Origin of the sequence: Rathayibacter sp. PhB152, from assembly GCF_003751395.1 — a bacterium.
In the GTDB taxonomy this organism is placed as follows: Bacteria; Actinomycetota; Actinomycetes; order Actinomycetales; family Microbacteriaceae; genus Rathayibacter; species Rathayibacter festucae.
In genome coordinates, this window is sequence record NZ_RJUT01000012.1 from 1 (window position 1) to 81173 (window position 81173).

Consider the following 81173-nt stretch of genomic DNA (forward strand, 5'->3'; position numbering starts at 1 on the left):
CCACGACACCACCATCTTCGAACCACACCCGCCCAGCCACAAGCAGTTTTCCCTCACCACCGAGACGCGAAGCGGCTTCGCCGCTCGATACGCCCCTCCGGGGCTACTCGACCAGCATGATCTCGTCCTCGCGCTCACGCGCTCTCGCCGAGCGGGAACACCAGCAGCGTCGACGTGGCCGTCGCGACCAGGCGCCCCTGCGCGTCGGTCACCCTCGCCTCGGCGAACGCCACCCGGCGGCCCGGCTTCACGACCGTGCCGACGGCGAGCAGCTCGCCGCTGTCCTGGTGCAGCCCGCGGAGGTAGCTGACGGTGAGGTCGAGCGAGGTGTAGCCGACGCCGACCGGCAGCGTCGACTGCACCGCGCAGCCCGCCGCCGAGTCGAGCACCGTGCAGACGAAGCCGCCGTGCACCCGCCCGATCGGGTTGTAGTGCGATTCGTCCGGCGAGCAGCGGAACTCCACCCGGCCCTCGTCGACCGCACCGAGCTCCATGTTCATCAGCGTGATGATCGGCGGCGGCGGGATCGTCCCGTCCTTCATCGCCCGCAGGTAGTCCAGCCCGCTCATCCGCATCGCCGCGGCCGCCCCGGCCATCGGATCGTGCCAGGTCACCGTCTTGCTGCGCAGCTCGTCCATGCCCACTCCCTCGTGAAGACTCCGGCGGCGACCACCGGCCGCGCTCGCACCCTACGCGCCTAGGTCCTCGGGGCGTCGGCGCAGCGTCTCGAGGAGGGCGGCCGGAGTCTCCGGATCGCTCAGGCTGATCGCGAACTCGTCTCCGCGGGTGGTGGTCACCACGAGCCCGGGCCCGGCGTGGAGGAGGAGGGCCGAGCGGCCGGGCGACCACCGGTAGCCCCAGCCGCCCCACTCCGACGGCCGCAGCGCGGCGGTGCTCACCGAGGCCATCGACGCCAGCGGGATCCGCCGCAGCGGGATCCCGAGCGCTTTCGACACCACGCGCAGCCCGCGGCGGTCGGCCGTGACGCGCAACCGGGTGAAGCCGAGCATCACGACGGCGCTCGCCCCGAGCACGATCGCCATCGCGATCGCCGGTCCCGTGTCGCCCGTGGCGAGCAGGCCCGGGACGGCGGCCGCGGCGATGAGCAGCAGCACCGTTCCCGTGACGGCGAACACCCGGCCGGTGACGGTGTGCGACCAGGCGCCGGTCTCCTCGCTGCCGAGCGGCAGCCGGTCGACGGCGACCCGCGGCGCGTGCCGAGTGCGCGGGGCGATCAGCGCCGGCGCCACGGCGAACAGCCCGCCGCCGAGGAGTGCGAGAAGCCGGGCGCCGAGCACGGCCTCCTCCGCCGACCCCGCGGCGAGCGTCGTGCCGACCGAGGTCGCCCAGGCGCCGGCACCGAGACCGGCGACCAGGCCGAGTCCGCCGAGCAGCAGGCGCGGGGCGCGTCCGAACGCCGCGGCGACGAGTCCGGCGACGGCGGGGACGCCCGCCAGCAGCAGTGCCAGCCGGAGGAGGACCGCGACCGGCTGCGACTCGTCCGCGGCGCCGGTGCTCGACCAGTGCGAGGCGAGCACGGGCGGGAGCCGATCGCCGAGGACGGCCCGGGAGACGAGGATCGCCGCGGCGGGGAGCAGGAGCGACGCGGCGGCGACGAGCGTGCGCGGGCTGCGGTCGGTGGTGGTGCCGGTGGTGGTCACGGTGCGGTCCTCTCCAGAAGGCGGATGACGTCGGCGCGGCTGATGCCGCTGCGGCGGGCCTCGGCGGCGAGCTGCTCGACGAGGGCGGTGACGCGCACGAGGCCGGGGCCGGCCGACTCCGCGATCCACGCGCCGCGGCCCCGTCGCATCTGCAGAATCCCGTCGTCGCGGAGCGCGGCGTAGGCGCGCAGCACGGTGTGCATGTTGATGCCGAGGGAGTCGGCCAGCTCGCGCGCCGGCGGCAGGCGGTCGCCCGCCGAGAGCTCGCCCGCCGCGACAGCGGTGCGGACCTGCGCCTCGAGCTGATCGGCCAGCGAGCGCGGCGAGGAGTGGTCGACACGCAGCAACATGTTTGCAATCTTAGTAGAACAATGCGCGGTCCGTCGAGCGCGCTAGCGTGGAGGTTCCAGCACGGGAGAGGGGGACCCCGATGACGACTCCGGTCACCGGTGCGCCGTCCGCGGCCCGGCGCGCGGCCACCCTGCGCCTCGCCGGCCTCTTCGTCGCGGCCGCCGGACTGCTGGACGTCGTGTTCCTCGTCGCCCCGACCGGCTCCGGCTCCCTGCTCGCGGCGCGCGCCGTCGTGCTCCTGGGCGCGGGCCTGCTCGCGGCCGCCGCCTCGGTCCTCGCGCGCGGTGCCGACTCGAAGGGCGGGCTGGTCGGCCCGACCGGAGCGACGGCGCTGATCGTCTTCGCGGTCCTGATCGTGCTGCGGCCGATCGTGAACTGGTCCTCGCCGAGCACGACCGGCTCGACCCCGACACCGGAGATGATCACCGCCGCGACGCTCGTGCTGGTCCTCGCCGTGCTCGCCTTCGCCGCGGGAGTGGTGGGGCTCGTCGCGCTCGCGCGCTCGCGCACGGTCCCGCGGCGGGTGATCGTGACCGCCGCCGTCGCGGTGGCCGTCAACGCCGTCGGCGGGTACGCCGTGTCGGCCCCGCTCCTGGTCACGGCGACGCCGTCGCAGGAGCTGCTGCTCGGTCTCTCGCTCGCCGCCTCGATCGCCGGAGCGCTGTCGATCCTCGCGACGGGGATCGTCTGGCTGCTGGCGGCCCGCTCGATCGCCCGCGCGGGCTGACCGGCGCGCCGTCCCGCAACACGAAATCGCTCGGGACGACCCCGCTCGGGACGACCTCTCTCAGGACGACAGCGCCAGCGACACCGCCAGCACGACCATCACGACCGCGACCGCGCCGTCGAGCACCCGCCAGGCCGTCCGGCTGCGGAACAGCGGGCGCAGCGCCCGCGCCCCGAAGCCCAGCGCCGTGAACCACAGCACGCTGCCCAGCGCCGCCCCCGCGCCGAACCACCAGCGCTCGTCGCCGTGCGTGTTCGCGACGGAGCCGAGCAGCACCACCGTGTCGAGGTACACGTGCGGGTTGAGCAGCGTCAGGGCGAGGCAGGTGCCGATCGCCGTCCGCAGCGAGGTGGAGGCGCCGGCCGGGTCGCCCTCGAGCGTCCCGGGGCGCAGCGCCCGCCGCGCGGCGAGCACGGCGTAGGCGAGGAGGAAGGCGATCCCGCCCCAGCGGATCACCACCAGCAGCCACGGCGCCGACTCGAGCACCGCGCCGATCCCGGCGATGCCGAGGATGATCAGCGCGGCGTCCGCGAGCGCGCAGATCGCGACCACGGCGAGCACGTGCTCGCGGCGGAGGCCCTGCCGCAGGACGAACGCGTTCTGGGCGCCGATGGCGATGATGAGCGAGAGGCCGAAGCCGAGGCCGGACACGGCGGCGAGGAGGGGGGACACGACTCCGACGCTAAGGGCGGCCGGGTCTGTAGACCAGCTCATGCTCCTTCAGTACCGTAAGCGCAACTGATGGGAACTCGATGCTGACCGACGATCTCGACCTCGCCCGCCTCCGCGCCCTCGCCGCCGCGGTCCGCTTCGGCTCCTTCGACGCCGCTGCGCGCGAGCTGCACGTCACGCCCTCGGCGCTCAGCCAGCGGATCAAGGCGCTCGAGTCGGCGGCCGGGCGGGTGCTGCTGGTCCGCTCGCGTCCCGTCGTCGCCACCGAGGCGGGCGCGGGCCTGCTCCGCCTGGCCCGCCAGATCGAGCTGCTCACCGAGGACGCCGTGCGCGCGCTCGACGGCGGTGCGCGCGAGGGCCGCGGACCGGTGACCGTGCCGATGGCGGTCAACGCCGACTCCCTCGCGACCTGGGTCCTGCCCGCGCTCGCGACCGTCCCCGAGGTCGTCGTCGAGCTGCACCGCGAGGACCAGGAGCACACCACCGCGTTCCTGCGCGACGGCACCGTCCTCGCCGCGGTGACGGCCGAGGCGGAGGCGGTGCTCGGCTGCACCGTCGCCCCGCTCGGCGTGATGCGCTACCGGTCGATGGCCGCCCCCGCCTTCGCCGAGCGCTGGTTCCCGGAGGGTCCGGACGCGGCGGCGCTCGCCGTCGCCCCCGTCGTCGTCTTCGACGAGAAGGACCGCCTGCAGACCCGCTTCCTCGCCGCGGCCGGAGTCGAGGCACGCCCGCCGCAGCACCGCGTGCCCGGCTCGGCCGACTTCGAGCAGGCCGTGCGCCTGGGCCTCGGCTGGGGCATGCTCCCCGAGCTGCAGGCCCCCGTCGGCGCGCCGGGCCTCGTCCCCCTCGGCGGCGCCCCCGTCGACGTCCCCCTCTACTGGCAGCAGTGGTCCCTGCACACCCCGAGCCTCGACGCGGTCGCCGCCGCCATCACCACCGCCGCCCACGCGACCCTGCGCGTCTGATCCCCGCCGCGAGATGCCACTTGTGCACCCGACACGCCGTGAAAAGCGTGCACAAGTGGCATCTCGCGGAGCCGGCGGAGCCGGCGGGGCGGGCGTCAGACGGCGAAGACGTCGCGGAGGGTCACCGTCTCGAGGGAGCGGGCGCGGAGGAGGTCGACCAGCTGCGCGTAGACCGTCGTCACCGGGTCGAAGTTCGCGTGCCCGATCACGATGCGCTGCGGCCGGAACCACTCGTCCGCGAAGCCGAGCAGCTGCTCCGGCGTGATCCGCCCCGAGTCCGAGAGCGAGCCGTACCAGAGCGTGGTCGCCGTGTAGCCGACGGCCGCCGCGGCCGCCCGGCTGCGCGCGTCGGTGTAGCCGAACGGCGGGCGGTAGAAGGGAGCGGCCTCCACCCCGTAGGTCGCGCGGATGAAGTCGCCGTTGCGGCCGAGCTCCTCCTGGATCCCGTCGTCCGAGAGCGAGGTCAGATCGGCGTGCGACCAGGTGTGGTTCGCGAGCTGCACCTGCCCGCTCGCGACGAGCGGCGCGAGCGCCGGCGCGTTCACGGTCCACGAGTCGTACTTCCCGTTGAGGAAGAAGGTGAGCCGGGTCCCGGTGTCCTTCGCGAACTGCGCGTAGGCGGCGACGACGTCGGTGTCGGCGCCGTCGTCGACCGTCCACGCCATCAGGTTCCCGTCGCCGGGCAGCTCGGTGATCGTGCCCTCCGGCAGCGGGAAGCGCGCGCGGACCGGCACGGGCGCCGCCGTCGCCGTGGGCACGGGGCGCGGCGGGGGAGCGGGGGTGGGAGTGGGAGTCGTGGTCGCGGCCACCGGCGTCGCGGTCGGCGTGAGCCGCGCGGTGCTCGTGCACCCGGCCAGGCCGACGGCGGCGGAGGCGATCCCCAGCAGCAGCGCACGGCGCCGCAGTGCATCCGGCCTCGAGCCGCCCATGATTCCCCCCGTGGTGGCGACCCGGACCCCCCGGTGCACCGGAGCGACCGTAGCACCGGCGAGTCTTGCAGGGTGCGCGCGTGTCGCCTAAGCTACTCGGGTTGCGTGCATCTGCACGCTCTTGCGCGCTGCCCTCCGGGCGGGACCCCGGTCCTCCTCGACAGGCGGGCGGTGCGCCGACAAGTGACCTTGGGTGGGTCGGGCGAGGCCTCGTGCCGCGCGTGGCCCACGGTACCCACACATGGAGGAAACCATGGCAGCAGTCTGCCAGGTGACCGGAGCCGTTCCCGGCTTCGGACACGCCATCTCGCACTCGCACCGGCGCACCAAGCGCCGCTTCGACCCGAACGTGCAGAAGAAGACGTACTACGTCCCGTCCCTGCGCCGTAACGTCACGCTGACGCTGTCGGCCAAGGGCATCAAGGTCATCGACGCCCGTGGCATCGAGTCCGTCGTGAAGGATGTTCTCGCTCGTGGGGTGAAGATCTAATGGCCAAGCAGCAGGACGTCCGTCCGATCATCAAGCTCCGCTCGACGGCGGGAACCGGTTACACCTACGTGACCAAGAAGAACCGCCGCAACGACCCCGACCGTCTCGTGCTCAAGAAGTACGACCCCGTAGTGCGCAAGCACGTCGACTTCCGCGAGGAGCGCTAAGTATGGCCAAGAAGAGCAAGATCGCCCGCAATGAGCAGCGCAAGGTGGTCGTCGACCGCTACGCCGCCAAGCGCCTCGAGCTGAAGAAGGCCCTCGTCGACCCCGCCGGGACCGACGAGTCCCGCGAGGCCGCCCGCACGGGCCTCCAGAAGCTCCCCCGCAACGCCTCGCCCGTCCGCGTCCGCTCGCGCGACGCCGTCGACGGCCGCCCCCGCGGCAACCTCTCGAAGTTCGGCATCTCGCGTGTCCGCTTCCGTGACATGGCCCACCGCGGCGAGCTGCCCGGCATCACCAAGTCGAGCTGGTGAGCGGCGCCCGCATTTCTGCGTGAACACCGAAAGGCCCCACGATCTCGAGATCGCGGGGCCTTTCGGCGTTCCCGGGTCGGGGCGTCCCCGCCGCCCCTCCCCGCAGTCGGCTTCTCGAAGTGGCGGGGTCCCGCAGAGCGTCCTGCGTCCGCTGCGGAGAATCGCTTGGCACGCGATTCTCCGATTCGCTCGCGCTTCCGCTTGCGCCGCTCGTTCCGGACGGTGATCCGTCGCGAACGGCTCCTTCCTCCGCTCTCAGGCAGCCGTTCGTGACGGATGGCGACGCCTCGCACACGCCGGCGGGCCCCCTGCATGCTGATCGTGTAGGCCGCGGAGCGGGCGTATCGAGATCCACCGTGACCGGGCATGGGGTCTGCAGACCCACCGTCTCGGCGACGGTGGGTCTCGATACGCCCCTGGCGGGGCTACTCGACCAGCATGGGGATGCCGCGCCGTGGCGGTGGTCCGCTGCATGGGGGCGTCGCGCTCGGACCGGCGGCCCTTGCATGCTGATCGAGCAGGCCGCGGAGCGGGCGTATCGAGATCCGGCCTCCGGGCGCCGCGTAAAATGGGCGCATGACAAGCAGCCTTCCGACCGTCGCCGAGATCGCGGCGCTCATCGACCACGCGATCCTCAAGCCCGAGCTGACCCGCACCGAGGTCGACGCGCAGCTCGACGAGGCCCGCGCGGCCGGCGTCTTCAGCGTCTGCGTGCGCCCCTCCGACATCGCGCACGCCGTCCGCCGGCTCGAGGGCTCGGGCGTCCTCGTCGGCACGGTCATCGGCTTCCCGCACGGCACGACCTCCACCGCGGCGAAGGTCGCGGAGTCGACGCAGGCCCTCGCCGACGGCGCCGTCGAGCTCGACATGGTCGTCAACATCGGCCGCCTGCGCAGTGGACTGCTCGACGACGTCGAGGCCGACATCCGCGCGGTCGTCGAGGCCGCCGAGGGCCACGTCGTCAAGGTCATCCTCGAGACCAGCTACCTCGACGACGAGCAGATCGTCGCCGGCAGCGAGGCCGCCGAGCGCGCCGGCGCCGACTTCGTCAAGACCGCGACCGGCTTCGGCGGCGGTGGCGCGAACGAGCACGACCTGCGCCTGATGCGCGGCGCCGTCTCCGACGCCGTCCAGGTCAAGGCCTCGGGAGGCGTCCGCGATCTCGACACGCTCCTCGCCTTCCGCGAGCTCGGCGTCACCCGCTTCGGCACGAGCGGCTCGGCGACGATCCTCGGCGACCTCACCGCCCGTCAGTCCGGCGACGCCTCCGCCGCCCGCGTCGACACCGCGTCGTACTGAGCGCCGTGCGCGGGGGAGGGCCGTCCGGTCGGCGCGCGGCGGCGGAGGGCGGGTCCCTCGACGTCGTCGCCAAGGCGCTGAAGGAGCGGGTCTACGCCGCCTTCACCGGGCTCGCCGTCGTGATGATCTACGCCGTCGACGAGCAGGCCGACTCCGCGCACGCCCTGCGCAGCCTCGTCATCGCGATCGTCGGCATCTCCGCCGCCGGCTTCGTCGCCGACGTCATCGCGCACCAGGTCGCCCACGCGGCGACCCCCACCGCGGCCGAGGCGCGCGTCATGCTCCGGATCGCCGGCGGCGCCCTCGCGTCGGCCTCGCTCCCCGTCCTGGTGCTGATCGCCTCGGCGCTCGGCTGGATCGACGACGTGGTCGCGCTGCGGATCGGCGTCGGCGTCTACGTCGCGACCCTCGCCGGCATCGCCCTGATCGCTGTCGTCCGGGCCGGCCTCGGCCTCGCGCAGAGCATCATCGGCCTGCTCGGCCTCGTCGGACTGGGAGCCGCCGTCGTCGGCGTGCTCGCCCTGTCGCACTGAGGGGCCGGCGATCGTGACCGGCACCCGCACCCGCGTCGAGCTCGGCCGCCGGGAGGACCTCGGCGCCGACTGCGCGAACTGCTTCGGCCTCTGCTGCGTCGCCCTCGCGTTCACCCGCTCCGCCGACTTCCCCGTCGACAAGCCGGCCGGCGAGCCGTGCACGAACCTCGACACCGAGGACGCCTGCACGATCCACCGGCGGCTGCGCCCCGAGGGCTTCGCCGGCTGCACCGTCTTCGACTGCTTCGGCGCGGGCCAGAAGGTCTCGATGCAGACGTTCGGCGGCGTCTCCTGGCGCAGCGACGCGGAGGTGCGCGCGCGGATGTTCGCGGTCTTCCCACTGATGCGTCGCCTGCACGAGCTGCTCTGGTACCTCGACGTCGCCCTCGGCCTGCGCGGGATCGACGCCGCCCTGCGGGACGCGGTGCGCGTCCGCTTCGACGCGGTGCACACCCTGACGCTCGCCGACGCCGACGCGATCCTCGCGGCCGACGTCGACGCGGAGTACGGCGCCGCCCGTCCGCTGCTGATCGCGGCGAGCGCAGCCGCGCGGAACGACGGGCCACGGCGGCGGCGGCACGGCCGGCTGCGCCTGCAGCCCGGTGCCGACCTCGTGGCGGCCGCCCTCGAGGACGCCGATCTCCGGGGTGCCGACCTGCGCGGCTCCCTGCTGATCGCCGCGGATCTCCGGAGCGCGGATCTCCGCGGCTGCGACGTCCTCGGCGCCGATCTGCGGGACGCGGATGTGGCGGGGGCCGATCTCTCGACGGCGATCTACCTCACGCAGGCGCAGGTCAGCAGCACCCGCGGCGACGCGCGGACGGCGCTGCCGCCGGACTTCGAGCGCCCGTCGCACTGGGCGGCGAGCAGCGGACGCTGAGGGTCAGCCCTCGACGGTGCCGGCGGCCGAGCCGTCGTCGTCGAGGCCGAGGCCCCCGAGGACCTCGCGGTGGAGCAGGTGCGACCCGTTCCAGTTCTCGATCACGCACTGCGGGAAGGCCTCGAGGTCGAGGGCGTCGAGCCAGCTGGCGGCGGCTTCGCGTGCCCAGGACTCGGTGGAGTAGACGCCGAGGATCTCGGTCTCGTCCGCGAACGGCCCGGTGGTCGAGAGCACGTAGTGACCGACGCTCATGGCTGCTCCTTCATCGTCGCGCAGTGGCGCGCGATGACAAGCCTGTCACAAACACGCTCTTGCGGAGAGCCGATGTCGGCGGCTAGGAGATGCTGTCGCGAAGTCGCGCGTTCAGGGCCGCGAGGGCGGCGGCGATCTCGACGTCGTCGGCGCCGGGCAGGACCGCGCCGCCCTGCGCGAGGCTGTGCCGGAGGGAGTCGAGCTCGGGGGTGCCGAGGCGGCCGGCGGAGGTGAGCACCTCGAGGGTGGTGAGGACTCCGATGAGCGCGACGGCGTCGTCGACGTCGAGGGGTCGGGCGCAGTTGTTCTCCATGCGCATCTCCAGGGGTTCGGTGCCGCGCGGGGGACGCGGTCGGGGGCGGGTGGGGCGGGGGAGGGGGCGCTGCCGGCTTCGGGGCCGGACGCACCGAGACGCCCCGCGGCCGGATCGACCGCGGGGCGTCAGGGGTGGTGCGGGGTGATCAGGCGACGCGCGGCTCGGCCTCGGGGGCGTCGTCCTCGGGGATGTGGACGTCCTGGACGGTGACGTTGATCTCGGCGACGTCCATGCCGACGATCTGGCGGATCGCGCGGCCGACGGCGGAGCGCACGCCCTCCGCCACGTCCTGCAGCGCGGCCGGGTACTCGGCGACGATCGTGACGTCGGCGGCGACCTGGCGCTCGCCGACCTCGACCTTGACGCCCTGGGCGCGGTCGTCGCTGCCGAGCGCGCCGCGGATGGCGCCGAGGGCGCGGGCGGCGCCGTTGCCGAGGGCGTGCACGCCGGGCACCTCGCGGGCCGCGATGCCGGCCACCTTCGCGATGACGCCGTCGTCGATGACCGTGCGTCCGGTCCCGTTCGTCATCGTGGTGTTCGCGGTGCTCTCGGCCATGATCTCCTCTTTCGTCTCGGTGCCCGGTCGGTCGATCGGGCGGTTCAGAGGTAGGACGGAGCGTGCACGGCGAACGTCACGGTGGAGTCCCGGCTGCCCAGGGGACTGCCAGGGTCGGGAGGGGGGCGGCCTCATCGCGCCGTCTGCTGCGCCAGGAACGCGAGGGTCCGCTCCAGCGCCTCGCGCGCCTCCGGCAGCTCGAGGTGGAACTGGTACTCGTGGCCGAGCTCGCTCTCGTGCCCGTCGCCCCAGAGCAGCGCCGTGACCGGGACGCCGAGCGAGCGCAGCTGCGCCGCGAACGGGCGCGACTGCTGCGCGGTGAGCGGGTCGGCGTTGCCGCCGCTGAGGAACGTCGGCGGGAACCGCGGCGTCACGTGCTCGATCGTCGACATCCACCGGGCGGCGTCGGAGGTCCACCACGCGCGTCGGCCGGTGTACGCCCAGAGGGCGGCGCGCAGCCCGCGGCCGGCGAGACCGGTGGCGCGGGCGAGGGCGGCGAGGTCGAAGATCCCGCAGTGCAGGATCACCGCCCGCACGGCGTCGACGGGCAGGGTCGTCGTGAGCCCGGCCGCGCGGGCGTAGGAGGGGTTCGTGATCGCGGTGGCGAGCTGGCTCGCGAGCTGCGCGCCTGCGGAGTCGCCGGCCAGGACGAGGCGGTCCCGCGCGATCCCGAGGCGGCCGGCGCTGCGGCGCAGGTGCTCGAGTGCGGCGAGGAGCTGCCGCGGCGCGGTCGGGTGCACCGCCTCGGGTCCGCGGCTGTAGTCGAGCGAGACGACGGTGTAGCCGGCCTCGGCGAGCAGGCGCAGGTAGGGATCCACGTCGCGCCGGTGGCCCGAGACCCAGCCGCCGCCGTGGATCCAGACCACGGTCGGGCGCGAGCCGGCGCCCGCGGAGCGGAGGACGTCGGCCGTCGTGGCCGGAGCGTCCGGACGCGCCGGGATCGGCTCGGCGACCCGCTGGATCCCCTCCGGAGCGAACGGCAGCATCGCCGCGGCCGTCCGCCGCGCCTCGCGCTCGAAGACCGCGCGGACCGCCAGGGCAGCGGGCCAGGACGCGGCCCGGATCGGCGTCGCACGCACGGTGCCCCCTCCTCGCGTCGATCGCCCGGCCCCCACCGGCGACGCATCACGAAGGGTACGCACCGCATGTTTCCGCCGTGCGACGGTGCAGGTGGCAGGCTGGACGGGTGACGGACGAGACGAGCGCGCAGGCCGCCCCGGAGACGGCGGCGAGCGCGCCGGCGACCCGCCCGAAGGCCCTCCGCCCGAGGGCGATGCTCGTGCTGGCACTGATCGGCGCGATCGGCGGGGTGCTCTCGGGTGCGTTCGGCGTCGGCGGCGGCATCGTGATGGTGCCGATGCTGATCGCCTGGGCCGGGATGGACCAGCGCCGCGCCTCCGCGACCTCGCTGCTGGCGATCGCGCCGACCGCGGTGGCGGGTGCCTTCGGCTACGCGCTCGGCGGGCAGGTCGCCTGGCTTCCCGCTGCCGTGATCGCCGCGGCCGCGATGATCGGCGCGGTCCTCGGCTCCTGGCTGCTGGCGCGCCTGCCGCTCGGCGTGCTCCGCTGGCTGTTCGTCGCCCTGCTGGTGGCCGCGGCGGTGCGGATGGCGGTGTTCGGCTCGAACGAGACCGGCGACGTCGCCGAGGGCTGGGGCGTCTGGCCCGGCTTCGGCGGGCTGGGCCTGGCGATGGGAGTGGCCTCGGGGCTCTTCGGGATCGGCGGCGGCGCGATCGCCGTGCCCGTGCTCGTCGGCGCGTTCGGCCTCGCCGATCTGCTCGCCAAGGGCACCTCGCTCGCCGCCATGATCCCGACGGCGATCAGCGGCTCGATCGCGAACGCGCGCCGCGGGCTGCTCGACGTCCGGGCCGGGCTCGTGGTCGGCCTCTGCGCGACGGGGTTCTCCTTCGACGGCGTCGCGCTGTCGTTCCTGCTGCCGGCGCGGATCTCGGGCGTGCTGTTCGCCGCGCTGCTGCTCCTCGCGGCACTGCAGCTCGCACTGAAGGGGCGGCGGAAGCGGTCCTGATCCGGGATCCGCACCGGCCGTCTCTTGACACCGTCCCGATGTAAGTGTTCAATCAGTCACATGCCGATCACGACTCCCCGCTCCACCGCAGAGGCCCAGCGCGAGCGGATCACCGCGGCCGCCGTGCACGTCTTCGCCCGCACCGGCTACTCCGCGACCCCGATCACCGAGGTCGCGGCCGAGGCGGGGGTCTCGCCGGCCTACGTCTTCCGGCTCTTCCCCGGCAAGCTCGGCGTCTTCGTCGCCGCGGTCGACCGCTGCTACGAGCTGGTGGCGTCGACGCTCGCCGCGGCGGGGGAGGCCTCGGTCTCGTCTGACCCGGCCGACCGGCTCGAGGCGATGACCCTCGCCTACGTCGATCTGATCGCCGACCGCGACCTGATCATGCTGCAGTCGCAGGCGCAGAGCGCGAGCGGGGTGCCGGAGATCCGCGAGGCCGTCCGCCGCGGGATCTCGACGGTCGTCCGCACGGTGAGCGTCGTGTCCGGCGCCGACGGCCCGGCCGTGCAGCGCTTCATCGCCTACGGCCAGCTCTGCCACCTGATCGTGCAGACCGACCTCGGCGGCGTCGACTCCGAGTGGGCGCGCATCGTCTCCGCGGGCATCCGGCACCACGACTGAGTGCCGGCGAGCGGCCACACGTGCTGGTCGAGTAGCCCCGCAGGGGCGTATCGAGACCCACCGTCCTCAGCAGGGCGGACCTGCAGACTCGGCCTCTGACGCCGGCGGATCTCGATACGCCCGCTGTGCGGGCTACTCGATCAGCATGGAGGGGCCCCCGCACCGCATGACCGACTTCTTCATCTCCACAGAAGTGACTGTCCAGTCACTCACACCTCACTCCAAGGAGCCCCCCATGACCACTGCCCTCCCGCGCACCACCACCCGCGTCGTCCTCCCGGGGCTCGTCGAGCCGTCCGGACTGCTCCTCGAGCAGGCGCCGGTCGAGCCGCCCGCGGCCGGCGAGCTGCTCGTCGCCGTCGAGGCCACCGGCATCTCCTTCGCCGAGCAGTCGATGCGCCGCGGCCGCTACTTCGCCCAGCCCGGGTTCCCGTTCACACCCGGCTACGACCTGGTCGGCCGGGTGCTCGCGGTCGGCCCCGGCGGCGACGCCTCCCTCGAGGGCCGCCGCGTCGCCGCCCTCACCAAGACCGGCGGCTGGACCGGCCACGCCCGGGTCGCCGCTCGCGACTGCGTCCTCGTCCCCGAGGGCGTCGCGCCGGAGGACGCCGAGGCCGTGGTGGTGAACGGAGTGACGGCCTGGCAGATGCTGCACCGCTCGGCCCGGCTCTCCCGCGGCGACACGATCCTCCTGTTCGGAGCGAACGGCGGCGTCGGCGGCCTCGTGCACCGGCTGGCCTCGCTCGAGGGCATCCGGGTGATCGGCGCCGCCTCGCCGCGGCACCACGACGCCCTCCGCGCGGCCGGCGTCGAGCCGGTCGACTACGCCGACCCGGAGCTCGAAGCCCGCGTCCGCGAGCTCGCGCCAGGCGGCGTGCAGGCCGTCTTCGACAACATCGGCGGCGAGACCACCCGCCTGGCCTGGTCGCTGCTCGCGCCCGGCGGCACCCTCGTCGCCTACGCGATCGTCAGCGCGAGCACCGGCAGCATCTGGCCGCCGTTCCTGAAGCAGCTCGCCCGCGTGCAGGCGTACCAGCTGGCGCCGAACGGGAAGCGCGCCGTCTTCTACGACCTCTGGTCCGGGCACTCGCTCCGTCCCGCCCGGTTCCGCGCGCGGCTCGAGGAGGACCTGGGCCGCGTGCTCGCGCTGCTCGCGGACGGCTCGCTCACGGCCAACATCGCCGCGCGCTTCCCGCTGACCGGGATCGTGGCGGCGATGGAGCTCGCGGAGTCGCGGACGCTCGACGGCAAGGTGATCCTGCTGCCCTGATCGCCGCGGCCGGGTAGTCGGCCCTCGAGAGCGTGGAAAAATGGCAGGCGATGTCCTCCCGAGCCGCATGAGCGCCGCCACCTACCTGACCGCCTCGATCCCCCTGCGCCTCGCGAGCGCGGGGATGGTCGTCGCCCTGCCCGTCCTCGCCGTCGAGCGCCTCGACGACGTCGCTCTCGGCGGGCTGCTGACCGGCGCCGCCCTGTTCCCGAGCGTGATCGCGGCTCCGCTGGTCGGCACCGTGCTCGACCGGGTGCGCGCACCGCGTCGGCTGCTGGTCGGCGCGGCGCTGGCCACCGCCGCCTCCTTCGCGCTCGCGTCCTTCCTCGGTGACGCGCCGACGGCGCTGATCGCGCTGCTGCTGGTGATCGCGGGCCTGGCGACCCCGGTCTACATGGGCGGCATGTCGAGCTTCGTGACCAGCGCGATCGCCGACCCGCGCCGCGCCTACGCCCAGGACTCGCTGTCCTACACCGTCGCCTCCATCGGCGGCCCCGCGATCGCCGGGCTGGTGATCGCCGTCGCCTCGGCCCGCTTCGCGATGCTCGCGATGGCGGCCCTCGCGCTCGTCGGTGTCCTCGGCTCGCTCGCCCTGCGGATGGAGGCGCGGCCGACGCCCACCGTCGGCGTCCGGCGCACCATCGCGGCCGGCGTCACGCACCTCGTGCGGCACCGGCCGATCGCGATCGTCACCCTCTCCGGGACGATCAGCCAGATCGGCGGCGGTGCGGCCGGAGTCGCGGCGATCGGCCTGTCGCTCGAGCGGGTGGGCAGCACGGATGCGGCGGCCGGGCTGCTCACCGCGTTCGCCGTCGGCGGGCTGCTCGGCGCGATCGCGGTCGCCGTGCGGCGCTGGACCCACCGCCCGCCGGCCTGGGTGATGGGCGCGGGCTTCGCCGCGACCGGCGTCGCCCTGCTCGCCGCCGCGCCCGACCTCGGGATCGTCGTGGCCCTCGTCGCGTTCGCCGTCGCCGGGGTCTTCACCGCGCCCGCGAACGCCGCGATGCTGCTGCTGCGCGATCAGGAGAGCCCGGCCGCCGTCCGCTCCCAGGTCTTCACCATCGGCGCGGGCCTGCGCGCCGCCGCCGCCGCGGTCGGCGCCGCCCTCGCCGGAGCCGCCTCCGGCCTCGACGCCGGCTGGCTCGTCCTCGGCATCGCCGCCGTCTGGATCGCCTCGGGCCTGCTGCTCACCCTCTTCCCCCGCCCCGCGGGCCCGCGCTGATCCCCACCGCGAGATGCCACATATGAGCGCGACACGCCGTGAAAAGCGTGCACAAGTGGCATCTCGCGGGGAGGGTCAGGCGGCGGCGCCCGACAGGGTGCCGGTGCTCGGGCCTGCGGGGTCGGTGATCAGGCAGTTGATGACGCGGTCGCCGCCGTCCCAGCTCTCCTGGGTCGGGTAGTAGTAGCTGAAGTCGTACTGCGACTCCTCGTAGCTGAGGCCGACGAAGCCCTCGAACGCGGCCTGGCACTCGGAGTCGGCCTGCTCGGTGGTCGCCGTCTCGCCGGGGTACTCGTCCGCGTCGGCCATCGTGATGTTCTGGAAGACCTCGTAGCTGTGCGCGTCGGAGCACGGCACGGTCGGCACATCGGTGACCTCGGTCGCGGTCTCGCTCAGCTCGTCGTTCAGGCAGTCGCCGACGCGGAGCTGGAAGACGTCGGTCGTGCCGCCGTCGACGATCTCGCCGGAGGTGTCGTCGCGGGTCTCGCCGCCCATCATGCTGTTGATCCCCGAGCAGCCGGTGAGGCCGAGGGCGAGGGCCGCGGTGGCGGCGAGGACGAGGGCGGAACGGCGGCGGTTCATCGGAGGCTCCAGACGGCGGTGACGGGGTCGGCTCCAGGGTAGGGGCGGCGGGGCCCGCCGGGGCACCCCCTGTGCGGTGCGGTCCGCTACTCCGATCGTCGCCGCCCGGCAAGGCCCCGCGAGGGGCAGGCGAAGTCCAGCCGGGTGGAGTCGAATGGGGTCATGGCTCAGAAGACCGTCGCAGACCAGCTCATCGCCCAGCTCATCGACGCCGGGGTCGCCCGGATCTACGGGATCGTCGGGGACTCGCTCAATCCGATCGTCGACGCGGTGCGCCGCAGCGGCGGCTCGGCGAAGGGCGGGATCGACTGGATCCACGTCCGCAACGAGGAGGCCGCCGCCTTCGCGGCCGGCGCGGAGGCGCAGATCACCGGGAAGCTGGCGGTCTGCGCCGGGAGCTGCGGCCCCGGCAACCTGCACCTGATCAACGGCCTGTACGACGCGCACCGCTCGGGTGCTCCCGTGCTCGCCATCGCGAGCCACATCCCGAGCGGCGAGATCGGCTCCGGCTACTTCCAGGAGACGCACCCCGACCGCCTCTTCGTCGAGTGCTCGCACTACCGCGAGCTGGTCTCGACGGCGGCGCAGGCCCCGCGGGTCGTCAACGCGGCGATGCGCAGCGCCGTCGCCCTCCGCGGCGTGGCCGTGGTGACCCTCCCGGGCGACGTCGCCGAGTTCGAGGCGGAGGGCGACTTCCCGTCCTTCGTGCTGCCGGAGCGGCCGGTCCTGGTGCCCGCCGCGGCCGACGTCCGCGCGCTCGCGCAGGCGATCGACGAGGCGAAGACGGTCGCGATCTTCGCCGGCGCCGGCGTGCGGGGCGCGCACGACGAGGTCGTCGCGTTCGCCGAGTTCGTCGGGGCGCCGATCGGGCACAGCCTGCGCGGCAAGGAGTGGATCCAGTACGACAATCCCTACGACGTCGGCATGACCGGGCTGCTCGGCTACGGCGCCGCCCACGCGGGCATGCACGACGCCGACCTGCTGATCCTGCTCGGCACCGACTTCCCCTACGAGCAGTTCCTGCCGGATCCCTCGAAGGTCGTCATCGCGCAGGTCGACAGCGATGCGTCCAAGCTCGGCCGCCGGGTGAGCGTGGCGCACCCCGTGCACGGCGACGTCGCCTCGACCCTCGACGCACTGACCCCGCTGGTGAAGCGCAAGGACCACCGCTTCCTCGACAAGCTCCTGAAGAAGCACGAGAAGCTCGTCACGGGAGTCGTGGGCAAGTACACCGAGGTCGCCACGAAGCAGCCGATCCATCCGGAGCTGGTCGCGTCGACGCTCGACGAGCTGCTCGCCGACGACGCGATCGTCACCGCCGACACCGGCATGGGCAACGTCTGGCAGGCCCGCTACGTCACGCCGAACGGGCGCCGCCGGCTGCTCGGTTCGTACTCGCACGGCTCGATGGCGAACGCGCTGCCGCAGGCCGTCGGCGCCCAACTGGCGCAGCCGGGCCGCCAGGTCGTCTCGCTGAGCGGCGACGGCGGGCTCTCGATGCTGATGGGCGAGCTGGTGACGGTCGCGGCGTACAAGCTGCCGGTGACGATCGTCGTCTTCAACAACTCGACGCTCGGCCTGGTGAAGGTGGAGATGCTCGTCGACGGCTTCCCCGACTTCGCGGTGGACGTGCCGATGGTCGACTACGCGCAGGTGGCGACGGCGGTCGGCATCCGGGGGATCCGGGTCGAGGACCCGCGCGAGGTGGAGTCCGCCCTGCGCGAGGCGCTCGCCGACCCGGGGCCGGTGCTCGTGGACGTGGTCACGGATCCGCTCGCGCTCTCGCTGCCGCCGACGGTCACCGGCGCGCAGGTGAAGGGCTTCGCGCTGGCGATGTCGAAGATGGTGATGAACGGCGGCGCGGGCGAGGCGATCGCGCTGGCCCGCTCCAACGTGAAGCACGCGCTGCCGTGATCGACGCTCCCGCGATCGATCGTGCCGCCCTGGCGACGGGGACCTGGTTCGTGCGCAGCTCGAGCCTGCCACTGTGGCGGGGGCGCGAGGGGGTCGCGATCACCTACGCGCCCCTGCCCGGCGGCGAGGTCGGCGACGTGGTCAGCTGGCGCGGCCGCCGCTCGACGCGCTACGTGGTCGGGATCGACGCCCCCGACCCCGCGGATCCCGACGGCTTCCGCTGGCGGGGCGTCGAGCCGCTGACGCTGCTGGCCCGCAGCCGCTGGTCCTTCGTCGCGGCCGACGCCGAAGCGGGCTGGGCGCTGACCCGCTTCGCCCGCACGCCGTTCACCCCGGCAGGCGTGGACGTGTACGTCCGCGACGCGCGGCCGGCGCCGGGCGTGCTCGCCGCCGCCCTCGAGGCCTGCGCCGCGGATCCGCGCACCGCACCGCTCCGCCCCCGGATGTTCGAGGTCGCGCCCTGACGGCCCGAGCCCGGACGACGGTGGATCTCGATACGCCCGCTGCGCGTGCTACTCGATCAGCATGAACGGCCCTCACAGCGGCACCCGTGCTCAGGTACTGCTTCGTTCGGAGCATCCCCGCAAGCAGGGCGCAGGAGCATCCCGCGGAATCGCGTGCCAAGCGATTCCGCGCAGCGAACGCGAGACGCTCCGCGGGACCCGGTCGCGCCGGGGAGCCGACTGCGGGAGGGGGCGGCAGGGACGCCCCCTCCCGGTGAGCACCGTCAGAGGCTCTCGCCGACCGCGATCGACTGGGCCTCGACCGCGGCGCTCTCGGCGCCGTGCGCATCAGCGCGGGCCAGCGTCCGCCGCCCGAGGAACACGATCAGCGAGGCGATCAGCACCGCTCCCGCCGCCGCGTACATCGGGAAGGCCGGCGAGATCGCCGCGGCCAGCGCCGAGGCGGCCGGCGGGGCGATCGCGCCGCCGAGGAAGCGCACGCCCGAGTAGGAGGACGAGGCCACGGAGCGCGGCAGGTCGGTCGCCTCCATCACGCACTCGGTCAGCACGGTGTTGACGACTCCCAGCAGCAGGCCGCCGACGATGATGCAGACGATCAGGCCGACCCGCGAGGAGATCAGCAGCCCGCCGGCGACGAGGTCGAGCGCGAGCAGCACCAGCACCGAGCGGAGCACGACGGTGCGCGGCAGCCGCGCGGTCAGCAGCGGCGCGACGAAGACCGAGGTGATCGCGACGCCGAGGCCCCAGCCGAAGAAGGTGAAGCCGAGCCCCATCTCGTCGAGCCCGAGCGGGTACGGCGTGTAGGCCAGCAGCACGAAGAAGCCGATGTTGTAGAACAGCGCCGCACCGGCGAGGGTGCGGATGGCGGGCACGGCGAGCGCCTTGAACGGCGCGGAGAGCGGCGTCGGGGTCGGCCGCGGGCCGTCCTCGCGCAGCAGGGTCGCGATGGCGATGAAGCCGACGGCCATCAGCACGGCCGTGCCGAAGAACGGTCCGCGCCAGGAGACCGAGCCGAGCAGGCCGCCGAGCAGCGGGCCGATCGCGATGCCGACGCCGAGCGCGGCCTCGTAGAGCACGATCGCGGCGGAGGATCCTCCGCTGGCCGCGCCGACGATCGTCGAGAGCGCGGTCGAGATGAAGAGCGCGTTGCCGAAGCCCCAGCCGGCGCGGAAGCCGATGACGCCCTCGACGCTGCCGGCGGTGCCGGCGAGCGCGGCGAAGACGACGATCAGCACCAGGCCGATCATCAGCGTCTTCTTCGCGCCGATGCGGCTCGAGAGCCAGCTGGTGAAGAACATCACGACGCCGGTGATCACGAGGTAGCTGGTGAACAGCAGCGAGGTCTCGGTCGGCGTCGCCTCGAGGCTCTCGGCGATGGCCGGGAGGATCGGGTCGACGAGGCCGATGCCCATGAAGGCGATGACGGCGGCGAAGGCGACGGCCCAGACGGCGAGCGGCTGCCGGAGGATCGAGCCGCCCGCGGCGGGGGAGTGGGGAGTGGACACGGAGGAGCCTTTCGGGGGAGGGGTCGTGCGGGGAAGGGGAGTCAGGAGGCGGGGCTGCCGGCGACGCGCAGGACGCGCTCCTCGACGAGGGACGCGGCGCGCTCGAGGGCGCGGCGGTCGTCGTCGTCGAGGTCGTCGAACAGCGGGGCGAGGGCGGTGTCGAGGCGGAGGCGGTGCTCGGCGAGCGCCGCGGCTCCCGCCTCGGTGCCCTCGATCAGCCAGGCGCGGCCGTCGCTCTCGTCGTGCACGCGGCGGATCCAGCCGGCCTCGTCGAGGCGCGCGATGATGCCGGTCATCGTCGGCTGGGTGACCCGGACGCGCTCGGCGAGCTCGCCCAATCGGATCGGGGAGGCGGTGCGCAGCTCGGCGAGCGTCGACCAGACGGCGCCGGACTGCGCGCCGAGCCCGGTGGCGCCGCTGGAGCGGCCCGCGTACCGCGCGAGCGCGGTGGCGGCGGAGGCGAGGCGGACGGGGGCGGAGGGTTCGAGCACGTGCTTAAACATAGCACGCCTATGTATCGCGGGAAAGATCGATCCGTCAGGTCCTCCACTGCCCTTCTCCACCGTTGCTGTGCCAGAATTGTTCGCAATCCCTCGTCGAAAGCGGGGATCACCGACGGAAAGAGTTGTCATGCACAGCGTGGTGGAGTCCAGCGCGACCGCCCCCGAATCCGATCTCGACTGCGACGTGGTCGTGATCGGCGCCGGCGCCACCGGCCTGACCGCCGCCCTCCGGCTGCAGGAGCAGGGCCGACGCGTCGTCGTCCTCGAGGCGCGCGAGCGCGTCGGCGGCCGCCTCGAGACCCGTGTGGTCGACGGCCAGATGCTCGAGCTCGGTGGGCAGTGGGTCTCGCCGGATCAGACCGCCCTGCTCGAGACGCTCGACGAGCTCGGCCTCGACACCTACTCCCGCTACCGCGAGGGCGAGAGCGTCTACATCGGCGCCGACGGCGGAGCCCGGCGCTTCACCGGCGACATCTTCCCCGGCGGCGCGAGCACCGAGGCCGAGATCGAGCGCCTGATCGGGATCCTCGACGGCCTCGTGGCCGAGACCGACCCGTCCGCTCCGTGGTCGCACCCGCGGGCGCACGACTACGACCGGATCAGCTTCAGCGCCTGGCTGGAGGCGCAGAGCGACGACGCCGAGGCCCGCGCGAACATCGCGCTCTTCATCGCCGACGCCATGCTCACCAAGCCCGCGCACTCCTTCTCGCTGCTGCAGGCTCTGCTGATGGCGGCGAGCGCGGGCAGCTTCGGCAACCTCGTCGACGCCGACTTCATCCTCGACAAGCGCGTCCTCGGCGGCCTCCAGCAGGTCCCGGAGCGGCTCGCCGAGCGCGTGGGCGCCGAGCGCGTCCTGCTCGGCCGGCCGGTCCGCTCCGTGGAGTACGGCGACGACGGCGTGATCGTCCGCGCCGACGGCGTCACCATGCGGGCCCGCCGCGCGATCGTCGCCGTGCCGCCGAACCTCGTCAACCGGATCACCTTCGACCCGCCGCTGCCCCGGCTCCGCCAGCAGGCGCTCCAGCACCAGTCCCTCGGCCTCGTGATCAAGGTCCACGCGACCTACGCGACCCCGTTCTGGCGCGCCGACGGCCTCTCCGGCACCGCGTTCAGCCCGCACGCCCTCGTGCACGAGGCCTACGACAACTCCAACGCGGGGGAGGAGCGCGGGACCCTCGTCGGCTTCGTCTCGGACGAGAAGGCCGACCGTGTGCTCGCGCTGCCCGAGGCCGAGCGGAAGGCCGCGATCCTCGACTCGCTCGCCGCCTACTACGGCCCCGCCGCGCTCGACCCCGTCGTCTACTACGAGAGCGACTGGGCGTCGGAGGAGTGGACGCAGGGCGCGTACGCCGCGAGCTTCGACCTCGGCGGGCTGACCCGCTACGGCGCGCTGCAGCTCGAGCCGGTGGGCCCGCTCCGCTTCGGCTCGAGCGACCTCGCGGCCGAGGGCTACCAGCACGTCGACGGCGCGATCCGCGTCGGCCGGCGCCTGGCGCAGGAGATCCTCGACGGGGACACCGCCGGAGACTCCGCCGACGACCATGCCGACGACCCCGCCGCGACGAACGACGACACCACCGACGCGACCGCGCCGGCCCGCGACCGTGAAGGAGCACTCCCCGCATGAGCAGCAGCAGCTACGCCGTCATCGACCCGGCCTCGGGCGAGACGCTGAGCGAGTACCCCGGCATCACCGACGCCGAGCTCGCCGACGCCATCGCCTCGGCCCACGACGCGTACTCCACCTGGTCGCGCACCGTGCCCGTCGCCACCCGCGCCGCGCTGATCGCCCGCGTCGCGGACCTGCACGTCGAGCGCGCCGACGCCCTCGCCGAGATCATCGTCCGCGAGATGGGCAAGCCGCTCGACCAGGCGCAGGGCGAGGTCGGCTTCGCGGCCGACATCTACCGCTACTACGCCGAGAACGGCGAGGAGTTCCTGAAGGACGAGCCGATCGCGCTGGCCGACGGCACCGGCTCGGCGTTCGTCCGCCGCTCGGGCCTGGGCGTGCTGCTGGGGATCATGCCCTGGAACTTCCCCTACTACCAGGTCGCCCGCTTCGCCGGCCCGAACGTCGTGAACGGCAACACGATCCTGCTCAAGCACGCGCCGCAGTGCCCGGAGTCGGCCGCCGCGATCGCCGACATCTTCCGCACCGCCGCCGAGGAGCTCGGCGCCCCGGCCGGCGTCTACGTGAACCTCTACGCCAGCAACGACCAGGCCGCGACCGTCATCGCCGACCCGCGCGTGCAGGGCGTCTCCGTCACCGGCTCCGAGCGCGCAGGAGCGGCCGTCGCCGAGATCGCCGGCCGGAACCTCAAGAAGGTCGTCCTCGAGCTGGGCGGCTCCGACCCGTTCGTGCTGCTCTCCACCGACGACCTCGACAAGGCCGTCGAGGACGCGGTCGCCGCGCGCCTCGACAACAACGGCCAGTCCTGCAACGCCGCCAAGCGCTTCATCGTGATCGACGCTCTCTACGACGCCTTCGCGGAGAAGTTCACCGCGGCCTTCACCGCCGCACAGCCCGCGGATCCCCACGCTTCGGGGACCCTCCTCGGCCCGCTCTCCTCCGCCGCCGCGACCGCGCGCCTCGAGCAGCAGCTCGCCGTCGCCCGCGAGCAGGGCGCGACCGTCCGCGCGAGCGGCGAGGTGACCGGCAACTTCTTCCCGCCGGCCGTCCTCGAGGACGTCACCCCCGAGATGAACGCCTACCGCGAGGAGTTCTTCGGCCCCGTCGCCGCGCTCTATCGCGTGCACGACGAGGACGAGGCGATCGCGCTCGCCAACGACACCCCCTACGGCCTGGGCTCCTACCTCTACACGACCGACTCGGAGCAGGCCCTCCGCCTGGCCGACCGCATCGACGCCGGCATGGTCTGGATCAACCTCGTCCTCGGCGACGCGGCCGAGCTCCCCTTCGGCGGCGTCAAGCGCTCCGGCACCGGCCGCGAGATGGGCCGCAGCGCCCTCGAGGAGTTCGTCAACAAGAAGCTGATCCGCATCGCCTAGGTCGTCGCCCGGCGGGGCCGTGCCAGCGCGACGGCGACGTTGCGCTCCACGGTCTCGGTCAGTCGCCTCCCCTGATCGTCGTCGAGGGTCGCCCACGCGGTGTCGTTCCTCGCGATGACGCCGCGCGCCACCTCCTCCACGAGAGTGACGACCTCCTCCTCGTCGATCCCCGTGCTCCTCGCGAGCTTCCGCCAGTGGTTCTGCGTCACCGCCTGCGGGAACCGCGCGCCGGCGATGCGCATCGCCAGCTCCTGGTGGAACGCCGGGAACAGGCCGGTCGGAACCGCGTCGTAGATCGGGGCGAGGCCGACGGCGTCGGGCCGGAGGAGGACGGAGTAGTTCTTGGCATGCGCGTCGGCGTTGCCGATGAGGACGTTGAAGGCCAGCTGTCGGAGGAAGGCGCGCACCACCCCGCCGGTCGCGTCGACCGACCGGAGCTTCTCCACGATCTGCGCGGCCGTCACGGAGTACTTCCGTGCGACGTCGACGCCCAGCGCCTGGGCGAGGTCCTCGGCGTGGAGTCGTGTCGCGAACACGGTGTCGTCGTCGACGACGCGGTCGAAGCGCTCCACGACGAACGCCGTCTGATCCGTCATCTGCAGGACGGCCGCCCGGGGAGCCGGGAGGCCGGCCTCCGCGGCCAGCGCGAGCGCGGACGCTTCCGCTTCCTCGAGGTGGAGATGCTCCGGGCGCGCGGGCTTGACGATGTGCGTCGAGGGCACGGCGGCGTTCGACCAGTACCAGTTCCGGTCCACTCGAGCCAGGGCGAACTTCCCCTGCGTTCCCGCCAGGGAGAAGCGCGCGGGAGTCTGTCGCGGCACCCAGGCGTCCGGATCGAGCTTGATGCTGTTGATGCGGTCGGCGACGTCCCGATCGAGAGCCGGATTCAGCCGCGCCAGTCCCGTCGGCGGTGCCTCGCCGTCGGGGAGGAGCACCAGGCCGCCGGCGACGTCACCGCCGACCGTCCGCAGGAGTTCGAACGTCCCCGTGCTCGCGACCCCGTACGCCTGTGCCATCCGGCGTCGCGTGTGCTCCTGGTCGGGCAGCAGGTTGTCGAGGAATCTCGCCGCCGCCGAGCGCGTCGTCGTGCCCTCGCGCGGCAGCGACAGGGAGATCGGCGTCGACGGTGCGTCGTCGGAGTAGCTGAGGCCGATCCTGCCGTCGGCGTCCCGGGTGAACTGCCCGGCATGTCTGCCCTCGAGCCACGCTTCGAGTCGTTCCGTCACCGCAGCACCAGATCGGGAAGTGCGGTCGGCTCGACGCCCAGGACGTCCAGCACGCGCCGGGCGGTCGAGGGCCGCGACACCGGCAGACCGCGTTCGAGGCGTCGGACGTCGGAGACGTCCATCTCCGCGGCTCGCGCGAGGTCGTCGATCGAGAGTCCCATGATGCGTCGCTCCGAGCTCACGGCATCCGCCAGGTCTTCCAGGCGTCGCAGGTACTCGCGTCGCGGACGGTGCAGTGCCTCTCGCACGTAGTCCGGATCACCGTGGAGTGCGTGCTGCACGAGATTGGTGCCGAAGTCGACGAGCCCGGACTCCACCTCTCCACCCCACCAGTCCGCCAACAACCCGGCGGGGTCCTGCGACGCGCGGAGCCGGCGGATGCGCGCGGCGGTCCTGGCGAGCTCCTGCCCCTCGAGGCCCGACAGGGTCCGCTCGTGCAGGGCGTGCGCCAGCGACTGCCGCGACCTGACCGAGAGCGGACGGCGCGAACGTGCGCCGGACACCTCCGTGACCTCCCAGCGGCGGCCGAGCTTCGTCGCCTCGATCCGGCCGGCGGCGATCAGCGCCACGACGCGGCGCGGAGTCACCCCGAGTCGCTCGGCGGCCTGCTTGACGTCCATGACACAACTGTACCGACAGAGTGCTGGGAAGCATCGTGGCGGCCTGAAGGCGGGTAGGCTCGCCCGTCATGCGCGTCTTCGGCTGTCCGCACTGCGAGGCGCGGGTGGAGTTCGAGGACGCGCGGTGCCTGCGCTGCGGCACGGCGCTCGCGTACGACGTCGAGGCGGACGAGCTCGTCGAGGCGGAGGGGCGCGCGCTCTGCGTGTACCGCGGCACGATCGACTGCACCTGGCTCGCGGCGGAGGGCACCGGCGGCGCCTGCGCCTCCTGCGCGCTGACGATCGCCCGGCCGCCGGTGTACGACGCGGCGACGCTGAGCCAGCTGACGGTCGCCGAGTTCGCCAAGCGGCGGCTGCTGCGCCAGCTGCGGCACCTCGACCTGCCGGTGCACCGCGGTCGGCGACTGTCCTTCGAGCTGCTCTCCTCCGCGCAGGGCTCCGTGACGACCGGGCACGCCGACGGCGTGATCACCGTCGACCTCGCCGAGGGGAACGACGCGCACCGCGAGGCGCTGAAGGCGCGGCTCGGCGAGCCGTACCGGACGATGCTCGGCCACTTCCGGCACGAGATCGGCCACTACTACTGGCAGCTGCTCGTGGACGGCACGCCGCTCCTGCCCGCGTTCCGCGCGCTGTTCGGCGACGAGCGGGCCGACTACGGCGCCGCGCTCTACGCGCACTACGGCGGCGCGTCGACCGAGGACTGGGCCCGCGACCACATCTCGCAGTACGCGACCACGCACCCGTGGGAGGACTTCGCCGAGACCTTCGCGCACTACCTGCACATCGCCGACGCGCTGGAGACGACCGCGACCGTCGGCCTGACCGTCGCCGGACCCTGGGGCCGCCTCCCGGAGTCGCTGGTCGGCAGCGTGCAGGCGACGGGCGCGCAGCGCGTCGCCGATCTGGAGACGCCCGAGATCCTCGCCCGCTGGCACGGCTTCTCGCTCGCCCTCAACAGCGTGAACCGCTCGATGGGCAAGGACGACCTCTACCCCTTCGTCATCACGCCCGCGATCGCCGAGAAGCTCGCCTGGGTGCACGAGCTGGTGCGCCGCGGCGCACGGCTGTGACTCGTCGCCGCGGCGCACAGCTGTGACTCGTCGCCGCGGCGCACGGCTGTGACTCGTCGCCGCGGCGCACGGCTGTGACTCGTCGCCGCGGCGCACAGCTGTGGCTCGTCGCCGGGGGACCTGGGAGTCAGGCCTCGCCGTCGAGCAGCCGGCGCGGCGCCCTCGCGGCCCACGCCTCGCGCAGCAGCTCGCCGAGCTCGTCCGCGCCGATCTTCTCCAGCCGCACGAGCACGCTCGGATGCCCGTCGTAGTGGCTCGTCGTGAAGTACGTGTCCGGGTCGCTCTGCAGCAGCGCCTCGCGCTCGCCCAGATCGGCTCGCCAGACGAGCAGGACACCCGGCCGCTGGTGCAGCCGGGCGAACATCCTCGGCCCGGCGTAGAAGGCCGGGGTGCCGTAGGCGGTCCGCTCCTCGGTGCCGGGGAGCAGGAGCGCCAGTCGGCGCACGTCGTCGTCGTCGCTCATGCTCCCCAGTGTGCGCCCGCTACTTCTTCTTCAGCGAGGACTCCTTGTGGGCGGCCTTCGCGTCGGTCTTGTCGCTCTGCACGATCCAGTAGGGCTCGTCGTCCGAGGCGTTGAACTTCTGCCCCTCGAACTGGAACTCCTTCGTCTTCTTCTCGACCAGCTCGCCGTGGGTCTCGCCCTGCGAGGTGTTCCAGCTGATCTTGTCGCCCTTCTTCACGAGGCGCTTCCTCTCTCTCGTGCCGCACCGGGGGTCCGAGGCAGCGTGATGGTGGTGGTGACGTCGACGACGGCCGGCGTGGCCGGTGCCGACGAGAAGCCGAAGCGGACCGGCGGCGACAGCGGTCCGAGCGCGCCGAGGTCCGCGCCGTCGAGCGAGGCGGTGACCCCGAGGATCGAGCGGATCGCGCGGACGCCGTAGTACTCCCGCCTGCCGTGGCCGGCCGAGCCCGCGGTGCTCACGCCGCGCACCAGCACGGAGGCGACCGGGGAGATCGCGGTCAGCCAGGCCGGGTGCTCGGCGAGCGGCCGCGGCACGATGCGCAGCAGGCGGCCCAGCGGAGTGAGCCCGCCGAGCCGCAGCGCGAGCGAGAGCGGGCCGGCCGTGGCCTCGATCCCGCCCGCGACGCGGTGCCAGGAGACGGGTGCGAGCCGCACCTCGTCGAACGAGTAGGTCGAGCCGATGAAGTCCGCGACCTCGTCGCTCGGCGCGATGAGGATCCGGTGCCCGTCGGGCCGCTCGATCATCGCGTCGGCGAACGCGCCGAAGGGCGTGCTCTCCCACATCCCGAGCACGACCCGGGTCCCGGAGGCCGTCCCGAACCCCGCGATGCGCCCGCTGAAGCGCAGGCGCCGCGAGGTCCGGCCCGGCCCGGTCATCAGGAGGCGGCGGAGCGCAGCAGCGTGAAGGACGCGTCGCGCACGATCAGCGTGGTGACCTCGCCCTCGACGACCTGCTCCGGGTCGCTCGAGGCGGCCAGCTGCCACTCGGCGCCTGGTGCGTCCGGCACCGTGAACTCGACGCCGTTCTCGGCCGAGTTCATCAGCAGCGCGAAGCTGGCGCTGCCCTCGGAGCGGAAGACGAACGTGATCGAGCGGGCGTCCGGGTTGTCCCAGTCCTCGTCGGCGAAGCCGGCGGCGTCCGAGCGCAGGATGTCGACGGTCTCGGGGCCGTCGCCGGGGGCGCGGCGGAACCACTTCGGCCGCAGGGCAGGCTCGGCCTTCCGCAGCGCGATCAGCTCGCGGGTGAAGGCGAGCAGGTTGAGGTCCGCGTTCTCCCAGTCGAACCACGAGATCTCGTCGTCCTGGCAGTAGGCGTTGTTGTTGCCGCCCTGGGTGCGCGCGATCTCGTCGCCGCCGAGGATCATCGGCACGCCGGCCGAGAGCAGCAGCGTCGCGAGGAAGTTGCGGCGCATCCGGGCCCGGCGCTCGTTGACGGCGCCGTTGTCGGTCGCGCCCTCCGCGCCGTTGTTCGAGGAGCGGTTGTCGCTCTCGCCGTCGTTGTTGTCCTCGCCGTTGGCCGCGTTGTGCTTGCGCGAGTAGGCGGTGAGGTCGGCGAGGGTGAAGCCGTCGTGCGCCGTGACGAAGTTGACGCTCGAGACGGGGGAGCGCTTGTCGGCCTCGTAGACGTCCGGCGAGCCGAGGATCCGCTGCGCGGTGGTGCCGAGCACCGAGTCGGCGCCGTGCCAGAAGTCGCGGACGTCGTCGCGGAACTTCCCGTTCCACTCCGACCAGTCGGCGGGGAAGCCGCCCACCTGGTAGCCGGCGGTGTCCCACGGCTCGGCGATCATCTTGACGGGCGCGAGCACCGGGTCCTGCGCGATCAGGTCCAGGAAGGCGCTGTGCACCTCGGCCTCGCCGGTCTGGCGGGTGAGCGTGGTGGCGAGGTCGAAGCGGAAGCCGTCGACGTGCATCTCGGTCACCCAGTAGCGCAGCGAGTCCATGATCAGTCCCAGCGCCGCGGGGTGCGCGACGTTGAGGCTGTTGCCGGTGCCGGTGGTGTCGAAGTAGTTGGCGCGGTCGTCCTCGACGAGGCGGTAGTAGGAGCCGTTGTCGATGCCCTTGAAGGAGAGCGTCGGTCCCTTGTCGTTGCCCTCGGCGGTGTGGTTGTAGACCACGTCGAGGATGACCTCGAGGCCCGCCTCGTGGAACGCCTTGACCATCGCCTTGAACTCGTCGACCTGCGAGCCGTCGTCGCCGGCGTGGGAGTACTCGTTGTGCGGCGCGAAGAAGCCGAGCGAGTTGTAGCCCCAGTAGTTGCGCAGGCCCTTCTCGACCAGGTGAGAGTCCTGCACGAACTGGTGCACCGGCAGCAGCTCGACCGAGGTCACGCCGAGGTCGGTGAAGTGCTTGATCGACGCGGGGTGCGCGAGGCCGCGGTAGGTGCCGCGGACGTTCTCGGGCACGTCCGGGTGCAGCTGGGTGAAGCCCTTCACGTGCACCTCGTAGACGACCGTCTCGTCCAGCGGGATGCGCGGGGCCTCGTCGCCGGTCCAGTCGAAGGAGTCGGGGTCGGTCACGACGCAGCGCGGCACGGCGGCCGCGTCGTCGGCGTCGTTGCGCGTGTCGGCGTCCTCGTAGAACTGTCCGAAGACGTCCTCGCTCCAGTCGTAGCCGCCCTCGATCGCGGTGGCGTGCGGGTCGAGCAGGAGCTTGGCGGCGTTGTGGCGGAGGCCGTTCGCGGGGTCCCAGGGGCCGTCGACGCGCAGACCGTAGCGGGTGCCGACCGTCATCTCCGGGACGATGCCGTGGAAGACGTGACCGGTGCGCTCGGAGAGGGTGACGCGGGTCTCGGCTCCGGAGGAGTCGAAGAGGCAGACCTCGACGCTGTCCGCGGTCTCGGAGTAGACGGCGACGTTCGCGCCGGCGTCGCCGCGCAGGGAGACGCCGAGGGGATAGGGGAAGGAGCGGGGAGATGCGGGCATGCGACCATCCTGACGAACGCTCCCTGAGCGGTTCTCGCCCTTGTCCGGCGGGGCACGGGCCGGTACTGTTCCGGACCCCTCTCCACGCGCCACCCTGGCGCGAGCGGCTCGCCGAGGCATATAGTCAGCTGGCTTACTAATGGAGCTCCGGACCGGTTCCGGGGCGGAGGAGGACGGCATCATGGCTCTCGCAGCAGCTCGGCGCCGCTGGATCGGACTGATCGTGATCAGCCTCGGCGTCGCGACGATCATCGTCGACTCGACGATCGTGAACGTGGCGATCCCGTCGATCGTCGCCGACCTCGGCATCACCTCGACCCAGGTGCAGTGGGTGCAGGAGTCGTACACGCTCGTCTTCGCCGCGCTCCTGCTCGCCTTCGGCACCCTCGCCGACCGCTGGGGCCGGCGCCGGATGCTCGTCGTCGGCATCGCGCTGTTCGCGCTCTCGTCCGTCGCCGCCTCGCTCGCGGCCACCGGCGACCTGCTGATCCTGTCCCGGGTGGTGCAGGGCGTCGGCGGCGCGATGGTTCTGCCGTCGACGCTGTCGCTGATCAACGCGACGTTCCGCGGCAAGGAGCGGGCGATCGCGTTCGCCGTCTGGGGCTCGACCATCGGCGGCATGACCGCCGTCGGTCCGCTGCTCGGCGGCTGGCTCACCACCGACTTCTCCTGGCGCTGGGCCTTCGGGATCAACATCCCGCTCGGGATCGTCATCGTCGTCGGCGCGCTGCTCTTCGTCGACGAGTCGAAGCAGCCGGACGCGGGCCGCGTCGACCTGGTCGGCGCGCTGCTCTCGGTCGTCGCCTCCGCCGGCCTGGTCTTCGGCCTGATCGAGGGCCGGAGCCTCGGCTGGTGGCTGCCCTCGCCGGTGCCGGTCGCCTTCGTCGTCGCCGTCCTCGCCACGATCGCGTTCGTGCTCTGGGGCCGGGCCCGCGAGCGCGCCGGCCGCTCGGCGATGCTCTCGCTCCGGCTGTTCCGGCTGGCCTCGTTCCGCAACGGCAGCATCGCCGCGATGATCGTCTCGCTCGGCGAGTTCGGCATCATCCTCGCCCTGCCGATCTGGCTGCAGAACGTGCTCGGCTACACCGCGGTGCAGACCGGGCTGGTGCTGATCGCCCTCGCGCTCGGCTCGTTCGTCGCCTCCGGCTTCGCGGGCGCGTTCGGCAACCGCGTCTCCGCCGTGCTGATCGTCCGGGTCGGGCTCGCGGCCGAGATCGTGGGCGTCGTCGGCATCGGCGCCGTCGTCTCCGACACGACGCCGTGGTGGGCGCTCGTGCCCTTCCTCGCCGTCTACGGCTTCGGCGTCGGCCTCGCCACCGCACAGCTGACCGGAGTGGTCCTCCGCGACGTGCCCGTCGAGCTCAGCGGCCAGGGCTCCGGCACCCAGTCGACCGCCCGGCAGATCGGCTCGGCACTCGGCATCGCGGTGCTGGGCACCATCCTCTACACCTCGACCGCGGGCGTGCTCACCTCGTCTCTGGAGGAGCAGGGGCTGCCGGCCGCGCAGGTCAGCAGCACGGTGGACGCCGTCGTCGACTCCTCGGGAGCGGCCATCGCCGGACTCGCGGCCGACCCGGGCACGGCGGACGTCGCCCGCGCGGCCGGGGAGGCGCTGTCGGACGGCACGCGCTTCGCCGCCTTCGCCGCGGCGGGCTTCCTCGCCGTCGGCTTCGCGGCGACCCTCTCCCTCGGCGGCGCGACGCCGCGCGAGGAGAAGGGCGAGTCCGCCGAGGCGGTCGGCTCAGGTCCGATCAGCTCAGCGGCGCCGCGTCGTCGGCGGTGAAGACGATCTTGCCGATCGTCCGGTCGGTGCCCTGCGCCCGCCGCGAGAGCACGGCGATGACGTCCTCGAGCGGATGCACGGCGCCGGCCGCGGGGACGAGCTCGCCCGAGACGGCCAGCGAGACGGCCCGGCCGATGCGCTCGGCGCTCGCCGTGACGATCAGGTTGCTCACCTTCGGCCGACTGCGCCGGACCAGGCTCGCCGCCTGGGCGCCGAGGTCCGGGCCGCTCGGCACGAGGGTGGCGTAGCGGCCGCCGTCGGCGAGGAGGAGCGCGGCGTCCTTCGCCGGCAGGTGCCCGGAGACGTCGAGCACCGCGTCGAAGCGCCCGCCGAGCACGCCGAGGTCGAGCAGGCGGTAGTCGTGCGGCTCGGCGCCGAGCGCGCGCAGGGTGTCGGCGGACGCGGCCGAGCCGGTCGCCGCGACGGTGCAGCCCGCGCGGAGCAGCAGCTGGACGACGAGGTTCCCGATCGCGCCGGAGCCGCCGCCCACCAGGATCTGCTCGCCGGCCCGCACCCGCAGGGCGTCGACCGTGCCGATCGCGGTGCCGCCGGACATCGCCAGCGTCACCCCCTGCACGTCGTCGAGGGCGTCGGGCAGCGGAACCAGCGAGCGGCCGCGGACGATCGCGGCGTCGGCGAAGGCGTCGCCGTCGCGGGTCATGCCGACGACGCGGTCGCCGATCGAGACGGAGTGGTCGCCGGGGCCGAGCGCCTCGACCGTGCCGGCGATGTCGAGTCCGAAGCCGTAGGGGCGCTTCCGGCCGACCGCCATGATCCTGGCGGCACCGGAGAGGATCTTCTCGTCGGTCGCGTTGATGCTCGCGGCGCGCGTGCGCACCAGCACCTCGCCGCGTCCGGGCATCGGCACCGGGGCCTCCCGCCAGGACAGCACGTCCGGTCCGCCGAACCGCTCGTAGCCGAGTCGTCGCAATTCCCGCTCCCGTCGTCGCGCCGCCGAGGCGGTCGTCCTCCGAGCCTAGGCGCTGGCCGCCCGGTGCTACCGTGGCGGCCATGAGCGCAGACGACAGCCCCGAGTTCGCCGGATTCACCAGCGGAGGCTCGGCGAACGTCGAGCACCCGGACGACGTGCAGCCGGCCGACGCCGACAACGAGGAGAGCACGACCCCCGAGGAGAGCGCCGACCCCGACCACCCCTACGACTCGATGGCCGAGAGCGGCACCGAGAACGCCCCGGAGGACGAGGTCGGCTCCCGCGAGGACGAGGAGGGGCTGCTCGCCCCCGGCAGCACGGCCGAGGGCGCGGGCACCTCGCTCGGGGCCGTCCCGGCCGAGGCGCGGCGCGAGGCCGAGCCGCTCGGCGCGCACGACGGCGAGGTCGGCTCGGGCCAGCTCGCCGACGAGCGCTGGCGGCAGAACGGCGTCGATCCGCTCGGCTGACGCCCTCCCGCGCGGGGCCCCGCGTCCAGGAACTACTCCGGTTGCTCGGAGGAGCCCCCCTGGCGGGCCCCGTACGGTTCCGGAGGACGCGGCAGGCCCGCCGCGTGGACGGAGAGTCTCATGTCGTTGCTGTTCAACCGCACCCGGGAGCTCCGCTGGACTCCGGACGAGCGGAAGGCCCTCGCGGAGGCCGTGGCCGAGGACCGCGCCCAGCTGTGGCGCAGCGTCGGCGACCTGGACCGCACGGTCGTCGTCTCGACCGAGGACCCGGGCGTCCGCGGAGGCGCCCGCTGGCCCACCGATCACCGCGCCTTCCTCCGCGTCGAGCGCGGCCCCTCCGTGGTGCTGGCCACCGACGGACTCAGCGATCCCTTCGACCGCCTCGCCCGCCCCGGCACCGGCCTCGGGCTCGAGCTGTGCCTCGAGACCTCGGCGCTGCGCGGCATCCCCGCGGCCGACCTCTGGAACCACTGGCAGTTCCGCGTCCTCTACGAGGCGGCGCGGCTCGCGGCGCTGCAGGGCGTGTGCTGCCGCACGGGCGTCGACACGGCCACCCTGCCGGGCGCGGCCGCACCGGCCGCCTGGGCGGACGAGCGCGGCTCGGTCGGCGTGCTGCTGGGCCTGCGCGGCGGCGGACTCCCCGAGCGCCTCGAGCTGGCGACGGGCGACGTCGAGCTGGTGACCGTCACCCCGCTCTGGCCGGAGGAGTACGCCTGGGCCTCGGTCGACACCACCGCCCGCGAGGAGATCGCGTCCCGCCTGCGCGCCCTGCCCCACGACGAGCTCGTGCACACCGCCCGCCCCCGCGTGGTCTGAGCTCATCCACGGAAGAGACGCCCGCAGACATGCTGGTCGAGTAGCCCCGAAGGGGCGTATCGAGACCGGGGGTCAGGCGTGCTCGTCGGGCTCCGCGCTCAGGACCATCTCGCCGGTGGCGTTCGCGTGGGCGATCAGCTCGTCGATCCAGGCGCGGTTGAGCGCCGGGCGCCGGCCGCCGTGGAAGCGGAAGTGCAGCGGCGTGGTCGGGTGGATCCAGACCGAGCTGCGGCCGTAGCCGCTCGACTCCGGCTCGGTCCAGGAGAGGCTGAACGACTCGTTCCGCCGCATCTTCGCGAACATCGCCACCTTGAGGTGGGCGAGCAGTCGATCGTCGAAGTCGATCTCGAGTGACTGCGGCCCGTAGATCAGTCGTCCCATGCTCGTGAATATACCGCCGCGGCGCGCTCCGGACGGGTCGGACCGGGAACGGCGAACGCCCCGCCCAGCGGATCCGAGGATCGCGGTGGACGGGGCGTTCAGAGGTCGTTGCGACCCGGAGGCCGTGTGACGCTGAGGTCGGTGATTACTCGCCGACGCCGCGGATGTTCGCGGCCTGCGGGCCCTTGCGGCCCTGCTCGACGTCGTACTCGACGTGCTGGTTCTCGACGAGCTCGCGGTAGCCCTCCTTGGCGATGGCGGAGAAGTGCGCGAACACGTCGGCGCCTCCGTCGTCGGGAGCGATGAAGCCGAAGCCCTTTTCGGAGTTGAACCACTTAACGGTGCCAGTAGGCATTTCTTTTCCTTACGTGATGGTGACGCCCGCGTGAGCGGCCGTCGTTAGATTTCGCACAGCTGTGCGGTACCCGGTCCGCTCGTCCGCCGCGGGTGAAACACGCGTCGGCCGGTCGATCCGGGTCGTCTGGGGGCGGAGAGCGCGGCTCCTCGTGGGGAGTGCGACTGCGCGGGGGAGAACGTCCCGCTCACCGACGGAGTCGGAGAAGCGGGGGTCGAACGAGGAACGGCGCGGCTTCCGCGGCGTCCTGTGAAGGGCGGTACCCGCGGATGAGGCGGGCGTTCGAACCGACGGATCGAGGGCGATGCACTCGATCGTTGCGGTCTCTATCAGGGGCTGAGTCTCTTCGTCGTCGTGCGACTTCTCAGCCGTGGAATTCGGGCGATCGCCCAGGAGATGTCCCCACTCTACGGGAGAGGAGCGCCCGAGCGCGACCGTCGGGTCCAGACCCGCTGCTCGCGCGGCCCGCGCCTGTGCCACGATGCAACTCCGGGTGCGGCTCGCGCACCCCTCACGACGAGGTGTCGATGCTGCTCACGAGTGCCGGGACCGCGGGTGCCGAGGTCTCCGCCGCGGACGCGCTCGAGCTCCGGCGCGAGCAGAGCGAGGTCGGCATCGCCTGTGCGCGGCGGGCCGGGGGAGTCTTCGCAGGCACGTCCGCCCTGCACCTGGTGATGCTCGTGCCGACCGAGCTGCCCGCCGTGCTGCCGAGCGCCCTCCTGCTCGTGATCAGCGCCGCGATCCAGCTCTCCTCGCGCCGCGCCGGTCCGAGCGGCGCGCGGGCCGTGGTCGCCGGCCTCGTGCTCGGCGTCGTCGCGCTCGCGGCGTTCCTCGGCCCGGGCGTCCCGGACGGCGACCGCACCGTGCTCAGCTGCGTGACCATGCTCGCCTCGATGGCCCTGCCGGCTCCGCTGCTCGCGATCGGCTCGTCGGCGCGGCTCCTCGGGGCGGCGGTGCTCGGCGGCGTCCCCGCGCTGGCGCTCGGAATGTCGGCCACGTGGGGGTCGGGGAGGGCGCTCTTCGTCGGGCTCTCGGTCGTGGTCTGCTGGGTCATCGCGGTCCTCGGCGCCCGCTGGCTCGCCTCGAGCGTCGAGCGCGCCCACGCCGGCACCGCGCGCCTGCGCACGGCCCACGCCGCCGAGCGCCGCTCGAGCGAGAGCGAGGCGCAGCGCCGTCGCGAGGCACGCCTGATGCACGACACCATCCTCGCCACGCTCACCCTCGTCGCCCACCGCGGCGAGGGCGTCCCCGCCGCGACGCTGCGCTCCCAGGCGGCGGCGGACCTCGCGCTGCTGCGCCGGCTCGACCGGGTCGACCTCGACCCGGCGCCGCGCGACTGCGCCGAGGCGAGCCGGGCGTCCGGTGCCGACGCGAGCACCGCTGCCTCGGTGCTGGCCGAGGTCGGCCGCCGGGCGGAGGCGCTGGGGGTGGAGGTGCGCTGGCACGCCGGCACGGCCGCCCCCGGCGCGACGCCCCTCGGCGGCGCGTCGCTCGAGGCGCTCGCGGGCGCTGCGGGGGAGTGCCTCGAGAACGTGCGGCGCCACTCCGGAGCAACGACGGCCCACGTCACGCTCGACGAGGGGCTGGACTCGGTCCGCGTGACCGTCTCGGACGCGGGGCGCGGCTTCGACCCCGCGGCCGTCCCCGGCGCGCGGCTCGGGCTCGCGCAGTCGGTCGTCGGGCGGATCGAGGCCGTCGGCGGCAGGGTGCGGATCTTCTCCGCGGTCGGCGCGGGCACCACCGTCCTGCTGAGCGTGCCGCGATGACCGCGCCGGCCGAGGCCGCCGACCTCTCCGGCAGTGCCGACCTCTCCGGCAGTGCCGACCGCTCCGACCGCGCCGACCGCGCCGGAGAGGGCACGCTCGTCGAGCTGGTCCGCGCGGCCGGCGAGGGTCCTCGGACGCTCGACTCCGTCCGCCAGCGGATCACCCGCACCCACCGCCTGACCGCGAGCTACTTCAGTGTCGGCTTCCTCGCGATCACCGTGGCGCTGGTCGTCCGCGGGCTCGCCTCCTTCCTCTGGGCGCTGAACGACCGGTCGGCCACCTGGCTCTCCGGCGTCTCCTGGGTGCTGGTGCTCGGGGCGCTCGCCGTGGGGATCGCCGTCGTGGCGACGCGGCGCGGCGAGCTGCCCCGCTCCGTGTTCGCGGGGGTGCTCGCCGTCGACGCCGTTGCGCTCGTGCTGGAGTTCGCCGACTACGCGCTCCCGGCGCCGGCGCCGCTCTACTACCCGACGGTCTGCATCGGGGTCGGCGCGACGGTGATCGCGCTGCTCGGCGTGCAGCCGCCGTCGCGGAGCACCGGGGCGATCGTCCTGCTCGTCGCGCTCAGCCTGCTGGGACTGCTGGGGCACGCGGTGCTCACCGGCGAGGGGTCGAGCATCGCGGTCGGGAACGTGCTGCTGGCGACGGCCCCCGTGGGCGTCTCCGCGTCCCTGCTCACCGCGCTCGACCGTCACGTGCACCGCGGGCTCGACCGCACCCTGGCCGACAGCGTGGTCGACGGTCCGGGGACCGGGCCGGGCAGTCTCGCCGCCGCGGAGCTCGCCCGGGTCGACGCGGAGATCGCGGAGCTGCTCGAGGAGGTCGTCGCCCAGGGCGCCGTCCCCGACGCCGATCTCGGCGAGCGGGCCCGCGTGCTCGGCGACCGGCTCCGCGAGGTGCTGGCGCGCAGCCACGACCGCACCTGGCTCCTGATCGCGGTGGAGGAGTCCGCGCTGCTGTCCGGGGCGGTCGTCGTCCGCGACCCGCGCGGCGTGGCCGCCGGCCTCGCTCCGCCCGACCGCTCGCGCCTGCTCTCGGTCCTCTGGCTGCTGACGACGCAGGCGGGTGCCGGCCGCCCGCCGATCGAGCTGCTGCTCGCGCAGCGCGAGGACGCGGCGGCTCCGGTGCGGATCGTCCTCCGCGCGCCCGGCCTGCGCCCGCGCGACGTCGACCCCGCCGTCTGGGGGATCCTGGGCGAGATCGGGGCGCACCGCGCCTCGCCTGCGGGCTCGGGGACGACGATCGAGCTGGACCACCGCCTGCCGGGGAGGCCGGCGTGAGCGCGGACGCCGGGACGGCGACCGGCGAGCAGACCGGGATCGCCCTCGCGATCCTCGACGACCATCCGATCCTGCTCAGCGCGCTCACCGAGTGGATCAACCGCTCCGGCGCCGAGATCCGCGTCGTCGCGACGGCCTCGAGCTGGACCGGTCTGCTGGCGCATCCGCGCTTCCCCACCGACGTCGTGCTGCTGGACATCGACCTCGGCGACGACCTCGACCTGGCGATGAAGATCCGCACGATCACCGCCGCCGGCGCGGCCCCGGTCATCATCAGCACCCACTCCCAGGCGGAGACCGTCGCGGGGGCGCTGGAGGCCGGAGCGCGCGGCTACCTGGTGAAGAGCGAGCGGACGGAGGTGATCCTCGAGGCGATCCGCACCGCGGCGCGCGGCGAGTGCTTCCTCACCCCGCAGACCCGGGCGCTGCTCGGCGGCGGTGGGACGGGCCCGCTGACGGCCCGAGAGCGCCGGATCGTCGGGCTCTTCGTCGAGGGGCTCTCGCTCAAGCAGGTCGCGACCGAGCTCGGGATCACCCAGGACGCGGCGCGCAGCTCGCTGCGGAACGCCCGGGCGAAGTACCGCGCCGAGGGCGTGGGCGTGAGCACCAAGATCGCCCTGCGCCGCCAGGCGCTGCGCGACGGGATCATCGGGCGAACGCCCTAAGGGCGCGGTCGACGATCCCGCCGAGGTCGGCGACCGGCTCGGGTCAGACGGACTCGTCGCGCTTCTGCCGGGCCGGCTCGGCCGGGCGGTCGGGGCCGTTCCAGACCGAGACGATGCCCCAGGCGACCGCGGCGATCGGCACGGCGAGCACGGCGCCGACGATGCCGGCGAGCACGGTGCCGATGGTCAGGGCGATCAGCACGATCAGCGGGTGCAGCTTGAGCGAGCGGGCCATCACGACCGGCTGCAGGAAGTTGCCCTCGAGCTGGTTGACGGCGATGACGACGATGATCACGATCAGCGCGGCCAGCGGGCCGTTCGCGACGAGGGCGACGAGTGCGGCGAGGATGCCGGCGGCGGTCGCTCCGACGATCGGGATGAAGGCGGTGAGGAAGACGATCACGGCGAGCGGGAGGGCCAGCGGCACCTGCAGGATCGCGAGGGCGACGCCGATGCCGATCGCGTCGACCGCGGCGACGGTCGCCGTGCCGCGGATGTAGCCGCCGAGGACGTCGACGGTCTTGCCGCCGACGCGCTTGGCGCGGTCGTAGCTCGAGCCGGTGAAGGGGCGGAGCAGGAACTCCCAGATCTTCGGGCCGTCCTTCATGAAGAAGAAGAGGACGACGATCATCAGCACCAGGCCGGTGACGAAGTTCGCCGCGGCGGCGGCGCCGGCGAGGGCGCCGGAGCCGAAGGAGCTCGAGGTGAGGAAGTCGACGACGCTCTGGCGGGCGTCCTCGATCTGCTGCTCGTCGATCTGGAACGGCAGGTGCTGCACGTAGTCCTGCAGCGAGGCGATGCCGTCGGAGGCGCTGCTGACCAGCTCGTCCCACTGGTTGCGGACGGCGACGGTGATCAGCCAGCCGATGGCGCCGAGGATCGCGAGCAGTCCGATCAGGGCGATCCAGGTGGCGAGGATCGACGGCACGCCCTTGCGGCGCATCCAGGCCAGGACCGGGTGGATCGCGGACGCGAGGATGATCGCGATCAGCACGGGGATCAGCACCAGCGTCAGCTGGGTCATCGCGAGGACGAGGACCGCTGCGAGCGCCAGGACGACGAGCACCTGGAGGCAGCGCAGGGCGAAGCGCCCGAGTCCGTCGGTCCACACCGTCGGCCGCCGCTCGGCGGGGGGAGTGGCCGGGGAGGCGGCCGGGGGGACGGTGCGGTCGAAGAAGCCCATGGGGGGAACCGTAGTGGAGGGACGGGGCGCGGTTCTCCCGCTTGACGACCGCGCGGTCGCCCCGGTGGCGGAGGTCGCCGGGCGGCGGCCGGATCGAGCGTGGAGTGCGGAATCGGTTGCGTCCGGCCGCCTCCACTGAGCAGAATCGCCTGTTCTGTGGCGAAATGGCGCGCAGAGGTGCGGAATCCATTGCCTCGACGACGGAATGCGCACTAGGGTCGCCGTGTCCATGCAAGCGCATGGGGTGCGGGACCCGAACCCGCGCCGCAGTCGCTCGCCGGTGCCCGCCGCCTGCCGATCAGGCGGCGGGTCCGCGCTCGTCCAGGACGGCCGCGCTACGCGGCGGGGACTCGGACGGTCAGTCCGCCCGGCTCGATCCAGGTGCGGAACGCCGACGTCGTCCCGAACGGGTCGCCGTCCAGCTCGATCTCCTGCGGCTTCTCCAGGCGCACCACGAGCTCGTGGCCCTTCACGTAGCGCAGCGCCGAGACCTCCTTCGTGAGGCCCATCAGCTTCGTGCCGACCACGCCGCTGCGGCGCAGCACGCCGTTCTCCCAGACCACCTTGAAGATGATCTGGACCCAGCCGAAGAAGCCCTCCGGGCGCAGCAGCACGATGTCGAACTCGCCGTCGTCGACCGCGGCGTCCGGCAGCAGCAGGATGTTCGCCGGCAGGGCGCCGCAGTTGCCCACGATGATCGTGTGCGCGCGCACTTTGCGCGTCTTCGCGCCGTTCAGGGAGTAGCGGAACTCGAGCTGGTTCTTGTCCAGCAGGGCCTTCCGCAGCGCGTCGACGTAGGCGAGCCAGCCGGCGCGCTTCTTCAGGTCGTCGTCGGTGTTCGCGAGCATCTTCGCGTCGATCCCGAGACCGGCCATCACGACGTAGGAGCGCCGGTCGCGGCCCTTCGACGTCTCGATGTCGATCACGCCGATGTCGATGGCGCGGTCCTCACCCGAGAAGGCGACGGTCAGCGCGTTGTCGACGTCGTCGAGCGTGAGATTGAGATTGCGGGCGAGCAGATTGCCGGTGCCGGAGGGCAGCAGCGCGAGCGACGCCTTCGAGTCCTGCAGCGCCTCGGCCACCACGCGCACGGTGCCGTCGCCGCCGGCCGCGATCACCATGTCGACGCCCTGCTCGAGCGCCTCCCTGGTCTGGCCGGCTCCCGGGTCCTCGACCGAGGTCTCGAACCAGAGGGTCTCGTCCCAACCGGCGGCCTCCTGGGCGCGCGCGACGGCGGCCTTCACGGCCTCGAGGTCGACCTTGACGGGGTTGTAGACGATCGCGGCGCGGCGGAGCTCAGACATCGGCGCCGTCCTCGTCCTCGTCGAGCTCGTTCCCGTCGGCGTCGACCCGGCCCGGGCGCACGGCGGCGTCGTTGCGGATGTCGATGCGGGTGTCGCCCGCGGGGGTGGTCGTCACGTCGATGCGCGGGGCCGCGTCGGCCTCCGTCGCGTTCGGTGCGCTGGTCAGCTGGTCTCGGCGATCATCCGCCTTCTGGTCGCTCATGCCTGGACGGTAGCAGCGCGATCGCGAGCGCCGCTCGGGGTTGCGTCGGCCTCGGCGGCCGCTCTCAGCGCGGGGTCGAGCGGGCGGCCTGCAGCCCCCAGAGCACCAGCGGGATCTGCAGCGGCAGGCGCAGCAGCGTGATCGCCCGGGTCCGCGGGCGGCGGGCGTCGAGGGCCATCTGCACGTTGGCGGGGAAGACCCCGGCCATCAGGGCGGCGGAGGCGAGACCGCCGACGGCGCGGGTCGGCGGACAGAGCGTCGTCGCGGCGCAGGCGAGCTCCGCGACGCCCGAGACGAGCACCCAGCCGCGGACCGAGCCGGGCATCGCCCGCGGGACGGCGCGCTCGAAGACGGCGGGGCGCGCGAGGTGGATCACGCCCGAGACCGCCATCGCGCCGACGAGCGCGAGCGGGCCGGCACCGAGGCGGGCAGCCCCGGCGCGGGCGGAACGCCGTCGCCGGAGCGCGCGGCGGCTCATCGGCCCTGCGCCCCGCGCTCGAGCGGAGCGACGTGGTCGAGGATCCGGCGCCACTCGCGCACCAGCGCCAGCCGCCCGGTGCCGTCGACGGTCGCGGAGCGCGCGTCGGCGAGCCGGGAGCGGAACCAGCGCGCGTCCTCCGAGCCGGCGACCGGGTCCGCGTCGCCGTTCACGATCAGGACCTCGGCCGTGACCCGATCGAGCTCCTCCGCCCAGGAGCCGTCGCGGAGCGCGACGAGGTCGGTCGCGGCGCCGCCGGGGCCCTGGCGCCAGCCCTCGCCGAGCATCCGCTCGAGCCGGTTGCGCAGCCCGCCGTGGCTCTCGAGGACCGGATCGCCGGGGTCGACGCCGAGCGAGTCGAGGCCGGGCACGTCGGCGGGGAGCGTCGCGGCGATCCCCGCGGCGTCCTCGCCGGGCAGAGTCTGCCGCCGCTCCCACGCCGTCGTCGGGTGCACGAGCGCGCCGGCCTGCGGGGGAGCGGGGGTGCCGACGATCGCGATGCGGTCGACGAGGTCCGGGTGCCGTGCGGCGAGCGAGAGCGCGAAGGCGCCGCCGGAGCCCCAGCCGACCACGCCGACGCTGCCGAAGCGGGCGCCGTCGACGTCGCGGGCGGTGCGCTCGGAGCGGCGGAGGTACTCCGCGAGGTCGTCGGCGCGGTCCTGGACGCGGCCGTGCTGCGCGTCGACGGGATCGGAGGCGCCGTAGCCGGGGCGGTCGAGGATCAGCAGGTGCAGGCCCCACGGCCCGGTGACCAGCGGGTCGGGGTCGAAGCCGCCCGCGCCGGGAGTGGGGTGGCAGAAGACGACCAGCCGGTCCGCGATCGGGTCGCCGGCGGCCGAGACGCCCATCCCGCGTCCGGACCGCAGCTCGAATCGGTGGTTCGCCATGTCTCCTCCAGAGTGCCGCCGTCGGTCGGCGGAGCGACCCCAGTCAACCGGAGGCGCGGGGTGCGCCGCTGGGGATTGTGCGGGGGCGTGGGCATCGTGGCCTCCCCGGGCCGCCCGCCGCCACCCTCTGGCGCGGTCCGTGCGGCGCGGAGGAGAGTGGGCGTTCCGGCAGAGCGCCGGGCGAAGGGAGAGCGGCGATGAGCAGCGACAGCAGCAACGGCACGGAGGACGAGAAGACCGAGAAGACCGAGGACCTCCCCGACGGCACCGGCACCGACACCTCCAGCGGCGGCGGCGACACGGACACCGTCTCGGGCGGCGAGCCGGACGACGAGTAGTCGCCGCGGCACGCTCGGCGACGAGACGAGGGGCGCCACCGGTGATGCCGGTGACGCCCCTCTCGTCGTTCTCCGAGGTCAGACGACGGGGCCGTTGCCCTCGCTGGTGCGGCGGGTGACCTGCTCGCCGCTGGCGGGGTCGACCGCCGAGCGGGTGGTCGAGACAGCCTGGCGGCGGCGGGTCATCAGGACGAGGCCGAGGATGAGGCCCACGGCTCCGGCGGCCATCAGGATGTAGCCGACCAGCTTGAGGTCGACTCCGGCCACCTGGACGTCCACGGCGAACGCGAGGATCGCGCCGACGACGAGGAGGAAGATCCCTGCTCCGATGCTCATACGTGCTCCTTCTGCGTGCGCCGGCGTGCGCGGGAGGCGCGATGGGCACCGGCGGGTGACGCCCCACCGTAGTGCCGCGGCGCCCCGCGGCCGAAGCCCTATCCCCCACCGCCGGCCGGGGTGTAGGCGGGACATCCATGTTGATCGAGTAGCCCGCGGAGCGGGCGTATCGAGATCCACCACCGTCAGCACCAGAGTCTGCAGACCCGCCCTGCTGAGGACGTAGGTCTCGATACGCCCCTTCGGGGCTACTCGACCAGCATGAATACGCCCCTGCGGGGCTGCTCGATCCGCACGGATGCGTCCCTGCGGGGCTGCTCGATCCGCATGGATGCGTCCCTGCGGGGCTGCTCGACCAGCATGGAGGGGCCGCTCCCGCGTCCCCACGGCATTTCGCCAACAGCTTGTTGGCGAAATGCCGGCGATCACTTCGATCCTGCGTCGGCACCACCCGGAAGGGGTGCGACGGCCTGCCGGAGGACGGCTGCGAGGTCCTCGTTGCTGCCGGTGTCCTGGCTGTGGAACCTCGCCTCCACGAAGGCGTCGCGCAGTGGCGCTCCGGGCGCGAAGAGTGCTGCATCGATCTGGTAGCCCGCCTGTTCGGCGAGCTGTGAGAAGAACACGAACTGTGTGCGGGTGTTGCCCTCCCTCGCGAAGTGGATCACGTTCAGCTCGCCCCAGCTCTCGGCGAGCTCATCGATGAACTCCTCCAGTCCGAGACCACGGAGATGATCCTTGCGAGCGAGCTTCGCGTACTCGGCATCCGCCGCTTCGGAGAGGGCCGGGCCGGCAGGGTAGTAGGCGTGCCCGTCCTTCGTCATGCGCGCGCCGACCGGAGCGACCCGCTCCTGGCCCGCCCACGCGTACACGTCGTGGAAGATCGCACGATGGATCGCCTTCATGTGCGCGTAGTCGAACCGACCCTTGACGGGGTTCTCGTGCAGTTCTCGAATGCGGACAGCAGTGATCGCCTCCTCCATCGCACGCAGCTTCACCGGATCCGTCTCGCCGTAGGGCTTGCCCGGTCCTGTGAACTTGTTGCGCAGAACAGTCGTACCCGGAATGAAGTAGTCATCCCAGGTACGGAAGGTGGAACCGAGGGACATCAGCCCTGAATGTGTCGCCGAATCGCAGCGACGGCCTCGTCCCCTGTCAGCTCATGGCGCGCGGCACGCTCGATGATCGCGAGTAGTGCGGGATCCGTGACCTCGTGTCCTGCCAGCGAAAGAGCAGCTTCGGCGAACATCAGGTGCTGATCGACCTCAGCGTGATCGGGCGTGATCGCCCCGAGTGCGTGCGCCATGCCAACCTCCCTCGTGAACTCCTCTACTTTACCGGCGCCACCCGTTCCGGCGCTCAGCGGTCCGCGATGCGGAGCATCACGCGGGTGCGGTCGCCGCGGGAGACGATCCGCTCGATCACCATGAAGACGCGGTACTCGAGGCGGTACTTGCGGAGGAAGACGCGGCCGAGGCGCTCGACGGTGTCGGTGTCGGAGACGATGTGCGCCTCCGCCTCGAGGACGGTCGCGCCGTCGGCGACGCGGCCGCGGCGGTCGCAGGGGACGAGGGTCACCCGCGGGTCGTTGCGCAGGCGCTTGACCTTGCCGCTCTTGCGGGGAGTCGTGACGATCAGGTCCGCGCCGTCCCGGGCGATCCACACCGGCGTCGACACTCCGACGCCCGTCTTCCGGAAGGTCGTGAGCGAGACGAACGAAGCGTCGGAGAGGGCCGCGAGAGCGGGCGAGAGGGTCATCCTCGAAGAGTAGGGGTGCGCGGGAGCGACTCCGCAAGCCTCCCTGGCAGCTCGGATCGCCGCCGTAGGGTGGAGGCATGACCGACCCGTCCCCCCTGATCGGTCCGATCCCGGCGCCCGAGCTCCACGTCATGACGTACAACATCCGCCGCCGCATGCCCCGCCTGACCGCCCGCGCGGTCGACCAGTGGGAGCGCCGGAAGCCCCTCGTGCGCCGGCTGCTGCAGGAGGAGAGCCCGTCGATCCTCGCGGTGCAGGAGGCGCTGCCCGATCAGGCGCAGTGGGTGCACGAGTCGCTCGGCGCCTCGTTCGAGGGCATGGGCTTCGGCCGCGACGCCGACCGCGGCGGTGAGCGGGTGATGCTCTTCGTCGACCGGAGCCGCTTCGCGGTACGCGACTGGTCGCAGATCGCGCTGTCCGCGACTCCGGACGTCGCCGGCTCGCGCAGCTGGGGCAACCGGATCCCGCGCACCGCGGTGATCGCCGAGCTGACCGACCACGCGACGAACCGCGAGTTCACCGTCGTCGCGACGCACTTCGACCACCTCTCGCGGCGCTCGCGACTGCGCTCGGCCGAGCTGGTCGCCGAGCGGATCACCGACCTCGGCCGGCCCGCGATCGTCATGGGCGACACCAACACCGACGTCGGCACCGAGCCGTACCGGGCGCTGCTGGACGAGGGCGGGCTCGCGGACTCCTGGGTCGTCGCCGGCACGCACCTCACCCCGCACTGGGGCACCTACTCCAACTACCGCCCGCCGAAGGCCGGCCGCCGCATCGACTGGCTCACGGTCAGCGCCGGGGCCTTCGAGGTCGTCTCGGCGGCGATCAACGCGACCCGCTACGGCACGGCGCCGGGCTCGGACCACGAGGCGGTTCAGGCCGTCCTCCGCTTCACGAAGCCGTGACCCGACCCGCCGTGAGAGCCCGCCCCGAGAACGAGCCCGTCCTGATCTCGACCTTCATGGAGCCCCCGCGCACCCGGGGCGAGTGGTTCGCCGACGCGGTCCGCGCCCTCGGCGCCGTGAGCATCGTCGCCGCGATGATCGGCTGGGACCTCGTCGACGTCGCCGTGCTCGCCCTCGCCGCGATCGGGCTGGTGCTGCCGCGGTTCCTCGGGATCCGCCCGGCGCTGGACGCCACCTTCGGACTCGCTCTGCTGGTCGCGTCCTGGAGCAGCGTGCTCGGGCTCTACCAGGCCTGGGCGTCGTGGGACCTCGTCGTGCACTTCGTGCTGAACGGGCTGGTCGCGGCCGTCGCCTACATCGTCGCCGCGCGCGCCGGCGTGGTGCCGACGGTCGCCGGCGACCGCGGTCCGCTCGCCCCGGCGATCGTGCTCTGCGCCTGCTTCGGCCTGTCGATGGGCGTGGTCTGGGAGTGGGGCGAGTGGGCCGGGCACCGCTTCGTCGACCCGTCGATCTTCGTCGGCTACGAGGACACGCTGGGCGACCTCGCGGCCGGCGCGGCCGGCTCGATCGCGGCCGGCGCGCTGATGCGCTTCTGGTCGGCGAAGAGCCGCGTCGTCGGCGGCTGACCCTCACCGGCCGGCGCTCCCCGCTCGTCAGCAGACGGCGCGCAGCGCCTCGAGCACGACCGCCCGCGCGGGGTTCCCGCGGCCCGAGCAGCGCCAGGCAGCGCTGACGACCCGCGTCGACACCGGGTCGACCGCGGGGACGGCGACCACCGCCTCCGGGAGCGGCTCGCGGCCGAGCCGCGGGACCAGCGCGACGGCGGCGCCCGCCTCGACCAGGGCGATGTGGGTGCTGAAGTCCTCGTCGTAGTAGGCGATGTCGGGCTGGCGGCCGGTGCCGGCGAAGGTGCGCAGCAGCCAGGCGTGGCAGATCGCACCCGCCGGGATGCTCACCCAGGTCTCGTCCGCGAGCCGGCTCGGCGCGATCTCGGCGCTGCCGGCGAGCGGGTGCGCCCGGTTCAGGAGGACGTCGGCGCGGTCCTCGAGCAGGATCTCGGTCTCGATGGTGTCCGGCGGGAGCTCGAGGGCCAGGCCCGGCCAGTCGTGCAGGATCGCCAGGTCGGCGGCACCCCGCTCGAGCCGCCGCGACGCCTCCCACGGGTCGAGCTCGTCGAGGGTGAGCCGGAGCCGCGGCGCCCGCTCGCGGATCCGCGCGAGGGCGGGGACGAGCAGGCCGCGCATCGCGGTCGAGAACGCGACGACCCGCAGGGTGCCGGTCACCTCCTCCGCGGGGACGGTGCCGAGGTGCCCGAGCGCCTCCAGCTCGGCGAGGAGGCGCTCGCCGCGATCGGCCAGGGCGCGGCCGTGCTCGGTGAGCAGCACGCCGCGGCCGGAGCGCTCGGCGACGGCGCCGCCGGACTGGCGCTCGAGGCGCTTGAGCTGCTGCGAGACGGCCGACGGGGTGTAGCCGAGCGCGTCGGCCGCGGCCGCGACCGTGCCGCAGTCGCGGACGGCGATCAGGGCGCGGAGCGCGGACGGCTCGATCATGCGGGGCTCGCGATCCCTGCAGCGCGTTCGATCATGCAGCGACGCTACCGGGTCGACGGTGCGGACCGGCGCTGGTGCTGCCGGGTCATCCGCGCTTGTCTGGGGGCATGACCCGCCGGCACAGCCTCCTCGCCCTCCTCGTCGTGCTGCTCTGGGGGCTGAACTTCGTCATGATCGACGTGGGGCTGGCGGACGTGCCGCCGCTGCTGTTCCTGGCGATGCGGTTCACGGTGGTCGCGGTGCCGGCCGTGTTCCTCGTGCCGCGGCCGCAGGCGCCGCTGCGGACGGTCGCGACCATCGGGGCGTTCATGAGCCTCGGGCAGTTCGCGCTGCTCTACCTGGCGCTGGCGCTGGGGATGCCCGCGGGGCTCGCGTCGCTGGTGGTGCAGGCGCAGATCGTGCTGACGGTGCTGATCGCCGCGGTGCTGCTGAAGGAGCGGCCGACGCGGCGGCAGAGCATCGGCCTGGTGGTCGGCGTCGCGGGGCTCGTGATCGTCGCCCTCTCGCACGGGGCCGTCGCGCCCTGGCTGCCGTTCGTGGTCTGCCTCGGCGGAGCGCTGTCCTGGGCGATCGGCAACGTGCTGACCCGGCGCGCGAAGGGCGCCTCGGGGCTCTCGCTGGTGGTCTGGTCGGCGCTGGTCGTGCCGATCCCGGCGCTGCTGCTCTCGCTGCTGGTCGACGGCGGGCCCGCGATCGAGACGGCGCTCCAGGGGCTCTCGCTCATGGCGGTCCTCAGCACGCTCTACACGGCGGTGTTCGCGTCGCTGATCGGCTACGGCATCTGGAACTCGCTGCTCGCCCGCTACCCGGCCGCCTCGGTCGTGCCGTTCACGCTGCTGGTGCCGGTGGTCGGCGTGCTGTCGGCGTGGGTGCTGCTGGGCGAGGTCCCGTCGGCCGGCGTGCTGGTCGGCGGCGCGGTGATGGTCGCGGGCCTCGCGGTCGCGACGATCCGCCGCGGCCGGCGCGATCCCGTCCTCGCCGCTGTCGGCGGTCCGGCGTAGTGTCGCCCGCATGTGCGGACGCTTCGCGATGGATTCCGAGACCGACGCCCTGATCGCGGAGTTCGTCGCGGCGGGCGGCCGGGCGGCCGACTGGGCGCCCGACTTCAGCATCGCGCCGACCGATGCGGCGCCGATCGTGCGCGAGCACAGGCACGAGGAGTCGCTGGAGCGCGAGATCGAGCTCGCCTCCTGGGGGTTCCGGCCGTCCTGGGCGAAGGGGAAGGGGCCGTCGCCGATCAACGCGCGGCTCGAGACGGTCGCCTCGAACGGGCTGTTCCGCGGGGCCTTCGCCAAGCAGCGCGCCATCGTGCCGATGCGCGGCTACTACGAGTGGGAGGCGCGCGCCGACGGCAAGCAGCCGTGGTTCCTGCACGGCGAGGAGCCGATCCTCGCCGCGGCCGGCCTGTACGCGGCGCGCAAGGAGGGCGACGAGTGGCGGGTCTCCTTCACGATCATCACCCGCGAGGCGCGGGACGCCTCCGGCGAGGTGCACGACCGGATGCCCGTCTTCCTCACGCCCGACGTCCGGGACGCCTGGCTGAGCCCGGAGCCGCTCGCCTCCAGCGAGGAGATGCTCGCGACCCTCGACCGCGCGTCGGTCGCCGTCGCGTCGACCATCACGGCCTACCCAGTCGACCGCCGCGTGAACAACGCGCGGACGGTCGACCGCCACGACCCGGGCCTGCTCGACCCGGTCGCGTAGGACCTCCCGCTCGACAAGCCCGGGACGATTCTCGGATCGCGCGCCAGGTGAAGCTTCGTTCCGGCAGTCGGAGACCGTCACGAGTACCCTCGCCGGATGCTGCTCACGCGCCTGTCCTCGCTGGTCCCTCTGCGAGGCGCATGTCCGACTCAGCTCGGTAGCACGTCACATCCGTCAGGACGTCGAGGTCGGTTCCTCTCGCGCCTGGACGACGAGGAGATCGCCGCAGTCGTGAGGCAGCGCGTGGGCATGGAGAGCGAGTCGCTGGCGGACGTCGCCGCCCGCTTCGGCGTCGTCCTCGACGAAGTGTGAGCCTGGATCGACCTGCAGCAACAGCGCGCACCCTCTACTGCCCCTAGCGCTGGTCGCGGTCGCCTCGACCATCACGGTGTGCCCGGTCGGCCGCTGCTGAGCTCCTCCGAGACGATCGCGTTCAGCGACCTGGGAAACATCACCGAGGACGTCGGAGGAAGCCATGCTGATCGAGTAGCCCGCGCGGCGGGCGCATCGAGATCCACCACCGCCGGAAGTCGAGTCTGCAGACCCGCCCGCCGAGGCGTCCTTGGACGGTCGAGACGTCCAAGAGCAGTGGGACGCCTCGACGGTTCGAGGACGCCTCGGCGACGCACCTCATGCTGATCGAGTAGCCCGCGCCGCGGGCGTATCGAGATCCACCACCGTCAGAACGCGAGTCCGCAGACCCGCCCTGCTGGCGCCGGCGGGTCTCGATACGCCCCTGCGGGGCTACTCGACCAGCATGGTCGGGCGCCGACCGTCTTCTCCTTCGCCACCGAGATGCGAAGCGGTTCAGCCGTCCGATACGACGTGCGGAGCGACTACTTCGTTCCGGCGTGGCCCGCCCGCCGGCGGAGCCGGCTGATGGGCAGGGTTCCCGGGGTGGGCCGGATCATTTCGTTCCGGCGTGGCCCGGGAACGGCTTGCCGTTCAGCGACACCTCGTCTGGGTCGACCTCGACGGTGCCGACGTCGTCGGCGCCGCCGGTGCCGGGCACGGAGACGACCTCGGCCGAGCCGGAGACCTCTGTCCGGCTGGTGGTCGGGTCCTGGTCCTGGCGGACCTCGGTCTCGCGCTCGCTGCCGGGGGACTCGGCGCGGTCCTTCTCGACCTGCTCGCTGCTGGTCCGCGTGGCCGGAGCCGCTCCGTCCGTCGCACCGATCGTCGATCCCTGCTCGTGCTCGTCCATGTGCCTCTGCCTTTCGTCGGGACAAGCCACGCTACGCGCGGGCCCACCGGCGGGCACCCGCTTGACAGCTCGCGGGCCCCGAGTCGAGCCCTGCGGCCCGGAAGACGGACGTACTACCCTGGGGAGACGGTCGCACCGGGGGGCGCGGCGTTGCCGCAGCATCCGCCCGAGGAGGAACCGTGTCATCCCACCGAACGGGCGAGAACCGCGTCGTCGGCACGACGATCGGCGGTCGCTACACGATCGAGGAGCTGATCGGCCGGGGCGGGATGGCCACCGTGTACCGGGCCCGTGACGGGATCCTCGGCCGCTCGGTGGCGCTGAAGATGTTCGCGCCGGGCATCGACGACACGCAGGACCTCCAGCGCAAGTCGTCCGAGATCCGGCTGCTCGCGGCCCTCAACCACCCCGCGCTGGTGACCCTCTACGACGCCGACGACGGCGGCGACGACACCGGCGGCCAGGCCTACATGGTGATGGAGCTCGCCGAGGGGCCGAGTCTCGCGGAGCGGCTGGCCAGCGGGCCCGTCCTGCCGAACGACGTCGCGTCGATGGCCGCCGACCTCGGCGAGGCCCTGCACACGGTGCACGCGGCCGGAGTGGTGCACCGCGACGTGAAGCCCTCGAACGTGCTGCTCGTGCCGAGCCCGCTGACGAGCCGTGAGTTCCGCCCCAAGCTCGCCGACTTCGGCATCGCCTACCTGATCGACGCCACCCGGATCACCTCGCCCGGCACCCTGATCGGCACCGCCGCGTACCTCAGCCCCGAGCAGGCGCACGGCGACGTGCTGACCTCGGCGAGCGACGTCTACTCCCTCGGCCTGGTGCTGCTCGAGTCGCTGACCGGGCGCCGCCCCTTCACCGGATCGGCGATCGAGGTCACTCTCGCGCGCCTGCTGCGCGACCCGGAGGTGTCGGACTCGCTCGGCGGCGGCTGGTCGGCGCTGCTGAACGCGATGACGCGGCGCGAGCCGGCCGAGCGGCCGTCGGCGATCGAGGTCGCGGAGTCGGCGCGGGCGCTGATCGATCCGCGCCGCGACGGACCGCCGACGGCGATCGTCGTCCCCGATGTGCCGGTCCGGGAGCCCGCCGGGCCGCCGCCGACCGAGCGGATGCCCGCGACCGAGCGCTTCGCTCCGACGTCCGCGGCGACCGAGCTGCTCGACGCCACGTCGGTGCTGCCCGTGGGCGCGACCGAGCTCCTGCCCGGCGCCGCGCCCGCGACGACCACGCGGGTCGCGCCGAGCGCGCCGGTCACCCCGCCCGCCTCCGTCGCGCGTCGCCGCACCGGGCCGAGCCCGTGGCTGATCGTCGTGGTGCTCGCGCTGGTCGCCGTCGCGGTCGGCCTCGTGATCGTGCTGTTCGACGGTCCGCAGTCGCCGCTGCCCGCCGTCGACGGGGAACTCGGCGAGCACCTCCGTCAGCTGCGCGAGAGCATCCGCTCGTGAGGGGCGCGAATCGGACAGGTCTGCGCCTGCGGGCCGGGGGTGCGGTGCTCGCCGCCGTCCTCGTGCTGTCGGGCTGCTCCGCCGCGGATCCGTCCATCGACGACGGCACCGCGCAGGCCCTCGACGACGCGGTCGTGGCGGTCGCCGAGAAGGCGTCGGCCGACGACTGGGCCGGAGCGCTCACCGAGCTCGACGCGCTCCAGGCGACGCTCGACGCGGCGGTCGCCGGCGGGAACGTCCGGGAGGACCGGGCCACGTCGATCAAGGCGCAGGCCGACCTCGTGCGCGCCGACCTCGCCGCGCTGATCGCCGCCGTGCCGGAGCCCGAGGAGTCGACCGAGCCCGAGCCGGAGGAGACCACTCCCGTCGAGGAGAAGCCGCCGGCCGAGGAGACCCCGGAGGAGGAGACGCCCGCGCCGGTGGAGACTCCCGAGGAGGAGCCGTCGCCGAGCCCCGAGGAGACCGAGCCGGTGGAGCCGACCGAGCCTCCGGAGGAGGAGTCGCCGGCGCCTGCCGCGACGACGCCGGCCGCCGGTGCGCCCGCTGTGCAGGCGCCCGCGACGCAGGCTCCCGTCGAGGAGCCGGTCGAGGGGCCGGGGAACGGCGGCGGGAACGGCGGCGGGAACGGCAACGGCCGCAGCCCGGAGAGCGGCCAGAGCCCCGGCAACGGGAACGGCCCGGGGAAGGGCTGAGACCCTCCGCTCCCGCGACCTACTCCTCCGTGCGGACGACCGCGTAGGACGCGTCGAGGTCGACGTCCACGTCGGTGCCGTCGGCGCGAGTGACCTCGACGTCGAAGGCGCGGTCGGTGTCGTCGCTGCGCTCGGCCTCGGTGACCGTGCCGCCGCCGACCGCGGCGATCGCGGCCTCGCTCGCGCGGGTCAGCTCCTCGCCGACGAGGTCGTCGGGGTCGACCGCGCCGGTGACGCCGGTGGTGCTGTCGTCGGTGCTGTCTCCGGTGGTGCCGGTCGTGCCGTCGTCCGTGCCGTCGTTCGTGCTGCCGCCGGTGCCGCGCACCGCGTCGTCGTCCGGGTCGACGACCAGCACGCCGAAGGAGTCGTCGAGCCGCACGTCGTACTCGAGGCCGTCGTCGCCGCGCAGCTCGAGCTCGTAGCCCGGCGTGCCGTCGTCGTCGCGCTCGGCCGAGGTGACGGTCCCGCCGCCGATCTCGGCGATCGCGACCTCGCTGGCGCGGTCGAGGTCGGCGCCGGTCAGCGCGTCCGAGCGCTCGAAGCCGTCGGTCGCGGCGAAGGCGATGCCCGTACCGGCTCCGACGAGCACGATCGCGCCCGCGACTCCGACGATGATCCCGGTCTTCTTCTTCATCATGATCCGCTCCGTCTCCGGCGCCGTTCCTCGACGCCGCAGCCACTGTCCCGCGGCGCCGCTGAAGCCAGCCTGAAGCGGATCGGACCCGGCGCCGGTCAGCGCAGCGGCACCCGCAGCGTCACTCGCGCGCCGCCCCACGGCGACTCCTCGATCGCGACGCTCCCGCCGTGCGCCGCCGCGATCTCGGCGACGATCGCGAGCCCGAGGCCCGAGCCGCCGGCGTCGCGGGTGCGCCCCTCGTCCAGCCGCACGAAGCGCTCCAGCACCCGCTCGCGGTCGGCCGCCGGGACGCCCGGCCCGTCGTCGTCGACGACCAGCACCGCGGAGTCGCCCTCCCCGCGGGTCGCGATCGCCAGCCGCGCGGCCCGGTGCCGCACCGCATTGTCGACGAGGTTCCGCAGCGCCCGCCCGAGCAGCGCCTCGTCCGCCACCGCCTGCACCGGCGAGACGCCCGAGGCGTCCACGGCGATCCCGGAGTCGCGCAGCCGCCGCACCTCGCGCAGCGCCAGGTCGTCGAGGTCGACCGGGACCGCGAGCACGGCCAGCCGCGCCTCGTCCGCGCGCGCCAGCAGCAGGAGGCCCTCGATCAGCCCGCCCATCCGCATCGACTCCTCGGCGACGGTCGTCGCCAGCCGGGCCGCGTCGAGTCGGTCGGGGTGCGCGAGTGCGACCTCGGCGCTCTGCCGCAGGGCCGCGACCGGCGAGCGGAGCTCGTGCGAGGCGTCCGAGACGAACCGGCGCTGCCGCTCCTGGCCGTCCTCGAGGCGGCCGAGCATCCGGTTCAGGGTCTGCGCGAGCCGGTCGATCTCGTCGCCGGAGCCGGGCTCCGCGACGCGGCGGTCCAGGGCCGCGGCGGTCACCGCGTCCGCCTCCGCGCGCATCCGGTCCACCGGCCGCAGGGCGCGGCCGACGACGATCCAGCAGACGATCGCGACGAAGGCGACCAGCAGCGGGACGGCGACGGCCAGCAGACCGGCGGTCGTCGCGAGCGCCTCCGCGCGGCCCTCGTCGGGCACGCCGACGACCAGGAGCGCGCCGTCGTCGAGCTCCTGGGTCGCGACGACCAGCGGATCCTCGTCCGCGGGCGTCGTCGTGAACGGCTCGTCGCGCTCCTCGGTCGCGAGCGCCGGCAGATCCTCGGCGTCCTCGCCCGCGGCGACCACCCGGCCGTCGACGACCAGCTGGACCACGCCCTCCGAGGCCCGCACCGCGTCGGCACCGCCGCGCTCGACCAGCGTCGCGACCCGCTCCGCCTCGGTCTCGGCGGCCGTCGCGGCACTGCCCGCGAGCACCCAGGAGAGCACCAGCAGGAAGCCGGCCGCGCCGAGCACCGCCGCGAGGGCGACGACGGCGGTCGCCGCGAGCGTGATCCGGGAGCGCAGGGAGCGCCGCCGCGTCGTCCCGCCCGTCACGGCAGCACCGTGTAGCCCGCGCCGCGCTGAGTGCGGATCGTCTCGCGCCCGAACGGCCGGTCGATCTTGTTGCGGAGCGTCCGGATGTAGACCTCGACGATGTTGGGATCGCCGTCGAAGTCGAAGTCCCAGACCGCGCCGAGCACGTCGCGCTTGGAGACGACGTCGCCCGCCCGCGAGACGAGGTACTCCAGCACGCTGAACTCGCGGGCCGTGAGCGGGATCGCGACCCCGCCCCGCTCCACCCGGCGCGCGGCCGGATCGAGAACGAGGTCGCCGACGGTCAGCACGGTGGGTCGCTCGGCGGCGCCGCGGCGGATCAGCGCCCGCAGCCGCGCGACCAGCACGGGGAAGGAGAACGGCTTGGTCAGGTAGTCGTCCGCGCCGGTGTCGAGCGCCTCGACCTGGTCGAGGTCCCCGTCCTTCGCGGTGAGCATCAGGATCGGCGTCCAGTCCTCGGCCGCGCGCAGCCGCTCGCAGACGCGGAAGCCGCTGATGTCGGGGAGCATCAGGTCGAGCACGATCGCTGCGTACTCCGCCTCCTGCGCGAGCCAGAGCGCGTCGGTGCCGTTCGTCGCGGTGTCGACCGCGAAGCCCTCGCCCTGCAGCCCCGCCTCGAGCGCGCCCAGCAGGTTGATCTCGTCGTCGACGATGAGGATGCGGATGGGAGCCTCCCGGTCTCGGCGCGGACGCCCAGGTTAACCCGCGCGTTCCCCGCGTGCGCTAAGACGGTCCGGTGACAGCCGACGCCTCCCTCGCCCGCCGCCTCGGCACCCGCGACGCCGTCGTCATCGGGCTCGGCTCGATGATCGGCGCCGGGCTCTTCTCGGCCTTCGCCCCCGCTGCCGCGGCGGCCGGTCCGTGGCTGCTGGTCGGCCTCGCCCTGGCCGCGATCGTCGCCTGGGCGAACGCCTCCTCCACGGCGCAGCTCGCCGCGCAGTACCCGCGCTCGGGCGGCGCCTACCTCTCCGGCCGGGAGCGCCTCGGCGAGTGGCCCGGGTTCCTGGCCGGCTGGAGCTTCGTCGTCGGCAAGACCGCGAGCTGCGCCGCGATGGCGCTGACCGTCGCCGCCTACGCCGCGCCCGCGGGCTGGGAGCGGCCGGTCGCGGTCGCCGCGGTCGTGGCGCTCGTCGCGGTGAACGTGCTCGGGGTGACCCGCACGGCGCTCGCGACGCGGATCCTGCTCTCGATCGTGCTCGTGGTGCTCGTCGTCGCGATGGCGGCGGCAGCGGCGTCCGGACCGGCGTCCGTCACCGGCGCCGATCGGCCCTTCGACGCCTACGGCGTGCTGCAGTCGGCCGGACTGCTGTTCTTCGCCTTCGCCGGCTACGCCCGCCTCGCGACGATGGGGGAGGAGGTGCGCGACCCCGCCCGCACGATCCCGCGCGCGATCCTCGGCGCCCTCGTGCTCGCGGTCCTGCTCTACACCGTCGTCGGCGCCGGGTTGCTCGCGGCGCTCGGACCGGAGCGGCTCGCCGCATCGACGCAGCCCCTCGTCGACGCGGCCGCCGCCTGGCCGTGGACCTCGGTGCCGATCCGCGTGGGCGCCGCGGCGGCGAGCCTCGGCGCACTGCTCGCGCTGATCGCGGGCATCGGCCGCACGAGCCTGGCGATGGCGCGGAACGGCGATCTGCCGCGGGCGCTCGCCGTGATCGACCCGATCCGCAGCGTCCCGCGCCGCGCCGAGATCGCCGTCGGCCTGATCGTCGTCGTCCTGGTGCTCGTCGCCGACCTGCGCTCGGCGATCGGCTTCTCCTCGTTCGGCGTGCTGCTCTACTACCTGATCGCGAACATCGCGGCGCTGACCCAGGAGGCCCCGCATCGCCGCTACCCGCGCCCGCTGGCGGTCGTCGGCGTCGCCGGCTGCCTCCTGCTCGTGGCGACCCTCCCGCCCGCCTCGATCGCGGGCGGCCTCGCGGTGCTCGCCGTCGGCGCGGCCTACCGGGCAATCGCTTTGTCGCGTGCGCGGCCCGACGGGAGCGCGACCGAGCCGGTCAGGGTCGCTCCGCGAGAGTAGCCGTCACGTCTTCCAGCGCCTGGACCCAGCGGGCTGTCGCGAGGCATCTGATCCTGCAGAGGTCGATCATCTTCGCGAGGTCGTCTGCAAGATCGCGGGCGAAGATCGGCTCGTGATGCGCGATCCGGTTGCGGAGGCGTCGAATCGTCTCCAGGTCGTTGTAGATCCTCGCGCGAAGCTGCTGCGGACTGTCGGTGTCGGCGTGCGGGAAGAGTGCGGCGATCTGCCGATTCCAGACGCGCTGATCGTGACGTGCGGTGAACATCGTCTGCCAGAACATGAACTTCAGCTCCGCGATGACCTTCCCGGTCGAGTGCTCAACGGCTCTCACGCTCCTCAGGTTCCGCCGTGCGTTGAAGGCGGGTCCACCACTGTCCGGCAGACTCTGCTCGAAGGTGGCGTTCCACGGCCACCGTGGGCCGTACTTGGCGGTCAGCGCGTCATCGACCGCGTTCCGCGTCGAGACCTCGGCGAAGTGCGCGGGGAGCATCAGTGCTGACGAGATCCGGGCGTTCCAGCCGTACAGCTCGACCGCCCTCGCCTGGTCGCCGGCCGCTGCCACCAGGTACGTTCCCATGCGGGGTGCGCTGAGCGCTGCGCAGATCGCCGGGACGTTCTGAGGCGTGGCGCGCGGCATGAAGCGAGGGTACAATCGCTCCCAAGAGCTGCGAGACCTGCTGGCTTCGGCCTCCCCTTGCAGACGATCGAATCGGAAGAGGGATCCCCGCGGGGGTCCCTCTCCTCGTTTCCGCGCCACTGCCGCAGCCGTGTCGCTCAGTCGCGGGTGCGGCGGAGCAGCCAGACGAAGTAGGGCGCGCCGACCAGCGCGATCATCAGCCCCGCGGGCAGCTGCGACGGCGCGATCAGGGTGCGGCCGAGGGTGTCCGCGACGAGGACGAGCAGGCCGCCGAGCAGCATCGCGACCGGGACGATGCGCCCGTGGCGCGCGCCGACCAGCGTCCGGGCCAGGTGCGGCGCGACCAGACCGACGAAGCCGACCGTGCCGACGGCGACGACCGCCAGCGAGGCGAGCACGGCGGCCAGCGCGAGCACGCCCAGCCGGGTGCGCTCGGGCCGGACGCCGAGGATCCGCGGGGTGTCCTCGTCGATCGCCAGCAGGTCGAGCCGGCGGCGCAGCCCGAGCAGCACCGGCAGCAGCACCAGGATCCCGAGCGCGACCGGCAGCACGTCCGGGAGCGAGCGGCCGTAGGTCGTGCCGGAGAGCCAGGTGAGGATCCGCGGGGTCCGCCACGGGTCGGAGCTCAGCAGCAGGAAGGCGGTCACGGCGCTCAGCGCGTAGCCGGCACCGATGCCGACGAGCACGAAGCGGTCCGGCTGCAGCCCGCCGCGCCAGGAGAGCAGCGCGATCGCGCCGAAGGTCGCGAGCCCCGCGGCGATCGCCATCGCGATCAGCACCGGCCGGCCGCCGCCGCCCAGCCCGGTGGTGACGACGATCACGGCACCGAGCCCGGCGCCGGCCGTGATGCCGAGCAGCCCTGGCTCCGCCAGCGGATTGCGCACGGTGCCCTGCACGGCGGTGCCGGCGAGGGCGAGCGCTCCGCCCGCGAGCACGGCCGCGGCGATGCGCGGCGCCCGCTCGTCGAGGGCGCGGGCGACGAGGTCCGGTGCCGCGCTCTGCAGCCAGAGGACGACGTCGCCGAGCCGCAGCTGCAGGCTCCCCGCGAGCAGGGCGAGCACGATCGTCACGGCGAGCAGGACGGCGACGACCCCGAGCACGACCCGGAACCGCCGCGCCGTCCGCAACGTCGAGCGGACCGTCCGCGCCGATCGCGCCGCACCGGCGTCGCGCATCCGCAGGGCGAGCACCACGATGACGAGCCCGCCGAGCACCGCGGTGGGGATGCCCGTCGGGATGGCCGTGGCTCCCTCCGGGCTGAGGATCGCGCGCAGCAGCGCGTCGGCGAGCACGATCAGCGCGGCGCCGATCAGCGCCGACGCGGGCACCAGGAAGACGTGGCGGCGCAGCGCCGGCACCCGCGCGGCCAGGAGCCGGGTGAGGACGGGGGCGCCGAGGCCGACGAAGGCGATCGGACCGGCCAGCGTCACCGAGGTGCTGGTGAGCAGGACCGCGCAGAGCACGGCGAGCGCCCGCGTCGAGCGGACCGGGACGCCCAGCGAGGCGGCGCCGTCCTCGCCGAGGCCGAGCACGTCGAGGCGGCGCGAGAGCAGCAGCGCGAGCGCGAGCACGACGACGATCAGCGGAGCGGCGCGCGCCGACGCGTCGATGTTGAGCTGCCCGAGCGAGCCGCTGCCCCAGGCGAAGAGCCCGGTGGTGTTCTCCCGGAAGAGGATCAGCAGCATCGCGGTGCCGGAGTCGAGCGCCATCGCGATCGCCGAGCCGGCCAGGATCAGCCGGGTGCTGGAGGTGCCCGCGGCCCGCCCGGTGAGCGCCAGCACCAGCGCCGCCGCGGCGAGACCGCCGAGGAAGGCGACTCCGCTGGACGCCCAGAGCGGCACGGTCAGCGAGAAGGCGGCCACCGCGGTCAGGGCGAAGTAGGCGCCCGCGGTCACCGCGAGCGTGTCGGGGGAGGCGAGCGCGTTGCGCGAGATCGACTGCAGCAGCGCGCCGGCGGCGCCGAGAGCCAGGCCCACGGCGATGCCCGCGCACAGGCGCGGCAGCCGCGAGCCGGCGAAGACGTCGCCGGCCGAGACTCCGCCGACCGACACGTCCTCGCCGAGCAGCGCGCGCAGCAGCCCGTCCGCGCCGATGCCCGAGGTGCCCTGGGTCAGGTGCCAGAGCCCGATGAGCACGACCGCGACGGCGAGGGCCGCGAGCACGCCGACGCCGCCGAGCGCCGCGCGCCGCCCGGAGAGGGCGGTCGCGCGGCGCTCGGCGGCGGTCGGCGTCGTCGTCACTCGCCGACGATGACGTCCACGAAGGCGTCGATGGCCTGCTCGCCGGACTTCGGTCCGCCCGCGCCCCAGACGCCGGGCGGGAACTCGAAGGCGCGGCCCTGCTGCACCGCCGGCAGCGCGGACCAGACCGGGCTCTTGGCGAGCTCGGTGACGTAGCTGTCGGGGGTGCCGTCGTTGGAGTAGACGAGGTTCGCCTCGCCGACCGCGGTCAGCCCCTCGATGTCGGTCTGCGCGAGTCCGTAGGAGGGGTCGACGCCGCCGCTGCCGTAGGAGTCGTTGATCTCGTCGGTCCAGGCGCCCTCCAGGCCGAGCTCCTCGCCCAGCTCGGTGAACAGCGCGCCCTTCCCGTAGGGGCGGATGACGACGTTGCCGCTCTCGATCCAGCCGTCGAAGAACACGAACTCCGGCGTCGCGAGCGCCGCCTCGGCGACCTCGGTCTTGGCGTCGGCGAGGTGCTGGTCGAACTCCGCGAGCACTGCGTCGGCGCGCTCGGTCCGGCCGGTGGCCTCGCCCAGGAGCGAGAACACCTCCTTCATGTTGTCGATCTGGCCGCTCGCGTCCGCGCCGATGGTGGCGAGCACGGGCACGTCGCGCTCCTCGAGCTGGGCGAGCAGCTCGTCGTCGGCGCTGTACGCCTCCATCACGATCAGGTCGGGGTCGAGGCCGTAGAGGGTGTCGAGGTCCGGCTCGCCGCGCTCGCCCACGTCCGCGGTGCTCGCGGGCAGCGTCTCGGCGCTGACGTAGGTGGCGTAGTCCTCGGTCGAGGCGGCGCCGACCGGGGCGACGCAGAGCGTCAGCAGGTCCTCGGTCTGCTGCCACTCCAGCACGACGATCCGCTCGGCGGGCGCGTCGAGCTCGACGGTGCGGCCGAGGCTGTCGGTGAGCGAGACGGCGCCGGTGGCGGTCGCGGTGTCGTCGGCGGCGCACTCGGCGGAGTCGACGGTGCCGGCCGCGTCGGCGCTCTCGACGGCGGTGGTTCCGCAGCCGGTCAGCAGGAGCACTGCGACGGCGGCCGCGGCCAGGGCGGCGGGGAGGAGGGGGGCGCGGGTCATTCTTCGGTGTCCTCTCGGGAACGGGCGGGGGTCTGGTCGTGCAGGCGGACGCTGTGCCGGCTGACGGGGTCGATGCGCAGGTGTCCGGTCCGCTCGTCCACGGCGACCTCGACCCGCAGTCCGTAGGCCGCCTCGATGTGCTCGGCGGTGAGCACCTCGACGGGAGCGCCCTCGGCGAGGACGCGCCCGTCGCTGAGCAGCAGCAGGCGGTCGGCCACGCGCGCGGCATGGTCGAGGTCGTGCAGCACGACGCCGACGGCGGCCCCGTGCACCTCGGCGAGATCGCGGATCAGATCGAGCGTCTCCACCTGGTAGCGCAGGTCGAGGTGGTTGGTCGGCTCGTCGAGCAGCACCACGCCGGTGTCCTGCGCGAGGCAGGCCGCGAGCCAGACCCGCTGCAGCTCGCCGCCGCTGAGCTCGCCGGCCGCGCGCTCCGCCATCGACAGCACCCCGGTGGTGGCCATCGCCTGCTCCACCGCCTCGCGGTCGCGGGCGGACGGCCCGGCGAAGGCCCGGCGGTGCGGGTGGCGGCCGAAGGCGACGACCTCGCGGACGCTGAGGCCCTGCGGGGCGGTGCGGCTCTGCGCGAAGAGGGTCACCTCGCGGGCGAAGTCGCGGCTGCTCAGCGCGGTCGCGGGCCGGTCGCCGGCGAGGGTGACGGCGCCGCCGCTCGGGGCGTGCAGCCGCGCCAGGGCGCGCAGCAGCGTCGACTTGCCCGAGCCGTTCGGCCCGACGAGCGCGGTCACCCGCCCCGGCTCGAGCCGCACCGAGACACCGTCGACGACGGTGCGCCGGCCGAAGCCGAGCACGAGGTCGGTGCCGGCGAGGCGCGAGGACGCGCGCGCGAGCTCGGGGGAGGGAGGCATGGGAGGAGCGGATTCCTGCGTCGGAGGGGAAGCGGGAGGGGATCCGCTGAGTAAGGGTTGGCTTACCTTCCTCAGGCTAGGCGGCCGCCCCACCGACCGCAATCGACTGCCGACGACACCGGATAGAGCGTTCCGGCCAGGTGCGGCCGCAACCGGTCAGGAAGCGGCCGTGCGCTGATCCTGCGCGAACGCACCCGGTGTGGTCCCCATCACCCGCTTGAACGCCGCGATGAAGGTGCTCGGGTGCGTGTGGCCCATCAGCTCCGAGACGTCCTGCACGCTGCGCCCCTCCGCCAGCAGCGCGAGCGCCCGGTGCGCCCGCAGCGCCTGGCGCCACTGCAGGAACGACAGCCCGGTCTGCGCGCGGAGGACCCGCGAGAGGGTCCGCTCGCCGACGCCGAGGTGCTCCGCCCAGTCGGCGAGCGTCCGCCGGTCGGTCGGGTCGTCGAGGAGGGCCGCGACCAGGGGCGCGAGCCGCTCGCCCTGCGGCACGGTGACGGAGTACTGCTCCGCCGACGGCGCGATCACGTCGAAGACCACCGCCTCCGCCCGCAACCGCGCCGCCGCCTCGAGGTCTGTCCGCGCGAGCCGGGTGAGCAGCGCGGCGAGCACCGGGGTGATCTCGACGAGGACCGGCGCCGTGATCGGCACGGGGGAGCGCTCCGGATCGAAGAGCGCGTCGCAGAGCGCGGTGCGCGCGGTCGTCCGCCCGGCGTGCTCCGTGCCGGCCGGGATCCAGACGCCGAAGCCGTCCGGCACGGTCAGGATCCGGTGCTCGAGCCGGACGGTCATGGTGCCGCCGCGGACCCAGACCAGCTCGTGCAGCGCGTGCCGGTGCGGCGCGAACTCGTGCGGCGCCTCGAGCCGGACGCTGCCGGCCGCGATCGCGAACGGCTCGGCGATGCGCGTCGGCGCACCGGTGTCCGCGACGACGACGGTGCTCGGCTCGCGCCGCCAGGTGCCCCGCGCGCTGTCCTCGTCCATGCCCACGATCTTAGGAAGCGTCCGCGCCGGGCAGACTGTCCCGGTGACCGCAGCGCAGATCTTCCGCGACCGCCTCGTCGAGCACATCGACGCCGTCGGCTTCGGCGCGCACGGCCTGCACGTGCTGATCGGCGACGACACGGCCGAGCACCGCTGGGCGCCGGACGTCCGCGAGGACGTGCACTCCGTCGCCAAGGGCGTCTGCGTGCTGGCCGCGGGGCTGGCCGTCGACGAGGGCCTGATCTCTCTCGACGAGCCACTGGGATCCCTGACCGCCGACGTCACCGCGGACCTGGGTGAGGGAGTCGCGGCGCTCACCCTCCGCCGGCTCCTCAGCATGACGAGCGGCATCGACCTGCCGTGGTCGCCGACCCTGATGACGGACTGGCCGGACCTCGCCGTCGAGTTCCTCCGCCGGCCCTCCGCCGGGCCCGTCTTCCAGTACTCCAACGCCAGCAGCTACACCGCGATGCGGCTCCTGGAGACGCGGGTCGGCGACGTGGGCGTGTACGTCGACCGCCGCCTGCTGCGACCGCTCGGGATCGAGGGCGCGGAGTGGGAGCGCTGCCCGAACGGCCGCATCGTCGCCGGCAGCGGACTGGCGCTCCGCACGGAGGAGACCGCCCGGATCGGCCGGCTGATCCGCGATCGCGGCCTCTGGCGCGGCGCGCGGATCCTCGCGCCCGAGTGGAGCGATCTGATGCACTCCGACTGGGTCGCCGCGGGCACCGGCCCGGGCTACCGGCGCTACGCCCTCGCCGGCTGGGACGGCCCCGGCGCGAGCTGGCGCCTGCACGGCGCCTACGGCCAGCTGCTCGTCTTCGCGGGCGACGCGGTGGTGACGATCAGCGCCGACGACCATCCGGGCGCCGACGCGATCGCCGCGTTCATCGCGGCGGAGCGGGCTGCCGCCCAGCACTGACAGCCGGCCAGCACCGACGGCCGGCCCGCACCCGCGGACTACTCGTCGCGGTCGGTGTACTCGCCCTCGCCGGTGGAGTCGGGGCCGGAGCCCTCGGTGTCGACGTAGCTGCCCTTCTCGGTGCTCGACTCCTCGTGCGAGGAAGTATCGACGTAGCTGCCCTCCCGCTCGCCGTCGGTGTGCGAGACGCCGTCGGTCTCGGTGTACTCGCCCTCGGCCGAGGTGTCGGTGCTGTGTCCGTCGGTGCTGTGTCCGTGGGTGCCGTGGCCGTCCGTGCCGTGGCCGTCCGCGTCGCCGTCCGCGAGGTGGCGGCCGCGTCGGGTCGTCTCCTCGGTCGTGCCGCCGCTCTCGGTGGTCGTGGTGGTCTCGAACTCGTCGTCGTGTGCCATGGCGGGGCTCCTCGCCTCATCGCGTCGGGTGGATGCAGTCGACGATCCTGCACCCGGTCCGCCGGTGCAAGCCGTCGCGGCTGCACATCCGCGCACCTTGACATCCGGCGCACGTCCGCGACACGTCGGCGTCCCGGGCGCTTCGCCGTTCCCCGCCCCGAGCGCAACTCCTGTCGCGACCCGTCCGCCGCCGCCTAGCCTCCGAGCATGACTGCACGGACTGCACGCACCCGCTGGAGCGTCATCGGCCAGCTCGGCCCCCTCTTCGACGACGGTGGCCCGATGCTGCTCGTCGAGGCCCGCTCGGCCTTCGGTCGGCGGCCGATGCACCGCGCGAAGGCGCAGCTGCTGCTCTCGGCCCTGCGTCACCGCGGCCGCGAGCTCGGCGACCGCGTCGAGTACGTCCGCGCCGAGACCTTCGCGGAGGGGCTCGCGGGCCGCGACGACCTCGAGGTGATCGACCCGCCGACCCGGGGCGGCCGCCGCCTCGCCCGCCGGCTGGGCATGAGCGTGCTGCCCAGCCGCGGCTTCGTGACGGAGGAGGAGGACTTCCGCGAGTGGGCGCTCGCGAAGTCGGGCAAGCGCCTCCTCCTCGAGGACTTCTACCGCTGGAGCCGCGAGCGCACCGGCGTGCTGATGCGCGGCGACCAGCCCGAGGGCGGCCGCTGGAACTACGACCACGACAACCGCAACCCGCCGCCCAAGGGCGCGTCGCGGCTCGGGCTGCCCGACCCGTGGTGGCCGGAGGAGGACGACATCGACGAGGAGGTGCGCGCCGACCTCGCCCGCTGGGAGCGCGAGGGCGCGATCCGCCTCGTCGGCGAGGACGGCCCGCGCCGGTTCGCGGCGACCCCCGCGGAGGCGGAGGCGGCGCTCGCCGACTTCGTCTCGTCGCGGCTCGGCGACTTCGGCACCTACGAGGACGCGATGCTCTCCGGCGACTGGACGATGGCGCACTCGCTGCTGAGCGCCCCGCTCAACCTCGGCCTGCTCGATCCGCGCGCCGTGATCGACGCCGCCGCGGCCGAGCACGCCTCGGGCGGCGCCCCGCTCGCGAGCGTCGAGGGCTTCGTCCGGCAGATCCTCGGCTGGCGCGACTACGTCTGGCACCTCTACTGGCACCTCGGCCCGGACTACCGCGAGCGCAGCAATGCGCTCGGCGCGAAGGCCCCGCTGCCGCAGCAGCTGCTCGACCTCGATCCGGCCGGCATCGAGGCGAACTGCCTGCACGAGACCCTCGACGACGTGCGCCGGCACGGCTGGGCGCACCACATCCAGCGGCTGATGGTGCTCGGCAACTGGGGCCTGCAGCGCGGCTGGGACCCGGCCGAGCTGAACGACTGGTTCGTCGACGTCTTCGTCGACGGCACGGAGTGGGTGATGCCCGCGAACGTGATCGGCATGTCCCAGCACGCGGACGGCGGGATCGTCGCGACCAAGCCGTACTCCTCCGGCGGCGCCTACATCAACAAGATGTCGGACTACTGCGGCGGCTGCCGCTTCAACCCGAAGGTGCGCCTGGGCGAGAACGCCTGCCCGGTCACCGCCGGCTACTGGGCCTTCCTCGACCGCACCGAGCCCGTCCTCCGCGGCAACCACCGGATGGCCCAGCCCCTCGCGGGTCTGCGAGCCCTCTCCGACCGCGCCGCGGTCGTCGACCAGGAGCGCCGCCGCGAGAGCTACTGACACCGCTGCCGATCGAGTGGAGCGCTCCGCGCCCCCTGCTGATCGAGTAGCCCGCCTCGCGGGCGTATCGAGATCCGCGGTCTGCCGGGGCCCGGTCTCGATACGCGCTGCGCGCTACTCGACCAGCATGAATCGGTGAGCGCTGACGCGCCTTACACGCGCTGCATGCTGATCGAGTAGCCCGCGGAGCGGGCGTATCGAGATCCACCCACCGTCAGAACGGTGCGGGAACAGTGTCGAAGCGGGGCCCCGGCGGCCGTTCGGGCGGCCGGCCGGGCAATGGCGGTGGCCGGTTGCTGATCCGCCGGCCGGTGGGGCTCGTCCACTCGAGCGTCCCGTCGTCGTCGATCCGGTCGTAGCTCCACTGCTCTCCGTGCCGGACGTGGTGGTGGGACGTGCAGAGGCTGACGAGGTTCTCGAGGGACGTCTCGCCGCCGTTGCGCCACTCGAGGGTGTGGTCGGCCTCGCTGGTCGCGGCAGTCCGGGTGCAGCCGGGGAAGCGGCAGGTCTGATCGCGGAGTTGGAGGTGCAGGCGCATCTGCGCGGGCGGGACGCGCCAGGTGCGGCCGACAGACACGACGGCGCCGGTGTCCTGATCGGTGAGGACGCGGGTGAAGGAGGCCGCCGTGCGGATCAGCTCGCGGGCGATCTCGGCGGGGACCGGCCCGAAGCCGTCGAGATCCGCAGGGGCGTCATCGAGACCCGCGTCGGTGCACACTGCGAGGGTCAGCCGCACCTCCGCGCGGACACCGGGGACGAAGGTCGGGTCGGGGCGATGCTCGGCGTTCGGCGTGGTGCCGGCGATGTCGCCGTCGCAGAGCAGGTCGACGGCGGCATCGGCGCTGAGCTGCTGAAGGGTGCGGGGGTCGCCGTCGTCGCGGAGGGTGCGGGCGATGCGGCGGAGTCGGTCGTAGGCGCCCATCACCGCCGGCGCGGGGGCGTGAAGGCAGAGCGTCGCCATCCCGTCGACGTCGGGCGTGACCCAGACGGCGCGGTCTTCCCGGGCGCGCGCGTGCCGTTCGGCGAGGGGCTGCTCGTGCAGCTCCTCGCGCCAGCGGCTGAGGGCGCGGCGCAGCTGGGTCGTCGTCATCGTGAGGGCGGCGTCGGCGGCGCGCTCGTCGAGTGCCGCGCGGGAGTTCTCCGGGAGGCTGCTCGCGGTCCTGCAGATCGCCTCGCCGGCCTCCCAGAGGATCCGCGCGTCACAGAGCAGCGCGCGGGTGAGCGGGAGGTGCTCCATCAGCATCTGGGCGGTCTCGAGGCGGCGGGAGACCTCCCGCTCGGAGACGCCGACCGTCGCCGAGAGCTCGGCGCGGATGGAGCGCTCGACGAGATCTCGCGTCTCGCTCCGGGACGCGCCGCGGGCGAACGCCTCCGGGACGGTGAGGGCGACGCGGTAGCCGCGGTGCATCCGTTCTGCGGCCCTGAGGCGCGTCGGGGACGCGGCGCGCTCGGCGGCCGCGGAGTCGTCGAAGCAGTTGCGCACCTCCGCGAGTGCTGCTGCGTTCTCATCTTTTGACATACGCGTATTGAATCAGGGGCCACCGACAACCGGGTCGGAACCATGGGCTGATCGGGGACAACGTCGTCGGATCGCGAGTGTGGAGGAGACCCGCTCCCGAACCTGTCAGTGATGGTGGGTCTCGAGACGCCGCCGAAGGCGGTTACTCGACCAGCAGGGGAGGGCCGCCGGAGGCGGCTGCTCGACCAGCATGAACGGCCGCCCTGCGGGGTGCTCGACCGGCTTGTGTCGCCTCTCTTGCTGGTCGAGTAGCGCGTGCAGCGCGCGTATCGAGACCCACTCGCGTCAGAAGGACGAGCCTGCAGACCGGCCTTGCTGATGACGGTGGGTCTCGATGCGCCCCTGTGGGGCTACTCGACCAGCATGTCCGCGAGCGTCTCTTCCCTGGAGAGGCACCGTCGTGAGAGGGGGAGATCCGTGAGGCGACCAGCGCCCCCGCGCCGCTCCGCCTAGCCCGCGCGGTACACCGACACGGTCACCGCGACCGTCACCGTCGTCGTCGCCGAGCGGCCCGCCAGCAGCGCATCCACCGCCGCCGCGTCGACGTGGTGCGCGCTCGGCCCCATCAGCACCTCGGCCCGCAGCTCGCCGGGCGTCATCGCGACCGCGTAGTCCAGCTCCTCGCGCGCCACCCGCTCGAAGCCCTGCAGCTGCTCGTCGAGCCGCTCCGCCTTCCCCGCGTCGATGCCGAGCATCCCGAACACCGGGCGGATCTCGCCGAGGTGCCGCTCGCGCGGCGTCACCACGATCGCGACCCCGCCCGCCCGCAGCACCCGCCGCATCTCGGGCGCGTTCCGCGGCGCGAAGACGGTCAGCAGCGCGTCCGCGCAGCCGTCGGCGAGCGGCAGCGGCTGCCACAGGTCCGCCGTCGCCACCGCGGCACGCGGATGCGCGCGCGCAGCCCGCCTCGCGGCCGCCGCCGACAGGTCGAGCCCCAGCCCGCTCGCCTCCGGCCGCGCCTCGAGGACCGCCGCGAGGTACGCGCCGGTCCCGCAGCCGAGGTCCACGACGAGCCCCGCGTCCGCCGGCACCGCGGCGGCGACCGCGTCCTGGATCAGCCGGTAGTGCCCGGAGCTCAGGAGCACGTCGCGCGCCTGCACCATCGCCGCGGTGTCGCCCGAGGTGGCGTGCCTGCCGCGCAGCAGCGAGACGTAGCCCTGGCGCGCCACATCCGCGCTGTGTCCGAGCGGACAGCGCAGCAGCGTCGGCCGCGGCAGCGCGTCCGGCGCCAGCCCCGCCCTGCAGACCGGGCAGGCGAGCGCGGGCAGGACCGCCGACCCGGGGACGCCCGCCGGGTCGAAGGGGTGCCGGCTCACGCGGGGCGCTCCGTCGGGAGCGGCTCCGAAGCGAGCTGCTCCGGATCGCGCCGCATCGCCGTGATCGCCGAGTTCAGCGTCGCGATCACCGGCACCGCGAACAGCGCGCCGGCCAGTCCCGCCACCTCGAGCCCGGTCGCGACGCCCAGCACCACGGCGAGCGGGTGCACCTTGACCGCCGAGCCGAGGATCAGCGGCTGCAGCACGTGCCCCTCGAGCAGGTGCACGACGACGACGACGCCGATCATGATCAGCGCCGCCACCGGTCCGCTGAACAGCAGCGCGACGATCGCCGCGAGCGCCCCCGTCACGATCGCACCGAGGAACGGAACGAAGGAGCCGAGGAACACCACGATCGCGATCGGCACGACCAGCGGAAGCTGCAGAGCGAGCGCGCCGATCCCGATGCCGATCGCGTTGATCGCCGCCACCCCGAGCTGGGCCCGGACGAACTGGCTCAGCGTCCGCCAGCCGGCCGCGGCCCCCGTCTCCAGCGGCAGGCGCGCGGCGCGCGGCATCAGGCGGAGGAACCAGGTCCAGATCCGCCGGCCGTCCAGCAGCAGGAAGATCAGCGAGAACAGGGTGAGCAGCGCGCCCGCGAACACCTCGGCCACCTGCGAGCCGACGGCGAGGGCCCCTGAGGCGATGGTCGACGCCTGGCTGTCGGCCCAGTCGATCGCCTTCTGCGCCCAGTCGCCGAGCTGCACGTCGGAGAAGCCGAGCGGCGGGCCCTGCAGCCAGGCCTCCACGTCGTCGACCGCGTCGAGCGCCCGTTGCCCGACACCGCCGAAGCCCGCGCGCGACTGGACGACGACGAGCCCGATGAGGCCGACCAGCGCGAGCAGGAGCGCGAGGATCGAGACGAGCACGGCCAGCGGGCGCGGCAGCCGCCAGCGCTCGAGCCGGTCGCGGAGCGGAGTGAGCAGCGCGGTGACCAGGATCGCGATCAGCACCGGCACCACGACGACCGGCACCAGCGCGACCAGCTTCACGACCAGCCAGAGCAGCGCCGCGACGGCCAGCACCCGCCAGCCCCAGGCGGCGGCGATGCGCATGCCGGGGGAGACGTCGTGCGGCGCGTCGCCGACGGCGTCCGGGGGAGTCGCGCCAGGCGGAGTCGCGCCAGGCGGAGTCGCGCCGGGAGGGGTCGCGGCCGGAGGGGTCGCCGTCGCGTCGCGTCTCCCGTCGCGCGGTCGGCGTCCTCGCATGTCCCCTCCGATTTCCCTCGCAGTGTACGACCGCGGCGGACGACCTGCCCGGGAGTCCCGCGCCGGAACGACGGATCCGGTTGCGAAACGACCGGATAACTGACGTAATGGAGGCACTATGGCCCTCACGAGCACGGTTTTCGAACGATCCGCCCCCGATCCCACCGTCGTCGACGCCGCCCTGGCCGGCACGCGGCGCGGGGTGTTCTGGCTCGAGGACCCCGAAGCCCCGCGCCCGGCCCTCGCCGGCGCCGTCCGCGCCGACCTGGTGGTCGTCGGCGGCGGCTACACCGGCCTGTGGAGCGCCCTGCGCGCGAAGGAGCGCGACCCGAGCCGCCGCGTGGTGCTGCTCGAGGCCCGCTCGCTCGGCTGGGCCGCCTCCGGTCGCAACGGCGGCTTCGTCGAGTCGAGCCTCACCCACGGCCGCGAGAACGGCCTCGCGCGCTGGCCCGCCGAGGCCGCCCGCCTCGAGGAGCTCGGGGTGCGGAACCTCGACGACATCGAGGCGACCGTCGCCCGCTACGGCATGGACTGCGACTTCGAGCGAACCGGCTCGCTCGCGGTAGCGGTGGAGGAGTACCAGGTCGGCCCGCTCGCGGACGGCGACGGTGTCGCGGGCGGCCGCTTCCTCGACACCGCCGAGGTGCGCGCCCTGGTCGACTCGCCGACCTTCCTGGCCGGTCTCGCCGCGCCCGCCGAGCAGTGCGCCCTGGTGCACCCCGGCAAGCTCGTCCGCGAGCTGGCGCGCGTCGCGGAGGGGCTCGGCGTCGAGATCCACGAGGACAGCCGCGTGCTCGGCCTCGAGCGCGACGGCGTCGGCGTGCTCGTTCGCACCGCGGGCGGCTCCGTGGCGGCGGATCAGGCGATCCTCGGCACCAGCGCCTTCCCCTCCCTGCTCGCGCGCACCCGGCTGATGACCGTCCCGGTCTACGACCATGTCCTGATGACCGAGCCGCTCGACGCCGCCCAGCTGGCCTCGATCGGCTGGACCGGCCGCGAGGGCCTCAGCGACGTCGCCAACCAGTTCCACTACTACCGCCGCACCGCCGACGACCGCATCCTCTGGGGCGGATACGACGCCGTGTACCACCCCGGCGGCCGGATCCGCTCGGCCTACGAGGACCGCCCGGAGACCGACCGCGCCCTCGCCGCGCACTTCCTGACCACCTTCCCGCAGCTCGAGGGCCTGCGCTTCAGCCACCGCTGGGCCGGCGTGATCGACACCAGCACCCGCTTCGCCGCCTTCTACGGCACCGCGCTCGCCGGTCGCGTCGCCTACGCCGCGGGCTACACCGGCCTCGGCGTCGGGACGACCGCCTTCGCGGCCGACGTGCTCCTCGACCTCCTGGCCGGCGAGCCGACCGAGCGGACCGAGCTGGCGATGGTCCGCAAGCGCCCGCTGCCGTTCCCGCCCGAGCCGTTCGCGACCGCGGGCATCCAGGCCACCCGCTGGTCTCTCGACCGCGCCGACCACGACGGCGGCCGGCGGAACCCGCTGCTGCGGACCCTCGACGCGCTCGGGCTGGGCTTCGACTCCTGATCGGCCCCGACTCCTGACGGCGCCCTCCGCCCGGTAGCGTGCTCTGCGGGGGCACCGTCGGGTGCGGGGAGGGACACGGATGCTCGCGTCAGCGCTCGAGGTCCTGCTCGCGGTCGCCGGCGCCGCCGCCGGTGCGGTCCTCGTCGTCAGCGGCGTGCTGAAGCTCGGGCGGACGGAGCGGTTCCGCGCGAGCCTCGCCGCGCTCGGTCTGCCCGCCCGGCTCTCCGCGGGCCCGCTCTTCGCCCGCGCCTTCCCCGTCGTCGAGATCGCGCTCGGCCTCGCGATCCTGCTCGCCCCGTCACCGCTGCACCGCGGCGCGCTGCTCGGCGCGGTCGCGGTCGACGTCGTCTTCCTCGTCGTCGCGATCCGGGCGGTCCGCGCCCCGGAGCCGGTCGAGTGCGAGTGCTTCGGCGGCCTCGGCGACGCCAGGATGACCGGCCGCACGGTCGCGCGGAACGCCGTCCTGCTCGCGCTGGCGCTCGCCGGGCTCGTCGGGGCCGGCGCACCGGCGGAGCTGCTCGTCCCCGGAGTCCCGGCGCTGATCGCCGTGCTGCTCGCTCTCGCACTCGTCCCGGTGCGCGACCGGCTCGCCGCGCGAGCACCCGCCGCCTCGACGCCTCCTCCGGCACCCGCGTCCCCGAGCGACATCGACGACCTCGCCCTCCTCACCGCGGCCGGCGAGCCGATCGCCCTCGCCGAGTGGGCGGACCCGCCGACGCACCTCGTCTTCTTCTCGCCGTCCTGCATCTCCTGCCACGAGCTGGTCGAGCGCTTCCGCTGGTGGCCGAACGGCCTGCGGGAGGGAGAGGAGCTGATGCCCGTCTTCCTCGGCGCCCCCGCCGACTTCGCCGCCCACGAGGTGTTCGCCCCGCTCGTCGAGCACGCGCTCTACGACCCCGACCGGTCGATCGCCGCCGCCCTCGGCCGTGGCGCCACTCCGGGCCACGTGCTGCTGGATCCCGAGCACCCCCTCGGCGACGGCTGGAGCAGCGGCGCCTTCGAGATCGAGAAGCGGGTGCTCCGCCCCGACTTCTTCGAGGACGTCCGCCGCGGCGCGGTCGGACCCGCCTCCGACGCCGCCTCCGACGCCGCCGGGCACGCGTGACCCCGCTCCTGGTGGTGCTGGTCCTCGCGCTGGTCGTGATCGCCGGCGCCGCCGTCGTCGGCCCGCGCCTCGGCGTCGCCTCGCCGCTCGTGCTGGTCGGGATCGGGGTGGCCGCGAGCTTCCTGCCCGTCGTCGGTCCGATCGAGATCGAGCCGGAGTGGATCCTGGCCGGGGTGCTCCCGCCGCTGCTCTACTCGTCCGCGGTGTCGATGCCGGCGATGAACTTCCGTCGCGAGTTCGGTGCGATCAGCGGACTCTCGGTGCTGCTGGTCGTCGGCACCTCGCTCGTGCTCGGCCTGTTCTTCCAGCTGGTCCTGCCGGATCTCGGCTTCGCCTGGGGCGTCGCTCTCGGCGCGATCGTCAGCCCCACGGACGCGGTGGCGACGTCGATCGTCAAGGGCACCTCCGTCTCGCGCCGGGTCGTCGCGATGCTCGACGGTGAGAGCCTGCTCAACGACGCGACGGCCCTGGTGCTGCTGCGCACCGCGATCGCGGCCGCCGCGGCGAGCTTCTCCTTCTGGGGCGCGCTGGGCTCGTTCGGCTACTCCGTGCTGATCGCGGGGATCGTCGGCGGTCTCGTCGGCTGGCTGAACCTGGCCGTGCGCCGCCGGGTGCAGGACCCGACGGTCAACACGATCCTGTCCTTCACCGTGCCCTTCCTCGCCTCCGTCCCGGCCGAGCTCCTCGGCGCCTCGGGACTGGTCGCGGCGGTCGTCGCCGGCGTCGTCACGGGCATCCGCGCGCCGCGCGAGCTCTCGCCGCAGAACCGGCTGTCCGACTCGCAGAACTGGCGGACGGTCGAGCTGGTGCTCGAGGGCACGGTGTTCCTCACGATGGGCCTGCAGGTCCGGGCGATCGTGACGAGCGTCGAGGAGGACCACGCCGGCGTCGGCCCGGCCGTGCTGATCGCGGTGGGCGCGCTCCTGCTGACGATCCTGGTGCGCGCGGCCTACGTCGCCCCGCTGCTCGGCGTGCTGAGGAGCCGCGGCCGGCTGCGCGAGCGGATGCGCCCGCGCGTCGAGGGCCTGCAGGAGCAGATGGGCACCGAGGAGGGCCGCGAGGAGAGCCTGAAGCGGATCAGCCGCGGGCGCCGGTCGCCGACCGCCCGCGATCTCGAGCGCTTCGGCACCCGGTTGACCCGGATGCTCGCCGACATGGAGTACTTCGTCCGCGCGCCGCTCGGCTGGCGTGAGGGCACGGCGGTGGTGTGGGCCGGGATGCGCGGCGCCGTCACGGTCGCCGCCGCGCAGACCCTGCCCGAGGACACCCCGCAGCGGTCGGTCCTCGTGCTGATCGCGTTCGCGGTGGCCGCTCTGTCGCTGCTGCTGCAGGGCGGCACGGTCGGGCCGCTGCTGCGCGCCATCGCCCCGGACGTCGACGAGGCGGCCGAGGAGAGGTCCCGCGAGGAGGAGCGCACCCGCGTCTTCGCCCTCCTGCGCACCAGCGCCGAGGCCGTCCAGGAGCCGCCGCCCGCCCCGGACGCCCCGCGGACCGAGGCGTTCCTCCAGGCCCAGCGGCACCGGCTCGCCGTGATCGCGGCCCAGCGCTCCGACCTCCTCGACGCCCGCGACAACGGCACCTTCGACGCCGACGTCCTCGCCTCGGTGCTCGCCGCCCTCGACGCCTCGCAGATCGACCTCGAGATCCGCGCGCGCACCGCCCGCTGACGTCGCGTGCGTCAGGGGATCTCCCGTCGCTCCGTCTCCCGTCGTCCCCTCTCGGAGCGGAGCTCCTCCGTCCCGAAGCGCTCGACGGCGATCCAGCGGCCGTCCTCGTGCTTGCCCATGCGCCGTTCGACGAGCTCGGGCGTCCCGCTCGGCCGGGCGATCCGGTAGACGTCGAGCTGTGTCACCGCCGCGGAGCTCTCCGCGATCACTCGCGCCGAGCTCGTGCAGATCGAGGCGTCGTCGCCGTCGCGGTAGAGCGCATCCGTCACCTGCGCGGGCACCCACCGACCGCCGAGCACGAGGAGGTCCGGATCGCCCGGGTCGGCGATCCCGTCGACGGCGCACCGGTAGCCCCGCGCCCAGCGGTCCGCGACTCGAGCCTCCGTGACAGCGCGCGGGCCGTCGACGAGGACGACGCGGACGCGGTAGCCCTGCCCCTCGAGACGCTCGACGAGGTTCCTTCCGGCGTCCGCGTTCGCGAGCGTCCCGTCGACGACGACGTTCTCGCCCCGTCGCACGGACTGGTCGCGGGCGCGCTTGATCACCATCGACGACTCCTCGTGCACGAGCGCTGCACGCTCGCGCGGCCAGACCTTCTCGCCGTCGGCCTCGACCGCGGCGACATCGGGAGGGGTGAGGTGGGACTCGTAGCTGCCGTCCTCCAGGGCGCGTCTGAGGAGGAGGTCCTTGACGTCGTCGGCGTTGAGGATGCGCCAGTCGGCCGCGGTCGTCCGGGTGCTCGCCAGCAGTTCGTCCAGAGCCGTCGTCTTGCCCGCGCCGGGCGGGCCGGCCAGGAGGATCGCCTCGCGATCGCGACGCACGTCCGGAGCCCCCGCGCGGAGAGCCCGGATCATCTCCCTCTGCGCAGTGTCCCGGCCGGGGAGCGGCTGGCGGGTCTCCTGGTCGAACCACTCCGCATTCCGCTGGGAGGCGTGAGGGCTCTCCGCGCCGATCGCTCCGCCCGCAGTGGTCAGGGCCTGGAGGACCGCTCGGTGCTCGTCGACCCGATCGGTGACGCTGCTGCTACTCACCGTCGGTCTGGCGGAAGGCCGCGGTCTGCGCCCTCAGGGCGTCGAGCGCAGCGGCGTAGACGTCCTCGTCGATCAGGTCGTCGAGTGACGCCGCCTGGACCTCGTCGAACGAGCCGGCGACGACATTGAGGAGATCCTCGTGGAGGCCGCCCGTCCTCGTCTCGGCCGTCACGTACTGCCAGGTCGTGAGCGCCTCGACGACCTGCTCGCGGGAGATCTCGCCGCGGGAGTAGCGCTCGGCGACGTGGTACGGCGAGCGGCCGAGCATCCGGCCCTCCGCGACGAGACCGAGGATCCTGCGACCCTTCGCCGCCCATCGGGAGACCTGCGGCTGAGACGCCCTGAGCTGACCCGCGATCTCGGTCTGCGAGACGCCGGAATCGGCCACCCGAGCGACCGCCGCGAGGAACTCGTCACTGCCGTGGTCGCGGCGTGTCCTCGCTCGAGCGAGCTCGCTGCGCCATTCCTTCGGGGGGATCACGTGCAGATCAGACATGCGCCACCACCTCCTATTCACGATTGTATGGTCGCGGGCCCGCCGGATCGAGGGCTGTCGCGCCACAGCCGGTTCCCTGCCGAGACCTCCGTGATCCCGGTCCTCCGCGCCGCTCGCGGGCGACCCGGTAGCCGCCCGAAACATGAGGGTCGTACGGTGAGCGCATGCGCGCAGAACTGACCCTCGGTGCGGAGGAGGAGCTCCACCTCATCGATCTCGAGTCGAGGCAGCTCTCCCCGCACGCCCCCCAGGTGCTCGCCCGGCTGCCGAAGGAGAGCTTCTCGGCCGAGCTGCAGCGGACCACGGTCGAGACGAACACCGCGGTGGTCGACTCGCTCGACGGGCTCCGGGAGCAGCTGATCTCGCTCCGGCGCGCGGTGATCGACGCCGCGGCGCCCGACGGGATCGGCATCGCCGCGGTCGGCACCGCGCCGCGCTCCGAGCACGGCGACTTCGAGCTCACCAGCACCGGCCGCTACGGCCGCATGCAGGAGCAGTACCGGATGCTCGTGGACGAGCAGCTGATCTGCGGCACCCAGATCCACGTCGGCGTCTCCGACCGCGAGCTCGCCGTGCAGATCGCCCAGCGGATCGCCCGCGACCTGCCGGTGCTGCTCTCCGCCAGCGCGAGCAGCCCCTACTGGAACGGCCAGGACACCGGCTACGCCAGCATCCGCACGATCATCTGGCAGCGCTGGCCGAGCGCCGGCGCGACCGGGCCGCTGGAGTCCGCGGCCGAGTACGACCGCCTGCTCGACGACCTGATCGCCACCGGCGTCATCGCCGACTCGAAGATGGCCTACTTCGACGTCCGCCCCTCCTCGCACGCGCCGACCCTGGAGCTGCGGGTCTGCGATGCGATGCCGATCGTCGACGACGCGGTGCTGATCGCCGGGCTCTTCCGCGGCCTCGTCCGCACCGCCGAGCTCGACATCGAGGCGGGCCGCCCGTTCCGGCACACGCCGCCGCCGATCCAGCGCGCCGCCACCTGGCAGGCCGCCCGCGGCGGTCTCTCCGGTCCGCTGCTCGACCACACCGAGCACCCCCGTCCGGTTCCCGCCGCCGAGGCGCTGCGCAGCCTGATCGCCCGCCTCCAGCCCGCGCTGGACGAGCTCGGCGACCTGGAGCAGGTGCGCGCGCTCGCCGAGGCGCTGATCGCGCGCGGCAACTCCGCCGACCGCCAGCGCGCCGTCCTCGCCGAGCGCGGCACCCTCGACGCCGTGGTCGACGCCGTGGTCGCCGAGACGCACGGCCCTGCGAGCGGCCCGATCCTGCCGGCCCCGAGCCTGCGCACCTACCGCGTCCGCGCCGGTGACGAGGCCGTCGCGACCGGCGGCCGCGCGAAGAGCGCCTACCAGCCGATCCTCGAGCACTTCCGCGGCCTCGGCCCCGAACGGCTCGAGACCCTGCACGAGTCGCGCGACCGGCTCGTCGAGCAGGCCGGGCTCACCTTCCGAGTCGGCGAGGAGGACCGGCCGTTCCCGGTCGACCTCGTCCCGCGCGTGCTCCAGGCCCACGAGTGGAGCGAGCTCGCCGCGGGGCTCGAGCAGCGCGCCCGCGCCCTCGAGTGCTTCCTGCAGGACGTCTACGGCGAGGGCCGGGCGGTGCGGGCCGGCGTGGTCCGCGATCTGCGCGGCGCGCCGGGCTGGAGCGAGGACGCCGCGCGGCTGCCCGCCGGCACCGTCCGCGGCGCCGTGATGGGCTTCGACCTCGTCCGCAACGAGTTCGGCGGCTGGCGGGTGCTGGAGGACAACCTCCGGAACCCCAGCGGCCTCGCCTACGCGCTGGGCATCCGCGCGCTGCTCGACGACGTGCTGCCCGATCTGCCGCGCCCCGCGGGCCTGCTCGACGCGTCGACGGCGCTCGCCGGACTGCGCGCGACGCTCGCCCACGGGACGAAGCGCGCGGACCCGGTGCTCGGGCTGCTCTCCAGCGGAGCGTCGAGCTCGGCCTGGTTCGAGCACCGCCGGCTGGCCGAGGGCGCGGGACTCCTGCTGCTCGAGGCGGGCGACGTCACGGTCGAGGGCGGCCGCGTCCTGGCCGGCGGCACGGTCGTGGACGCGCTCTACCTGCGGCTCGACGTCGAGCTGGCCGACCTCGTCGCCGGAGACCGCCCGATCGGCCGCGAGATCCTCGAGGTCGCGGCGGCCGGCGACGTGTACCTGGCGAACGCGCCCGGCAACGGCGTCGCCGACGACAAGGCCCTCTACTGCGCGGTCCCCGAGCTGATCGGCTACTACCTCGACGAGCGCCCGCTGCTCGAGTCCGTGCCGACCTACCGCCCCGAGGACGAGGCCGAGCGCCGGATCGTGCTCGAGCGGGTCGGCGAGCTGGTCACCAAGCCGGTCGACGGCTTCGGCGGCCGCGGCGTGATGATCGGCCCGTCGGCCCCCGCGGCGCGGGTCGCCGAGCGGCGCGCCGAGATCGCGGCGGACCCGGGCGCCTGGGTCGCCCAGGAGGTGGTCCGGCTCTCCTCGCTGCCCGCCTTCTCGGGCACCGACCTGCAGCCGCGGCACGTCGACCTGCGCGCCTTCGTCTTCGTCACCGGCACCGGGCCCGGCGACGTCCGCCTCGCCGACCTCGCGCTCACCCGCGTGGCGGCGGAGGGCAGCATGATCGTCAACTCCTCGCGCGGCGGCGGCGCGAAGGACACCTGGATCGTCGGAGGCTGAGATGTGCGGCATCGCGGGCGAGATCCGGTTCGACGGCGCGCGCGCCGACATCGGCGCCGTCGACCGGATGACCGGCTGCCTCGCGCACCGCGGCCCGGACGGCGACGGGCTCTGGGCGGCCGGGCCGGTCGCGCTCGGGCACCGGCGGCTGGCGATCATCGACCTCTCCGCGGCCGGCGCGCAGCCGATGGTCGACGCCGCGCTCGGCCTGACGATCGTCTTCAACGGCTGCATCTACAACCACCGGGAGCTGCGCGCCGAGCTGGAGGGGAAGGGGCACCGCTTCTTCTCGCACTCCGACACCGAGGTGATCGGCAAGGCCTACGCCCAGTGGGGCGAGGACTGCGTCGACCACCTGCTCGGCATGTTCGCCTTCGCGATCGTCGAGCGCGAGTCCGGCCGGGTGGTGCTGGCGCGCGACCGCCTGGGCATCAAGCCGCTCTACCTCGACGAGACCCGCGAGCGGATCCGCTTCGCCTCGACGGTCCAGTCCTTGCTCGCGGCCGGCGGCGTCGACACCTCGATCGACCGCACCGCGCTGATGCTCTATCTGAGCTTCCACTCGGTGGTGCCCGCCCCGCGCACGATCCTCGCCGGCGTCACCAAGCTGCCGCCGGCGACCGTGCGCGTGATCGAGCCGGACGGCACGAGCCGCGAGCGCGTCTACTGGGAGCCGGTGTTCGCCCGCGATCCCGACCGCGCCGCCTGGAGCGAGCGCGACTGGCAGGAGGCGCTGCTCGCGTCCTTCCACACCGCCGTCTCGCGCCGGATGGTCGCGGACGTGCCGGTCGGCGTGCTGCTCTCCGGCGGCATCGACTCCAGCCTGATCGTGGCGCTGCTCGCCGAGGCCGGCCAGACCGGGCTGCAGACCTTCTCGATCGGCTTCGACGCGGCGGGCGGCGAGTCCGGCGACGAGTTCGAGTACTCCAGCCTGGTCGCGGAGCGCTTCGGCACCGACCACCACCGCCTGCCGATCGACTCCGCGCGGCTGCTGCCCGGGATCGACGCGGCGGTCGGCGCGATGAGCGAGCCGATGGTCTCGCACGACGCCGTCGCCTTCCACCTGCTCAGCGAGGACGTCTCGCAGCACGTGAAGGTCGTGCAGTCGGGTCAGGGCGCCGACGAGGTGCTCGGCGGCTACGACTGGTACCCGCCCCTGGCGCACGTGCCGCGCGAGCGCGCCGTCGAGGCCTACGCGGACGTCTTCGTCGACCGCCCCTTCTCCGCGCTGCAGGCGCTGCTGGCCCCCGCCTGGCGCGGGGACCCCGATGCCGCGACCGCCTTCCTCGCCGAGCGCTTCGCCCGCCCCGGCGCCGACACGGCCGTGGACGCGGCGCTGCGCAACGACACCGCGGTCATGCTCGTCGACGACCCGGTGAAGCGGGTCGACAACATGACGATGGCCTGGGGCCTGGAGGCGCGCGTGCCGTTCCTCGACCACGAGTTCGTCGAATTGGTCGGCACGATCCCGCCGGAGCTCAAGCTCGCCGACGGCGGCAAGGGGATCCTCAAGCGGGCCGTCCGGGGCATCGTGCCGGACGAGGTGATCGACCGCACCAAGGGCTCGTTCCCGGTGCCGGCCATCCGCCAGCTGGAGGGGCCCTATCTGGAGCGGGTGCGGGCGGCGCTGACCGACCCGGCCGCGCGGCGCCGAGGGATCTTCGATCCCGCGACAGTCGATGCGCTGCTGGCCGACCCGAACGCGACCCGCACCCGCCTGGGCTCGAACGAGCTCTGGCAGCTCGCCCTGCTCGAGATTTGGCTCCAGGAGCACGGCGTCGGCTGAGCGGTGCCGGAGGATGGAGGCATGACGCTTCCGCTCACCGATCCGCTGCAGGCCGACCGTCTGGATGCCGCCGAGGAGCTCGCGCTCGGACTCGTGCACGCCTGGGGCAGCTGGGGTCCGACGATGACCCCGGACGCCGCCCGCGTCGCCTTCCTCAGCGATCGCGGCGGGTCGCCGGAGGTCTGGGTGCAGGACGTCGTCGTCGGGGCCGAGCCGAGCGAGGCGCGCCGCATCGCGCTCACGGAGGATCCGGTGCTCGAGGTCTCCTGGTCCGCCGACTCCGCCTGGCTGGCCTGCCTCGTCGCGACCGACGGCGGGGTGCGCAGCCAGGTCTGGGTGGTCCGCCCCGACGGCTCGGACGCCCGCCGCATCGCCGGCTCCCGCGACGCCCACGCCGAGCTCGGGCCGTGGACGCGCAGCGGGCACCACGTCGTCGTCACGATCCCGTCGGCCGAGCCGGAGCAGCCGACACGCTCCTTCCTGGTCGACCCGGTGACGGGCGAGCGGAAGCCGCTCGTCGACGGCGACCTGATCTCGGTGCTCGACCTCTCGGTGGAGGAGCGCCTCGTTGTGGTCCGCGACGGCCAGCGCGGCCAGCAGTACTGCGTGGTCGTCGACCGGCTGACGAACGAGAACCACGCGCTCCTGCCCGACTCGGGCACCGGATCCACGGACGTCGCGCTGCTGCGCCCCTCGCCGCTGCACGACACCGAGAGCCCGATGGTCGCCTACCTCGCGACCGACGTCGACCTTCCGCGGCGCCAGCTCGTCGCGATGCCGCTCGGCCCGGACGGCTGGCGCGGCCGGATCCGCCGCCTCGCCGCCCGCGACGACGCCGAGCTCGAGGGCCTGGACGCCGACGACGCCGGCCGGATGCTGATGCTGGTCTGGAACGTCGCGGGCTCGAGCGAGATCGAGCTGCTGGACACCACCACCGGCGCGCGGGTCCCGGTCACCGGGCTGCCGGGACTGGTGGCGACGACGCCGGTGCTGTCCCGCGACGGCGGCGCGGTGATCCTCGGCGTGGAGGGCCCGGAGCGCCCGCGCGAGCTGTGGCGGCTGGACACGGCGACCCACGAGTGGTCCCGGATCACCGGGGTGCCGACACTCGACGCGCCGCCGCTGATCGTGCCGACCCTCGAGCGCTTCGCGGGCCGCGACGGCCTCGCGCTCTCCGGCTGGCTCTACCGCGCGCCCGGGGCGACGGGGCCGGGAGCGGCGATGCTCAGCCTGCACGGCGGTCCGGAGTCGCAGGAGCGGCCCACCTTCTCCGCCCAGCACCAGGCCGTCGCCGCCGCGGGGATCACCGTCTTCGCGCCGAACGTGCGCGGCTCCTCGGGCTTCGGCCGCGATTTCGTGCACGCCGACGACGTGGAGAAGCGCCGCGGCGCCTTCGACGACGTCCTCGCGGCCGCCGCGCACCTCGTCGACGCCGGGATCGCCGATCCGGCGCGGATCGCCGTCACCGGCCGCTCCTACGGCGGCTACCTGACGCTCGCGTCGCTCGCCTTCTCGCCCGGCGTCTTCGCCGCCGGCGTCGACATCTGCGGGATGTCGCACCTGCAGACCTTCTACCGCGACACCGAGCCGTGGATCGCCTCCGCCGCCGTCACCAAGTACGGACACCCCGAGCACGACGCGGAGCTGCTCGAGGAGCTGTCGCCGCTGAACGCGGCCGCCGCGATCGACGTGCCGCTGCTCGTCGTGCACGGCGAGCTCGACACCAACGTCCCGATCGGCGAGGCCCGGCAGATCGTCGCGGCACTCGAGGAGCTCGGCCGCCCGGTCCGCTACCTCCAGCTGGACGGCGAGGGCCACGAGTACCGCCGTGCCGACTCGAAGGAGGCGCTGCTGCGCGAGCTCCTGCACTTCCTCACCGAGTCCCTCGCCGCCCCGCCCTTCATGCTGGTCGAGTAGCCCCGCAGGGGCGTATCGAGACCCGGCGGTTTCATACGGTTGTTGCAACGGAGGGGTGGTTGCATGCCGGGTCGTCGGTTGGATGCGGGTGAGCGGGGTCAGATCGCGGTGTTGTTCGC

The 81173-nt window shown here is 73.7% G+C and carries 86 protein-coding genes; 40 read left to right on the top strand and 46 right to left on the bottom strand.

The genetic code is table 11. The features are described from left to right. Nucleotides 1–134 precede the first annotated feature (134 nt). The 3 genes from EDF36_RS20060 to EDF36_RS20070 are packed head-to-tail and all read right to left on the bottom strand — an operon-like array spanning nt 135 to nt 2011. Nucleotides 135–638 carry a PaaI family thioesterase gene (locus EDF36_RS20060; RefSeq protein ID WP_123734369.1) on the bottom strand — a complete coding sequence of 168 codons (504 nt, stop codon included), beginning with the start codon at nt 636–638 and terminating at the stop codon, nt 135–137. Between the two features lie 51 nt (nt 639–689). Continuing rightward, a complete protein-coding gene (locus EDF36_RS20065) occupies nt 690–1661 on the bottom strand; it encodes a hypothetical protein (protein WP_123734370.1) in 972 nt (323 codons plus the stop codon). Then, nucleotides 1658–2011, bottom strand: a complete 354-nt coding sequence (locus EDF36_RS20070) for a GntR family transcriptional regulator (protein WP_123734371.1) — start codon at nt 2009–2011, stop codon at nt 1658–1660. Before EDF36_RS20070 ends, EDF36_RS20065 begins: the two co-directional genes overlap by 4 nt. An 80-nt stretch (nt 2012–2091) precedes the next feature. Here EDF36_RS20070 and EDF36_RS20075 point away from each other — a divergent pair, with 80 nt between their 5' ends. Next, nucleotides 2092–2739, top strand: a complete 648-nt coding sequence (locus EDF36_RS20075) for a hypothetical protein (RefSeq protein WP_123734372.1) — start codon at nt 2092–2094, stop codon at nt 2737–2739. A gap of 60 nt (nt 2740–2799) precedes the next feature. Here the strand turns inward: EDF36_RS20075 and EDF36_RS20080 are convergent, their stop codons facing one another. Further along, nucleotides 2800–3453 (bottom strand): LysE/ArgO family amino acid transporter, encoded by a 654-nt coding sequence (locus EDF36_RS20080; RefSeq protein ID WP_123734373.1) that lies wholly within the window; start codon nt 3451–3453, stop codon nt 2800–2802. 38 nt (nt 3454–3491) lie between these two features. Here EDF36_RS20080 and EDF36_RS20085 point away from each other — a divergent pair, with 38 nt between their 5' ends. Beyond that, nucleotides 3492–4376 (top strand): ArgP/LysG family DNA-binding transcriptional regulator, encoded by an 885-nt coding sequence (locus EDF36_RS20085; RefSeq protein WP_123734374.1) that lies wholly within the window; start codon nt 3492–3494, stop codon nt 4374–4376. A 95-nt stretch (nt 4377–4471) separates the two neighbouring features. Here the strand turns inward: EDF36_RS20085 and EDF36_RS20090 are convergent, their stop codons facing one another. Continuing rightward, nucleotides 4472–5344: a polysaccharide deacetylase family protein gene (locus EDF36_RS20090; RefSeq protein ID WP_221181702.1), complete on the bottom strand. Its 873-nt coding sequence runs from the start codon at nt 5342–5344 to the stop codon at nt 4472–4474. A 214-nt stretch (nt 5345–5558) separates the two neighbouring features. Between EDF36_RS20090 and rpmB the strand changes: the two genes are divergently transcribed. From rpmB to EDF36_RS20120, 6 genes are all read left to right on the top strand, one after another. Further along, nucleotides 5559–5795, top strand: a complete 237-nt coding sequence (gene rpmB / locus EDF36_RS20095) for a 50S ribosomal protein L28 (RefSeq protein ID WP_056038148.1) — start codon at nt 5559–5561, stop codon at nt 5793–5795. Next, nucleotides 5795–5962 carry a 50S ribosomal protein L33 gene (gene rpmG / locus EDF36_RS20100; RefSeq protein ID WP_027692168.1) on the top strand — a complete coding sequence of 56 codons (168 nt, stop codon included), beginning with the start codon at nt 5795–5797 and terminating at the stop codon, nt 5960–5962. Before rpmB ends, rpmG begins: the two co-directional genes overlap by 1 nt. 2 nt (nt 5963–5964) lie before the next feature. Beyond that, nucleotides 5965–6270 carry a 30S ribosomal protein S14 gene (gene rpsN / locus EDF36_RS20105; RefSeq protein ID WP_123444774.1) on the top strand — a complete coding sequence of 102 codons (306 nt, stop codon included), beginning with the start codon at nt 5965–5967 and terminating at the stop codon, nt 6268–6270. Between the two features lie 576 nt (nt 6271–6846). Further along, a complete protein-coding gene (gene deoC, locus EDF36_RS20110; protein ID WP_123734376.1) occupies nt 6847–7569 on the top strand; it encodes a deoxyribose-phosphate aldolase in 723 nt (240 codons plus the stop codon). A 5-nt stretch (nt 7570–7574) separates the two neighbouring features. Next, nucleotides 7575–8102: a hypothetical protein gene (locus tag EDF36_RS20115; RefSeq protein WP_123734377.1), complete on the top strand. Its 528-nt coding sequence runs from the start codon at nt 7575–7577 to the stop codon at nt 8100–8102. Between the two features lie 13 nt (nt 8103–8115). Then, entirely contained in the window at nt 8116–8982 is an 867-nt protein-coding gene (locus EDF36_RS20120) for a pentapeptide repeat-containing protein (RefSeq protein WP_123701596.1), read from the top strand. 3 nt (nt 8983–8985) lie between these two features. Here EDF36_RS20120 and EDF36_RS20125 read toward each other — a convergent pair whose 3' ends face one another. The 4 genes from EDF36_RS20125 to EDF36_RS20140 form a co-directional block, all read right to left on the bottom strand. Continuing rightward, nucleotides 8986–9234, bottom strand: a complete 249-nt coding sequence (locus EDF36_RS20125; RefSeq protein WP_123444778.1) for a hypothetical protein — start codon at nt 9232–9234, stop codon at nt 8986–8988. A gap of 82 nt (nt 9235–9316) precedes the next feature. Then, a complete protein-coding gene (locus EDF36_RS20130; RefSeq protein WP_123701598.1) occupies nt 9317–9547 on the bottom strand; it encodes a hypothetical protein in 231 nt (76 codons plus the stop codon). Between the two features lie 148 nt (nt 9548–9695). Next, on the bottom strand, nt 9696–10106 hold the full coding sequence (locus EDF36_RS20135) for an Asp23/Gls24 family envelope stress response protein (protein ID WP_243839831.1): 411 nt from the start codon (nt 10104–10106) through the stop codon (nt 9696–9698). Between the two features lie 131 nt (nt 10107–10237). Further along, nucleotides 10238–11185, bottom strand: a complete 948-nt coding sequence (locus EDF36_RS20140; protein ID WP_123734378.1) for an alpha/beta hydrolase — start codon at nt 11183–11185, stop codon at nt 10238–10240. Between the two features lie 107 nt (nt 11186–11292). Here EDF36_RS20140 and EDF36_RS20145 point away from each other — a divergent pair, with 107 nt between their 5' ends. The 4 genes from EDF36_RS20145 (at nt 11293) to EDF36_RS20160 (ending at nt 15245) form a co-directional block, all read left to right on the top strand. Further along, nucleotides 11293–12132 (top strand): sulfite exporter TauE/SafE family protein, encoded by an 840-nt coding sequence (locus EDF36_RS20145; RefSeq protein WP_123734379.1) that lies wholly within the window; start codon nt 11293–11295, stop codon nt 12130–12132. Between the two features lie 60 nt (nt 12133–12192). Then, nucleotides 12193–12753, top strand: coding sequence for a TetR/AcrR family transcriptional regulator (locus tag EDF36_RS20150; RefSeq protein ID WP_123734380.1), 561 nt, complete (start codon nt 12193–12195; stop codon nt 12751–12753). A 235-nt stretch (nt 12754–12988) separates the two neighbouring features. Then, nucleotides 12989–14023: a zinc-binding dehydrogenase gene (locus EDF36_RS20155; RefSeq protein ID WP_123734381.1), complete on the top strand. Its 1035-nt coding sequence runs from the start codon at nt 12989–12991 to the stop codon at nt 14021–14023. 40 nt (nt 14024–14063) lie between these two features. Then, nucleotides 14064–15245: an MFS transporter gene (locus EDF36_RS20160; RefSeq protein WP_123701606.1), complete on the top strand. Its 1182-nt coding sequence runs from the start codon at nt 14064–14066 to the stop codon at nt 15243–15245. A 75-nt stretch (nt 15246–15320) separates the two neighbouring features. On the opposite strand, the gene EDF36_RS20165 is transcribed toward EDF36_RS20160, so the two are convergent. Beyond that, entirely contained in the window at nt 15321–15827 is a 507-nt protein-coding gene (locus tag EDF36_RS20165; protein ID WP_123734382.1) for a septum formation family protein, read from the bottom strand. A 162-nt stretch (nt 15828–15989) separates the two neighbouring features. On the opposite strand from EDF36_RS20165, the gene EDF36_RS20170 reads away from it, so the two are divergent. After that, the gene (locus tag EDF36_RS20170; RefSeq protein WP_123734383.1) at nt 15990–17741 is read left to right on the top strand and encodes a pyruvate dehydrogenase; all 1752 of its coding nucleotides are present in this window, start codon (nt 15990–15992) and stop codon (nt 17739–17741) included. After that, nucleotides 17738–18205: a hypothetical protein gene (locus EDF36_RS20175; protein WP_123734384.1), complete on the top strand. Its 468-nt coding sequence runs from the start codon at nt 17738–17740 to the stop codon at nt 18203–18205. The genes EDF36_RS20170 and EDF36_RS20175 overlap by 4 nt, the downstream gene beginning before the upstream one ends. A 263-nt stretch (nt 18206–18468) precedes the next feature. Here EDF36_RS20175 and EDF36_RS20180 read toward each other — a convergent pair whose 3' ends face one another. Next, nucleotides 18469–19710 carry an MFS transporter gene (locus EDF36_RS20180; protein ID WP_123444789.1) on the bottom strand — a complete coding sequence of 414 codons (1242 nt, stop codon included), beginning with the start codon at nt 19708–19710 and terminating at the stop codon, nt 18469–18471. A 41-nt stretch (nt 19711–19751) separates the two neighbouring features. Next, entirely contained in the window at nt 19752–20201 is a 450-nt protein-coding gene (locus EDF36_RS20185) for a MarR family transcriptional regulator (RefSeq protein ID WP_185020580.1), read from the bottom strand. A gap of 139 nt (nt 20202–20340) precedes the next feature. Between EDF36_RS20185 and EDF36_RS20190 the strand changes: the two genes are divergently transcribed. After that, on the top strand, nt 20341–21840 hold the full coding sequence (locus EDF36_RS20190) for an NAD(P)/FAD-dependent oxidoreductase (RefSeq protein WP_123734386.1): 1500 nt from the start codon (nt 20341–20343) through the stop codon (nt 21838–21840). Continuing rightward, complete coding sequence (locus EDF36_RS20195) at nt 21837–23222, top strand: NAD-dependent succinate-semialdehyde dehydrogenase (RefSeq protein WP_123734387.1); 1386 nt, start codon at nt 21837–21839, stop codon at nt 23220–23222. Before EDF36_RS20190 ends, EDF36_RS20195 begins: the two co-directional genes overlap by 4 nt. On the opposite strand, the gene EDF36_RS20200 is transcribed toward EDF36_RS20195, so the two are convergent. Beyond that, nucleotides 23219–24448 carry a HipA domain-containing protein gene (locus EDF36_RS20200; RefSeq protein ID WP_123734388.1) on the bottom strand — a complete coding sequence of 410 codons (1230 nt, stop codon included), beginning with the start codon at nt 24446–24448 and terminating at the stop codon, nt 23219–23221. The two genes, EDF36_RS20195 and EDF36_RS20200, sit on opposite strands and share 4 nt — an antisense overlap. Further along, nucleotides 24445–25068, bottom strand: coding sequence for a helix-turn-helix domain-containing protein (locus EDF36_RS20205; RefSeq protein WP_123734389.1), 624 nt, complete (start codon nt 25066–25068; stop codon nt 24445–24447). Before EDF36_RS20205 ends, EDF36_RS20200 begins: the two co-directional genes overlap by 4 nt. Before the next feature lie 68 nt (nt 25069–25136). On the opposite strand from EDF36_RS20205, the gene EDF36_RS20210 reads away from it, so the two are divergent. After that, nucleotides 25137–26141 (top strand): putative zinc-binding metallopeptidase, encoded by a 1005-nt coding sequence (locus EDF36_RS20210; protein WP_123734390.1) that lies wholly within the window; start codon nt 25137–25139, stop codon nt 26139–26141. Between the two features lie 127 nt (nt 26142–26268). Here EDF36_RS20210 and EDF36_RS20215 read toward each other — a convergent pair whose 3' ends face one another. From EDF36_RS20215 to glgX, 4 genes are read right to left on the bottom strand one after another with little or no spacing between them, the layout of a single operon-like run. Next, nucleotides 26269–26604, bottom strand: coding sequence for an MmcQ/YjbR family DNA-binding protein (locus EDF36_RS20215; protein WP_123734391.1), 336 nt, complete (start codon nt 26602–26604; stop codon nt 26269–26271). Nucleotides 26605–26623: 19 nt separating this feature from the next. Continuing rightward, on the bottom strand, nt 26624–26821 hold the full coding sequence (locus EDF36_RS20220) for a DUF2945 domain-containing protein (RefSeq protein WP_123701627.1): 198 nt from the start codon (nt 26819–26821) through the stop codon (nt 26624–26626). Beyond that, a complete protein-coding gene (locus EDF36_RS20225) occupies nt 26818–27480 on the bottom strand; it encodes a hypothetical protein (RefSeq protein WP_123734392.1) in 663 nt (220 codons plus the stop codon). The genes EDF36_RS20220 and EDF36_RS20225 overlap by 4 nt, the downstream gene beginning before the upstream one ends. Continuing rightward, on the bottom strand, nt 27480–29525 hold the full coding sequence (glgX, locus tag EDF36_RS20230; RefSeq protein WP_123734393.1) for a glycogen debranching protein GlgX: 2046 nt from the start codon (nt 29523–29525) through the stop codon (nt 27480–27482). Before glgX ends, EDF36_RS20225 begins: the two co-directional genes overlap by 1 nt. 181 nt (nt 29526–29706) lie before the next feature. On the opposite strand from glgX, the gene EDF36_RS20235 reads away from it, so the two are divergent. Beyond that, entirely contained in the window at nt 29707–31308 is a 1602-nt protein-coding gene (locus EDF36_RS20235; protein ID WP_123734429.1) for a DHA2 family efflux MFS transporter permease subunit, read from the top strand. On the opposite strand, the gene EDF36_RS20240 is transcribed toward EDF36_RS20235, so the two are convergent. Further along, nucleotides 31277–32239 (bottom strand): NADP-dependent oxidoreductase, encoded by a 963-nt coding sequence (locus EDF36_RS20240; RefSeq protein ID WP_123734394.1) that lies wholly within the window; start codon nt 32237–32239, stop codon nt 31277–31279. The genes EDF36_RS20235 and EDF36_RS20240 overlap by 32 nt on opposite strands. An 80-nt stretch (nt 32240–32319) precedes the next feature. Between EDF36_RS20240 and EDF36_RS20245 the strand changes: the two genes are divergently transcribed. After that, nucleotides 32320–32706, top strand: a complete 387-nt coding sequence (locus EDF36_RS20245) for a hypothetical protein (RefSeq protein WP_123734395.1) — start codon at nt 32320–32322, stop codon at nt 32704–32706. Between the two features lie 120 nt (nt 32707–32826). Next, complete coding sequence (locus EDF36_RS20250; RefSeq protein WP_123444801.1) at nt 32827–33522, top strand: suppressor of fused domain protein; 696 nt, start codon at nt 32827–32829, stop codon at nt 33520–33522. Between the two features lie 72 nt (nt 33523–33594). On the opposite strand, the gene EDF36_RS20255 is transcribed toward EDF36_RS20250, so the two are convergent. Further along, nucleotides 33595–33903, bottom strand: a complete 309-nt coding sequence (locus EDF36_RS20255) for a hypothetical protein (RefSeq protein ID WP_123701638.1) — start codon at nt 33901–33903, stop codon at nt 33595–33597. A 145-nt stretch (nt 33904–34048) separates the two neighbouring features. Then, nucleotides 34049–34258, bottom strand: coding sequence for a cold-shock protein (locus EDF36_RS20260; RefSeq protein ID WP_123444803.1), 210 nt, complete (start codon nt 34256–34258; stop codon nt 34049–34051). A 527-nt stretch (nt 34259–34785) separates the two neighbouring features. Between EDF36_RS20260 and EDF36_RS20265 the strand changes: the two genes are divergently transcribed. Genes EDF36_RS20265 through EDF36_RS20275 form a run of 3 tightly spaced genes read left to right on the top strand, consistent with a single transcriptional unit; the run spans nt 34786 to nt 37966 of the window. Continuing rightward, on the top strand, nt 34786–36024 hold the full coding sequence (locus tag EDF36_RS20265) for a sensor histidine kinase (RefSeq protein ID WP_123734396.1): 1239 nt from the start codon (nt 34786–34788) through the stop codon (nt 36022–36024). Then, nucleotides 36021–37301 carry a hypothetical protein gene (locus EDF36_RS20270; protein ID WP_123734397.1) on the top strand — a complete coding sequence of 427 codons (1281 nt, stop codon included), beginning with the start codon at nt 36021–36023 and terminating at the stop codon, nt 37299–37301. Before EDF36_RS20265 ends, EDF36_RS20270 begins: the two co-directional genes overlap by 4 nt. Beyond that, on the top strand, nt 37298–37966 hold the full coding sequence (locus tag EDF36_RS20275) for a response regulator transcription factor (protein ID WP_123734398.1): 669 nt from the start codon (nt 37298–37300) through the stop codon (nt 37964–37966). Before EDF36_RS20270 ends, EDF36_RS20275 begins: the two co-directional genes overlap by 4 nt. Nucleotides 37967–38009: 43 nt before the next feature. Here the strand turns inward: EDF36_RS20275 and EDF36_RS20280 are convergent, their stop codons facing one another. From EDF36_RS20280 to EDF36_RS20300, 5 genes are all read right to left on the bottom strand, one after another. After that, nucleotides 38010–39149 carry an AI-2E family transporter gene (locus tag EDF36_RS20280; RefSeq protein WP_123734399.1) on the bottom strand — a complete coding sequence of 380 codons (1140 nt, stop codon included), beginning with the start codon at nt 39147–39149 and terminating at the stop codon, nt 38010–38012. A gap of 335 nt (nt 39150–39484) precedes the next feature. Then, nucleotides 39485–40453, bottom strand: coding sequence for a diacylglycerol kinase family protein (locus EDF36_RS20285; protein ID WP_123444808.1), 969 nt, complete (start codon nt 40451–40453; stop codon nt 39485–39487). After that, entirely contained in the window at nt 40446–40655 is a 210-nt protein-coding gene (locus tag EDF36_RS20290) for a multidrug transporter (RefSeq protein ID WP_123701650.1), read from the bottom strand. Before EDF36_RS20290 ends, EDF36_RS20285 begins: the two co-directional genes overlap by 8 nt. A 64-nt stretch (nt 40656–40719) precedes the next feature. Next, nucleotides 40720–41133, bottom strand: a complete 414-nt coding sequence (locus tag EDF36_RS20295) for a hypothetical protein (RefSeq protein WP_260300829.1) — start codon at nt 41131–41133, stop codon at nt 40720–40722. Further along, on the bottom strand, nt 41130–42020 hold the full coding sequence (locus EDF36_RS20300; protein ID WP_123734400.1) for an alpha/beta fold hydrolase: 891 nt from the start codon (nt 42018–42020) through the stop codon (nt 41130–41132). The genes EDF36_RS20295 and EDF36_RS20300 overlap by 4 nt, the downstream gene beginning before the upstream one ends. Before the next feature lie 197 nt (nt 42021–42217). On the opposite strand from EDF36_RS20300, the gene EDF36_RS21475 reads away from it, so the two are divergent. Then, on the top strand, nt 42218–42358 hold the full coding sequence (locus EDF36_RS21475; protein ID WP_159423548.1) for a hypothetical protein: 141 nt from the start codon (nt 42218–42220) through the stop codon (nt 42356–42358). Between the two features lie 78 nt (nt 42359–42436). Here EDF36_RS21475 and EDF36_RS20305 read toward each other — a convergent pair whose 3' ends face one another. The 4 genes from EDF36_RS20305 to EDF36_RS20320 all read right to left on the bottom strand — a co-directional run bounded on the left by EDF36_RS20305 (nt 42437) and on the right by EDF36_RS20320 (nt 44449). Then, complete coding sequence (locus tag EDF36_RS20305) at nt 42437–42694, bottom strand: DUF6458 family protein (RefSeq protein WP_123701654.1); 258 nt, start codon at nt 42692–42694, stop codon at nt 42437–42439. A gap of 425 nt (nt 42695–43119) precedes the next feature. Beyond that, nucleotides 43120–43800, bottom strand: a complete 681-nt coding sequence (locus tag EDF36_RS20310; RefSeq protein ID WP_123701656.1) for a Fic family protein — start codon at nt 43798–43800, stop codon at nt 43120–43122. Next, entirely contained in the window at nt 43800–43997 is a 198-nt protein-coding gene (locus tag EDF36_RS20315; protein ID WP_123701658.1) for an antitoxin VbhA family protein, read from the bottom strand. The genes EDF36_RS20310 and EDF36_RS20315 overlap by 1 nt, the downstream gene beginning before the upstream one ends. A 53-nt stretch (nt 43998–44050) precedes the next feature. Next, on the bottom strand, nt 44051–44449 hold the full coding sequence (locus EDF36_RS20320) for a PPOX class F420-dependent oxidoreductase (RefSeq protein ID WP_123701660.1): 399 nt from the start codon (nt 44447–44449) through the stop codon (nt 44051–44053). 77 nt (nt 44450–44526) lie between these two features. Here EDF36_RS20320 and EDF36_RS20325 point away from each other — a divergent pair, with 77 nt between their 5' ends. After that, complete coding sequence (locus EDF36_RS20325; protein WP_123734401.1) at nt 44527–45357, top strand: endonuclease/exonuclease/phosphatase family protein; 831 nt, start codon at nt 44527–44529, stop codon at nt 45355–45357. Then, nucleotides 45354–45983 (top strand): hypothetical protein, encoded by a 630-nt coding sequence (locus EDF36_RS20330; protein ID WP_123701664.1) that lies wholly within the window; start codon nt 45354–45356, stop codon nt 45981–45983. Before EDF36_RS20325 ends, EDF36_RS20330 begins: the two co-directional genes overlap by 4 nt. Before the next feature lie 27 nt (nt 45984–46010). Here EDF36_RS20330 and EDF36_RS20335 read toward each other — a convergent pair whose 3' ends face one another. After that, a complete protein-coding gene (locus EDF36_RS20335; protein WP_123734402.1) occupies nt 46011–46907 on the bottom strand; it encodes a LysR family transcriptional regulator in 897 nt (298 codons plus the stop codon). A 107-nt stretch (nt 46908–47014) separates the two neighbouring features. Between EDF36_RS20335 and EDF36_RS20340 the strand changes: the two genes are divergently transcribed. The 3 genes from EDF36_RS20340 (at nt 47015) to EDF36_RS21650 (ending at nt 48923) form a co-directional block, all read left to right on the top strand. After that, nucleotides 47015–47908 (top strand): EamA family transporter, encoded by an 894-nt coding sequence (locus EDF36_RS20340; protein ID WP_123734403.1) that lies wholly within the window; start codon nt 47015–47017, stop codon nt 47906–47908. A 10-nt stretch (nt 47909–47918) separates the two neighbouring features. Next, on the top strand, nt 47919–48611 hold the full coding sequence (locus EDF36_RS20345; protein WP_123734404.1) for an SOS response-associated peptidase: 693 nt from the start codon (nt 47919–47921) through the stop codon (nt 48609–48611). Between the two features lie 96 nt (nt 48612–48707). After that, on the top strand, nt 48708–48923 hold the full coding sequence (locus EDF36_RS21650; protein ID WP_148060110.1) for a hypothetical protein: 216 nt from the start codon (nt 48708–48710) through the stop codon (nt 48921–48923). A gap of 595 nt (nt 48924–49518) precedes the next feature. On the opposite strand, the gene EDF36_RS20350 is transcribed toward EDF36_RS21650, so the two are convergent. Then, nucleotides 49519–49815, bottom strand: a complete 297-nt coding sequence (locus EDF36_RS20350; protein ID WP_123734405.1) for a hypothetical protein — start codon at nt 49813–49815, stop codon at nt 49519–49521. A gap of 179 nt (nt 49816–49994) precedes the next feature. Between EDF36_RS20350 and EDF36_RS20355 the strand changes: the two genes are divergently transcribed. Together EDF36_RS20355 and EDF36_RS20360 are read left to right on the top strand one after the other, a co-directional pair. Beyond that, a complete protein-coding gene (locus tag EDF36_RS20355; protein ID WP_123734406.1) occupies nt 49995–51263 on the top strand; it encodes a serine/threonine-protein kinase in 1269 nt (422 codons plus the stop codon). Next, complete coding sequence (locus tag EDF36_RS20360) at nt 51260–51955, top strand: hypothetical protein (protein WP_148060111.1); 696 nt, start codon at nt 51260–51262, stop codon at nt 51953–51955. The genes EDF36_RS20355 and EDF36_RS20360 overlap by 4 nt, the downstream gene beginning before the upstream one ends. Nucleotides 51956–51974: 19 nt before the next feature. Here EDF36_RS20360 and EDF36_RS20365 read toward each other — a convergent pair whose 3' ends face one another. From EDF36_RS20365 to EDF36_RS20375, 3 genes are all read right to left on the bottom strand, one after another. Then, nucleotides 51975–52592, bottom strand: a complete 618-nt coding sequence (locus EDF36_RS20365; RefSeq protein WP_123734408.1) for a PepSY domain-containing protein — start codon at nt 52590–52592, stop codon at nt 51975–51977. 95 nt (nt 52593–52687) lie between these two features. After that, entirely contained in the window at nt 52688–54004 is a 1317-nt protein-coding gene (locus EDF36_RS20370) for a cell wall metabolism sensor histidine kinase WalK (RefSeq protein WP_260300830.1), read from the bottom strand. Then, nucleotides 54001–54669, bottom strand: a complete 669-nt coding sequence (locus EDF36_RS20375) for a response regulator transcription factor (protein WP_123734409.1) — start codon at nt 54667–54669, stop codon at nt 54001–54003. The genes EDF36_RS20370 and EDF36_RS20375 overlap by 4 nt, the downstream gene beginning before the upstream one ends. 71 nt (nt 54670–54740) lie before the next feature. Here EDF36_RS20375 and EDF36_RS20380 point away from each other — a divergent pair, with 71 nt between their 5' ends. Beyond that, on the top strand, nt 54741–56021 hold the full coding sequence (locus tag EDF36_RS20380) for an APC family permease (RefSeq protein WP_123734410.1): 1281 nt from the start codon (nt 54741–54743) through the stop codon (nt 56019–56021). On the opposite strand, the gene EDF36_RS20385 is transcribed toward EDF36_RS20380, so the two are convergent. The 5 genes from EDF36_RS20385 to EDF36_RS20400 all read right to left on the bottom strand — a co-directional run bounded on the left by EDF36_RS20385 (nt 55999) and on the right by EDF36_RS20400 (nt 61800). Beyond that, complete coding sequence (locus EDF36_RS20385; RefSeq protein ID WP_123734411.1) at nt 55999–56658, bottom strand: hypothetical protein; 660 nt, start codon at nt 56656–56658, stop codon at nt 55999–56001. The genes EDF36_RS20380 and EDF36_RS20385 overlap by 23 nt on opposite strands. A gap of 137 nt (nt 56659–56795) precedes the next feature. Beyond that, the gene (locus EDF36_RS21655; RefSeq protein ID WP_221181703.1) at nt 56796–58898 is read right to left on the bottom strand and encodes an iron ABC transporter permease; all 2103 of its coding nucleotides are present in this window, start codon (nt 58896–58898) and stop codon (nt 56796–56798) included. Continuing rightward, on the bottom strand, nt 58895–59950 hold the full coding sequence (locus EDF36_RS21660; RefSeq protein ID WP_221181704.1) for an ABC transporter substrate-binding protein: 1056 nt from the start codon (nt 59948–59950) through the stop codon (nt 58895–58897). The genes EDF36_RS21655 and EDF36_RS21660 overlap by 4 nt, the downstream gene beginning before the upstream one ends. After that, a complete protein-coding gene (locus tag EDF36_RS21665; protein WP_123734412.1) occupies nt 59947–60816 on the bottom strand; it encodes an ABC transporter ATP-binding protein in 870 nt (289 codons plus the stop codon). Before EDF36_RS21665 ends, EDF36_RS21660 begins: the two co-directional genes overlap by 4 nt. A 156-nt stretch (nt 60817–60972) precedes the next feature. Continuing rightward, a complete protein-coding gene (locus EDF36_RS20400) occupies nt 60973–61800 on the bottom strand; it encodes a helix-turn-helix domain-containing protein (protein WP_123734413.1) in 828 nt (275 codons plus the stop codon). 43 nt (nt 61801–61843) lie between these two features. On the opposite strand from EDF36_RS20400, the gene EDF36_RS20405 reads away from it, so the two are divergent. Continuing rightward, nucleotides 61844–62722: a serine hydrolase gene (locus tag EDF36_RS20405; RefSeq protein ID WP_123734414.1), complete on the top strand. Its 879-nt coding sequence runs from the start codon at nt 61844–61846 to the stop codon at nt 62720–62722. Nucleotides 62723–62760: 38 nt separating this feature from the next. Here EDF36_RS20405 and EDF36_RS20410 read toward each other — a convergent pair whose 3' ends face one another. After that, the gene (locus EDF36_RS20410) at nt 62761–63111 is read right to left on the bottom strand and encodes a hypothetical protein (RefSeq protein ID WP_123734415.1); all 351 of its coding nucleotides are present in this window, start codon (nt 63109–63111) and stop codon (nt 62761–62763) included. 207 nt (nt 63112–63318) lie between these two features. Between EDF36_RS20410 and EDF36_RS20415 the strand changes: the two genes are divergently transcribed. Further along, nucleotides 63319–64797 (top strand): cryptochrome/photolyase family protein, encoded by a 1479-nt coding sequence (locus tag EDF36_RS20415; RefSeq protein WP_123734416.1) that lies wholly within the window; start codon nt 63319–63321, stop codon nt 64795–64797. A 214-nt stretch (nt 64798–65011) separates the two neighbouring features. Here EDF36_RS20415 and EDF36_RS20420 read toward each other — a convergent pair whose 3' ends face one another. The 3 genes from EDF36_RS20420 to EDF36_RS20430 all read right to left on the bottom strand — a co-directional run bounded on the left by EDF36_RS20420 (nt 65012) and on the right by EDF36_RS20430 (nt 68687). Next, nucleotides 65012–66316 (bottom strand): HNH endonuclease signature motif containing protein, encoded by a 1305-nt coding sequence (locus EDF36_RS20420; RefSeq protein WP_123734417.1) that lies wholly within the window; start codon nt 66314–66316, stop codon nt 65012–65014. 449 nt (nt 66317–66765) lie between these two features. After that, nucleotides 66766–67632, bottom strand: a complete 867-nt coding sequence (locus tag EDF36_RS20425) for a methyltransferase domain-containing protein (protein ID WP_123734418.1) — start codon at nt 67630–67632, stop codon at nt 66766–66768. Beyond that, complete coding sequence (locus EDF36_RS20430) at nt 67629–68687, bottom strand: AI-2E family transporter (RefSeq protein ID WP_221181705.1); 1059 nt, start codon at nt 68685–68687, stop codon at nt 67629–67631. The genes EDF36_RS20425 and EDF36_RS20430 overlap by 4 nt, the downstream gene beginning before the upstream one ends. Before the next feature lie 271 nt (nt 68688–68958). Between EDF36_RS20430 and EDF36_RS20435 the strand changes: the two genes are divergently transcribed. From EDF36_RS20435 to EDF36_RS20445, 3 genes are all read left to right on the top strand, one after another. Continuing rightward, nucleotides 68959–70380: an FAD-binding oxidoreductase gene (locus EDF36_RS20435; RefSeq protein ID WP_123734420.1), complete on the top strand. Its 1422-nt coding sequence runs from the start codon at nt 68959–68961 to the stop codon at nt 70378–70380. A gap of 79 nt (nt 70381–70459) precedes the next feature. After that, nucleotides 70460–71485: a peroxiredoxin gene (locus EDF36_RS20440; RefSeq protein WP_123734421.1), complete on the top strand. Its 1026-nt coding sequence runs from the start codon at nt 70460–70462 to the stop codon at nt 71483–71485. Then, entirely contained in the window at nt 71482–73152 is a 1671-nt protein-coding gene (locus tag EDF36_RS20445; protein WP_123734422.1) for a sodium:proton antiporter, read from the top strand. The genes EDF36_RS20440 and EDF36_RS20445 overlap by 4 nt, the downstream gene beginning before the upstream one ends. An 11-nt stretch (nt 73153–73163) precedes the next feature. On the opposite strand, the gene EDF36_RS20450 is transcribed toward EDF36_RS20445, so the two are convergent. After that, nucleotides 73164–74183, bottom strand: a complete 1020-nt coding sequence (locus tag EDF36_RS20450) for a zeta toxin family protein (protein WP_123734423.1) — start codon at nt 74181–74183, stop codon at nt 73164–73166. Further along, nucleotides 74176–74679 carry a hypothetical protein gene (locus EDF36_RS20455; protein ID WP_123734424.1) on the bottom strand — a complete coding sequence of 168 codons (504 nt, stop codon included), beginning with the start codon at nt 74677–74679 and terminating at the stop codon, nt 74176–74178. Before EDF36_RS20455 ends, EDF36_RS20450 begins: the two co-directional genes overlap by 8 nt. Before the next feature lie 164 nt (nt 74680–74843). On the opposite strand from EDF36_RS20455, the gene EDF36_RS20460 reads away from it, so the two are divergent. The 3 genes from EDF36_RS20460 to EDF36_RS20470 are packed head-to-tail and all read left to right on the top strand — an operon-like array spanning nt 74844 to nt 81054. Then, nucleotides 74844–77351: a glutamate--cysteine ligase gene (locus tag EDF36_RS20460; RefSeq protein ID WP_123734425.1), complete on the top strand. Its 2508-nt coding sequence runs from the start codon at nt 74844–74846 to the stop codon at nt 77349–77351. Between the two features lies 1 nt (nt 77352). Next, complete coding sequence (locus tag EDF36_RS20465) at nt 77353–79137, top strand: N-acetylglutaminylglutamine amidotransferase (RefSeq protein ID WP_123734426.1); 1785 nt, start codon at nt 77353–77355, stop codon at nt 79135–79137. A gap of 21 nt (nt 79138–79158) precedes the next feature. Continuing rightward, nucleotides 79159–81054, top strand: coding sequence for a S9 family peptidase (locus EDF36_RS20470; RefSeq protein WP_123734427.1), 1896 nt, complete (start codon nt 79159–79161; stop codon nt 81052–81054). Nucleotides 81055–81173: the final 119 nt, after the last annotated feature.

Coding starts and splice junctions, on each gene's coding strand:
- EDF36_RS20060 (WP_123734369.1), bottom strand. CDS start 638: ATGGACGAGCTGCGCAGCAAGACGGTGACCTGGCACGATCCGATGGCC.
- EDF36_RS20070 (WP_123734371.1), bottom strand. CDS start 2,011: ATGTTGCTGCGTGTCGACCACTCCTCGCCGCGCTCGCTGGCCGATCAG.
- EDF36_RS20075 (WP_123734372.1), top strand. CDS start 2,092: ATGACGACTCCGGTCACCGGTGCGCCGTCCGCGGCCCGGCGCGCGGCC.
- EDF36_RS20080 (WP_123734373.1), bottom strand. CDS start 3,453: ATGAGCTGGTCTACAGACCCGGCCGCCCTTAGCGTCGGAGTCGTGTCC.
- EDF36_RS20085 (WP_123734374.1), top strand. CDS start 3,492: ATGCTGACCGACGATCTCGACCTCGCCCGCCTCCGCGCCCTCGCCGCC.
- rpmB (WP_056038148.1), top strand. CDS start 5,559: ATGGCAGCAGTCTGCCAGGTGACCGGAGCCGTTCCCGGCTTCGGACAC.
- rpmG (WP_027692168.1), top strand. CDS start 5,795: ATGGCCAAGCAGCAGGACGTCCGTCCGATCATCAAGCTCCGCTCGACG.
- rpsN (WP_123444774.1), top strand. CDS start 5,965: ATGGCCAAGAAGAGCAAGATCGCCCGCAATGAGCAGCGCAAGGTGGTC.
- deoC (WP_123734376.1), top strand. CDS start 6,847: ATGACAAGCAGCCTTCCGACCGTCGCCGAGATCGCGGCGCTCATCGAC.
- EDF36_RS20125 (WP_123444778.1), bottom strand. CDS start 9,234: ATGAGCGTCGGTCACTACGTGCTCTCGACCACCGGGCCGTTCGCGGAC.
- EDF36_RS20130 (WP_123701598.1), bottom strand. CDS start 9,547: ATGGAGAACAACTGCGCCCGACCCCTCGACGTCGACGACGCCGTCGCG.
- EDF36_RS20135 (WP_243839831.1), bottom strand. CDS start 10,106: ATGGCCGAGAGCACCGCGAACACCACGATGACGAACGGGACCGGACGC.
- EDF36_RS20150 (WP_123734380.1), top strand. CDS start 12,193: ATGCCGATCACGACTCCCCGCTCCACCGCAGAGGCCCAGCGCGAGCGG.
- EDF36_RS20155 (WP_123734381.1), top strand. CDS start 12,989: ATGACCACTGCCCTCCCGCGCACCACCACCCGCGTCGTCCTCCCGGGG.
- EDF36_RS20160 (WP_123701606.1), top strand. CDS start 14,064: ATGGCAGGCGATGTCCTCCCGAGCCGCATGAGCGCCGCCACCTACCTG.
- EDF36_RS20165 (WP_123734382.1), bottom strand. CDS start 15,827: ATGAACCGCCGCCGTTCCGCCCTCGTCCTCGCCGCCACCGCGGCCCTC.
- EDF36_RS20170 (WP_123734383.1), top strand. CDS start 15,990: ATGGCTCAGAAGACCGTCGCAGACCAGCTCATCGCCCAGCTCATCGAC.
- EDF36_RS20190 (WP_123734386.1), top strand. CDS start 20,341: ATGCACAGCGTGGTGGAGTCCAGCGCGACCGCCCCCGAATCCGATCTC.
- EDF36_RS20195 (WP_123734387.1), top strand. CDS start 21,837: ATGAGCAGCAGCAGCTACGCCGTCATCGACCCGGCCTCGGGCGAGACG.
- EDF36_RS20205 (WP_123734389.1), bottom strand. CDS start 25,068: ATGGACGTCAAGCAGGCCGCCGAGCGACTCGGGGTGACTCCGCGCCGC.
- EDF36_RS20210 (WP_123734390.1), top strand. CDS start 25,137: ATGCGCGTCTTCGGCTGTCCGCACTGCGAGGCGCGGGTGGAGTTCGAG.
- EDF36_RS20215 (WP_123734391.1), bottom strand. CDS start 26,604: ATGAGCGACGACGACGACGTGCGCCGACTGGCGCTCCTGCTCCCCGGC.
- EDF36_RS20225 (WP_123734392.1), bottom strand. CDS start 27,480: ATGACCGGGCCGGGCCGGACCTCGCGGCGCCTGCGCTTCAGCGGGCGC.
- glgX (WP_123734393.1), bottom strand. CDS start 29,525: ATGCCCGCATCTCCCCGCTCCTTCCCCTATCCCCTCGGCGTCTCCCTG.
- EDF36_RS20235 (WP_123734429.1), top strand. CDS start 29,707: ATGGCTCTCGCAGCAGCTCGGCGCCGCTGGATCGGACTGATCGTGATC.
- EDF36_RS20245 (WP_123734395.1), top strand. CDS start 32,320: ATGAGCGCAGACGACAGCCCCGAGTTCGCCGGATTCACCAGCGGAGGC.
- EDF36_RS20250 (WP_123444801.1), top strand. CDS start 32,827: ATGTCGTTGCTGTTCAACCGCACCCGGGAGCTCCGCTGGACTCCGGAC.
- EDF36_RS20255 (WP_123701638.1), bottom strand. CDS start 33,903: ATGGGACGACTGATCTACGGGCCGCAGTCACTCGAGATCGACTTCGAC.
- EDF36_RS20260 (WP_123444803.1), bottom strand. CDS start 34,258: ATGCCTACTGGCACCGTTAAGTGGTTCAACTCCGAAAAGGGCTTCGGC.
- EDF36_RS20265 (WP_123734396.1), top strand. CDS start 34,786: ATGCTGCTCACGAGTGCCGGGACCGCGGGTGCCGAGGTCTCCGCCGCG.
- EDF36_RS20270 (WP_123734397.1), top strand. CDS start 36,021: ATGACCGCGCCGGCCGAGGCCGCCGACCTCTCCGGCAGTGCCGACCTC.
- EDF36_RS20280 (WP_123734399.1), bottom strand. CDS start 39,149: ATGGGCTTCTTCGACCGCACCGTCCCCCCGGCCGCCTCCCCGGCCACT.
- EDF36_RS20285 (WP_123444808.1), bottom strand. CDS start 40,453: ATGTCTGAGCTCCGCCGCGCCGCGATCGTCTACAACCCCGTCAAGGTC.
- EDF36_RS20290 (WP_123701650.1), bottom strand. CDS start 40,655: ATGAGCGACCAGAAGGCGGATGATCGCCGAGACCAGCTGACCAGCGCA.
- EDF36_RS20295 (WP_260300829.1), bottom strand. CDS start 41,133: ATGAGCCGCCGCGCGCTCCGGCGACGGCGTTCCGCCCGCGCCGGGGCT.
- EDF36_RS20300 (WP_123734400.1), bottom strand. CDS start 42,020: ATGGCGAACCACCGATTCGAGCTGCGGTCCGGACGCGGGATGGGCGTC.
- EDF36_RS21475 (WP_159423548.1), top strand. CDS start 42,218: ATGAGCAGCGACAGCAGCAACGGCACGGAGGACGAGAAGACCGAGAAG.
- EDF36_RS20305 (WP_123701654.1), bottom strand. CDS start 42,694: ATGAGCATCGGAGCAGGGATCTTCCTCCTCGTCGTCGGCGCGATCCTC.
- EDF36_RS20310 (WP_123701656.1), bottom strand. CDS start 43,800: ATGTCCCTCGGTTCCACCTTCCGTACCTGGGATGACTACTTCATTCCG.
- EDF36_RS20315 (WP_123701658.1), bottom strand. CDS start 43,997: ATGGCGCACGCACTCGGGGCGATCACGCCCGATCACGCTGAGGTCGAT.
- EDF36_RS20320 (WP_123701660.1), bottom strand. CDS start 44,449: ATGACCCTCTCGCCCGCTCTCGCGGCCCTCTCCGACGCTTCGTTCGTC.
- EDF36_RS20325 (WP_123734401.1), top strand. CDS start 44,527: ATGACCGACCCGTCCCCCCTGATCGGTCCGATCCCGGCGCCCGAGCTC.
- EDF36_RS20335 (WP_123734402.1), bottom strand. CDS start 46,907: ATGATCGAGCCGTCCGCGCTCCGCGCCCTGATCGCCGTCCGCGACTGC.
- EDF36_RS20340 (WP_123734403.1), top strand. CDS start 47,015: ATGACCCGCCGGCACAGCCTCCTCGCCCTCCTCGTCGTGCTGCTCTGG.
- EDF36_RS20345 (WP_123734404.1), top strand. CDS start 47,919: ATGTGCGGACGCTTCGCGATGGATTCCGAGACCGACGCCCTGATCGCG.
- EDF36_RS21650 (WP_148060110.1), top strand. CDS start 48,708: ATGCTGCTCACGCGCCTGTCCTCGCTGGTCCCTCTGCGAGGCGCATGT.
- EDF36_RS20350 (WP_123734405.1), bottom strand. CDS start 49,815: ATGGACGAGCACGAGCAGGGATCGACGATCGGTGCGACGGACGGAGCG.
- EDF36_RS20365 (WP_123734408.1), bottom strand. CDS start 52,592: ATGATGAAGAAGAAGACCGGGATCATCGTCGGAGTCGCGGGCGCGATC.
- EDF36_RS20385 (WP_123734411.1), bottom strand. CDS start 56,658: ATGCCGCGCGCCACGCCTCAGAACGTCCCGGCGATCTGCGCAGCGCTC.
- EDF36_RS21660 (WP_221181704.1), bottom strand. CDS start 59,950: ATGACCCGCGCCCCCCTCCTCCCCGCCGCCCTGGCCGCGGCCGCCGTC.
- EDF36_RS21665 (WP_123734412.1), bottom strand. CDS start 60,816: ATGCCTCCCTCCCCCGAGCTCGCGCGCGCGTCCTCGCGCCTCGCCGGC.
- EDF36_RS20400 (WP_123734413.1), bottom strand. CDS start 61,800: ATGGACGAGGACAGCGCGCGGGGCACCTGGCGGCGCGAGCCGAGCACC.
- EDF36_RS20410 (WP_123734415.1), bottom strand. CDS start 63,111: ATGGCACACGACGACGAGTTCGAGACCACCACGACCACCGAGAGCGGC.
- EDF36_RS20415 (WP_123734416.1), top strand. CDS start 63,319: ATGACTGCACGGACTGCACGCACCCGCTGGAGCGTCATCGGCCAGCTC.
- EDF36_RS20420 (WP_123734417.1), bottom strand. CDS start 66,316: ATGTCAAAAGATGAGAACGCAGCAGCACTCGCGGAGGTGCGCAACTGC.
- EDF36_RS20430 (WP_221181705.1), bottom strand. CDS start 68,687: ATGCGCATCGCCGCCGCCTGGGGCTGGCGGGTGCTGGCCGTCGCGGCG.
- EDF36_RS20435 (WP_123734420.1), top strand. CDS start 68,959: ATGGCCCTCACGAGCACGGTTTTCGAACGATCCGCCCCCGATCCCACC.
- EDF36_RS20440 (WP_123734421.1), top strand. CDS start 70,460: ATGCTCGCGTCAGCGCTCGAGGTCCTGCTCGCGGTCGCCGGCGCCGCC.
- EDF36_RS20455 (WP_123734424.1), bottom strand. CDS start 74,679: ATGTCTGATCTGCACGTGATCCCCCCGAAGGAATGGCGCAGCGAGCTC.
- EDF36_RS20460 (WP_123734425.1), top strand. CDS start 74,844: ATGCGCGCAGAACTGACCCTCGGTGCGGAGGAGGAGCTCCACCTCATC.
- EDF36_RS20465 (WP_123734426.1), top strand. CDS start 77,353: ATGTGCGGCATCGCGGGCGAGATCCGGTTCGACGGCGCGCGCGCCGAC.
- EDF36_RS20470 (WP_123734427.1), top strand. CDS start 79,159: ATGACGCTTCCGCTCACCGATCCGCTGCAGGCCGACCGTCTGGATGCC.